The organism is Halomonas sp. KO116, assembly GCF_000734975.2.
Lineage (GTDB): Bacteria > Pseudomonadota > Gammaproteobacteria > Pseudomonadales > Halomonadaceae > Vreelandella > Vreelandella glaciei.
This window is the reverse complement of record NZ_CP011052.1, coordinates 343,054-458,396: the sequence shown is the minus strand read 5'-3', so window position 1 is coordinate 458,396 and position 115,343 is coordinate 343,054. Positions and strand designations below refer to the sequence as shown.

Genomic DNA, 115,343 nt, shown 5'->3' with positions numbered 1-115,343 from the left:
ACAAAGCAGACCGCGGTCAGTCGCAGTTTTTCTTAGACAAGCGTCTCGCAGCTGCAACCGAAGTGCGTAGAGACTTAACCGACGTCACGAACTCTCTCTTTAAGCTCTCTGAGGCTATGTGCAGTGTTTCCTCGTTTGACGAGGAAGAGCCCCAGCGGCTCAAAAACGCCAATACGAAGTTAATAAGCGCTTTCAACTCCGCGTCACTCCTATTTGACGAATCGTATTTAGCAGAAGCAAACCGAGTTGTCAACATCTTCGCTGGAGTATCGGTCAAGCTGGCGGCCCTTACCTGTGACGCCCGTGAATTCCTAGCTGAAACTGCCCGCTACTTGACTCACCAAACTAAGCGTCAAGTCGCTCCAAGCTTGCATAACGAATGGGATCGGTTTGTTCCACTAGATTTACCACCAGATGAGATCGATGAAATTGGAGTTGACGGCTACTTCGTCAAGAACCTTGAAGCATGGCGCAGAGCAGAAGGTAGCGCCTCTCCTTTATCCGCTTCACGATAGTCTGTATGTGAATCAGCATAACAGCCGAACGGAGGTGGTTTGGCAAAGTAGCTCATGCGTGGCGTTATGTGAGCATGATTTGAAAGACCGCTTGTGGCCGATAACAGCCAAACCAAAAAAAGAGGCCCACGATTTTGAACTGCACCCCGAAAGTTGGACACCCAATCCAACCTTCGGGGTGTTTTTATGAGGAAGCAATACGACGAGAGGTTCAAGCTGCTAATTGTGCAGCAGTGTTTACGTGAGGACACCAGCCTAAGAGAGGTGGCTCGCCAACATGGTCTGGATGAGTCCCGTGTGCGGCAATGGCGGGATAGCTATCGGCAGCAGGGCGCGCTGGGCCTGCGCAGGAAGTACATTCACCGCAGTGCGGCATTCAAACTGATGGTTCTTGAAAGGATGTGGCAAGATGGTTTGTCACGCCGTCAGGCTTCTGCCCTATTTGATATCCGTGAACAAGGTGCTATTGGCAGATGGGAGAAGCAGTATCATAGTGGAGGGCCGAGCGCACTAACGCCGAAGCGCAAAGGACGACGCCCGATGATTAACAAACCTCCTTCATCACCGCCAACACCTGATGCAGAGCGCCCTCATGAGGAGTTGCTCAGGAGTTGGCGCATTTGCGTGCTGAGAACGCTTACTTAAAAAAGCTCGATGCCTTGACCCAGGAGAAGCGAGCGGCTCGGGGCAGAAAGCCCAAGCCGTCCAAGGGTTAAGGCATGAGTATCCGCTAGCTCTGCTGCTGCGGGCGGCAGCGCTGCCGCGCAGCACGTTCTACTACCAGATCAAGGTGCTGGGCGCTGATGACCACTACGTGTCCTTGAAAGCGCACATCCAGGCAATCTACGATTGCCACAAAGGGCGCTATGGTTACCGTCGCATCACCGCTGCCTTGCGGCAGGCAGGTGAGAGGGTCAACCACAAGACCGTCCAGCGATTGATGCAACAGCTGGGCTTGAAGTCCCTGGTTCGCCCAAAGAGGTATTGTGCCTACCGAGGATCGGTGGGCCGCTTAGCCCCCAATGTGCTTAATCGTCAGTTCCAGGCACCAGGCCCCAATCAGAAATGGGTTACCGACATCACGGAGTTCAAGGTCGACGGTCAGAAGCTGTATCTTTCCCCTGTCATGGATCTCTACAACGGCGAGATCGTGGCCTATCAGACCAGCAAACGTCCCGAACTATCACTCGTGAGACGTATGCTGCATAAGGCATTTGCTCGTTTGAAGAGCTCAGATCGGCCATTGCTGCATTCTGATCAAGGATGGCATTACCAACATCCTGCGTACCGAGTCCTTTTGGTTGAACAAGCACTGACCCAAAGCATGTCACGCAAAGGCAACTGCCTGGGTAACGCAGCGATCGAGAGCTTCTTTGGCACGCTGAAGGCCGAGTACTTCCACCTGAACCAGTTCGATAGTGTTGAGCAGTTACAGCAAGGCCTAGACCGTTATATCCATTACTACAACCATGAGCGAATCAAGAGCAAACTAAAAGGCCTGAGTCCCGTGCAATACAGGACTCAGGCCTTGAGCTCCAACTGAATGAACCGTCCAACTATTAGGGGTCAGTTCAATTTCTCGCAGGCCCCTTTGTACAATTTGGCGCGCCCGGCAGGATTTGAACCTGCGACCCTCGGCTTCGGAAGCTAATTCCCAACCTTACCGATGATCTATCCTTCCAAAAAAATCCATCGATAAAAATCATTATAAATCAATAAAAACAGAAGCTTATATAAAAACATAGCACTAATACCACATATCAATTTATCCCGATTAACATCGACCACTACCCTTCGCCGCCATCAAAGAGGTCACAGAACGTGACTTTAAAATGTCCGATTTTCGGACGTTTTTGACCTTTGGCGGCAGGGCCTTACCTATCTCTTAAACACACCATGATGATCACCTCGGAAAAAGGACCTCCTCTCCCCCGCCTGTCAGCATGATGAACTGCCACAATGCCGAAAGGGTTTCATCATTGGAGTCGAGTATGTCATCTGCTTATTTTAAGCCTGACAGGCTTTTTCCTAACCGCATATTTTTGTGGTCGTGCCCGAACAGCACACGGGTACGTCCTTTCTCGTCTATCAGGTACCAAATCGTGACGATCCAGTGTCATTTTAAAGCCTTTTATTTCTATCGTACCGCCGCGCTACCATGGATACTGCGCTCCTATTCTGGAGCTGCTGAAAGCCCAAAGGGCTTTATGCGTTGGGCATTCTCATTCCTTCACCCAACAAAAATGGCAGTAACGCCACGCCACGACAGCGTTTTCGTCACTACTGGGCGCGGGTATGACATTGGAGAAGGTCAAAGAGCGCTAACCCAAGCCGCAAATAGCAAGGACAACATTATCGCTGGTGCATGGCGACTAGTTATAACCCGCGCCGCCGATACCTACTGCTTAAAAGTATGGTTTGAGGTAACACCTGACCTGAATTGAGGTTAAAATTGGCTGCAATTGACTTTATTATCAAAAAACGATATGTATTTACAATAACTTAGAAAATAAGCCTCTAGGTTGAGAAAGACCAAACAGCAATGATCTATGGTGACGTATCACCTCATGGTCGAGTCACCCTGCTGTACAATATGTTTTTGGCAACAACCCTAATGTGATACCGAATAGTTAGGATTAAAGACAGGCATAAGCATTATGGAAGACCTCCTTCGGCTGCCAATATACAAAGCTAGATAAATTTTTCTTGTAGCTTTTTACGACGTTAACTGTGTTAATTTCATTCTCGCTGACTTCTTTGGCTCAACACTCAATCGTATTAACAGCCAACCCTCCTTTCGAAGTTTCTTTATATTTATCGTGCATATCAGCGCCCGTATCCCGCATGGTACGGATAACTTTATCTAAAGAGATGAAATGTTCACCGTCACCTCGCAGCGCCATTTGTGCCGCATTAATAGCTTTTATTGAGGCAATGGCATTACGCTCAATACACGGCACTTGTACTAGCCCACCCACAGGATCACACGTCAGCCCGAGGTTGTGCTCTAAACCTATTTCAGCGGCGTTTTCCACTTGCTCGACACTACCGCCCATCAATTCCGCTAGGCCAGCGGCTGCCATCGCACAGGCAGAGCCCACCTCCCCTTGGCAACCTACTTCGGCCCCCGAAATGGAGGCGTTTTTCTTGCATAGAATGCCCACAGCACCAGCTGCCAAAAGGAAGTCCACGACGTCTCGTTCGCTGGCCCCCTCTCTAAATTGCATGTAGTAGTGTAAGACGGCCGGAATAATACCTGCCGCGCCGTTGGTCGGGGCAGTGACCATACGCCCACCCGCAGCGTTTTCTTCATTGACTGCCAGCGCATAAAGATTGACCCAATCCATGGCCGAGAACGTTGAGGTGATCAGTGACGGGCTATCCTCTACTGTAAGTAGCCGCTGATGTAGCGAGCGAGCTCGCCGCCGAACGTTGAGCCCTCCTGGTAACACGCCCTCTGCCTCTAGTCCTTTGTTCACACAAGCTTTCATCGCCTCCCAAATATCGCAAAGTCCCTTGCGAATATCTGCCTCGCTCCGCCAAGCGCATTCGTTTTTCAGCATTAACTCGCTAATACGCAAGTCATTTGCCTGGCACATCCTTAATAATTCGGCGGCGGTATGAAAGTCGTATGGAAGCTTGGTGGTATCGCTATCCAGTTCACCTCGCTCGGCCTGTGCCTGATCTACCACAAAGCCACCGCCGACCGAGTAATAGGTGTTGCGATATAGCTCAGTATTTTGACCATGTGCGATTAGACACATGGCGTTAGGGTGGTGAGGTAAGCTTTCCTCGAAAAGCTGCATGTCACGTTCCCACTGAAAGGTCACTCGATACTGTTCGTTAAGAGACAACATCTGAGATGTTTTTAAAGCCTTGATAGAGGATCCAATGATGTCTGGATCGATCTCATCAGGCCTTTTCCCCATCAGCCCCATAATAACGGCATGATCTGTGCCGTGGCCGATGCCCGTCGCCGAGAGAGAGCCGAACAGATGCACCTCAACACGAGTGACTTCGTTTAAAAGCTTATGTGCTTCCAGTTCGCCGACGAAGTCGAAAGCGGCCCGCATTGGGCCGACCGTATGGGAGCTTGATGGTCCAACGCCGATCTTAAAAAGATCAAAAACACTGATTGGCATGCTTATCTACCTTGCAGAAGAGTTGTCATTATCAGACTAACGGTCAAAAACTACCGTACGGCTGGCATGCAGAAAGACACGACGATCCACATGTAGAGTGACGGCCCGAGCGAGCGTTATACACTCTATGTCACGTCCCTTGGCCACTAGGTCTTCAGGGTAATCAGCATGGCTGACGGGCTCGACCCCTTGCGTGATGATGGGGCCCTCGTCAAGATCATCGTTGATGTAATGGGCAGTAGCCCCCACCAGTTTGACGCCTTTTTCATAGGCCTGGTGATAGGGGCGGGCCCCTTTAAAACCCGGCAGTAAAGAGTGATGGATATTGATCGCCTTACCCGCCAGCTTTCCGCACATCTCGCTTGAGAGCACTTGCATATAGCGCGCCAGAATGACCAGCTCGGCACCGGTTGTTGCCACGATTTTCCAGACCTGCGCTTCTTGTTCCGCCTTGGTTTGGGGAGTAATCGGTAAGTGGCGGAAAGGAATGTCATGCCATTCGGCCAGGGTCGCTAAATCAGGATGATTGGAAACAATAGCGCGAATGTCGATGGGCAATTGTCCAATGCGGTAGCGGTAGAGCAAATCGTTGAGACAATGATCGGCCTTGGAGACCATAATCACTACCGGCATTCGCGTTCCTGGTGCCGTCAGTTCAAAACTCATCCCAAAATCATCGGCTCGTTCGGCGAACCCCGATTGAAAGGCATGAGCATCGAACGCTTCATCTTCGGGATGAAACTCAGTACGGATAAAAAAGCGCCCACTGAGTCGATCATCAAACGATTGCTGCTCGGTGATATAACATCGTTGCTCTTTCAAAAAGCGAGTAACGACATCTACGGTGCCTAACCGGCTGGCACACTGGGCTGCCAATATCCAGCGGTTGTTTTTATCTTGCATAGTAGTTTCCTCTCGGGTGAAGCCGGTGAGTACCGGCTTCACCTCATCAGTCGTCGACGCCAATGGCGTACTCTTCACCCGCATCAAGCAGCCAGCGATACAGGTAATCGGCGAAGCTACGGCGCAACACCAGCTCCCAACGGTTTTCCGTAGGCCGACGTAGGATCAGATTACTTTTTGCAAAGACCGTGGTAACGCCCTTCCCAACGGGAAAGGCCGCAGGATGAACGTTATAGAGTGTCGACTTCATTAACAGCTCTGTGGCCCGTTCGCCTTCAAGCTCAAGCAGTGTCTGGCCACCGCTAACGTTGACGATGGCGTAGTGGGCATTGCCCAGCGCCTTGCGCAGCTGTCCCTCTAAGGAAAACTCTTCCCCTCCTGGGACGATCAGTAACCACTCGTCCGGTGATAGCCACTGAGCCGAACGTTCACCGCTTGCATCCTGGCTCAACGTGTTGGGACGCGCAGGCAGGCCAACGCCAAGGACTTGTCGAACCGCTTCGTCAAGCACAATGGCACCACCGCGCAAGATTAACTGGCCTGACATGGCACGTTCACGTATCACCACGCGGCTACTTTCGGAGACACTAGGGCGGCCGGTATGATGATAAGACCAGGCCAGCGGGGATTCTGCCAGCACCTCGGTTATGGGGCGAACATCGTAAACATTGGTGCCGGTTACCGTTTGTTCAGACATGCTGACGCTCTCCCTTAGGGTCGTAGAAGATAGGACTGACGATTTCGGCGGCATGGGTCTTACCATCGCCCATAGGCAAATAGACGACTTCACCCATGCGCAGATGCCCACCTTTTACCAACGCCAGTGCGAACCCGCTTTCGAGTATCGGGCTGTAATAACTTGACGTAACGTGCCCCACCATTGGCATGGGAATGGGATGATCGGGGTCGAAAACAATTTGAGCACCTTCTTCTAACACCACTGAAGCATCTTTAGGTTTTAGTCCCACCATCTGCTTGCGATCCACCCGGCGCGTATCCGAACGTGTCAGCGCTCGCTTGCCGACCCAAGAAAAAGGCTTGTCGTAACCCACCGCCCATTGCATTCCGAGGTCTTCTGGCGTGACCGAACCGTCGGTTTCTTGACCCGCAATGATTAGACCTTTCTCAGCCCGCAGCACGTGCATGGTCTCGGTTCCGTAGGGCGTCAGGTCGTACTTTTCTCCATGTGCGAAAAGTGCCTTCCAGACATGCAGCGCATAGTTAGCCTGAACATTAATCTCGAAAGAGAGTTCACCCGTAAAGGAGATGCGGAATACGCGTGCAGGAACGTCCGCGACTGTCCCTTCCCGCCAATCCATAAACTTGAAGGCATCACGATCAAGGTCGATATCGGTTATCTCGGCTAGCAGCTTACGGGCCTCAGGCCCGGTGACCGTGATAGTTGCCCAGTGGTCGGTTACCGAATTAAAAAACACCTGTAACTCAGGCCATTCGGTTTGATGCCACAGTTCCAGCCACTCCATTACGGCAGCCGCGCCACCGGTGGTGGCGGTCATCAAAAAGTGATTTTCAGCCAGGCAACTGGTGGTTCCGTCATCCATCAACATGCCGTCGTCTTTGCACATTAGCCCATAACGTACACGCCCAGGGGCTAATTTTGCCCACTTGTTGGTGTAAATTCGGCCCAGGAACTCTCTGGCATCTGGCCCTTGAATATCGATCTTGCCCAGCGTCGACGCATCTAAAATGCCCACCCCTTGGCGAACCGCTAGACACTCTCTTGCCACCGCGTCATGCATAGCTTCTTTCTTGCCATCTACGGTTCTCGGGAAATACCAAGGGCGTTTCCACTGGCCTACATCTTCAAACTCTGCCCCGTTTTCCACATGCCACTGATGCAGTGCGGTGTAACGCTCGGGCTCAAACAGATCGCGACAGTGGCGGCCAACAATGGCGCCGAACGTTACCGGCGTATAATTAGGCCGGAACACCGTGGTGCCTACCTCAGGTATCGACTTACCTAGGCAACGTGCCGCAATCGCCATTCCATTGATATTGCCAAGCTTGCCCTGATCGGTGCCAAAGCCCATCGCGGTGTAGCGTTTAACGTGTTCAATCGACTCAAACCCTTCACGGGTGGCCAACTCGATGGCGGCCGCCGTAACGTCGTTCTGCAAATCAACAAACTGTTTGGGGCCTCGCAGGGTAGGCTTCTCGTGGGGCACCTGATATAGCGTGCAGGCTAACCCGTGACGACACACCTCAACCTGTGGCAGCGCAATAGGCGACGCCGATAACCCCAGTGCCGATAGCGCCTCAACCGCTGCGTCACATCCATCCGCTAGGCCACTCGCAAGCTCATAAACGCCCCGTGCACTACCGGCGGCATGCACGCCTTTCACCAAACTGGGGACAAACCCGTGAACCTCGTCGTCCCAGGTCGGCCGAGTGCCGGTATGAGACGCCAGGTGAATGACCGGACTATAGCCGCCGGAGCTGGCAATAGTGTCACATGGCAATGTTTCCGCCTGACCGATCACTTTGAATGCGTCGGCATCAATCGTCGCGACGCGTGCCCCGTTTACCCGGTCACCGCCATTCGCTTCAATGACGGCTGCGCCTTCAATGATGCGCACGCCACGCGCACGAACCCGCTCTACCATATCGCCATCCGGCGCCTTGCGAGCATCCACAACGGCGACGACCTCCCGGCCCGCATCAAGCCAGTCGAGCGCCGCGCGATAGGCGTGGTCATTGGTAGTGGAAAGCACAAGCTTGGTGCCTGGCACCACACCATAGCGACGGATATAAGCCGACACAGCCCCTGCGATCAGATTGCCCGGCACATCATTATTGCCATACACCAACGGTCGCTCGTGGGCGCCTGTGGCTAACAATACTTGCCCCGCGCGTACCCGATGCATGCGTGAACGACTAGAGCGGTGTCCATCAACTAGCGGAGCCGTCTCGCCTAGATGCTCGGTGCGCCGCTCATGCAGCGTTACGAAGTGGTGGTCGTGATAGCCATTCGCCGTAGTGCGGGGCAGCAGGGTAACGTTACCGAGCTGGGCAAGCTCATTCACTACTTGTTCGGCCCACTGAACCGCCGGCTGGCCATTGAGTAGTTCGTGACTATCGAGCAGTGAGCCCCCCATTTCCTCCTGTTCATCGCAAAGGATGACACGCACGCCACTGCGCGCTGCGCTGCTTGCCGCTGCTAACCCTGCAGGACCTGCACCAATGACCAGCAGATCACAGTGCTGGTTGAGATGGTCGTAATGATCTGGATCACGCTCCATCGGACTACGGCCCAACCCCGCACCTTTGCGGATAAATTTCTCGTAGGTCATCCACATGGAGGCAGGTGCCATAAACGTCTTATAGTAGAAGCCTGGTGGCATAAAGCGGCCACCCAGCTTACCCACCCAGCTCATCATGTCGCGCTGGGCATTAGGCCAGCCGTTGGTGCTGCGGGCCACAAGGCCATCAAAGAGTGCCTGCTGCGTGGCTCGTACATTGGGCACTTGAGCGGCCTCGGTGCTGCCTAACTGCACCAGAGCGTTGGGTTCTTCAGCCCCGGCAGCAACAATCCCTCGCGGCCGCGAATACTTGAAACTGCGGTTGACGATATCCACACCGTTGGCGAGCAGCGCTGAAGCCAAGGTATCACCGGCATGGCCCTGATACTGCTTGCCGTTGAAGGTGAAGCTCAACGTGCGGGAGCGGTCTATACGTCCGCCCTGCTGCAGGCGATGGGTCTGATGTGTATTACGTGTCATACCTTGGCCCCCTCGGAGACGTTCACCGCGCTTGTACTTGCGCCCACCGTTTGCTGGCCAGCTTCGGCAACCTGCACGCCCTCTGACTTTTCCTTACTCGCCAGACTCTCAGCAGTGAGTGAAGGCTGCTCACCTATCAGGTAGGTTTCGAGAATTTCGTAGCTCACGGTGTTACGCGTGACATTAAAGAATTTGCGACAACCAATGGCATGTACCCAAAGCTCATGGTGGATACCGCGCGGGTTATCGCGGAAAAACAGATAGTCGCCCCACTCTTTGTCACTACAGGCTTCAGGGTCGGCTGGCCGAGTGATATGCGCCTGGCCCTTGGGATGAAACTCCTCTTCTTCGCGGAGCTCTTCGCAATAAGGACAGTAGATATGAAACATAGTACTGACTCCTTTTAGTGGGCCACGCCTGCAGCACCGTGCTCATCAACAAGAGCGCCGGTATGAAAACGGTTGATAGAAAACGGAGCTGCAATCGGATGTGTTTGATTCTTGGCCAATGTCCAGGCAAATACATGGCCTGAACCGGGTGTGGCCTTGAAGCCACCGGTACCCCAGCCACAGTTAAAGAAAAGCCCCTTAACCGGTGTGGCGGAAAGGATCGGGCAAGCATCGGGGCAAGTATCCACAATGCCCCCCCATTGGCGGTTCATACGCACCCGCGAAAAGATGGGGAACATTTCCACAACAGCCTGCAAGGTGTGCTCAACAGTGGGATAACTGCCACGCTGGCCGTAGCCGTTATAGCCATCGATGCCAGCGCCGATGACCAAGTCGCCCTTGTCAGTCTGGCTGATATAGCCGTGAACATGGTTGGACATCACCACAGTATCCAACACCGGCTTAAGGGGTTCAGACACCAGCGCCTGCAACGGGTGAGACTCCAACGGCAGATTGAAGCCCGCCATTTTGGCCAATACGCCTGAATTGCCCGCTGCCACACACCCCACCGTTTTCGCTTCAATATCACCACGGTTGGTATGCACGCCATAGACGCGGCCGTCGCGGATCTTGAAGCCGGTGACCTCGGTGTTCTGTAGGATATCCACGCCAAGTGCATCCGCCGCACGAGCAAACCCCCAGGCCACGGCGTCATGACGTGCCACGCCAGCCCTTGGTTGCCATGAGGCACCAAGAATGGGATAACGCGCATTTTTCGAACAGTCCATAATCGGCACGATTCCCTGGATCTGCTCTGGGGTGAGCACTTCGCTATCAATACCATTCAAACGGTTAGCGTTAACCCGGCGCTGTACATCACGCATGTCCTGCAGCGTGTGGGCCAGATTCATCACGCCACGCTGGGAGAACATCACGTTGTAGTTAAGGTCTTGAGAAAGTCCTTCCCACAACTTCATGGAGTGCTCGTAGAGCGCCGCCGCCTCGTCCCACAAATAGTTGGAGCGTACGATGGTGGTATTACGGGCAGTGTTGCCACCGCCTAGCCAACCTTTTTCGACCACAGCGACATTGGTAATCCCATGCTCTTTGGCCAGGTAATAGGCGGTGGCTAAGCCATGGCCACCACCACCAATAATGACGACTTCGTATTGTTTCTTGGGCGTGGGGTTACGCCATTGGCGCTCCCAGTTTTCATGATGGCTGAGCGCGTGCTTTGCCAGCCCGAATCCTGAATAGCGTTGCATGAAACTCTCCCAGTTTGTGAAGGCAGTTAAAGAGTGGACGAGGCCGTCTGTTCCACTCTTATGCTCGATTTATCGGTTTCAGTGGTGCAATAAACCGGGTGGCGTTCGCATAGCTCAGTAACTTTTTCACGCACTTCACTCTCCACCGCCTCCGTACTTCCACGCTCGGCTAGGACATCGAGTATGTCGCAGATCCAGTTGGCCAATTCAGCGCATTCGGCTTCAATGAAGCCACGCGTAGTTGCTGCGGGGGTGCCAATGCGCAGTCCAGAGGTGACAAAGGGGCTTTCTGGGTCATTGGGCACCGCATTTTTATTAACGGTGATATGTGCCCGTCCCAGTGCCGCATCCGCATCCTTTCCTGTTACTCCATGCTTGATCAGTGAAACCAGGAACAGGTGGTCATCGGTACCGCCGGACACCACATCAAAGCCGCGATCTATGAACACTTTTGCCATGACGCGGGCGTTGTCGATTACTCGCTGCTGGTATTTTACAAAGTCCTGGCTCATGGCCTCTTTGAACGCGACTGCTTTCGCGGCGATCACATGCATCAAAGGCCCACCTTGCTGGCCAGGAAAAACCGCACCATTTAGCTTTTTATACAGTGCGGCATCACCATGATCAGAAAGAATTAACCCACCCCGCGGGCCACGTAAGGTCTTATGGGTAGTTGTCGTGACGACATGAGCGTGAGGAATCGGGCTTGGGTAGTGTCCGGCGGCAACCAACCCAGCAACATGTGCCATGTCGACCATCAACCAAGCGCCCACTTCATCCGCGATATATCGAAAGCGGCGCCAATCGACAACGCAGGAATACGCCGAGAAGCCTGCAATGATCATTTTCGGCTTGTGCTCGCGCGCTAGACGCTCGACCTCCTCGTAGTCAATTTCGCCGGTTTCCGGATTTAAACCGTATTGCACAGCATGGTAATGCTTGCCGGAAAAATTAGGCGCGGCGCCGTGGGTCAAATGCCCCCCGTGTGCCAGACTCATTCCTAAAACAGTATCGCCGGGGTTAATAAGTGCCATGAAAACGGCTGCATTAGCCTGAGCCCCTGAATGTGGCTGAACATTGGCATACTCAGCCCCGAACAAATCGCAGGCACGGCTTATCGCCAATTGCTCGACCACATCGACATGTTCACAGCCACCGTAGTAGCGCTTACCCGGGTAGCCTTCGGCGTATTTATTCGTTAGCACCGTGCCTTGCGCCTCTATTACAGCCCGACTGGCATAATTTTCAGAGGCAATTAATTCAATATGCGCTTCCTGACGCGCAGCTTCGTCAGCAATGGCTGCAGCGATTTGGGTGTCGAAGGCTGAAAGGGTGGAATAATTCATAAAAATCTCCTGTTGTTATCGACAGCAGTGTTATGGACTGTTTTTGATGGAAAACTAATTGGGTTTGCCGCTGAATAACGATGCAATTTTTAACCAATCCATGGGTATACCAGTGTTTTCTTTACTCACTATTAATACTCAAAGCGAGCAGAGAAAGATTGAACAAATGCGACAAGATTTATGAACGCAGGGAACGTTAAAGAGAGTTTTACTTATCGAATCGTGTTTTTAATAGTTTTTTACAGAGGGATTTAGGGTTTACTTCTAGGGGGTTAAGTTGAAATTAGATAGTGGAAAGTCCATCAATATGGAGGAAGAATGGGTCAACCTGATCGCTATCCGGAACGCTAGCACGTTTGCGCATTTCCGATGGAGTCATACTGAAAGTACTACGAAAATGACGTGAAAAATGAGCGGTATCGGCGAAGCCACATCGCTCACCTATTTCGGTAATACTTTTCCCTGTGTAATGCAATAACCAAGCCCCATAGCGTAGACGAAGATCACGTGCGAATTTCTGCGGTCCCACGCCAAGAGTCTCACGAAACCGACGTTCCAAATTTCGTCGCGAGGTTCCAACACGCTCCGCCAATAAATCCATCGAAATCGCCTCTCCCAAATGCTGCTCAAGAAGAGTAATGGCTCGACGCACCAAACGATCCTCGATCTTACCGAAAACCACCGGCTGCGGTTGCGGATATGTGCCCGCACGCGCCTCATCAAGTAGCATAATATGCAAACTTTTCATGGCCCAGGCTTTACCCAAATGACGTTCAATTAGGTAGGCCGCCAAATCAGCAGAGGCTACCCCGCCAGCGCAGGTGAGACGGTCGCCATCGTCGATGAACAGTTGATCGGCCACTGGTTGAATAGCAGGAAAGCGCTGCACCATGTCTCGATGATGATACCAACTGACACAGCAACGCCGTCCACTCATCAATCCCGCCTGAATCATTGCAAAGACGCCGGTGCAGAGGCCCACCAACGGCACCCCGGCTTCCCCCGCTTGGCGCATATAGGCCAGGGCGGTGGTATCAACCCCATCCCTTTCATCCTGAACGCCGCCAATAATCACGATATAGTCAAACTCTTTGGGATTGTGAAAAGGCTCGCAAGGTGAGATGGTCGCGCCGCAGCTAGAGAGCGCCGCCTCGCCATCACTGCTCATGAAGTTCCAATGACAACGCAGTTGACGGCTGCGATCTCCCTCGTCAGCGGCCAGACGCAGGCAATCGATAAAAGCGGCGAAGGGCAGGAGGGTGAAACGATGAAGCAGGACAAAGCCCACCGATAGATTCTCGCCCTGGGTGGAGGGATTCAAGGACATTCCAGTCATCATGGCAAGATATCCTCAAGATCTAAGTACAGTGAAGATCATAGCCTAACTTGTCACCGTCCCTGTCCACTAAACTCAGAAGCGAGCCATTGCTGGCTCGCTTCCTAAGCTGTTAGCTGGCGATAGAGTCAAGATCAGGATTGACCGATGGTGTTCAAATAATCGATACAGCGATCCAAGGACTCGACATCCCCGAACTTGGCATCGATATCAAATAGGTTCCAGGCCACCGCCCCTGGTACCCGATCACCGATGCACTCCTTGACTGCGATGGGACGGAACCCGTCAGCGATACCATCACAAATCGTCTGGCGCACACAAGCACAGGCCGTCACACCAGTCACGAAGATCGTGTCAACATCATTGGCGCGCAGAATGCCAGCGAGTTCGGTACCGTGGAATGCAGAGGCTCGCTTCTTAAGTAGTGTGTACTCACCCTCAATTGGGGCTATGCGTGAATCGATGGCCCAGAGATCCTTGTTGGCAAGATCGACAACTTCAATGGGGATTTTGTTGTGCCATAGGCCCATATCGGTGAAAGGGGCATTGCGGTCATTGATCTCATAGGCCGTCGTAACGTGGATAACAGGCAGATTCGCAGCACGGAACGCTTTGAGTAGCTTCTGCATACCCGGAATAATTTCGTTATCCATCTTCTCCTGGTCGCAAGTGAAGGGATTGCCCGGACGCGTCCAGGCATTGGCGAGGTCAACGCTTATAAGCGCAGGTTTTTTTCCGAAGCCGACCCGCCGCTGAAAGCCACGCTCCTTGTAAAGCTTGGTAGATTCTTCGAAAGCCTGTTCCAGCATTGCCATTAGATCTTGAGACATATTATTTACTCCAAATTAAAGAGATTTATTATCCAATTGATTAAACAAAGTAATTATGTGCCCTTAGGCAATTTAAAGATTAACTCTCATTTTTAATGTCGTCCAATTACATTTCTGTAATTATTAATGCCATAATTAGCAATAATATTTTTTTCAGATAACAAAAAGATATTTTATTGATAATCTCGCGTAATATTATTGTCCAGCTCACTAAAATGCACACGTTTGAAGTTCTGATTTTCTCTACTATAAACCCAGTCATAACCAACACTAGTTCCCAGGTATTTGTCCGGTATAGGCTCGTCACATTCCTTCTGAGGAAACCGTTTCATCACAAACAGTCGCATGATGACGAAATAAATCAGTGCGCCCAGCAAGAAACCTAAAACAAAAGCCCACTGTTCAGAATAAAATGCCACCGTACCAGCTACTAACCAAGCAATAATACCTGCTGGATTAAAACCTTTAAAATAGTAAAATTGCCCACTTGTAAGATACAAGTCGGGAACATTTAGCCGCCTACCTCTAATAAAGTAATAATCAGCAATCATGATCCCACCAATTGCCGAAAGAAATGCACCATAAGAAAAGAGAAATGAGAACAAGTTGTCAAGGATAGCCCATGGCATAAATAACGTTCCTACGACTGCTGAAATAAGCACGGCGACAGGATAAGAAATTTTTGGAGCTCCCGCATTTACAAAAGCAAGTGCGGCAGGAATCAGATTTGCCGCATTGTTGGTTGACCACTGAGCAAGAATGACGAGAACAAGTAGAATAATTAAGCTTAATCCCTCGCCCTGTCCCTGTATGACCGTAACTGGATTCCATTCTCCTGCAGCAATAAAGGATACAGCACCAATCAGCGCTATCCAGGCTTGAGTAGCAGGGAGGGCTAAAAGCTGAGCCAACAGTACATTTTTGTTGCGATGGAAAAATCGCTTTTCACCTGAAGGCGCCTTAACAAATCGTGTAATATTTGGAATATCAATAGCAAGCGTCGACCAGAATGCTACGTTGGCAAGGAAAAGAGTAAGCACTGTCACATCCTGTTCACCAACAAATCTCCAGATATTGATTCCTTGGGTTTGTGCAAGAACGTCCAAGGTAAAATACATCCAGATTGAGATTGCCAGAATGGCAGGTGCAGCAATAGCAGCCAGCCTCTCAACAGCCTTAATTCCCATTGCTGTATTAGCCACTTGCACGATAGCAAAAACGGCATACCAGATAGTCCAATTTGAAAATCCTGTCAAATACTCAAAGATACCGTTTAGTGCTAGTGCACCAAGGTATGTTTGAATGCCGAACCATACAGCTGCAATGATGCCTCGAAATACAGATGGAAAATGGGTTCCATACACTCCAAAAGGCGCCCTGAGATAAACTGAGAATGAAAGTCCATGTTCAGTACCAATATCGGCTGTCAACAGCATCAACAAAGCCAACACAACATTGGCAAAGAATATTACTAGCACTACATGCAAAAGAGGAACACCCGTTATACCATTGGCACCAAGCTGAAAAGTCGCTATCATTACAGCTATACCAATCCATATCCAAACAAAGCCCAAAGCGGTAATAGGTCTTTGGGTATTAATAATGGGAAGTATGGATTTCTCTAACAAATGGTTTTTGTCGAAGTCTATAGGCGTGACTTTCCCGCCAACACCAGAGTCTGATGTAGTCATATTTTTACCTTTAGTTATTTAAAACTGTCAATAAGAATCAGAACCTAGGAAATTTAAGAATGGGGGCAGTAATTACCCCCTCCTGGAAACTGGGTTAAGCCCCCATCTCACTTCGTCTTGCGGCAGTTGCTAGGTGATCAACACTGATGTCTTCATTTAGCACTACGCCATAGGCATCGTATGCATGTGCAATAGTGCAGAAATCATCAAGCACATCTTCCCTGACTTGTTCTGGGGTGCGCTCCAAGGGGTTACCATAACCGCCACCACAGGGAGCATAAAATGCCATGACATCATTGGCTTTTGTTACATAACCAGAAAATTTTGAAGGCATATTGTTAATGGCATCTTTTAAGAGATAGTTGTAGATCTCACATTTACCAACAGCACCTTCCGAACCTCCAAATGCTCCCCATGGAACATGAGTATGCCTCTCACTTTCATGCGTAATAAAGCCTGGAGTTAAGACACGCTGAGCCTTAACAACGCCGATACCGCCTCTATATTTGCCAGCGCCAGGCATAGCGTCATCTCGCAACTCATATCGATCACAGATCATTGGTAAATGCATACCCAAATCTTCGATGGGATTATTCCTGGTATTCGCCATAAGGTTATCAATTGCATCTGGTCCGTCAGATTGCGGTCGCCCACCATATGCTCCCTCATTTACTTCCAAAAAGACCCAATAATCCCCGTCATCTTTTAAACCTGCATAGGAAGCAAAGGAAATTGCGGCTGAGCTACCAGCAATAGTTTGGTCAGGAAGAACAGGCGCCAAAGCCTTGATGATCAGATCAATCATCATATTACACTGCGTAAAACGTGCTTCAGCTGCAGCTGGGAAAATGGGGTTGAAAATACTACCTTCGGGTGCCACTACATCAATTGGCCGGAAAGACCCTTCGTTCGAAGGAATTGGGACTTCCAATTTACTGGAATCGAGCAGTAGTTTTCTAAATGCGGCAAATGCAGCCACCTTGCATGAACCTTCAAAAGGGACATTATATGCTGTTGGGGTCTGGTCGGCTGAACCAGTCAGATCAACAGTAACTGAATTACCTTTGACTTTTACAGTAACCACAACCGGTAGCTGTACATCACGGTTCCTACCATCATCATCAAGAAGCCCCTCAGCCCGATATTCCCCATCGGGTATCTCAGCAATCTTGTTTCTCAGCATTATCTCTGAGTAGTCCATGAGTTGATAAATGGATGAGAAAGTAAGATCTTTACCATATTTATCAAGGAGCTGCTGAAACCTTCTGACTCCCAGCTGAGCTGAGGCTATTTGGGCTTCAATGTCTCTCATAAGTTGCACAGATGCACGGCTGTTAGCAGTGATCATTTTTGCAAGGCCTTCATTCTTTTTGCCTTTTTCATATAATTTTAGGCCTGCGAATAGCATCCCTTCAGCATAGACATCTCCTACATCTATAATAAGGCCTGGTGTTGCAGCACCAATATCAATATGGTGAGCCGTGTTTGCCGAAAACCCGACCAGTTCACCCTTATAAAATATTGGGATAATTATTGCCAAGTCGGGGGTGTGACTTGATCCATAGTAAGGATGATTGTGAACAACAACATCTCCTTCATACCATTCGCCATCCTGAAGAGTTTTCTCAACACCTCTCAGATAAGCAGGGATTGATCCTATATGCATTGGCGTTGACTCAGACTCACAAATCGTCTGATAACTTTTATCAAACAAGCCCGCACCTAGATCCTGTGACTCTCGAATAATTGATGAAAAGGACATTCTATAGAGCACATGCCCCATTTCCTCCGCGATGGTATCCAAGGCACCACTGATAACTTGCATGGTAATTGGATCAACTTTTTCATTTCCCATCTTCTTACCCTCCTGTAACTTAACTGGATTTTGAAATCATAAGGTTTCCAAAGTTTGATACAGATGCGTTCCACCCCGGCGGAACTAGACAGGTAGAATCGTGCTGCATCACCAGCGCAGGACCATCAATAGTGTGACCACTCAAGAGATAGCTACGATCATAGCGGGGAGTCATGAGGGTTTGCCCAGCATCAAATGTAGTTTCTCTCTCATACATGAAGGCTTCTTCAAGGCTATTACTGCTAGCAGGTTCAAGCTTGTTCCATTGTAATATTTTTGAGGGAGACTCTCCGACCACTCTTAGTGTCACAAGCTCGACTTCGGCTTCATCGTATCTATAGCCATAATCGATATCATGCTGCAAATGGAAGTTCTCAATCACCTGTTGAATAGCGTCGATGGTTAGTTTACCTTCAGGTATTTCTGCTCGAAGCTCAAAGCCTTGGCCATGATAACGACACTCGGCAAATCTGGTCAGTTTTATTTGGGAATATTCGACACCATCTTTTATCAGCTTATTACTTGCTTCTTCATCTAGCTCTTCAAGAAGAGATTGAAGAACTTCAGAATGATTGCCGCTAATAGAGGTAAGTTCACATAGGTATGACCTTGTCACCTCGTACTTAAGATTTGTAGTCAGTAGACCAGCTGCTGAAGTAATCCCGGGTGCAGGTGGAGCTATAACACCTTTTGCATTGACCTCCTCTGCTAGAGCAGGACCATGAACAGGACCAGCACCACCAAATGGCATTAACATGTACTCTCGGGGATCCACTCCCTTAGCAACAGAGTTGGAGCGAATTGCCAGCGCCATGTTATTATTTACTATCCTAATAATTCCAAGTGCCGCATCCTTCACACTCAGCCCAAGAGGATCTGCAATCTTTTCCTTAATGGCTTTATATGAAAGGTCAGGATCGATTTTCAAATTCCCACCCAGCATTTGGTCAGGGTCGAGTCGACCAAGAAGTATATTAGCATCTGTTACAGTAGGCTCTTCCCCACCACGGTCATAACATGCTGGTCCAGGCATTGAACCCGCTGAACGTGGACCTACCTGGAACCCACCAGCCTCATCAATGTAAGCGATAGACCCCCCCCCAGCACCGATAGTGATCAAGTCAATCATGGGAACCATCACAGGATGCCCACCTACATATGAATCTCGAGGGTTCATGATCTTCATGTCACCCCCTACCAGGGTTGAAATATCTGCTGATGTTCCACCAATATCTACGGTAATAATATTTTTTTCATCATCTAGATTGGCAAAGTAACTGCCACCAATAACTCCACCAGCAGGTCCAGACATAAGAATATTCACTGGTTTTTCACAACAACTATCAACTGTTGCAAGACCTCCATTGGACTGAATGATTCTCAAGTCGGCGTCTATTCCATTCTCTTTGAGCTGGTGTTCAAGGTTATTAAGGTACAATGATGTCTTTGGACCAATATAAGCATTCATGGCAGTCGTAGAAAAACGCTCATATTCTCGCATAGCATCTACAACTTCGCATGAGCAACATACATATGCGTCTGGAATTTCTTCCAGAACAATCTCTTTAGCTCGAAGCTCATGATCTTTATTAAGAAAGGAAAATAGAAATCCTACAATAACTGATTTGATCCCTGACTCTTTTAGCTTATTAGCTGCCTGTCTGACTTCTTCCTCATTAAGAGAAACCTCCACTTCACCAAAGGGAGGAAGAATACGCTCAGAGATGGGTATGCGGTGTCTTCTTTTAACCAAAGGTTTGGATTGCCATGGGACATCAAAATGAAGAGAAAAATTATGAGGTCTTTTGTGTCTCCCTATATGAAGGATATCACGGAAGCCTTTTGTAGTAAGCATTCCAACTTCAGCACCATTATGTTCAATCGAAATATTTGTAGCGACAGTTGTTCCATGCACAATGGTGCTCACTTCATTTCTTTCAATTCCGGCCTTATCACATACCTCAAGCAGACCTTGCAGCACTCCAATAGATTGGTCTTGGGTTGTACTGGGTACTTTATGGCGATATATTCCGGCACCCACAGAATCACCAGCAAAAGTCTCTAAAATAATATCTGTGTTAGTGCCACCTACATCCACTCCTATCCGAGCCATAATAAACCTCACAACACATTGTTAAGTTATAATAAAAAGAAAGGCTAACTATTCCTGAAATCAACCTGGCTTTTTCATCGTTTTCGATATAGTTACATTAATAGCTTTTCTTACTCCCATCTAATTTATAAGCAAAGTATAACGTTCAAATACTAGACAATTTCAAGACTAGCCTTTATAGATAATGCCGTCTAATGCCAATTTTTTTATAATTGATAACAAGAAGAGCATGAATGCTAGTTTTTGCCATACTCTTCTCAAGCGTTCTTAGCCTACATTTTGCTTTAAAGTAGGCAGCTGAGGTACTGCGATAAATCAAACGGATCTAATTCCGTTAATTATTTCTCGATTAATAGAATTTTCTATAATTGTATATTTTAAAAGGAGAATCATGTAGGCAGGTGGTCTCAAGCCCAAGTACAGCAAGGATATTTAAACCATTTGAAAAATAAACCATTGCTGCTTAAGATATTTTATTATCTTATATTAGGAAAAAGGCTTATTTCATATAAAATATTCTGCCAATAAATCCAGTCAATTCCGCTGACTACCATTACGCAAAAAAAGGCACTTTCATAAATTTGATCTTTTAAGCTACTGAAACGTGCATGATAGGTTTGCTCTTTTAAGCTATCTAAGCGATGTTTATAACTTTTAGTTTCTATTCGACGTGCAAGGCCTTACAAGGAATTTGCATATTTTTAGCTAGATAGTCTTACGGCCTTCTTGACGCTGTTTTTTCGCAACTTTGCCTGGCCTGATATTCTTGCTGACCAGCGTCTTCAAGGTAAGCCGCTTTCCACTGCTGAATTTGCTCCGGATCAAGGCCTTTTTGCGACAGTAACTGCCAAGCTCTGCCTCTGGCATGGTGGCGGTTTCAATGACCACTGCGAGCTTAGCGTCAGGCGAGCATTCGTTGTCGCTTTAGGTGTAACACGGCACAAGCACTCCTTTTTCTCGACACTGTTTTAACCAGCTATACAGTGTCGCGTCAGAGATATTTTCTTCCGTCGCGACTGATACCACATTACGGCTGTGGGGTGGCAACAACTTTTCAGGGCGCCTGTTTTACGCTCTGCAGAATCACGTGGCACAAGGACTCCATGCCGCTCCCTCTGGATTAGATTTAGGCGATATCGCCAACCGGACAACTGGTGACAGAGGGGCGAGGCAGAGACAGAGACAGAGACAGAGACAGAGACAGAGACAGAGACAGAGACAGAGACAGTATCAAGCCATAGCAGTAGTCTTTGAAATTAGAGACACGGTCGGCATGCCCCAATTTGGGTGCCCGTTACTTAAGGTACGTCTTACTTTGCCGCTATGCATGTGAGCGTGACACAAAATCGGAAGTACCGTGAACCGAAATGGCTGTTGATTGAATGGCCCTAAGGTGCTGATGAGTCCAGCCATTACTGGCTGAGCAACCAGCCGGAGAAAAAAGTTACTTAACCCCCTGGTGAACACTGCCAAGGCACGTTGGCGAATCGAATGTGAGTATCAGAAACGCAAGCGGGAGTTGGTCTGGATCATTATTAGAGGCGTAACTGGCGAGGCTATCATCATCCTGCCAGCCTCAGCATTGTGGCATATGGCTTCCTTATCGCTGAACGGCTACGGTGCCGAAAACAAAAAAATCTCACTATTCCCGGCACCTGCCTTACTCGAAAGCTATCAGCCACTAGGTCACGCACCGCGCTCAGCGGCATGTGAGTGATTCCATGATGGCATCCTCCCCAAGGGATAATATCGCTTTTAAGTAAGCGACGACTTAATTATATGACACAGTAGAACCAGCCTATCCATTACTACCAAAAGTTAGGGAGCCAAAGAACAATACTTGGAAATAGTGTGTATAGCCCCACCGCACTCAGTAGTATCAGCCAATAAGGCAAGGATGCCCATGCCGCTGAAGCCAGACTCACCTCATTTTTGGTTATAGATGTTAACACAAAGAGGTTGAGCCCCACTGGGGGAGTGATCATTCCGATCTCCATTAGCAAAGTGACAATTATTCCAAACCAAATAGGATCAAAACCCAAAGACATCATCATGGGAAAAGTAATCGGCAAGGTCATCAATAAAAGCGAGATACCATCAAAGAAGCATCCGAGAATGATGTAGACCAGGATGATCATGAACAGGATTCCGTAGCGATTGAAACCCAGTTCAGCGATAAAGGCTACAGCTTCTCGGGGTAACGCTAGTAGACTCACAGCCTGGGAAAGAATAGCCGTTCCCAGCATGATAAAAGCAATTGCACTGAACATAATAGTAGCATTAATAAAGCCCATCCAGAGCTTTGATATTGTTAGTTCACCCCACGTAAAGCCAAGTATAATACTTGCTATTACGCCAAGGGATGCGGCTTCAGTTGGTGTTGCAATTCCCAAATAGATGGTACCCAGCACGAAGAAGATAAGTATCGGCAGCGGCCAGACCTGTGAAAGACCTTTGAAAATCTCCGACCAAGAGGAAACGTCCTCCTCATCTGGCACTACGGCACTGCCAAACTTCGCACGAATAATGATCCAAATGGAAAAAGCACAAGAAATCATCAGTCCAGGAACAATACCCGCCAGAAATAACTGCCCAATGGACACATTCTGGGTCGCTCCATAGATGATCAGCGCTAGACTAGGGGGTATAAGTAATCCCAGGGTGCCCCCTGCTGCCAGGGTGCCAACAACCATGCTGGGAGAATAACCTCGATTTTTCAACTCAGGATAACCGATCGATCCAATGGCTGCCGCCGTGGCTGAGCTGGAGCCGCTGACCGCACTGAAAAGGGTGCAAACAGCGATATTGGTATGCAGAAGTCTACCAGGGATGCGGCGAAATAACGGTGTAAGCCCATTATACACTTTAGTGGAGACCCCACTAGAAAGCAGGATATCACCTAAAAAGATGAAGAGTGGTACGGCCGTCAAAGAGAAACCCGTCATCAGATTCCAAGCTGAATTGATAGCTAACGCTGTGGATCCAGATGCCTGAAAGTGAAGAAGAATAAACCCTACAAGACCTAATGCTGCCCCCAGTAAAGCACCACTGCCTAGCAACGTCATAAGTCCTGCGCTTAAGATGACCCAGGTCATGAAATCACCTCCGCAGGCTCTGAATTGCTTTTGCTAAGTTCAGGTGATGTTAGCCAATGTTGAATCTCCACTAATATGCAAAGCGCGAAGGATAACGGCATCAGTAACATCCACGGCCAGAGAAGAATACCGCTGATATCTGAGCGCGCATCTATCACTTGTGAGAACTGCATGAAACCCCAAGATTCATAGATAAAAACTGCAGAAAATACAATCAATACGAGGCTTGAAAAGAAATGCGCTAATCGCTTCATCGGTGATGAAAAAGAGTCGACTACTAAGTCAATACGTATATGACGTCCTATATTCAATACATGAGGAATGGTCAAGAAAGTCAGCGACAGGAAGAGCAGTCCGGCCAACTCATTGGAAAAATAGATAGGCTTTCCAATCACGTAGCGAAGCAAGGTACTGACGAAAACCAATAATGTCATTAATATCCCGCATGCTACGCCCAGTAAGAACAAACCATAAGCTGCTTTATCTATTGATTTTCTGAAAATATGCATGAACCTACCTCCAAGGAAGATTAGGCTGACTGATCGCCAGCCCTTTCGTATCAGTCATGGATTTCTTGGAGATGTTGGGTGACAGTGGTATAGATTCTAATACCATCCTCGCCCGCTCTTTCGGCTATCCGCTGCCACGCGTCCATGGCAGCCTCCTGAAAGCGTTCCACATCCTTATCTGAAAAATCATCCAGCATTGTCACGCCCAACGATTCACGGCGCGCTCTAGCAACCTGTTCCCGCTCAGGGTCAACAGCAGTATCACGAGTTTTTTCCCATATGTACTCGCCAGCTTTGTTCAACACTTGACGATGTTCATCGCTTAGCTGTTCCCAAGTCTGCTGACTAACACCAAACATTGCTGGTACAGCCGCCCACGGATGCAAATAAGCTTCATACTCAGTCACCTCATGCAGTGATACTGTCTCGGCGACAGTTGATAAGTAGTAAGCGCAATCCACAACGCCAGTTTGCAGCGCCATGTACATATCGTTCTGGGGAATCACTTCAGCGGAGATGCCCAGTCTGCCGAAAGCATCTACCAGTTGTGAAGACCAAACGCGTACAGCACGGGTTTCCAACTGCTCAAGTGAGTTGATCGGCTCTTTACAATGAAGACCAACGCTGAAGACAGGCGAGACGATTCCACCAATAGTTTGGATGCCCCATTCACCGTAACCCTCCTCATAAATCTCGCGAATGGTTGGAAGAACCTCCAGATGCTGCTTGGGATCAGTAATAGCCCCCTGAGCGTAAACGGCAGCTAGTGCGGGTGCATCACGCGTATAATATTCGCCGTAGAGCAACGCCATATCGACGTTTCCGCGTTGTAATACACGCAAAATATCTGGTTCGCTCAAGCCCAATGAACCAGCATGAAAGATATCTATCTTCAGTTCACCCTCCGAAAGCTCATCAACATAATCAGCAAAATCATTTAAGTGCTGGGCCTCTGGACGTGACTCGGCATAGCCACTGTGAAAGCGCAATGTAGTGGAGGCATGGACAAGCTGTGGCAATACAACAGTTAACGCGACTATAGCGGGCACTATCAAGCCTGCTTGGTAAGATCGATTCAACATCCTATTCACCTACTGTCAATATTATCGTGGATATTATTTGTGAATGGCGTGCCACTAATTGTCGCTTCTTTTTTTTATACAAAAGTCTACTTCTTGTAAGTAGACGGACTTCAGCCTATGCTTCGAATGAATTGCCGTCCAATGCCATTTTTTCTTGGATTGATAACTTGAATAGCATAAATATCCGCTTTGACTTACGCCAAATTCGAGCCTTTTTTGCCGTAGCCCAGACCCTACATTTCAAGCAGGCAGCTGAGGTGCTATGCATCACTCAGCCAGCTCTAAGCCGATTAATTAAAGGGTTAGAAGAGAATATTGGTGCGGCGCTTTTCGCTCGTACCACCCGTCAAGTCGAACTGACCGCGGCCGGCATACTGTTTCTAGAGGAATGTCAGCAAGCATTCATTCACCTAGAACGAGGTGTTCAACTGGCACAACGTGCCAACACAGGTGACATAGGCCATATTTCTGTGGCTTACAATGATTTTTCTATCAACGGGGTGTTACCTCTAATTCTAGATTTATTCAAAGAGAAGTATCCTGACATATCCATAGAACTGATATATATGCCCTCTCACGAACAGCACAAGGCCATTCAGGATCACGATATAGACGTTGGATTTCTTATTGGTCCTCTTAAGCTCAAGGGTATCGAAACCCATCGCTCCGCGCTTGAACGCGTCGTTGCCATACTCCCTAAACGTCATCCGCTGGCTGGAAGAAAATCTCTAAAAATGGAAGAGTTAGCGGAGGAAAAGTTCATACTAGGTACCGAGAGCGGATGGCGGGAGTTTCGCGAATATATTTTCCGAGCCTGTATGAAGGCGGGTTTTACACCCAAGATCATTCAGGAAGCCAGTACTAGCAACGGCATTTTTGGTCTGGTAGCGGCTAATATGGGGATATCCTTGTACTCGGAGTGCATTGAGAAGTTCAGGAGGGAAGATATTGAGGTCATTCCTATTGAGGAAGAACTTTCGATCGAGACTATCGCAGCTTGGAACACTGCGTTTATCAGCCCCAGCTTTAGGCTACTCAGAGACCTCCTGCAGAGTGAATTACAGATCTGAAAAACATGATTGCCTGTAGCTAAATGAGTGCGGCGCACACATGGAAAGTAACAAATAACAATAGCACTACAATCGAAAATAATTGATGAGAGATAAGTGGTTATGCAAAAGTTATCGAGTTATTTGTTCCGTACTCATCACAAACGTTTTTGACCGCTTCACAGAGCTTATCGAACGAACGGTAGGCTGTCAGCGGTATCCACCGGTACTTGATTTCACGCCAAAGAATTTCGATCAGGTTCAGCTCCGGCGAATAAGGCGACAGGTATACCAGATGAATGCGATGTGCCATCCAATCGATGATTTTGCGCTGGATAGCTTTAGAACGGTGCATTTTGGCATTGTCTAGTACAATGACGGCGAAGGCGTCAGAACGTTTCTGTGCCGCGAACTGATCGAACGCTTCTATAACGGTCTCCGTCTTCACTGAATCGGTTGTCATACGATGAAAAAAGCTACCTTTCCTGGTCAAAGAAGTAAAGTTCACACTCGCCGTTGTCTTTCCATTCCTTCAACGCATCAATCAAGCCTTGTGTGTTACGGAAATCCGCTTCGTCACGCAGTGCCGTCAATGAGCGGCGTACCCGCTTACAACTGTTGCCGTTTTATTAATGCGCGACGCAACGTGTCCTGGTTGACGACTTTACCTGTCTTATCTTGAAACGTGGCATGGAGGATGGGTAATTGATGCAGGTGCTCTTCAACAAGCTGCTGTAACACCGCAAGCTCTCTTTCGTTGAGAAGGCTAGGCCGTCCTTCATGAGGTTTATCTAGAAGGCCTTCAATGCCGTCTTTTTCCCATTGGGATAATCAAGTAGACACCGTCTCGCGTTTAACCCCAAGGATGCCGTGAATCTGGTTAATCGTATGGCCTTTGTGACTAAGCAAGATGGCGTGAGCCCTGCGGCGTAGCGCTCTCTTTTCACCATGCTGGTAGGTGTCATTCACGATAGACTTCTGGTCCGGGGTCAAAGCATTGAAGCGCAAGCGACGAGACATGGTGCATCTTCCTTTTTATAAGCTTCGATTTTATACGCCATAACTTATGCAGAGTCACTTATATTGCGATCGTTTTTATAATTTATATTTATATAACTTCAGATATCGCTAGTCTAAAATTAACGCTTATATTTAATGTAATAAATAAAATATTGCCGTTCGTTTATTAATCGATTAATAGCTATTTTAAATCTAACGCATAAAGTTAATCAGCAATATACTTTAGTCTAAATTTTCCATCATATTTATCCATACCGAACCTGCATTTCATGGCAGGGATATTGGCAGGATAAAAGCCAACTCGCAGAGTAGAAGTTCCGAAGCCATCACCCTGCGAGTCTGCAATGTCCAGACTGATGCTCAATTATGAACATTGGTCGAAGCTGAAAACTACTCGGCTTCAACATGGCATTTCTCACAAGCCCGATCTACCAGTGACGGTGGAAGGCATTCTTTATCGAATGCGCTCCGGCTATCCATGGCGTGACTTACCCGAGTTTTTTGGCCGTTAGAACGCGGTCTATAAACGCTTCAATGCCTGGTCGGCCGCCGACAAGTTGACGACCACCTTCAAAGCGTTAGTGGAAGATCCCGATTGAATGACTCTTCATCGATGGCACCTGCACCAAGGCATACCAGCACAGCTCAGGTGTTGCCAGTAACGATGTTGAGGCCATCGGCACCTGATCGAGGATGCGTATGCACGAGTAAAACATTACCGAGCAAGCGCGACACGCTACGAAAAACTCAAACGAAATTACGAACGAATGGTCGCTTTAGCCTGTGGCTTCCTCTGGTTGCCGATGTGAAACGTCAACAGCCTCTAGTTTTGCAAATAAACTATAATGTTATTGAACGCTATTACTTTACCGCTATACCACATTTAAAAACCTTCTACCCTGAATTCAACTAATAAGTGCAGCACCTGCGGTTTCTAGTGCTCCTGAGTATTCACCTAAGAACACCTGGGCTGGGGTTCGGTATCCCAGCCGCTTTCTTGGTCTATCATTTAGCTTATTGACGACTCTTCGTAGCTCGGCATTGGTCACTTTGCGGAAGTCAGTTCCTTTAGGAAAATACTGCCTAATCAGACCATTGGTGTTTTCATTAGTACCACGCTGGCATGAGCGGTACGGGTCGCAAAAATAGGTCTTGGCCGAGACGGACTTGGCAACCTTCCGATGCTCGGCGAATTCCGACCCATTATCCAAAGTGATGGTGTGCACTGCCCCTCGGCGTGGTGCCAATAACCGCGTCATCGCCTGTGCCGTTCTAGTGGAGGTGATTGATGGCAGCCGCGCTGCCAAGAGGTAGCCACTGCGTCTTTCGACCAGGGGCACCAGTCCGGATTCTTTGTGGCCCTTAAGCACCGTGTCGCCTTCCCAATGTCCGATATGGCGCCGTTCTTCCACCTTGGCAGGGCGCTGCTCGATGCCTACTCGGTGCGGGATTTTGCCTAACCCCGCCCACTTAGCCAATTGACGCTGATAGCGCCGCTGGCGTGGCAGCCGGAGCCGTTTCCATAAGGTTCCACCGTGCTTCTTGTCGTCCCAGATTAACGCATAGATCCACTGATGGCTTACGCAGACTCCGTTGGCATTGGCCATAAAACCACTGATTTGCTGAGGGCTCCATTCGTCCATCAATTGGCCAGTGACCCAGCGAATCAGGCTGGGCAGCCGCTTCGTCACTTTCCAGGCGGTGCGTCGGCGCTGATCACTTGCCAATTGGGCCTGTTCAGGCGCATAACCACGGGTCAGACCGTTACGTTTTATCCCGCGGCTAATGGTGCTGCTGTGGACACCAATGGCCTTGGCGATCTGTCGCTGGCTGATCCCGGTCTCAAGATAGGCAAAAATTTGGTATCGTTGGACTTGGGTCAGTTGTCGGTATCCCATGCTCTGCTTCACTTTGGTAGGTAAGGCAGAGAGGGTACCGGCGCTGGCCCTCCTGCATCTACCTTGTGATCCAAAGTGCTGCGCTTATTCTATGAATCCAGGACCTTCCTCTTATGTTTTCAACATTCAATCGCATTCACGGCCAGCCCTCCCATCGAAGTTTCTTTATATTTTTCCTGCATATCTGCGCCTGTATCACGCATGGTGCGAATGACTTTATCCAGAGAAATGAAGTGCTCCCCATCACCCCTTAATGCCATCTGTGCAGCATTAATCGCTTTTACCGAGGCGATGGCATTTCGCTCGATGCAGGGTACCTGCACTAATCCACCCACGGGGTCGCAGGTCAGCCCCAAGTTGTGCTCCAGCCCAATCTCAGCGGCGTTTTCCACCTGAGCTACGCTACCTCCCATCAATTCGGCGAGGCCGGCGGCGGCCATGGCGCAGGCGGACCCCACCTCGCCCTGGCAGCCTACCTCGGCGCCGGAGATGGAGGCGTTCTTCTGGCATAGAATCCCCACCGCCCCGGCGGTGAGCAGGTAGTTCACCACGTCGCGCTCGCTGGCCCCCTGGCGGAACTGCATGTAGTAGTGCAGCACCGCGGGAATGATGCCTGCCGCACCGTTGGTGGGGGCGGTGACCATGCGCCCACCGGCGGCGTTCTCCTCGTTGACCGCCAGGGCATACAGGTTGACCCAGTCCATGGCTGACATGGTTGAGGCGATCAGCGAGTGGTCGTCCTCACTAGCCAGCATGCGGTGGTACAGGGACTTAGCACGACGGCGAACGTTGAGCCCGCCGGGCAGTACGCCCTCGGCTTCCATGCCCTTCTTGACGCACTCCTGCATGGCCCGCCAGATCCTGCAGAGTTCGGCTCGTACTTCCGCCTCGCTGCGCCACACCTTCTCATTCTCTAGCATCAGCTCGCTGATGCGCAGGCCGCTCTCCCGGCACATGCGCATCAAGTCGTCGCCGGTCTGGAAGTTGTAGGGCAGTTGGGCCGCATCAGCATCAAAGTCACCCTCGGCCACTTGGGCCTCGTCGATGACGAAGCCGCCGCCCACCGAGTAGTAGGTATTGCGGTAGAGCTCGATGCCGTGGTCGTGGGCAATCAAACGCATGGCATTGGGATGGTAGGGCAGGCTGTCGGTGTGAAACTGCATGTCGCGCCGCCACAGAAAAGGCACACTGTGGCGGCTATCCATGCGCAACGTCTCGGACACCTGCACCTCCTCGATGTAGGAGTCGATCAAGGCTGGATCGATGCGGTCCGGCCGCTCACCCATCAACCCCATGATCACCGCACGGTCGGTGCCATGGCCGATGCCAGTGGCAGAAAGCGAACCGAATAGCTGGATCTCGAGGCGCGTCACGCGCTCTAGCAAAGACCGGTCATTGAGTTCGCCGACGAAGTCGAAGGCGGCCCGCATGGGACCCACGGTATGCGAACTCGATGGCCCGATGCCGATCTTGAATAGATCGAAGACACTGATTGGCATGTTATGTCACCTTGTTGTTATTGATTGAAGACCACGGTGCGACTGGCGTGCAGAAAGACGCGCCGCTCCACATGCAGAGCCACCGCCCTGGCCAGGGTCAAGCATTCGACGTCGCGCCCCTTCGCGACAAGGTCTTCCGCATAATCGGCGTGAGTTACCGATTCCACCCCTTGGGTGATGATCGGCCCTTCGTCCAGGTCGTCGTTTATGTAGTGGGCCGTTGCGCCAACTAGCTTGACGCCCTTCTCATAGGCCTGATGGTAAGGCCGTGCGCCTTTAAAGCCTGGCAGCAGCGAATGATGGATATTGATGGCGCGGCCGCTGAGCCGCTCGCACATCTCGCTCGAGAGCACCTGCATGTAGCGGGCAAGGATCACCAGCTCGGCGTCGGTCGCCTCGACCACCTCCCATATCTTGGCCTCCTGCTTTGTCTTGGTCTGAGCCGTGATCGGGAAGTGGTGATAGGGGATGTCGTGCCACTCCGCCAGATTCGCCAGGTCCGGGTGGTTGGAGACGATGGCACGGATCTCGATGGGCAGCTGGCCGATGCGGTAGCGATAGAGCAGATCGTTGAGGCAGTGATCGGCCTTAGAGACCAGGATCACCACCGGCATCCGAGTGCCCGGGGCTGTCAGTTCGAAGGTCATCTCGAACTCGGCGGCGCGCTCGGCGAAGCCGGCCTCGAAGGCCCCAGCGTCGAAGTCCTCCTCCATGGGCCGAAACTCGGTGCGGATAAAGAAGCCGCCGCTCTGCCGGTCATCGAAGGAGTGCTGCTCAGTGATGTAGCAGCGGCTCTCTTTAAGGAAACGCGTTACCACGTCCACGGTACCGAGCCGGCTTGGGCATTGGGCCGCGAGGATCCAACTACTTTTTTTGGGGCCCATCACGCTATCTCCTTTGTTATAGTTAGCCTAAAATTCCACGTGGATTTTTCATCAGACAATCAGAATCTAGGTATCGGCTCTATTATTTATTAAAAAAGCATCGCCACACGGTCAGGCAAAAACAAAATACTTGCGAACGGTTTCCACGACCTCCCAAGTGCCTTTAAAACCAGGCTCAACGATGAAAATATCACCGGCTTTCAGGTGGATAGGCTCGCCATCTTCCGGTGTCAAAACGCAGTACCCTTCACGAAAATCGCAGTATTCCCATTTCTTGTAATCTACCGCCCACTTGCCTGGCGTGCAGATCCAAGTGCCCATTGTCTTGATCCCATCTGCTGATGCGTAAGCATTGAGATTGACGGTATGGGGGTCACCAGAAATCTTTACCCAGGAGCTGGCATCCAGCAGCACTTCCGGCTGTGCGTTACGCAGTAACCTAATCTTGTCAGTCATTATGCTTCCCTTGAAAAGTCTTGTTTATCGGATCGAATATTCCCAACACGATGGCGTTGCCGCTCTCCTACTCGTGTAGCAAGTAACGAGCAGAAGAGCGGCCTTGCTCAGTGCTCTACACCGATGCCGTATTCACTGCCGGCGTCCAGGATCCAGCGGTAGCAGTAGTCGGCGAAGCTGCGCCGCAGCACCAGTTCCCAACATTCTTCAGTGGGGCGGCGCAGGATCAGGTTCGCCTTGGCAAACACCGTAGTAACCCCCTTGCCTACCGGGAAAGCTTCCAGGTGGACGTCATAGGGCGTTGACTTCATCAGGAGCTCCCGGGCCATCTCACCCTCGAGCTCGATCAGGGTCTGGCCGCCGCTGACGTTGACGATGGCGTAGTGGGCATTACCCAGGGCCTCGCGCAGTTTGGCCTCCAGAGTGAACTCCTCGCCGCCGGGGACGATTAGCAGCCACTCGTCAGGCGACAGCCACTGGATCGAGCGCTCACCACTCTCATCCCGGGTCAGGCAGTTGGGACGGCCCGGCAGGCCGAAGCCGAGCACCCAGCGCACCGCCTCGTCGAGGACGATGGCGCCGCCGCGCAGGATCAAATGACCGAGCATCGCGCGCTCTCGCAGCACCACCCGGCTCTTCTGGTTGACGCTCGGCCGGCCGGTCTTGTGGTAGGCCCAGGCCAGCGGCGACTCGGCCGGCACCTCGGCCTCGGGACACGTCTCATAGAGGTTGAACCAGGTCGTAGTTTGCTCAGACATGCTGGCGCGCTCCCTTGGGGTCGTAGAAGATCGGGCCGACTATTTCAGCGGCGTGGGTCTTGCCGTCGGCCATGGGCAGGTAGACGGTCTCGCCCATGCGCGACTGGCCACCCTTGACCACGGCGAGGGCGAAGCCGCTCTTGAGCGTTGGGCTGTAGTAGCTCGAGGTCACGTGGCCCACCATGGGCATGGGGATAGCGTGGTCGGGATCAAAGACGATCTGGGCACCCTCCTCCAGCACAACCGACGGGTCCCTCGGTTTGAGGCCCACCAACTGCTTGCGGTTTGTGCGCCGCGTATCAGAGCGCGACAGGCCCCGCTTTCCCACCCAGGAATAGGGCTTGTCGTAGCCGATGGCCCACTGCATCCCCAGGTCCTCCGGGGTCACCGAACCGTCGGTCTCCTGGCCGGCGATGATGAAGCCCTTTTCGGCCCGTAGCACGTGCATAGTCTCGGTGCCATAGGGTGTGAGGCCGTACTTCTCGCCGTGCTCGAAAAGGGTCTTCCAGACGTGCATCGCGTAGTTGGCCTGGACGTTGATCTCGTAGGCGAGCTCGCCGGTGAAGGAGATACGGAAGACCCTCGCCGGCACCTCGGCCACCTTGCCCTCGCGCCAGTCCATGAACTTGAAGGTGTCACGATCAAGATCGATATCGGTGATCTCGGCGAGCAGATGGCGAGCCTCGGGACCGGTCACCGTCATGGTCGCCCAGTGGTCGGTCACCGAGGTGAAGGTGACGTCGAGCTCGGGCCACTCCGTCTGGTGCCAGAGTTCTAGCCACTCCATAACCCCAGCGGCACCGCCGGTAGTGGTGGTCATCAGGAAGTGGTTCTCGCCCAGGCAGCTGGTGGTGCCATCGTCCATCAGCATGCCATCGTCCCTGCACATCAGTCCGTAGCGGGCGCGGCCGACCTCGAGCTTGGCCCACTTGTTGGTGTAGATACGGTTCAGGAATTCCCGGGCGCCCGGCCCCTGAATGTCGATTTTGCCAAGCGTGGAGGCGTCGAGGATACCGACCTTCTCGCGTACCGCCAGGCACTCGCGGGCCACGGCCTCGTCCATGCTCTCCTGCTTATCATTGGCGCTCTTCGGGAAGTACCAGGGGCGCTTCCACTGGCCCACGTCCTCGAACTCGGCGCCATGCTCCACATGCCACTGATGCAGGGCGGTATAGCGTTCGGGGTCGAAGAGCTCGCGGCAGTGGCGGCCAGCAATGGCACCGAAGGTCACCGGCGTGTAGTTGGGCCGGAATACTGTGGTGCCGACCTCGGGGATCGACTTGGCCAGGCAGCGCGCGGCGATAGCCATACCGTTGATGTTGCCCAGCTTTCCCTGGTCGGTGCCGAAGCCCATGGCGGTGTAGCGCTTGACGTGCTCGATGGATTCGAAGCCCTCGCGGGTGGCCAGTTCGATGGCTGCCGCAGTGACGTCGTTCTGCAGGTCGACGAATTGCTTAGGCGCTCGCAGGGTCGGCTTCTCGTGGGGCACCTGGTAGAGCGCACAGGCCTTGCCTTCGCGGCGGGCGTCGACCTGGGGCAGCTCGACGCTGCCGGCCGACTGACCAAGCGCGTCCAGCGCCTTCGTCGCCGCAGAAACGCCATCGGCCAACCCCTCGGCCAAGTCGTGGACACCACGGGCGCTGCCGGCGGCATGCACGCCCTTCACCAGGGTGGGAACGAAACCGAGGAGCTCGTCGTTCCAGGTCGGCCGGGCACCGGTATGGGAGGCCAAGTGGATCACCGGGCTGTAGCCGCCGGAGGTGGCGATGGTGTCGCAGGCCAGCGTCTCGGCCTTGCCAGTGACTTTGAAGGCAGCGGCATCGATGGTGGCCACCCGGGCACCGTTCACGCGCGCACTTCCCTTGGCTTCGAGCACGGCCGAACCTTCAATGATGCGGATGCCGCGGGCGCGGGCCTGCTCCACCAGTTCGCCGTCCGGCGCCTGGCGGGCGTCGACAATGGCCACCACCTCGCGGCCGGCCTCATCCCAGTCCAGGGCGGCGCGATAGGCGTGGTCATTGCTGGTGGAGAGCACCAGCTTGTTGCCCGGCGCCACGCCGTAGCGGCGGATATAGGTGGAGACGGCCCCGGCAACCAGGTTGCCTGGCACGTCGTTGCCGGCGTAGACCAGCGGGCGCTCGTGGGCACCAGTGGCCAGCAGCACCTGGCCAGCGCGCAACCGATGCAGCCGCGATCGGGAAGAGCAGACTCCGTCGACCACCGGCGCGGTCTCGCCGAGATGCTCGGTGCGCCGCTCGTGCAGGGTCACGAAGTGGTGGTCGTGGTAGCCGTGGGCGGTGGTGCGCGGCAACAGGATGACATTGTCGAGACTGGCGAGTTCTTCCAGCACCTGTGCAACCCACTGGGTGGCCGGCTGGTGATCTAACAGCTCACGGCTGTCGAGCAGCGAGCCGCCCAACTCCTCCTGCTCGTCGCAGAGGATCACCCGGACGCCCCCGCGTGCCGCAACCAGCGCCGCGGCCAGGCCGGCGGGGCCAGCACCAATCACCAGCAGGTCGCAGTGCTGGTTGAAGTGGTCATAACTGTCCGGATCACGCTCCATGGGGCTGCGGCCCAGGCCGGCACCCTTGCGGATGAACTTCTCGTAGGTCATCCACATAGAGGCCGGGGCCATGAAGGTCTTGTAGTAGAACCCCGGCGGCATGAAGCGTCCGCCCAGCTTGCCAACCAAGCCCATTGCATCGCGCTGGACGTTGGGCCAGCCGTTAGTGCTGCGTGCAACCAGGCCGTCGAACAGGGCCTGCTGGGTGGCGCGCACGTTGGGCACCTGGGCCGCCTCGGTGCTGCCAAGCTGGATCAGCGCATTGGGCTCCTCGGCGCCAGCGGCAACGATGCCGCGGGGGCGGGAATACTTAAAGCTGCGGTTGACGATGTCCACCCCGTTGGCCATCAGCGCCGAGGCAAGGGTGTCGCCAGCATGACCCTGGTAGCGCTTGCCGTTGAAGGTGAAGCTCAGGGTACGAGCACGATCAATGCGCCCGCCCTCACGAAGACGATTCGGCTGTTGCAACGACTGGTTCATGCCTGGACTCCTTCCTGACGCGAGACCGCTTCCGATTCGGCGGCAACTTTATCGGCAGGCTTGCCCTCGGGATGCTCGGCGGTGAAGCGGGGCTGCTCACCGATCCGGTAGGTCTCGAGAATCTCGTAGGTTACGGTGTTGCGCGTGATGTTGAAGAACTTGCGACAGCCGACGGCATGCACCCACAGCTCGTGGTGGATCCCTCGGGGGTTGTCACGGAAGAAGAGGTAATCGCCCCACTGCTCGTCAGAGCAGGCCTCAGGGTCCGCCGGGCGGGCAATATGCGCCTGGCCCTTGGGATGAAACTCCTCTTCCTCGCGGTGCTCCTCGCAGTAGGGGCAGTAGATGAGAAACATGGGTATGCCTCCTTAGTGAGCAACGCCGGCCGCACCGTGCTCGTCGACGAGAGCACCGGTGTGGAAACGGTCGATGGAGAACGGGGCAGCGAGGGGATGGGTTTGGTTCTTGGCCAGGGTCCAGGCAAAGACGTGACCCGAGCCTGGGGTGGCCTTGAAGCCGCCAGTGCCCCAGCCGCAGTTGAAAAATAGCCCTTTCACGGGAGTTGCGGAGAGGATAGGACAGGCGTCCGGGCAGGTGTCGACGATGCCGCCCCACTGGCGGTTCATGCGCACACGGGAAAATATTGGGAACATTTCCACAATAGCCTGCAGTGTATGCTCAACGGTGGGATAGCTGCCACGCTGGCCATAGCCGTTATAGCTGTCGATACCGGCGCCGATCACCAGGTCGCCCTTGTCGGTCTGGCTGATGTAGCCGTGGACATGATTGGACATCACGACAGTATCGAGAATCGGCTTGAGCGGTTCGGAGACTAAGGCCTGCAGAGGGTGAGACTCTAAAGGCAGCCGGAAACCGGCCATCCCGGCCAGCACGCCGGAGTTGCCCGCGGCCACGCAGCCAACGGTCTTCGCCTCAATGTCGCCGCGGTTGGTATGCACCCCGTAGACGCGGCCGTCACGGATCTTGAAACCGGTGACCTCGGTGTTCTGCAGCAGGTCGACACCCAGCGCATCGGCGGCCCGGGCGAAGCCCCAGGCCACGGCATCGTGGCGCGCCACCCCGGCCCGCGGCTGCCAGGAGGCACCCAGCACCGGGTAGCGGGCGTTCTTCGAGCAATCCATGATCGGCACCAGATCCTGCACGCCTTTGGCGTCCAGCACTTCGCCGTCGATGCCATTCAGGCGGTTGGCGTTGACCCGGCGCTGAATATCGCGCATGTCCTGTAGGGTGTGGCCCAGGTTGAGCACGCCCCGCTGGGAGAACATGACGTTGTAGTTGAGGTCTTGGGAAAGCCCTTCCCACAGTTTCATCGCATGTTCATAGAGCGCCGCGGATTCATCCCACAGATAGTTGGAGCGCACGATAGTGGTGTTCCGCGCGGTATTACCCCCGCCGAGCCAGCCCTTTTCGACCACGGCCACGTTGGTGATGCCGTGCTCTTTGGCCAAGTAGTAGGCGGTGGCTAGGCCATGGCCGCCGCCGCCAACGATGATCACGTCGTACTGTTTCTTGGGGATGGGGTTACGCCATTGGCGTTCCCAATTTTCATGATGACTGAGCGCGTGCTTGGCCAGTCCGAAGCCTGAATATCGTTGCATGTAACTCTCCTGATGCGTGAAGGCGATTACAGCTCGGGAGAGGCCATCTCCTTGGCCTCGAGCTCATCGGCTGCATGTGCGGTATAAACCGGATGGCGCTCGCAAATTTCAGCGACCTTCTCACGGACCTCGCTTTCAATTGCCTCAGTGCTGCCACGCTCCGCAAGGATATCCAGGATGTCGCAGATCCAACTGGCCAATTCGGCGCATTCGCTTTCATCAAACCCACGTGTCGTAGCTGCAGGTGTGCCGATACGCAGGCCAGAAGTGATAAAGGGGCTCTCAGGGTCGTTGGGCACAGCATTTTTATTGACCGTAATATGAGCCCGCCCGAGTGCCAAATCAGCATCCTTGCCAGTGATGCCCTGTTTGATCAGAGACACTAGGAAGAGATGATCATCGGTGCCTTTGGAGACAACGTCATAGCCGCGATCCATGAATACCTTGGCCATAGCCCGAGCGTTGTCGATCACACGCCGCTGATATTGCACAAAATCCTGACTCATAGCCTCTTTAAACGCGACTGCTTTAGCGGCAATAACATGCATTAACGGGCCACCTTGCTGACCAGGAAAAACCGCGCCATTTAGCTTTTTATAGAGAGCGGCATCCCCATGGTCAGATAAGATCAGCCCACCCCGCGGGCCACGCAAGGTCTTATGGGTAGTGGTGGTCACCACGTGAGCATGGGGGATAGGGCTCGGGTAATGGCCAGCAGCAACTAACCCAGCAACGTGGGCCATATCAACCATCAACCATGCGCCGACTTCGTCAGCGATGTAGCGGAAGCGGCGCCAATCGACCACTCGAGCGTAGGCAGAGAAACCGGCAATGATCATCTTCGGTTTGTGGCTACGCGCTAACCGTTCGACCTCTTCGTAGTCGATTTCGCCAGTTTCCAGGTTCAGCCCGTACTGCACGGCATGGTAGTGTTTACCTGAAAAATTAGGCGCGGCGCCGTGGGTCAAATGCCCCCCATGTGCCAGGCTCATTCCTAAGACAGTATCGCCAGGATTTATGAGAGCCATGAAAACCGCTGCGTTAGCCTGCGCACCCGAATGGGGCTGTACATTGGCATACTCAGCACCAAACAAATCGCAAGCACGACTTATCGCTAACTGTTCGACCACATCAACATGCTCACAGCCACCGTAGTAGCGCTTACCGGGATAGCCCTCTGCGTATTTATTCGTAAGCACCGTCCCTTGGGCTTCAATAACAGCACTACTGGCATAATTTTCTGAGGCTATCAGTTCAATATGTGCCTCCTGACGAGCAACCTCATCAGCGATGGCCGCGGCGATTTGGGAATCAAAGGCTGAAAGGGAAGAATGGTTCATGGGAAACTCCTTTATTGTTGGATCCTGACAAATGCCCATACCCGCAATCTATTTTCGATAGTGCCCAAGAACCAATTAAAAAGACAAATGACGCGATAAGTAGTGACTAAACGACGTAGCGTTGTAGCCAAACGACTTTCTAACTACGAAAAGGTCACACTACTTGGTAAGTGAATTTCCTCCTTTAAAGCTGGATTTCTAATCCAATCTAAGGGGAGTTTCTATGTGGAATAAGTACGACGATCAGTTCAAGCTACAAGTGGTGCCGCAACATCTACGCGGATCTCAGCAATGAGAGTTAGTACGCCGTCTAGGCTTAACCTATTTCATTTTCCGGCGATGAATGGCGCATAATCGATAGCATGGCCCTTACGTAATAAGCCAGGCGCGCCTCCACTCAAGCGCCTAGTCCAAGGATGAGGTGCTGAACCGGCAGATAGATACTCTCTTTGCCATCCGCGTCGCTGATGCTATTGGTAGATGGGCGCAAATATCATATTAAGGGTCTAATGGCGTAAGCAACGAAGTGGTAGGAATGACGCCCACTGGCCCAGCCCTTTCATTCCTGTCAGTGAGCACCCTGACAATAAAAAGCCACCCATATCGATCTTGTTCAGGTATTTTGGAGAGAGGGAGTCATTTTTTCTGCTCCCTTTGGAAGGTAGGTGGTGCCTGAATTTAGCAGGTGAGTATCACAAAATTGGTAAACACGGCGGATGCAGACACTGAGTGCAACACCGTCAATGTATAGATGACAGGGCCTCATGGTACTTCGCCATCTGCTCGCTCATCACCTCAATAGGGCACTTGAAGTCGAAGCGCTTTCGGGGGCGCATGTTCAACTCAAGTGCGATCTCATCCAGTTCTTGCTGGGTATAGACCGATAGATCCGTTCCCTTGGGCAAGTACTGCCGTATGAGACCATTGATATTTTCGTTGGCGCCTCTCTGCCACGGACTATGTGGGTCGCAAAAATAAATGGCAATACCGGTATTCTGGGTAATCTTGGCGTGCTGCGTCATCTCGCGCCCCTGGTCATACGTCATGCTCTTCCGCGCAGCCAATGGCATCCGGTTCAGCGCAGCGCTAAAGCCTTCCACGGCCGAGGTGGCGGTCGCATCGTTCATCTTCGCCAGGATCAGGTAACCGCTTTTCAGTTCTACCAGGGTTCCGACAGCCGATGCGTTGCCCTTGCCTTTGATCAGGTCGCCTTCCCAGTGCCCGGGAAATTCACGTTTCTCTACCTCGGGAGGGCGGAGGTGGATGCTGACCATATCAGGAATCTGGTTGCGTCGATCAACTTGCCCACGTCGGGGCTTACGGGTGGATTTTCCTTGCCGCAAGCAGTGAATCAGTTCCTTTCGCAGCTCACCGACGGGCAACGCGTAGATAGCACTGTAGATCGTTTCACGGCAGACGTAGGCGTCTCGGAGGTCAGGGATATTCATATTCCTGAGCTTGCCGCTAACCTGCTCGGGTGACAAGCGCCGACGCAGCATGTACTGAATCAGTGCGAACCGAGGGCTGCCCGGAAACAGTTTTCGCCTTGGTCGACAATTGTCTCGGCGGTCATGACGGCGCTGTTGCGCGTGTGACGGGCGGTAATGGCCATCGGACGATCCATTGCGCCGTATCTCTCGACTGATCGTCGCCGGGGACCGCTCAAGCAGGGCTGCTATCTTCCTGATGCTCAAGCCTTGTGCGAGGCTGACTTGGATCGTCGCACGCTCTTCTATGCAAAGTTCAGAATATGACATGGGGTCAACACCTTACCGGTTTGGTCAGGTGTTGCACTCAGAATTTGCGGCCAAGCACTCAGGATTTATAACTTTCTACCCTTTTGTTATTGGGTTGACATTACAAGTGGCTGCGTTCGGCATCAAAAAGGTATTTTCGGTCAATATACCTGCCAATTTGTTTACTCAATGACCACCTCAGACATTTAAATGGCAGGATGATGACTAATATACCCACTGACCTATTAAGGACATTTGTTACGATCAAGGATTTAGGAGGCTTTACCAGTGCTGGGGAACTACTTGGTCGATCGCAACCAGCGATCAGCCTACAAGTAAAAAAACTTGAGGAAATATTGAATACCAAGATATTCTTGAGAGGCTCTAGTCTTGAATTAACCGAAGATGGGGAATATCTCTATGAATCCGCAAGAAATATGCTGGAAATAAACGACCAGATTATCGCTAAAGTTAAGGGGGATAATGTATCTGGGAAAGTTCGACTAGGAATACCCAACGATTTTGAGCTGGCTTTTCTTCCCAAGGCACTGAGAAAACTTTCTCGTGTCTATCCCAACATCATCGTGGAAGTCGACTGAACCGCCCCGGCTTTACCGGAGACTCCATATCTTGAGAGGATGGAGTTATGAACTCACCAAAACGATATTCCCCAGAAGTCCGGGAGCGAGCTGTTCGATTAGTCCTTGAACAGCAAGGCGAATACCCGTCCAAGTGGGCGGCGATCTGCTCCATTGCCAGCAAGTTCGGCTGTACACCAGAGACTTTGAGAGCCTGGTGCAAACGCACAGAACTCACGCAGGAAAACAGCTCGGTTAACCTGCCTGAAAATGAACGACTCAAGCAGCTAGAGCGTGAAAACGTCGAATTGAAGCGCGCTAATGAAATTCTCCGTAAGGCGGCTGCTTTTTTCGCCCAGGCGGAGCTCGACCGCAAACCCAATTGATGGTGTCATTTATCGACGAGCATCGTGCTCAGTTCGGGGTCGAGTCGATTTGTAGTCAACTGCCAATCGCCCCATCGACGTATTACCACCACAAGGCACTTGAAGCTGATCCTGAACGGCGGGCAGACCGGTATCGACAGGATGCGTTTCTTACCGCTGAGATTCAGCGCGTGTGGGAAGAAAACTTCTGCGTCTACGGTGCCCGTAAGGTCTGGCGGCAACTCCGCCGTGAAGGCGTTAATGTTGCTCGTTGCACTGTAGAACGGCTCATGCGCCGCCTAGGAATTCGCGGCGTGGTGCGAGGCCAACGCCCCTTCACGACCCTCAGTGATCCCGGCCAGAAACGGGCACCTGATTTAGTGAAACGTGACTTTACGGCTATGCGTCCTAATCAGCTTTGGGTGGCCGATTTTACCTATGGTGTGCCTCGACCCTGACGACTGCGGGAAGCAGTTGAACGGGCACAAGCATGACTGGAATACCTTCGTGTCGGACAGGATGTTCATAGCGAAGGGCTGCTCTCTGCTGTGAGAGAGCATGAGCCGAAGCGGCGGTGACCTGCTGTGTACTGGCAGGGTGACGTAACCCGTGGGAAACGGGGTGTGAGGCGAAGCCGTTACGCCAAGATGCATCTCTAGGCTGAGTACGGAAAGGTTGAGGAACACGAACCGACTCATCCGCGTCTGTGGGCTGAACATGTCGCCACCTCCTACACGGCTTAATAGGAGGTGCGCATTTTCGGCAGTGGGAACACATAGGGCCCATTGCTGCTGCCGGTGGTGTATTAGTAGCCCGCCACCGGTGGAGTCACGAGCAGTGCGCAGCTAACTCGTGGCAGGTGCGACAACTTGCAGCATGCAAGGGTAAAGACTGCGATCGGCAACCTCCTCCGTATGCTTGAGTCCAGCATGTGAACGAGGGAAGGCTTGCACGGGATGCCAAGGGAGTGCGACCCCGATGCCCGGCAAGCTGGCGGAGCCTCCGTAGTAGTCCGAGGTGGGGAAAGCCCACCACATGGCGAAGGGAGGCAGTTCAAGTGGCTTGCTCTACGGATTACCTGACCCAGAGAGGTGAAGACCTTTGATAATCGGGGAAATGCAAAGCAAGCTGGCAATGTGGTCAACAGCGGATTCGAACCGACGGTTCGATCGGCTGTTGAGACTGATTACAAGGCGTGACTGGCTCCAGGAAGCGGCGTTCAGAACACTGGCGTCGTCAGGGGCTAAAACCGCTGGTATCGACAGAGTAGATCGGCGAGCGTTTGAGCAGAATTTCAGCCAGCATCTGGAAGAAATTCGGATTGAACTGCTGGACGGCACCTATCAGCCGCAGCCAGCACGTCGCGTCTACATTCCAAAATCCAGCGGCAAACAGCGCCCGCTGGGGATACCGACCTTGCGCGACAGGATTGTACAACGTGCGATGCTAATGGCCATGGAGCCTATTTGGGAAAGCGATTTCCATCGTCTCTCCTATGGGTTCCGGCCAGAACGCAGCGTGCACCATGCTATCCGCACCGTGAAACTTCAGTTGACGGACAGTGGAGTGCCGAGGGGTCGCTGGGTCATCGAAGGTGACCTCGCTAGCTACTTCGACACGGTTCATCACAGAAAGCTTATGAGGTGTGTCCGCAAACGGATTCGGGACGGACGTTTCCTGGCGCTACTATGGCGATTCATCAAGGCAGGGCATGTCGACAAGGGGCTGTTTCATGCGGCTCATGACGGCGTGCCACAAGGGGGCGTGCTGTCACCGCTACTCTCGAACATCATGCTCAATGAGTTCGATCAGTGGCTTGACCAGCGCTACTTGAGCAAGAAAGCCCGCAAGGATCGTTGGTACTGGAACTCCAGTATTCAGCTGCAACGTCCTGTTGCCCTGCGTGAAGACCGCCAGTGGAAACCGGCGGTAGCCTATTGCCGCTATGCGGATGATTTCGTCTTAACCGTTAAAGGAAATAAGGCGCAAGCCGATGCCATCCGTGAAGAATGTCGCCGGTTCTTGGAAGATGACCTGTCACTGACCCTGAATATGGAAAAGACCCATATCACACACGTCAATGATGGCTTCATCTTCCTTGGCCACCGGATCATTCGGAAACGGGGGCCTAGTGGCACTATGCGCCCCGTCACATCCATCCCCCGCGATAAGGCCAGAAACTTCGCCGCCACCTTGGTGAAGGAACTGGCCGGCAATCACAGCGAGAATCGGATCGATATGGTAGATCGCCTAAACCGCCGCCTGGCGGGCTGGGCCACGTTCTACCAATTCACCGACTATACCGCGATGACGTACAAGAAGATTGATGGCATTGTTTTCTGGCGACTCGCCCACTGGTTGGCACGAAAGTACCGAGCATCGATCAAGCCCTTGATGCGAAAGCACTTCTGCCGACCTCAAGGGAAAGAGGCCAAGACATGGCAATTCTTCGGCCCCAACCACGCTGGCAAATTCTGTGTGGTAAGCCTGCGTCGATTGGTATCAAGCCGGAAAATACCGTTCCGGTGGCGGCTTCCCGAGGTAAATCCGTATCTGCCCAGGGAAGAAACACGCAATACCGTCACCTCTCGCTACCGCGATGTTGCCTTGGCTTTGAGCCACGCTTGAATGGAGAGCCGTATGCGCTGAAAGGTGCACGTACGGTTCGGAGAGGAGAAGCAGGGAAATAGTACGACTACGCCCTGTTTCTTACTCTACTCGCTACCTGGTCTGGCTTCGTTTACGTTGCGTTCGTTATCGATGTTTATGCACGCTGTATCGTGGGTTGGCGTGTAGCGACGTCGATGAGAACGGCACTGGTGCTGGACGCTCTGGAGCAAGCTCTGTGGGCACGAAAACACAGACAAGGGTTGATCCATCATAGTGATAGGGGAAGCCAATATCTCTCGATCCGCTACACCGAGCGTATGGCTGACGAGGGTATCAATGCCTCAGTCGGCACCACCGGCGACTCCTACGACAATGCGCTGGCTGAAACCATCATCGGCTTGTTCAAAACGGAGGTGATCCATCATCGTGGCCCATGGAGGGGACTGGATGCCGTTGAGTATGCCACGCTGGAGTGGGTTGACTGGTTCAACAACCGCCGACTGCTGGAACCCATCGGAAACGTTCCACCAGCAGAACGAGAAAGGACGTATTATCGTCAACTGGAAGAGTCGGGTGAAGCTGCTTGACTCAAACAAACCGGTCTCCGGAATAACCGGGGCGGTTCAGTTGTGCTCCGGGCCATAAGGGAAGCCGGTAATGTTCTCGGCCCCATGCTCGTTGACCACTAAGATATCGTGTTCACGGTATCCGCCAGCTCCCGGACGCCCTTCTGGTACCGTGATCATCGGCTCCATGGAAACCACCATGTTGGGTTCGAGCACCGTCTCGATATCTTCTCGTAGTTCGAGGCCTGCTTCTCGGCCATAGTAGTGGCTGAGGGTGCCGAAGGAGTGGCCGTAGCCGAAAGTACGGTATTGAAGTAGATCGTGCTTGGCGAAGATTTCATTGAGCTCATGAGCAATATCACAGCAACGTACACCGGGTTTGATCAGCTCTTGACCACGGCGGTGAACTTCGCAGTTAGCTTGCCAGAGACGCAGATGATCATCGGAGGCATACTCGGAGAACAGTGTTCGCTCTAGTGCGGTATAATAGCCTGATATCATTGGGAAGGTGTTCAGGCTAAGGATATCACCCGGTTGTACGCGGCGGCTGGTCACGGGGTTATGTGCACCGTCAGTGTTGATACCCGATTGGAACCAAACCCAGGTATCCATCAGCTCACTATGCGGGTAGGTCTTGGCGATTTCGCGTACCATGGCAGCCTGTCCGGCCAGCGCAACCTCATACTCCGGAACCCCGGCCGAAATGGCATCACGAACGGCCACACCGCCCACGTCGGCGATGCGGGCACCCTGACGAATCAGCGCGATCTCTTCAGCGGACTTGATCATGCGCATTTTCATGGTGGGGACGCCGATATCGACTAACTTCACGTCACCTAGAACGGCCAACAGCTTCTGCTGGTTCTGCAGCGTCATATGGTCGAACTCAACACCAACGCGACGGTTGCCTGCGCAGAGCTGCTTTACGGCCTTAAAGAAGTTATCTTTCTGCCAGTCCGTATAGACGATATTGTCGCCCAAGTGATTGCGGCGGAAGGGCTGGCCGCCGTCAATATTGGCGGTCACGGTAGTAAAGCGATCTTGAGTGACGACCAGGCCATAGTCACGACCAAACTTACAGTAAACAAAGTCGCTGAAGTAGTTAATGTTATGGTATGACGTCAATACCACCGCTTCGATATTTTCCTTCGCCATGTAGTCGCGCAGACGCGCCAACCGATCCTTCATTTCGCTATCCGAGAAGGTCGGTATCACCTTTTCACCATTGGGGATTTCGATTAGTGACGGCAGTTGCATATTGTTATCTCCACTCTTAATTCATGGGAATCGCTTTACCAGCTTGGACGGTATCTGAATTATCCGTGCCACAGCGCCTTTCTTATCAGGTTCATTAAAACGCGCTCTTTTCTGCTAGTAGGCATGAATATGACCAGCATCAACACCTAGTACCAATAACTAGTGCAAATGCGACTATTAGCGGATAAAATGCTGTCTTAATTCAAAATCTTACGTATTATTTAAGAGGAAAACCATAGATCTGACACTGCCAATATTTACCAAGGGAAAAGATCTCAGATAGGTCACGAACTTAGCCAACATAAAGTCGTTGGCAAGCTAAACCGCTACTCAGAAAAGGTTGAGGCTATAAAACCCTAATCGACGAGTTCCTGTGATATTAGTCAGGCGTGCTGAAAACCAAAGACGCTGTGCTCCTGAATTCAACCAATGCTTGAACTCAGGCCTTAATAGCAGTAATTACTTCACTCTGATCATATTTAATTTTATACAGCGTAAATTTAATGCTCTCTATTACTAAGTAGACTTCCTCCCTCTTCATCACTAAATACTCCAAACTCCTCAGATAAACAAATGTTAAAAAAATAATTAAAATCATGCTTAACTGGGACTACCAACAAAGCCACCTCACGCTTTTAAATATTAGCAAAAGTAAAAGCTATGGAAATACGTATTTAATTCTAATGCTATACTCAGAAATGGGTGAACTCGAAGAGTTGTGATCTGACTACAGTTTTCCGAGCAGAAGGTGGATGCATATAGCACGACTGCACAGATGTCGTGCTATAGGGGGGCTTCTAACCCAATGCAATACATAGAGTCTGAGCAGATTAGTCGCCAGCGACTAATCCGCATATTGATCAAAAACCATATATCCTGATGCAATAATGCCACGCCCTCATCGTCACCCGTATAGCAGAGCCAAGCCCTTGACCTCGAATACACGGCCTCCGACTGTAGCTGCTAGCGTTACTCTTCTCTTTCAAATATTTATAAAATTATCGGTGTCGAATTCACCCATTAGTATCTACATATTTAGCCGATTTTTAGTACCGGCTTGACGGTAGTGCCATTTTTGGAGTCTTCGAAGGCTTGGTTAATCTGATCCGCTGGGTAGAACGTGACCAGCTTATCGAAAGGAAAGCGACCTTCTTTGTAGTAGGCCACCAACTGAGGGATGAACACCCGTGGTACCGAATCGCCCTCAATCACACCAATCAGGGACTTTCCTTCCGCCATCAAGTCGTGGTGAACATCTAACGTAACCTCAGGGGTGACACCGACAATTGCCGAGACACCTAAGGGGCGCAGCGCCTGCAGTGACTGACGTACCACAAGTGGTACACCGGTTGTTTCCACAGCGTACTCACTGCCGTTGCCGGTAATCTCCCGCACGCGCTCAATAGTTTGCTCCTGCTTGCCATTAACGGTGTGAGTTGCGCCCAGTTCGCGAGCGATCGCTAAGCGACTTTCGTTTACGTCCACCGCAATGATGTGCTGACAGCCAGTGATCTTAGCTGCCATGACAGCGGAAAGGCCCACCGCACCACAGCCGTACACCACAATTGAGCTACCAAATTCAGGTTTAAGACGGTTGAGCACCGTCCCCGCCCCCGTCTGAATACCGCAACCCAATGGGCCGAGCATCGCTAACTCGACCTCCCGATCGACCTTCACTGCGTTACGCGCGCTTACCACGGCGTGGGTAGCAAACGAAGATTGGCCGAAGAAAGTTGCCAGTGCCTCGTTATCCCGCTGCAGCCGATGGCTGCCATCGTCCATGGCACCCCCGAAATTGAGTTCGTTGAATGTACCGCAAACGGTTGGATGCCCGGTCAAACAGTGATCACACTCTCCACAGTGTGCAAACGACAGCACCACATGGTCGCCAATTTCCAGACCCGTCACACCTGCACCGAGCGCCTCGACGACGCCAGCTCCTTCGTGCCCCAGCACAATAGGAAACGGCGCAATCCCCAAGTCACGGGCCACCGCATCAGTGTGACACACGCCAGTCGCAACGATACGTACGCGGATCTCGCCGTTAGCCGGGTCAGTCAAGTCCACGTTTTGCCACTGAAAATCGTCACCCTGCTTTACCGTAACCGCTGCTTTAATTTGCATGACTCTTCTCCATTCATGCTCCCGCCCGAAATGAACGGGAGCAGCTCAAATCAAAAAAACTTAGTCAACTGTAGGCGGAGAGTATTCCCATCGCTCTCCAAACCTTTTAGACCACCGGCCTGCGTGTCGTACTCATGATAATAGGCCCCTTTGAGTATCACACCGGCGGTGGCCCACAGATAGCCTGCTTCAGCCCCAATTGCATGGCGCTCCGCCTTGTCTGTGGTTGGCGCCTCCTCATCGGCTTCTAGTTGCCAGGCGTTATAGCCGACCAAGCCCAGCTCAAGACCGTTGTTCAAACGATGGCCGAGCCCCCACTCCACCAGCCAACTGTCTCCGGGAGTGACGCCGGTATCGTCTTGTTTGGTCTTGATCTCATATCGCGACAGGGCCGAGATGTTCCAACGTTTCTCCTCGTCAAAGTGCCACATGCCGCCCAAGGTAAGCATGGTAGTGCCGTATCCTTTGCCCACCGAAGCTGGGTTATCGGCATCAAAGTCAGCAGTGTCGAACCAGTGGCCGCCAGCGAAGGTAATATCCCATTGGGAACCGTGCCAACCGAGAATTATTGGGCCGACAAATAGATCACCGATGCCGTCATCGTCGAAGCGGCTCCCCCCGGCAACATCCAGATCAAACTCGATATCCAGCATGGGAATAATCGTCTCCATGCCGTAATCGGCACCTAGAACCGTCTTATCTGTCATCCATATAAATCGGTGGGCTAGTGCGCTGACCGTGCCGCTATTGTTCCCCGGCACGGATGAGCCGGAACCGTCATTGAAGCTGTCGACCTCATAATGAACCAGGTAGCCTCGATAATAGAGTCCTTGGGGCGGTGCCGCCGCTGCGCCCAAGCCCTCGATGCCGAGTGAGTAGTGGCCGTTAACGGCTAGTGCCGAAGACGCTGCGGCACTAGCACTGAGTGCCGCCAGGAAGATGGAGGTCGTTTTTTTCATGGCTTGTTGTCTCTTTTATCAGCCAACGAGTCACCCTCCCGAGTCGGGTGACAAGCGTTGTTATAAGGGTAAAAGGGGTGTCTTCTGGGGAGTTAAAAAGGATAACGGCGCGGCGTTTGCTGCACGCTGATCCAGTGGTCGGTAGTAAACTCCTCGATTGCCCAATCACCATTGAAACGACCAAGGCCCGAGTTCTTCTCACCACCGAAGGGCACATGAGCCTCATCGTTAACTGGCATATCGTTGATATGAGTCATGCCTGCCTTGATGCCCTGGGCAAAGCGCATTCCGCGCTCGATATCACCACTGAAAACGCTGCTGGAGAGGCCGTACTCAGTGCCATTAGCCAGTTCTAGTGCGTGAGCCTCGTCCCGGGCTTTCTGAATACCGACCAACGGACCGAAGATCTCCTCACGACTGATTTCCATATCCGGGGTGACATCACTGAATACATGCGGTGGGATCAACTGGCCATTAATCTCGCCCTCTACCAAAACGGTAGCGCCTTCACGCTTGGCAGTAGCAATCTTCTCTTCCAGCCCTTCACGCTGCTTGACGTTGATAACAGGCCCAACGACCGTAGCCATATCGTTGGGATCACCCACTTGCAGTCCTTTCACCTTGGTGACAAAGCGCTCGACAAAGTCGTCATAGACGCTTTCATCAACGATGATGCGGTTGACCGCCATGCAGATTTGTCCTTGGTGGAGAAATTTACCCATCGCCGCGGCGTTAACTGCCTGATCAAGGTCTGCGTCATCCAACACTACGAAGGGGCTATTGCCACCAAGCTCCAGCGCCACCTTCTTAATATGTTCACCGCCGCTGGCGATTCGCCCGATACCGCGGCCTACCTGGGTCGAGCCCGTGAAAGAGATCATACGGGGTACGCGGTGTTCGACGAAAGCATCCCCGATTTCGCTGCCAGCACCGACCACCACACTGAGTAGGCCGGCGGGCAGACCAGCCTCCTCGAAGATCTTCGCTAGCAGTAGTCCGCCAGTAACCGGCGTATCGCTAGCTGGCTTAACCACTACCGCATTGCCCAGCGCCAGCGCGGGGGCGATGGAACGCTGAGAAAGATGTAACGGAAAATTCCATGGGCTGATAACCCCCACCACGCCAAGAGGCTTGCGGTAGATACGGTTTTCCTTACCTGGCACGTTGGAGGACATCGTCATACCGTGGACACGCCCCGGCATACTGGCAGCTTCTCGGGAGATACCGCGAGCCGCCCCCCACTCAATGTTTGCTTTTAGACGTGTGCTGCCTGATTCACGAATCAACCAGTCAATAATTTCTTCTTTACGCGCATCGAAGATCGCTACCACACGCTGCAATAACTCAGCTCGCTCAGCAGGTGGCGTCGCCGCCCACTCGGTTTGGGCTTGTTCTGCCGTCGTGAATGCGGCATCCAAATCATCGCGATTGGCTAAGCGCGTCGTCAGCAGTACGCGGTTATCGTAAGGGTTGAGAACTTCGGTGGTACGCTCGCTACTGCCCTCGCGCCATTTACCACCGATTAGCTGAAGATAAAAATCGCTATAAGTGCCGCTCATTTTGTTGCTCCTTTGAATGCTCAGAGTCGTTACTACTGGTCGCAACCAACCTCATTTATAGATATCGAGATCTTCGGAAAGCACGAATTCCCCATCGTAATAATTGGCCATTTCATTGGTCAGCTGTTCGTCGCTCTGGCCAAAAAATAATGGGTGATTCATTACTAGTAACTCGGGGGCTATATGGCGACCTATCTCGGCTAGCTGTTGCGTACTGGTATGAGCGTGGTACAGATAGTTTTGCCAATTTTGCGGGAGCTGACTTACGCCTTGCTCACTCATCACTTCATGAATCAAAATATCGGCACCATCGAAGTACTGGTAAAGCTCCTCTTCATGCCGAGTATCTCCACTGATCACCACCGTTTTTTCGGGTGTTTCCACGCGATAGCCAAAGGCCATACCATCTGCCCAACTTCCGTGATGAACGTTAAAGGCGGTAATGGTCACCTTGTCATCTTGGTGCACGACCTGAGTGTCGCTGATCTCACTCACTTCAACTGTGAAACCATCTTCGCTAGCAGGTTGGGTACCGTTCAGCCGATGATCGATATCGTCCACATACGCTTCAAGAATATTTGTGGTCATCGCCTTCGTACCCTGGGGACCAACTACCTTCAGCGGTTCGCTACGGCCCATAATCCATGGACGAAGCATCAGCTCGGGCATACCCATCACATGGTCAGAGTCGAGGTGGGTGAGAAACACCTTGTTCATCGCTCCGTAAACCGAATTATTGTCAAAGTAGATATCCTCAGGCATGAAGTCCTCACCGGAAAGGGCATCAAAATTCCTCACGAAACCTGGACCGGCATCAAACAGATACATCTCCTTATCCACCACAATGAGTATCGACTGGCCTGCCCGCTCATGTTTTAAAACCGGGGTTCCTGTACCGAGCATCACCACTGTCGTATTGCTTTTATCACCAGGGGCATTTGCGTTTAGATGACTTTTATCCCCATTATTGGCTAGCGCGCCACTCGGTGCTTGGATAACCAGTAAGCCTGTCAAGGTTATGGTCATCATTGGCTTAAACTTGAAATTGGGTTTCATCTGTTACCACCTTCTTGTATCGTTATTTTCTATGGTTCGTACCTATAATTGAGAAAGACTCAATTCAAGCAGCGGAAGTTGATGGAACTTGAAACATAAATGGCTTCCGCGAACTCAAGTCTACTGACGAATACCCGACTTGCCTGGCGATAAAATGCCATTGGGATCCAGTGCATTCTTCAGAGCGGTATGCACATTGCGCAGCGGCTCGCCGAACGTTCCCGCTACTTGCTCCATGAACTCTGTGTTAGTGCGGTAGAGGCCATAGCCCCGCTTGGCGAACTCATCGATCAACTCTGCAAAACAGTCATGAGCGCGTTGAGTCTCTTCTGGATCTTCACGGTTGTAGAGCAAATCGATGACGTGGTGCATATCGCGCCAGCCGACAATGTATTCGGCTACGTAGTCAAAGCCATACTTGCCAAGAATTTGCTGTGCTAACTCGGTCTGATCTTTGGTCTCACTACCCTTTGCCTGCGACACTGGGGCAAACCACATAGAACCGCCGCCACCGCGCCAGTTATACAGCCCGAACTCTTGCAGATTCATGTCGCCCTTCATCAATGCCGAGCGGTATTCGAAACCACCGCCACGCTGTTCAGCTTCATCGCCGTACATGATTTTAGCTTTGCCGCTGGCCCCAAATGCCTGCTCAACGATATTCCAGTTGACCTCGATCTGCTCGGGTGTGCCGTAGAGCGCCGCGTAGACGTTCCACTCGCCAATGCCTTCATCTTGCTTGATCCGCTCTATGGCTTCTCTTGGTATGGATTCTTTACCATCGTAATAATGCTTGCGTACCACATGGGTACCTGCGTCCCACAGGGTGTGCACAATCACTACTGCGTTAGGAATGATTTGAGAGATGCGCAGTGGTCGCAGCACATCAACGATCTCGGCGATATCTTCGGGATCCTGATACTGGATCAAGAAAGGTCGATACGCCGGTGGTTCGGGCATCAGCCACAATCCCATCTTAGTCACGACACCATAGTTGGATTGGGTGAAGAGACCATCGATATAGGGACCATAGCCCCACTTGAATACCTGCCATGAACTGGAATTCTTAATTCCGCCCATGCCGGTGCGAATCATCTCACCATTGGCCAGCACCACTTCCATGCCGCACTGAAACATGAAGTGCTCGCCGTAAGGGGTGTAGCCCACACCACGATCAAGAGTATTACCAACTGGCCCAGCAATCGCCGACGGTGCGGGCGGATCTAACCAAAGCTTGTAGCCTTTCTCTTGGATATAGTCATAGAGTTGCTGGTACGTGACGCCGGGTTCGATCAGCGCTGTACAGACCTCTGGATCCACGCTGAGAATACGATTCATGCGGTGCAGATCGAGAATGACTTGTCCGGTTTCGCCGGGTGCAGCTGACCCGTATCCGAGGTTTTTACCTGTAGAAATGGTCCAGATCGGTACTTTATACTCGTTGCAGATGCGTACAAGTTCCTGCACCTGCTCAGCGTCATTGGGCAGCAACGCAGCCGAGGGGATATAATCGGAAGCATCTCCAGCCATCATTATTTTTGTATAGGGCGCTAGCTGTTCGCTCTCGGTCAGAACGCTCTCGCTTCCAATCGTTTCGCGAAATTGATTTAACGCGGCATCGAAATCGGCCTCTGCAATGTCTTTAGGCAGAATACGCTTTGTCGTGCTCATAAACGTGTCTCTCGATTATTGTGATATAGATTTAGAGTTGAACCAGGAAGCTCTGCTCGCTGACACTCGTCGAAGTTGCCGTACTCAAAAAATGTCGCGCATGACGATCGCGAGCTGAGGTCAACGCTAAGCGGGCATATTCACGTCCTAAAGAAGCTTGCCAACTTCCCGTTTCAATAGTCGTTGGCTCGACAACAGGTCCGCGGTGACTTAACAAATGGTGCTGGTTTGACTCATGGCGCCCCAGTGCAAGAATCCGACCACGCCCGGCAAGCAGGCTCGTAAGCAGTACGATGCCCGACTCATCGGTAAAGCCGGCTGCCAGCGTGCCGCTGGGTAAGGCACTCAGCGCTAGCGGGTTAAGGCGTCCTTCATAGCGTGGTTCCAAACCTTGCTGACGGAGCCCAAGCCCTAGCTCGGTAGTCGACTCATTACTGCCATAAAGATTGATCTGGCCTTGCTGCGACATATTTGCCTGGTTCGCGGCGAAGGCACTACCTATCGATAACGGTGCGGATGCGCCCAGTAATAAGCTATTTTTGAGCAATGCTCGGCGTGTTAGCTTCATGGCATTACTCCTCACCTGTGGCGGCATTTGCCAGTTCACCGCGTAATAAAGCGTCAATCAGTCCCTCAAGCTCGGCATCGCTGATTTTGGCTTCACGGAATGAAGGCATCGCAGCCCGGCCTTGTCTAACCGTGTTACGTATATGATTCCCCCTCACCTCCCAGGCCCCTTCAGGAAAAGGCATGGTAATCATGGGCCCAACTGCTTTATCTAGGTTGTGACAATGAGAGCAAACCTGCCGATACACCTCGGCAGGTTCTCGCTCCTCGGCAGCTGTTGCCAAGCTAGCGGTTGTTAGTGGCAACAGCAGGCCACTTACAAGTGCTAGGCGCTTAATAGCAGGACATGAAAGGGGCCTAAACGGCAGGCGGCGGGTTGGGCCGTTGCTATCCACGGTGTTCCTATCGGTTGTTATGTTGTACATATCAGCATCTTCCGTTATTTCGACAGGGGCATGTCATAACCAAGGTACCCAGCACGACCATTGAAAATCTAATACTTTAGTATAAATCAATGACTTATCGCTGATCCTTTAGCAACTACCTTTCAAAAAGCGTGCCGATATAAGAAATAGGACGGCTATCAAGGAATTAACTGATCTACATGACTTTTAAATCCGGTTGGCGAACATCCGTTCGCAAATAACGTTTAATCATTTGATTAACCCTTCATCAAATAATCAACCAGCTTTCATTTCTTTGTAGCTGTTGTGCTTTTCCAAGGCTGCAAACCAAGTGGTACTCTTTTGTTTCTACCCCCTTTGCTACCAACCTCAACGTGAGTCGGCATGTTAATTTCATCTTCTGACTACCCGAATGCTCGCGACTTAATGGACGCGCTACGCTTTCTGCCTGAAGAGGGCCAAATTTGGCTAGGCGAGCAGCGCATGCTGCTGATGCCACTTGCCGCGTCGACATTCTTTCGTAACGAGTTAATTACGACGTTGGGCATGGAGCGCGCCCGGGGGATCTTTATGCGCCTCGGCTACTACTCAGGACTGATGGATGCCGAGCTTGGCGAGTCGTTGAGGGGGGAGCGTTTAGGGTTGGAGGAGAGCTTTCTCGCAGGGCCACAGCTACATGCGTTGCAGGGGCATGTGCAGGCTGTGCCGATCAGCCTGGAGATGAATCTCGAGCAGGATCTTTTTTATAGCGAATTCATATGGAAAGGTTCGTTTGAAGTCGACGTATGGCGTTCCCGCGGCCAGCAGCGCGAACCGGCTTGCTGGACGCTGCTGGGTTACGCGTCAGGCTACGCCACCCAGCTTTTGGGGCGCGAGGTACAATACAGAGAAGTGAGTTGCCGCGCCTGTGGCGACGACAACTGCCGCATCATTGGCAAGCTGGCCGAAGAGTGGCCTGATCATGTCGCCTTTGCTGAATTACTGCGTGAAGCTCCTCTAATTGACGAGCTTTACGAACTTCAGGCTCGTATTGCCACACTGGAAAGCGATCTGGCTCGCACACGAGACCAGGAAACCTGGGGGCCAATTGGCTCAACACCAGCCTTTCGAGAGATGCTCACCATGCTCGACAGTGCTGCTCCCTCGGAGGTTCCCGTGTTGCTACTGGGCGAAACCGGTACGGGAAAAGAGATTCTTGCGAGACGTCTGCATGATCATAGCCTCCGTGCCAGCGGGCCATTTATTGCAATAAACTGCGCTGCTATACCGCCTGAACTCATTGAGTCAGAGCTCTTTGGTGTCGAAAAGGGCGCCTACACGGGTGCGGTGCAGTCACGTATGGGCCGTTTTGAACGCGCCGATGGAGGCACCCTATTTCTGGATGAGCTTGCGGAACTTTCACCGCGTGCCCAGGCAGCGCTTTTGCGCGCGCTTCAGGAAGGTCAGATCGAACGTGTCGGCGGCGAGAGTGTTACAGAGGTCAACGTGCGTATCGTTGCCGCTACCCATACTGACCTACTAACACGTGTTGAACAGGGTAATTTTCGCCAGGATCTATTTTACCGCCTTAACGCTTTTACGTTGAGCGTACCACCGTTGTACCAACGCCTTGACGACATCGTGCCATTGGCGGAGCACTTTCTCACCCACTTCGAGCATCACTACCAACGCCGCACACTTGGCTTTTCCGACCAGGCTCGCTCAGCCATGCACCAGTACCGCTGGCCAGGAAACGTTCGCGAACTCAAGAACTGCGTCGAACGAGGTGTGATTCTCACTGCTGACAATAAACACATTACTGAAAAAGCATTGTTTGGTGATTACCGCGTCCCGACACTGGAGCGCGAGAAAGCCCAAGGCCTGGATGATACGGGCATGCTCATGCCAACACTCGACGACAACTCCAGCAGCCTAACTCCACGACAGTGTATTCAGCCACTACTAGACGCTGGCATGACATTAGAAGAGATAGAAAGAGCACTAATTCAAGCCGCCAATAGTGATAGTGGCGGAAATATATCTGCAGCAGCGCAGCGTCTAGGAATGACGCGTGCAGCCTATGCCTACCGTCTTAAAAAGCATCGACTCTAACTATTGTGTGCCCGCACGAATAATATTCTCCATGTCTCCAAGGAATCACGCCGTAAAAAAAACGGCGATTATCGCGTATCATTTGACCACCTTTGGAGCCGTACTCAGATCAGGGGGTATGGAGATATATACTCAAACCAAGGGCTGCTAGAACAAGGAAAGAAGTATAGTGACGCTACCTTACGAGCGGACATGTGCAATTATCCAGACTGAAGCTATTCTCATTGAACTGAGCAAGGATAAATCCGTGCCTCCCCCTGCACAAGCGCATCGGCAAGGCGGCCTGCTCTGTCTTGATCTCGCACATCGCACGGTGACCGTGCAGCGGCTCACTGGGTGATGTGCGGTCTGTCCTGCCCCCACGGCTCTACTGTCGTTGCCCGCCATGTAGGCCGTCGATTCATTCGCTACACCTTTCCCGGCTTCTTCAGCCGATAGTCCAGGGCCGCCCGGCTTAGCCCCAGGCGCCGGGCGGCGGCTGAGATATTGCCCTTGGCCTCGCGATAGGCTTGCTCCAGTAGTGCTTCCTCCAACGTCTCGAGCGCGATGCCGCCTTCCAGAATGCTGGTACACAGCGTTTCCAGAGCATCGCCGGTATCGCTCGTTGCTGAGGTGTCTGAGGTGTCTGAGGTGAGGTGCCCGCTGTCGCCAAGTACCTGACCAACAGGATCAGGCCGTTGGCCGAACAGCGCCTGCTCACTAATAGACTGACGGTCGCCGGTGAGGATCACACCACGCTCGATGGTGTTCTGCATCTCGCGGATATTGCCCGGCCAGGCATGACGGTGCATGGCCGCCAGGGCCTGGTCGGTGAAGCCCAGGGTCTTGATGCGATAGTGCTGCTCGAAGCGGGCAAGAAAGTGCTCGGCGAGCGGGGGGATGTCGTCGCGACGCTCACGCAGCGGCGGGATCATCACCGGATAGGCATTGAGCCGGTAGAAGAGATCGGCGCGGAAGCGACCGTCCTGGACGCGCTCCGTCAGGTCGCCATGGGTGGCGGCGATGATGCGGACGTCGACGTGGTAGCTGGCCTGGCCGCCGACGCGCTCGATCTGCTTCTCCTGCAGTACCCGCAGCAGCGCCGCCTGGGCGCGCGGCGAGAGCTCGGCGAGTTCATCGAGGAACAGGGTGCCGCCGTGGGCACGCTCGAAGCGCCCGGCGCGGGACTGCACCGCGCCGGTATAGGCCCCCTTCTCGACGCCGAACAGCTCCGACTCGATCAGCTCGGGCGGGATGGCGGCGCAATTGACCGCCACGAAGGGACCGGTAGAGCGCTCACTCTGCTGGTGGGCGCGGTGGGCGAAGATCTCCTTGCCGGTACCGGTCTCGCCGAGCAGCAGGATCGATACCTCGGAGCGCGCGGCGCGGTCGATCAGGTCGAGCGCACCCAGGAAGGCCGGGGCCTGGCCAATGGGGCGATGACGCTCCTCGCCCTGGTGTCGGACGATGTCGTCTTCGAGATAGGCGATGCGTGACTGCAACTCATAGAGCTCGTCGATCAGTGGATCCTCGCGGAAGAGTTCGGCGAAGGCCTCGTGATCTTCCCATTCATGGGCCGGCTTGCCGACGATGTGACAGCGCTCGTCGCCACGGCCCCGGCACTCCACCTCGCGATACTGGATCTCGTGGCCCAGGAACTGGCTGGAGTAGGCGCAGGCATAGCCCAGCTGCAGCCAGCACACCGGCTCCTTGAGCAGGCCGAAAGCGCTTTGGCTGATGGCCACCTCGTAGGAGTCCTGCCACTCGAACTCGCTATAAAAGTGCCCGCTCTGGGTGTCGATCTCCAGGGCGATGGGCGCCACCTTCACCAGCCCGCGCAGGGCGTGGAGCTGAGGGCCGGTCAAAAAGCCATCCTCCACCGACATGTCCTGGCCGCGTACTGCCCGGGCCAGCTCGGCATCCTGGATGCCGGCATGGTAACCCAGTCGCATGAAGAAGCTGCGCGCGCGCTGCAGGCCCATGGTATTGACGATCTCCTTGCGGAAGGTGGCCATGGTTTGTACTTGCAGCAGCAGCATTCGCTGCTCGCCGAGCCAGATCTGGCCCTCGTCAGGCAGGAAACGCAACTTGTCGAGAATGTCCTGGCTGTCGGGGTAGTGCGGGGTCGTCAGGAGTGCGGGCATGGGGTTCCTCGTGGCGTCAGGCGGTCGCGTGTTGTTCTATTATTGGCTGGGTTGTTCTTTAGTCTAACTCAGCCGGCCGGCCGGTCTTGTCGCCGGCGAAGGCCACAGCATAAGTCCCCAATGCGTTTTCCACCAACATCCGCCTGGCCCAGCCCCGGCTTTTCCAGGATTTCATGTTTTTGTGAAGCTGCGCCGCAGCATTTCACCATTTCCTTGATCTCTCTCATGCCAGCTCTCCTGTGAGCTCTCACTTCCCATGACGCAGGTCATTGTTTCGCAATGATCTATGCCTTTTTTTCGGAACTTGGCACGGCTCTTGTAACACCTGGGTGACGACTCACTCGGAGGTGCTAGATGTCCCAGTCATCCATTCCCAGGAACCTCAAGCGCTTTGTGCGCGTAAAGGAGAGAAGCGAACGTTTCGAACAGCTTGCCGCCGAGCACGAGAGTTTCACCTACGTGCCGGCCCTTAATTCACCCCTAGATGATGACGCCTGGGATGGTTTCGTGGGCTTCGTTCAGGATACGGCCAATACCTACTTAAATGGCCGCTTCAGCGAGCACAAGGCCTACCTGTGCGGCCGTCGCCGATGATCGATACCACCTCGGGGCCTGATGAAGGGCCGGCTGTTCGAGCGCGACATTGATATGGAGCGCTTCCTCACCGCCGCCGATGGTGCCGAGACGACCCAACGCTCGGCCCTCTTCAAGCGCATCTGACCGACAGCGGGTCGTCGATCGGCGCCGACCCGCACGGAATAACACAATAGGAACAACACCATGACCGTGAAGATATTCGGCACCCCCGAAGTGCAGGATTTCCTGAAGACCGTCGCCGGCTTCGACCAGGAGGGCGGCAACGAGCGCGCCAAGCAGATCATGCACCGCCTGATCTCCGACCTCTACAAGCTGATCGACGACTTCGACGTCAGCGAGGAGGAGTACTGGTTCGCCGTCAGCCTGCTCAATGCCCTGGGCCATGATACCCAGTTCGGCCTGCTCTCCCCGGGCCTGGGCTTCGATCACTTCCTGGACATGCGCCAGGACGCGACCGACGCCGAGGCCAAGCGCACCGGCGGCACCCCGCGCACCATCGAGGGCCCGCTCTACGTGGCCGGCGCCCCGGAAGCCGAGGGCTTCGCGCGCATGGACGACGGCAGCGACCCGGATGCCGAGGTGATGTGGCTGACCGGCCAGGTGCGTGACGTGGACGGCACCCCGATCCCCGGCGCCAAGGTCGAGATCTGGCACTGCAACTCCAAGGGCTGCTACTCGTTCTTCGATCCGACCCAGGACGAGTACAACATGCGCCGCACCATCTACGCCGACAGCGAAGGGCGTTATACCGCGCGCAGCATCATCCCCTCCGGTTACGGCGTGCCGGAAGGCGCCCCCACCGACGTGGTGCTCAAGTCCCTGGGCCGTCACGGCGAGCGCCCGGCGCATATCCACTACTTCATCTCCGCGCCGGGTCACCAGCACCTGACCACCCAGATCAACCTGGCGGGCGACCCCTACACCTTCGACGACTTCGCCTTCGCGACCCGCGAGGAGCTGGTGGTGACGGCCAAGCGCATCGAGGACAAGGACGAGATCGCCAAGCGCGAGCTGGACGGTTCCTTCTCCGAGGTGGTGTTCGACATCGAGCTGGCCAAGACCGAGCAGCCCGAGCTGCAGCACCGCCACGCGCGTCCGCGCGCCAAGGCCAAGGAAGACGAGCAGAACCAGGCCAGCCAGCTGGCCGCCAGCGCTAAGGTCTGACGATCGAAACTGAAAGACCAGCTGGCGTTCGGAGAGCCTTGTTAGGGCTCTTAAATGCAGAAAACCATCAACACATATTTTCAATATATAATAAGTTGGAGTATTGATATGCAGTTTCACGTATCAGGCTATCAAACCGGTGACCCTATGACCTTGCCGGCTCAAGGGGTTGGAGTCGATCGACCCAAAGATCTGCCAGAGACTATGGATGTTCTCATCGTCGGCTGTGGGCCGGCCGGATCAATCGCAGCTGCGCAGCTCTCACAATTTCCGAACATAAATACACGCATGATTGAAAAGCGTGGCCACCGTCTGGAACTGGCCAATGCAGATGGTGTTCATTCGCGAACCATGGAGACATTTCAGGCATTTGGATTCGCGCACGAGATCTATGCGGAGGCCCACACTATTACAGACATGACGTTCTGGAAGCCGGATCCGAACGAACCAGAGCATGTCGCGCGGGAAAGCAGTGTCCGGGAGCTCCCCACAAAGTTCAGTGAATGGCCCATGATGCTCATTACTCAAACGCGAATCATTGATCATTTTAACCGTTACATGAAAAACGCGCCCACTCGCATGGAGCCGGACTACGGTTATGAATTCGTTGATTTTGATGTATTGGAAGACAGCGACTATCCGATCAAAGTCACATTACGCCGCTCCGCTGGTGACGATCAAGGTGAAGAGTTTCAGATCCGGACAAAGTATCTAATTGGAGCAGACGGCGCACGGAGTAATGTTCGAAAGTCGCTGGGGTACCGGCTTAGCGGTAACCAAGCGAACCAGGCTTGGGGTGTCATGGATGTTCTTGCAGATACTGACTTTCCGGATGTTCGAAAGAAGTGCACCATTAAAGCCAACAATGGTCGTTCCATCCTACTCATCCCGCGCGAGGGTGGGTTCCTGTTCCGCCTTTATGTAAACCTTGGAGAAGTTCCGGAAGGCAACGAACGTAGTGTCCGGGAAACCCCTCTCGAGAAGATAGTCGCTCAAGCTCAGGCAATCATGAATCCATATAAGCTTGATGTGAGAAATGTGGTGTGGCACTCAGTCTATGAGGTAAGCCACCGTATCACTGACGATTTCGATGACAGGAGCTCCGAAAAAACAAACAGTGAGTACCCGCGCGTTTTTATCACTGGCGACGCCTGCCATACACACTCAGCGCAAGCAGGCCAAGGAATGAACGTTTCCATGCAGGATGGCTTCAACCTTGCTTGGAAATTGGGCCATGTGCTCACCGGTAACAGCCCCAAGCAACTTCTATGTACCTATGCCGACGAACGCAGAGACATTGCTCACCGGCTTATCGAGTTCGACAAACAGTGGTCTTCTCTCATGGCTGAGTCGAACGACCGACTAAAGGATCCACAGGAACTGGAAACGTTCTATACCCAGACAGCGGAGTTCAATGCCGGTTACCTCACCGAGTACGAGCCATCCATAATCACCACATCCGTACGTCATCAGCAACTCGCGGCCGGCTACCCAATAGGCCGACGTTTCAAATCCGCACAGGTGGGTCGGGTATGTGATCTGGTGCCTCTGCACATTGGCCACCAGCACACTGCTGATGGTCGCTGGCGCGTGTATGTATTTGCAGACGCACCAGCCCCCAACGAGTCTGAGGTGCTGGGATCCTGGACCTACTGGGCGGAAGAGGCTTTGCCTCCCCTGCTGTTCGACATCAAATTGATCCACCAACAGGCCTACACTGACTTCGATATGTCAGATGTTGCCCAGGTTTTTAAGCCTAAAGCGGGGTGTTTCGAGCTGACCGATATGGAGCATGTGTTCGGTACACTCGAGGACCACGATATATTCGAAGAACGTGCTATCTCTCGGGGTGGCGCAGTAGTGGTCGTACGCCCGGATCAGTACGTGGCCGGCATTTTTCCGCTGGATAGCACGGAGGAACTGGCGTCTTTCCTCAATGGCGTATTCCCCCCAGTCCACTCGTAGAAGACGCGTCCTGGCATTGGAATCAATGCACCTGTCCAGTGAAGGCCGGAGTCATTACTGCTTCGGTCTTTACTAACTTTTACAAGTAATATTTCAGGAGTGCTCGCTTTGGCGTAAGTAAGCCCATCGTGCGCTTCAGGGAACGATCAATTTCGATGAGGCTGTGGGGTGGTGGATGGTGATCGGCCTCGGGGCATCGCCGGAAGCGGCGCTAAATGCGGCTCGGCTTGAACAGCTAAGCCTGCTGAGAGGGCGCGCCGTGACCCTGGGAGCTCCTAGCACTCCATGTGACGCCGAGGACTCGGATGGCACCTATGCGCGCTGGTTCAACGAGATCGATGTCACCTACGTGATGGTTCGCCCCGACTACTACTTAGCCGCCTCTAGTTCACCAGAAGCGCTGCGCCGGCAGTGCGATGAAGTCATGCTGCAGCTACACATGCAGGCACCGAACCATCAGACCAGTCGCTGCGCCTGAGCCACGATCGATAATAATTTTCCCCTGGAGATTATGATGTCACACGACTTCATCTATACCGCCAACCCGGCTCGCATCGTGTTCGGCCCTGGCAGCTTGGCCAAGGTAACTGACGAGATTCGCCAGCTTGGTGGCTCCCGAGCCTTGGTGCTCTCTACCCCTTTCCAGCGCGAGGATGCCGAGCGGCTCAACCATGAACTGGGTGAGCTGGGCGCTGGCGTCTTCAGTGAAGCCGCCATGCACACGCCGGTGGCGGTCACCGTGCAGGCCGTGGCGGCCTACGCCGAGGTGGGGGCCGACTGCGTGGTCGCCCTGGGTGGCGGCTCGACCATCGGCCTGGGCAAGGCGATTGCCTACCGCAATGGCGCTCCTCAGGTGGTGGTGGCCACCACCTATGCCGGCTCCGAGGCTACGCCGATCCTGGGCCAGACCGAGGAGGGCGTGAAGACTACCGTCAAGGACGCCTCGATCCTGCCCGAGGTGGTGATCTATGACGCTAACCTGACCCTGGGGTTGCCGGTGGGTATGAGCGTGACTAGCGGGCTAAATGCCATGGCCCATGCCGTCGAAGGCCTCTATGCCAAGGACCGCAATCCCATCACGGCACTGATTGCGCTGGAGGGGATCCGCGGCCTTAAGGAGGCCCTCCCGGTCATCGTCGAACGCCCCGGTGATGTAGAGGCCCGCAGCAACGCTCTCTACGGCTCATGGCTGTGTGGCACCGTGCTGGGCACGGTAGGCATGGCACTGCACCACAAGCTGTGTCACACCCTCGGCGGCAGCTTCGACCTGCCCCATGCCGAGACCCACGCCATCATGCTGCCGCATACCGTCGCCTACAACGCCCGCGCCGCGGCGGATGTGCTGGCACCGGCCCCCGAGCTGTTCGGCGGTGAGCTGGGCACTGGCCTGCATGACTTCGCCAGGTCACTCGGGGCGCCTCTGGCGCTCAAGGAGCTGGGGTTGGCCGAATCCGACCTGGATCGTGCCGCCGACCTAGCCGTGAAGACCCCCTACTGGAACCCCCAGCCTGTTGAGCGTGACGCCGTTCGTGAACTGCTGCAGCGAGCCTGGAGCGGTGCCAACCCTGAATAAAGTATAGGAGCCTGCCAAGGCGGGCCCAAGGAGAGGAACGCCAAATGTCACAGATTGATTACTTCACCGAAGAGCGCTCCGTCGAGGCGGTCAACGCCCGCATGGGCGATGAGGTGACTCCCCGCCTGCGTGAGGTGATGGCCTCACTGGTCAAGCACCTGCACGGTTTCATCAGGGAGGTCGAGCTCACCCAGGCGGAGTGGGAGGTTGCCATCGAGTTCCTGACCCGCACCGGGCAGATGTGCGATGACAAGCGCCAGGAGTTCATCCGTAAACAATGGGATGGATTCCTCCCCACCCTCTACCGGCGCCGGTGCGCCATACTGAGAGGGTGAGGTCACCGGCTGAGGAGCGCATCCCATGAGCATTTCACGCGTTGGTGTCGATATTGCCAAGTCCGTCTTTCATGTCCACGGCGTCGATCGCCATGATCAGGTTCAATGGCGCGGCAAGTACCAGCGTGACAAGTGGCTGGATGCCATCGTCAAGCGCGTCCCCGCGGGCGCCGAGATCGGCATGGAAGCGTGTGCCTCCGCCCATCATTGGGCACGCGTGCTGCAGGCGCGCGGTTACCACGTCAAGCTGATCGCCGCCCAGTTCGTGAAGCCCTACGTCAAGAGTAACAAGAACGATCGCGTGGATGCCGAAGCGATCTGCGAGGCCATGAACCGGCCTCACATGCGCTTCGTCGCCGTCAAGACGGTCGCCCAGCAGGATGTTCAGGCGGCACGCAGTGAACTGGTTCAGCAGCGTACCGCCAAGGCCAACCAGATTCGTGGCCTGATCGGCGAGTACGGGCTGGTGGCGCCCACCGGCATTGGCCAGCTGCGCGCGGCCTTGCCACGCTGGCTGGAGGATGCCGAGAACGGCTTGACCGACGACTTTCGTGTCTTGTTGCCGAGTCTCGCCGAGGATCTTCGCCACCTTGATGACCGCATCGTCACGGTGACAGAACGCATTGAGCGCCACGCCCAGACTGACCCCGTCGCCAGGCGCCTGATGACCCTACGCGGCGTCGGCATATTGACCGCCAGTGCATTGACCGGCGCCCTGGGCGATGCTCAAGCCTTCAAACGCGGCCGCGATTTTGCCGCCTCGCTGGGGCTGACACCGCGACAACACAGTACCGGCGGGCGCGACCGCCAGCTGGGCATCAGCAAGCGCGGCGACTGTTATCTGCGCACCTTGCTGGTTCATGGGGCTCGCACGGCACTGCGATGGAGCGAAGGCCGGGAGGACAACCTCAGCCACTGGGTCAGGCACTGGCCCAACGCAAGCACGCCAATGTCGTGGTCATCACGCTGGCCAACAAGACGGCTCGCCTCGCCTGGGCGATCACACGCCACGACAAGGCCTATGACCCCGACCTGGCATCGCAGGCGGCGTAGCACCGGAAACCTGAGGCACCCCACCATCAACGATTGCTGAGCATGCTGCTAGATGGCGAACAGGTCGAACCGACGTCAGAAAACCCCTGTGGATCGCTGAGCCATAGAGCTCGTGTAAGCGAATGGGAGCTGACGTGCGAATAGCCCATTAGGATCCGATGCCGTTGGCATCTTTCATAAGACCGGATATACGTGTGCAGTCGTACCTACCGCCTATCGTGCCTCATGCTGGCAAACGGGGAGTCCATATACGATCCGAGGATCACTCATACAGGGCGGTCTCCAACTTCAAGTGCAACACTCGGTTTAATGAATGCCTAGTGGCGCTTCCTGAGTACGTTTGATCAGATCCATAAATACTTCCAAGGGTGGCCTAAAGCCTAACCGCTTTCGAGGCCGCGTGTTGAGCTGGAAGGCGATAGAGTCCAACTCCTCCTGACTGAACACCGATAGGTCGGTTCCCTTGGGCATGTACTGTCGCAGCAGGCCATTGGTGTTCTCGTTAATGGTTCGCTGCCAAGGACTGTGGGGATCCGCAAATCGAATAGACTGCCTGCAGCTTAGGTGATGCAAAAGGCTAAACAGGACATTTTGCACTGGTGGCAGTATCTCGATGCCAGTACGGTCTGTCAGCAATTTCGTGATGAAGCTGCAGTTGCACTGCCGCTTGCAACGCCAACGATTGAAGGCGAATCAGTAACTTGCGGAATGGATGGGAGTGCGCTGACAAGCCTGTGCCACACCTTGTGTCAGGTAACAGCTAAAGGTCATTAGATTGATAACAGGTATTAGCTCAAATGTTGGCGAGCTTGGCACACTGATGACACAGATTTGACACACGCAAAAATAAGGGCCTACGCGTTAACGTAAGCCCTTGAAATTATGGCGCGGCCTGGCAGGAGCATAAAAACCCATATAAATAATTGATTTTAAAAAAATAAATATAAATAAGAAAAATACAATATACCACTAAGTATACCAGCACCCCCACCTTCAACCTGCGAATAGCGCATGCTGAAAACATCAATCACTGGTAATTCTGTTTGTGGCGCATATGAGCTGCTTGTCTTCAGAAGCTGTCTTTCAGACAGTACTGATTAAGCCCGAGTGTGATCAGCTTGAGGTACAACGGACAACCAGCCAACTACATTCACTTATTGACTGCTAAGCTAATTGTGAAGTTGAAAATATAATTTGCTCCGCCACAAAGCGAATCAGTGGAACTTCTTTAACTAGCTTTTGATCATCTCTAAACGGAGTATACTTAGTTTTTTCGGACTCTTTCCTATGCACGATGGCATTTCTAGTTTTATATATCCTGCCAGCTAAATGTTTGAAACATAGCTCTTTTTCATCAGACTCAAAATTCACTGTTATACCACCAGAAAATGAAACTGAGTTGGTTCTATAGTATTCTAACAGACTCTCATCGTAGTCTTTAATTTTATCTACAAGCTCATCCAAATCAACAAACTTAATAAGCGACAACCTAAGACCTTCTTGTTCACTAAATGTCATGCTCTCATCGCGCATCTTAATTGACTTACCAATATCTTTAATGAGAGAAGATATGTCTTTCTTTCTCTTATATGAAAACTCTGGATGTGTAATGGCCCCTCTAAGTACCTATACAAAAGAAATCCGATATTCTCTGCCATAGCCTGACAACACCTTCTGCACATGTTGTCTCAGGGACTGAAAGCTTTCATAAGCCGTTAGTGGCAACCACTCATACTTTACCTTGCGCCAGAGAATCTCGATTAGGTTCAATTCTGGCGAATAGGAGGAAAGGTAGATCACATAAACCCGCTGATTCAGCCACTCCTGTCGCTTGCGTTGAAACAGGGCCGAGCGATGAACACTGGCGTTGTCCATCACCACAATGGCAAAGGTATCCGGCGATTTGCAGGTAATAAAGTGATCAAAGGCTTCGATAACAACCTCGGTGGTGACGGTGTCTGTTGTCGAATGGTAAATCAGCTTGCCTTGGCGACTCAGGAAGCCCAGTACATTCAAACGCTGACTGCGTGAGTAAGCGGGCATCTTTCGAGGAGATCCGACGGGACTCCAAGCGTAAGGCAAGACCGACGACTGGGAAAAGCCAGACTCATCGAAGTAGTACAGGTCAGCTTCGCCTCGCGCTTCCCAGCGCTGAAGCTCGGCCAGTAGGCCTTGGGTATTACGAAAGTCCGTCTCGTCACGCCGATCCTTAAGAGATCGCCGAGCGCGTTTGAAGCTATACCCCAGTTTTTTTTAATGCTCGCTTGATCGTCATGGTGCTCGAACATTTTCCCGTTTCCTGCTGGAGTTGTGCCTGGATCGCTTTCAGCTGGTGAGGCTGTTCTTCTATAAGCGCCCGTAACCGTTCTCTCTCCTCGTCGCTGTAGATAGAAGGACGACCAGTACGAGGCTTATCACTGAGTCCTTCGAGTCCCTGTGCTTCCCAAGCATCGAACCAGAGCGAGACCGTCTCTCGTGTGACAGACAGGATGTTGCAAATCTGGTTGATAGTGTGTCCTTGATGGCTCAACACGATGGCATGGGCACGGCGACGCAAGGCAGGCTTTTTTCCATACGTATGGGTGGTCATGAGCGCCTGAAGGTCGGTGTCGGACAGAGGTAGTACAAAGCGGAATGTCATGCTCATCGTCCTGGTTCAATTGTCAGAATTATAAGCATAGCGGAAAATTTGTGTTCGGCTACTTACCATTGCGGGCAAACTTGTTTTTAGCGGACTGTTTTGCATTTGAGTCGTTTATCAACGACGCTAAATTAAAAGAAAACGAAAGGCTTAAGCTGTTAGATCTACTCTTGGCATCGCTCTATATTTCTGGCCACCAAGATATCCGCATTTCTGGAGGTAAAGACAATTTCAGTCTACATTATGGTGCTTGGGAGCTCTTATATTCTAATGAAGGGAAATGTATTCGGGATAGGACGTTAGCTTCTGAAGATTTTGAGTTCGAGTCGTTGAGAGAAATATATGGAAGGTTTTCAAATGAGGTTGTTTCTGAAGCCGAAAGTTTCTTGCGAAAGAGAAAAGACGTATATGCAGCAATTTCTTTGTCCTTCCCAGACAGGGCCAAATAACAAGACAATGCACGCGACAAGCGCGTGATTGCGGCATTATATCAGAGACGCCTAAAAGGCAGCTTTTGGCCGATAGCTGAAGTTTTCAGATCTACCCAACACCAAACGTGCAGGAAACTGGTAAGGTGTAAATATTGGCTGATTATTGCTTACCAAAGCTTTGGCATAACGGCTGCTCAATTTCCAACTGCGACGGCGTACTCCTGATACCTGTACATTGCATCTTGCCATGCAGTGACAGGAAAGTCATCGTGATAAACAGCTGGTTCGCCAACTGGTGAGTCAGCGCCAGACATACCTGCCACTGAAAAAGCCAATCAATCCAAATCGGATCAACTGCCTGCCGCTCAGGTAATACAAAAGGCTAAACAGGACATTTTGCACTGGTGGCAATATCTCGATGCCAGTACGATCTGTCAGCAATTTCGTGATGAAGCTGCCGTAGCACTGCCGCTTGCCACGCCAACGTCTTCTCTGGATGGAATTTTTAACAGCGCATTACTTCAACGCCAACGATTAAAGGCGAATCAGCAACTTGCGGAATGGATGGGAGTGCGCTGACAAGCCTGTGCCACACTTTGTGTCAGGTAACAGCTAAAGGTCATTAGATGGGTAACAGGTATTAGCTCAAATGTTGACGAGCTTGGCACACTGATGACACAGATTTGACACACGCAAAAAAAAGGGCCTACGCGTTAACGTAAGCCCTTGAAATTATGGCGCGCCCGGCAGGATTTGAACCTGCGACCCTCGGCTTCGGAGGCCGATACTCTATCCAACTGAGCTACGGGCGCTTGTGGGTGCGTATCGTAACTGTGCAGGGGGGCTGTGTCCAGCCGTATGGTGCTTGAATACCTTTGGTCAATTGACCGTTTTCCCTGGTGTGGTGCATGCTTTGGGAGCACTTTTGAACCTTTGTCCCTTGGGAACACAATAATATGAAAACATTTGTACGTAGCACGCTGGCACTAGGCATCTCACTGGCGCTGGTAAGCGCCGCGAACGCTGCTGATTTTGCTGATATGGATCCGGTCACTCTGCGCCTGGCCCACGTGGTCAATGAACAGGATGGTTTCCACATTGCCGCCACCAAATTTGAAGAGCTGGTAGAAGAGCGCACCGACGGCAAGGTAGATATCGAGATCTACCCCAACGCCACCTTGGGTGACGAACGCACGCTGCTGGAAGGCATGCAGATCGGCACCGTGGATATGGGGGTGATCACCAACGGGCCGGTGGCCAATTTTGTCGAGGAGATGGCGGTATTTGAGCTGCCGTTCCTGTTCCCCTCCCCGGAAGCCGCTTATGAAGTGCTAGATGGCCCGATTGGCCAGGAGCTGCTCGACAAGCTTTCTGAGGTGAACCTGAAAGGCATGGCCTACGCCGAGCGCGGTTTCCGCAACCTAACCAACAGCGAGCGGGTGGTTAATTCGCCGGAAGACCTGGACGGCCTGCGCATCCGCGTGATGGAAAACCCGGTCTACACCGACACCTTCCGCGAGCTGGGCGCCAACGCGATTCCCATGGCGTGGACTGAAGCGCTTACCGCCATGCAGCAGGGCACTATCGATGGTCAGGAGAATCCGGTGAACGTGATTCACTCGTTCAATCTGGATGAAACCCAGAACTACATGACCCTCTCCCGCCACACCTACGCCCCGGCAATTTTTGTCATGGGTATGCCCGCCTGGAACCAACTGCCTGAAAATGCCCAGGAAGTGTTGCTAGCGGCGGCACAGGAAGCAGCGGAGCATGAGCGCCAAGTGAACGCAGAGATGGAAGCCGAACAGCTGCAGGCCCTGCGCGATGCGGGCATGGAGGTCAACGACTCGCCCGACATGGAGGCCTTCCAAACCGCCGTCGCGCCGGTGTATGAGAAGTACGGCGAGCAGTTCGGTGATTACCTGCCGCGCATCCAGGAAGCGCTCAAGTAATTCGCTTCCCATCGAGGCAAGCCCGACATTAGATAAAGTGCTTTTACAGCAATGGCTGAGGGCTGTTCCCACTCCGGAACGGCCCTTCCAACCAAGAGACACGCCTGATGGCTGACACCACCCATACAAAGCTGGCGAACAGGCTCAATAAGATCAATCTCAATTTACTATTGGTTTTTCACACGCTGTATTGGAAAAGGAGTTTGACGCTCACCGCACAAGCGCTTTGTCTGACGCAGCCGGCCGTCAGCCACTCGCTGAAAAAGCTGCGCCTGTTAATGGACGACCCGCTGTTCATCAAGACGTTGGACGGCATGCAGCCGACCCCGCTTGCCCGGCAGATGGATGCCGCCGTAGCCAAGGGGCTGTTCTACCTTGATCAGGCTGTTCACAGTAATAACGAGTTTTCGCCTGCCACATCAAAGCGGGAGTTTCGGGTCAGTTTGGTGGACTATGTCAGCCAACAGCTGCAACCCAAGCTTATCCAGCACTGCTTGGAACACGCACCAGACTTGTGTTTCAACATGCTCTCCACGCGCATCGCAAGCGTAGAGGGCGCCCAACAAGTCCTTCAAGAGCACGATATTGACCTGGCGGTGGTGCAGTTCGAAACCTTGCCGCCCACCTCTCATCATGAGTACCTGTTTGACGATGTGATTGGCTGTGTGGGTGATGCGACCTTTCATGGTGAGAGTAGCGCCATTACCCTTGAGGCTTTTTTAAACTCCCCCCAGGTCGCTTTGTCGCATCGTGAAGACAGCCCGCTGTTAATTAATGAAAAACTGCGGGAGTTGGGGTTAGAGCGGAAAATCGTCGCCAAGACGCCCTACATCAATCCGCTGCAGGAAATATTGGTGTCCACAGCACTGCTTTGCGTGGTGACAGAGAGCGCGGCCAGGGTCATTTGCCGCAACAATAGCTTGAAGTTCTACGCTCTGCCCCTGGTCGTACCGGCGTTCAAAGTCTGCCTGTGCTGGGATGAAAGAAAGGATCACGATCCTGGCATACACTGGTTGCGGCAACTAACCCGGGAGCTGATGACACCAGCCCCCTCCGCACTGGGCGACCCTTAATCAAACCGCCAAACTCACTCCACCGCCACGACTTTGCCACGATTCAACAACAGCTTGGGATCCAGAGCGACTTTCATGCGCTTCATTAACGCGATCTCCTCGCTGGAGCGGGAAATACTTAGGTAGTCGCGCTTTTCGAGACCAATGCCGTGTTCGGCAGAGATCGAGCCGCCGTACTCTTTCAGGGGCGAGTAAACCAACTGCTCAACTTGGCGGCGGCTTTGCGAGCTATCGTCGCGCACCGTGATCATGATGTGCAGGTTGCCATCGCCAAGATGGCCGAACACGATCATTTTACCTGTTTGCGGAAACTGCGCCTTGAGGTCTTGTTCCAGGGTATCAACGTACGCATCCATATGGGGAATCGGCAGGCTGATATCATAGGAGAACATCGGCTTCAGTTGGTGCACCAGCACTTCGATATCCTCTCGGATCGCCCAGATGCCCTGGCGCTGGGCACCGGAACTGGCTAGCACGGCATCGGTGATCAAGCCGTCTTCCATCGCCTTTTGCAGAATCTCAGAGAAATGCTCCGCATCCTGGGCGTCATCTAGCCCCAGGGTTTCGATGATCGCGTAGAAAGGCGAGTCGTCGGCCAACGGGGGCGCGTGCTTGCCGCTCTCGGTAGTGACCAGCTTGTAGTGGCTATTCCACAACGCCTCGAAGGCGCTAAGGCTATTGGCGAGCTCTTGGGAGAGCCTGCGTAATAGCTGAGTCAGGGCATCGAAGGAGGGCACCGCGACCAGCGCGGTTTGTTCGCTGGGCATATGTGGCTGCAGCCGGAGTACTGCGCGGGTGACGATACCCAGCGTGCCTTCGCTACCGATAAATAGCTGTTTGAGGTCGTAGCCAGCGTTGTTTTTGAGCATTTTGTTCAGCGAGCTGACCACGGTGCCGTCGCTGAGTACGGCTTCCAGCCCCAGCACTTGCTGGCGCATCATGCCGTAGCGAATGACCCGTATGCCACCCGCATTGGTGGCGATATTGCCGCCTATGGTGCACGAGCCCCGGGCGCCAAGATCGAGCGGAAACTGCATATCGATCTCCGCCGCGGCTTCCTGCACACGCTGGAGCGTCACCCCGGCCTGAACCTGAATCGTAGAGCCTACCAGGTCAACCTCTTCGATCTGGTTCATCAGTTCAAGAGAAACCACCAGCTCCTCGGGGCTGGCTTCCCCACCGTGCACAATGCCGGTCATGCCGCCATGGGTCACCACGAGCTGGTCGGCCTGGTAGCATAAGGCCATCACCCGGCTGAGCTGTTCGGTATTGCGGGGCCTTACAATAGCCTTGGCACGACAGGGCGCCCCGGTAAACCAGTCGACGCTACGCTGCGAGACATCTTCACCGAGCAGCACGCCTTCTGGGCCGACTACCGCTACTAGGTCGTTAAGCAACTTATCCATTGGTTATTCCTGTTTTAGCTGGCGTTGCCATGGGTAGCAAGACTTAGCCACCGACTAGGCCTTACAATTACCTTCCAAGGCATTTAATCAATCGTAATGTTTGCAGGCTAGCGCTAACCATCACCACTCTCAAGCCCTAGATCTATAAAGATTTTTTGGATTATTATCGCGAATAGTGGAATGAAAATAAGTAATTTGCCCTGTTAGTTCGATGTGATATAGATGAAGCCCAATAAGATAATAAGAACAGCCACCACTAGGAGATAATGTGAATCACAACGCCCGCTTCACCGCTCACGCCGCATCCTGTAATACAAGTAAATTCAAACAGTTAAACTTGACATTACTATGCGCTGGCCTGCTTGGTTTACCGCTCATGGTTCACGCAGAGGAAATAACCCCTACCAACCTGCGCTTAGCGACCGTGGTAAATACAGAAGATACTTACCATATCGCCGCCGAGCGCTTTCAGCAGTTAGTCAGCGAACAGACCGACGGCGCGGTCTCCGTTGAGATCTTCCCCAACGCCTCTCTAGGGGACGAGCGCACCATTCTGGAAGGTATGCAGATCGGCACTGTCGATATGGGCGTGATCACCAACGGGCCGGTGGCCAACTTCGTTGATGAGTTCTCGGTGTTTGAACTGCCGTTCCTCTTTCCAAGCGCCGAATCCGCTTACGCCGTGCTGGATGGTGAGATCGGCCAGGAAATACTGGGCAAGTTAGAGGATGTGAACCTTAAAGGGCTGGCATTTGCTGAGCGCGGCTTTCGCAATATCACCAATAGTCAGAACGCGATCAATGCGCCAGAAGATCTCGAAGGCTTGACACTGCGCGTCATCGAGAACGAGGTCTATGTAGATACGTTCCGGGAACTCGGCGCCAATGCCGTGCCCATGGCGTGGACAGAAGCGCTGACCGCCCTACAGCAAGGCACGATTGATGGTCAGGAAAACCCGGTTAACGCCATCCATGCCTTTAACCTGGCGGAAACCCAGGACTACCTCACCATGACTCGGCACATCTACGCGCCAGCGATTTTCATTATGAGCTTACCCGCCTGGAACGGCCTTCAAGAGGAGGTTCAGGAGATCGTACTCGATGCCGCCAGCGAAGCTTCTAGCTATGCCAGAGAACAAAATGCCATCATGGAAGCCGAGCAGTTAGCCGAACTGGCTGAGGCCGGCATGGAAATTAATGAGTCGCCCGATATCGCCGCCTTTCAGGAAGCCGTTACCCCGGTGTATGAGAAGTACGGTGATCAGTTCGGCGACTATCTGCAACGCATCCAGGAGGAAGTGAAGTAAGTGCCCACTCACACGCATCCATTGGTAATGTTGCTACAGCGTACTGAACGCTTTCTGGACGCCATTCTACAGCCCGTGGTCTTTGCGGCCATGGCGGCGCTGATTGGGGTGATTACCCTGCAGATTGTTTCGCGGGTGCTGTTTACCGCCGTGGGCTGGACTGAAGAGGTCGCCCGCTTTCTACTGGTGTGGATCACCTTCTTAGCCGGCACCTTGGCGTTTCAGCGCGGGCGACACATTGCCGTGACCTTTGTGGTGGATGCCCTGCCCGGCCGCCTGCGCCAAATCGCCCGGCTTGCCGCCCTGCTGATTGTTTTGGCGTTTATGATCACGCTGATCGTGATCGGCTACCGCTATATGCAGGTACAGAGCTTTCAGAAATCCGCCTCGCTGCGGCTTTCGATGACTTACGTCTACGCGGTGATGCCGATCTGTGCAGCGATTATGGCCTGGTACGCGCTGGTCGATATCATCGAGCTGCTGATTAACGGTGAAACCTCCCAACCCCAGGAGGAGTCGCTATGACGCTGCTGCTGTTTGGGCTGTTCTTCCTGTTTATGCTGTTGGGCGTGCCGATCGCCTTTGCGATTGGCGCCAGCACGCTCTATGCGCTCTATCAATCCGGTGTGCCGCTGATGGTGGTCACTCAGCAGATGTTCCAGGGCATCAACTCCTTTGCTCTGGTCGCTATCCCGATGTTTATCCTCGCCGGGGACTTGATGGCCCAAGGCAAGGTGAGCGAAAAGCTGGTTAGCTTTGCCGATTCGTTGGTCGGCTTTATGCGCGGCGGGCTATCGGTGGTCTCGGTGATGGCGGGCATGTTCTTTGCGGCAATCTCTGGCTCAGGCGCGGCGACTACCGCGGCAGTGGGTTCGAGCCTGGTGCCGGAGCTTAAGCGCAAAGGTTATGACCCGGCCTCAGCAGCCAGCTTGATTGCCGCCAGTGGCACCATCGGGGTGGTGATTCCGCCCTCGGTGCCGATGATCATCTACGCGGTGATCGCCCAGCAGTCCGTTTCCAAGCTGTTTTTAAACGGCTTTTTACCGGGTTTGGCGATGGGGCTGGGGTTAATGGCCATTGCCATTGCGCAGGCGTATAAGCGCCAGTACCCCAAAGGCACGCCGCTGTCGTTGGTAACCATCTGGACGACCTTTAAAGACGCCAGCTGGGGATTAATGACGCCGGTGATTATTTTGGGGGGGATCTTCTCTGGCATCTTCACCCCTTCAGAGGCGGCGGTAGTGGCGGTGAACTACGCCATGCTGGTGTCGCTGTTTGTGTATCGCGACCTTAATCTGCCCCAGATTTATAAGCTGCTGATCCGTTCGGCGATGACCACCGCGGTGATTATGCTGGTGATTGCCATGTCGGCGGTGCTGAGCTGGACGCTCTCCAGCTGGCAGGTGCCGGGGGCGATTGCCCAGGCCGTGCTGTCGCTCTCTACCAACCCTTACGTGATTATGCTGCTGATCGTGGGGATTATTCTGCTCACTGGGGTGTTTATCGAAACCGCCAGTGCGCTGATTATCCTCACCCCGGTATTGCTCCCGCTGGTGTTGCAACTAGGGATTGATCCGATCCACTTTGGTTTGATTATCGTCGTGGGGCTCTCTATTGGCATGATTACCCCGCCGGTGGCGATCAACCTCTATGTGGCCTCCTCAATCACCCAGCTACCGCTGGAGCGTATTACCCGCGCGATCATTCCTTACCTGCTGGGGCTGATCGGGGTGCTGCTGTTAGTGGTTTACGTGCCGATTATGTTGGGCTGGTCTGGCAATTAACCACACTGTCTAAGCATCGCTCATTAGAACGAAACGGGGCTTGCCATTGGCAAACCCCGTTTCATTTCACACCTGTTAAAGGTGCTGCTACCAAAAGAATTGGCAGTGAGATCACCGGCGCTGCGCACCAGCTTCGCGCCCGATTCAGTGTGCTGAACGGACGTATCGATAAGCGCACGAATCTCTTTGGAAGCTTCGCTCGAACGACTGGCCAGAATCCTAACTTCTTGTGCCACCACGGCAAAGCCACGGCCATGCAGAAGGGTTTAGCGTATAGACTAAGTATATGTCGACTTAAAGTGTGTCAACTTTAACCACTTTTGGGTTGTTTTTGCTTTATAGGCAGCTATTTAGCTAAATAACTAACGATACATAACCTAGGTTAAGGTAAAAACACACTAATCCATTCATGGTGGGGGAGTGGTGGCCAGGGATGGCCCGTTTTAGCAAGACGCTAACACATGTTCTTCGGTTGCCTTGATCTTTCTACCGCCTGATCAGGGCGACCTTTTTATTGCTAATGTCTTTTTTCCCTTCTCTTAATAACCTCGTTATCGACTCTCGATCTGACATTTCCTGACGTCCTTGTGATTTGCGCTTGTTACTTGCTATCGCCAGCAGCGTATCATGGCGCTAGTACACAAGGAGTATGGCAAGCCATGATTCGTAATTCCTCTCTGTTTAACGCGGCCTTGCTCCTGCTTCCTCAGTTGGCTCATTTTTCCTGGCGCGTACTTCGTAATTTTCTGAAAAACCACGGCATTCTGCTGGCAGGCGGGGTGGGCTACAATATTTTGCTCTCCATCGTGCCGTTATTTGCTGTACTGGTGGTGCTGTTAACTCAAGTCGTTGATCAGCAGCATCTTCTCAATGTGCTCGCTATCCAGGCCCGGCATATGGCGCCTGCCCATGCCGAGGTATTGCTTGAGGCTGTGCGTAGCCTGCTCGATTCGCGCGATGTCATCGGCATTCTGAGTTTTCCCGTTCTATTACTGTTCAGCTCCTTTGCCTTTCGCATGCTGGAAGACGCCTTGGCGATCATTTTTGATGCGCCGGAGAGCCCGCACATCAAGCGCCGTGTCTGGGTGTCAGTGATGTTGCCTTATGCCTTTATGGTGGTGCTGGGGGCGGGCTTGATGGTGCTGACACTAGTGGTCACCCTGGCCAGTTCACTCAATACGTTGGTCTTTTTATTATTCGAGCGCGAGCTGCCGTTGGCGAGCTTTTCAGAACCCGTGCTGAACCTAGCCAGTTTCATTGGGGTTTTCCTGCTCTTTAGCGCTATTTATAAAGTGCTGCCGGTGGTACGTATCGCCTTACGCCGTGCGGTAGTGGGTGGTTTTGTGGCAGCGCTACTCTGGGAAGGCGTACGGCTGTTACTGGTCTACTATTTTGCCAATCTATCGTTCGTAAACGCTGTTTACGGCTCGCTGGCAACACTGGTGATCGTGCTGATTAGTTTGGAAGTAGGCGCCATTATTTTACTGCTGGGCGCCCAGGTGATCGCCGAATTGGAACGCAACTCGCGCCTTGGTCTGGCTTGGCATCTCGACCCTAGCCGACAGCCTATTACACGGGTTGAATGAGCAACCTGGGCGTGGCTGAGGCTCTCTGCGCTTGCTTGGCGCTATGGTAAAAATACAAGCCAAACGACGTGGCAAAAAGCCCTAAAATCAAAAGGGCTTGATATTAACATCAAGATAAGAAGGGGCAAGATCCCGCTCAAGCGGCACGAACATCTCTTCCATAAAATCCATCAGCAAATGCGTCGCCTTTAATGCCTTAGGAGTGTCACGCTCAATGATCGCATCGAGCATATCCACATGCATCTGGATATTTTCCTGCACGGTGCGCTCACTACCCAGGTGGCTCTGATAAAGATACCCCAGCCGCCGAAACGTCGTGTGAAGTGGCCGCAATGTCCGTTCTACAAAGGGTTCGTCGGCAGCCTCCAACAGTAATTGATCCATTCGCTTGTCGAGCTCATTGAAGGGGCGAATATCACTGCCTGACTTTAATTCTCGAAGCATGCGGGCTAGTTGGTTCAGCTGACTTCTTACCAAACCACTGGCGTTATCAATGGCCAGTTCAACGACAAAACTCTCAATATCGCGCCGAATTCTTAACAACCGGCGTTCGCGATGCAAGTCAATGGGCGTAATCTTGACCCCGCGCCCAGCGCGTACTTCCAAAAGGGTGTCGTCCGAAAGCTTGCGAATCGCTTCAAGCACCGGGGTGCGGCCCAGCGATACCCGCTCCTGCAAGTCGGCCATTGTCATGGTCTCACCGGGTTTGAGCTCCATGTGAGCGATTAATGACTCAATTCTCTCGTAAGCCTGTTCTCCTTGGGACATCCCGTAAGACGATGTTTTAGTGACCATTATTTTGTAATCCCGATAAATTAGTGCCTTATTAGACATAAGTATCATGGTATATCAAGGTATATACCAATATATTTCTAATCAGAACACATGTGATGGATACGTCAATAACGCTTAAGTAGCGCATCACTTGATTCTTTATTTAATGTTTTCTTAAAAAATAAGTTTTCAATAACGGTGGAAGCAGACTCTTGTGACTAACATATCTTTAACGCGGCTTACTTTTAGCTTTCACCGCAACGTTAATAACCTTCAAAAAACGCTTAATTCACTCTAGAAAGTAGCTAAACCCTAAAATTCTTTTCACACAACAATGATACAAGAGGTGAGAAAGATGACCTTGTTCGATCTAACAGGCCGCACGGCACTTATTACCGGATCATCGGGTGGGCTGGGGCTCGCAATGGCCCGCGGATTGGCTCAGTCGGGCGCTCAAATCATTATTCATGGTCGTAATCGCGACAAACTCGAAGCAGCGCGTGATGCCCTTTCCGAGGAAGGGCATAGCGTATTGACCACATCGTTCGATATTACCGACGAAGCTGCCATTGAGCAGGCGCTGGCAGCGCTTGATGCCGATGGCGTTACTATCGACATCCTGGTCAATAACGCTGGCATGCAGCTTCGCCGCCCGTTGGTCGAGCTCGAACGCGACCAGTGGGACACCGTGATCAACACGAATCTGACCAGCACCTTCCTGCTGGGTCGCAACGTTGCCCGTCAAATGATTGCGCGCGGCAAGGGCGGCAAAATCATCAATATCGGCTCTCTGATGAGCTCAGTCGCACGACCAACCGTGGGTGCTTATACGGCCTCCAAGGGCGGCGTGCGTCTGTTGACCCAATCCATGGCAGCGGAGTGGGCTGAACATAACATCCAGACCAACGCCATCGGCCCTGGCTACATGATCACGGAAATGACCCAGCCATTGGTCGATGATCCGAAATTCAATGACTGGATCGTTGGCCGCACCCCTTCCAAACGCTGGGGAGTTCCCGAAGATCTTGTTGGGACGGTGGTCTACCTGGCATCCCCGGCGTCGAGCTACGTAAATGGTCAGATCATTTACGTCGATGGCGGCATGCTGGCCGTTCTTTAACGGCAATTTAAAACCCGAGAAAGATAACCACACCGGTATGACCGGATGAACGACCTATATAACAACATACAAGGACTAGGCTCATGCAAATCAAACACGCTTTAACCACAACACCCGCTGTGCTGACGGCATTGGCGCTCGCCATCAGCAGCACGTCCGTTCTAGCAGCAGATTACAATGCCAAGCTCTCGCTAGATGTGCCGGAAGGCAATACCAAGTATGTAGCGGCGCAGCAGTTTGCCGATCTGGTGCGTGAACGCACAGACAACAATGTTGATATCCAGCTGTTCGCTAACAGCGTGCTGGGCGGAGAAAGCGAATCTGCCGAAGGTATCCGGTTGGGCTCGGTTCAGATGGGCATCATCACCAGCTCTGTACTGACCTCTTGGATTCCCGAGGTTCAAGTGCTCGATTTACCTTATTTGATCGATGGCGAGGAGCAGGCGACAGCGCTCAGCGAACCATTGACCGAAGAACTCTCAGCCAACTTTGAAGAGCAGGGGTTCCATCTGCTCGGCTTCTCCGTCAATGGTATCCGTCAGTTGATGAGCAGTTTCCCGATTGATTCGATTGACGACATCCAGGGCAAGAAGATGCGCGTCATTCAGAGCCCGTTGCACGTCGACGCCTGGCAAGCAGCTGGCGCCAACCCAACGCCAGTTCCCGCACCTGAAATCTATAACTCCATGCAGACAGGGGTTATCGACTTCTTTGATAACACTGCGACTAACTATCTGACCAACCGCTTCTATGAAGTGGCTCCATACTATGTGAAAACCGATCACATCTTCGCCATGGGTACCTGGGTAGTGTCACAGAACTGGTGGGAGCGTCTGCCTGACGACTACCAGGAGGTGATCACTGAAGCAGCACTGGAGGTTCAGGCAGAGCTACCCGCAATGCGTAAGAGTGACGACCAGGCGGCATTGGATGAAACCGTTGCCGACGGTGCGACGATCATCGAAATCGAAGACAAAGGGCCATGGCAAGAAGCTATGAAGCCGATCCGCGACGAATATGTTGAAAAAATCCCGAATGGCGAAGCACTTGTTTCGCTGATCGAAAACGCGGAATAACAACCCTGTCGGCCCCACCGCTATGGTGGGGCCGAGTGTTTGTTGCGTCTTCACTGGCGCCGCCCTTCTGGAGCGTATCGGATGTCTGCCTACCGTTTTTCCCTTGCAACCTCATCATTGGGCATCGGCCGCGCCGCCACCGGGCTGGAAAGCCTGGTGCGTTTCCTCGTCTTTGGTATTTTGCTGGCCATGACCCTGGCGGTGCTCGCCGGTGTCGTTTCTCGCTATGTTTTCAACGACTCTTTTTCGTGGACCGAAGAGTTCGCGATATGGTGCTTTACCTGGTTAATCTTTCTCGGCGCGGCATTAGGGGTACGCCAACAGCGCCATGTTGCTGGTGACTTCCTGCCTAAGGATCTGCCAGCCTGGCTCACCGGTGTACTGGGCTTCACCCAGAATCTTATCCTTTCGCTGACACTGATCATGATGCTGTTCGGCGGCTACCAACTAGCCGACATGGTGGGTGGCACCAGCGCCAGCTTACAATGGCCTACGGCTATCAAGTACGCCGTCATTCCCATTTCCGGTGTCATCGCGCTGGTTTTCCTGCTCGCCCGCGACGCTGACAATACAGGTATTCTGATCCGCAACTTGGCGGCGATTGTCATCGCTGGCTTGATCTATGCAGGGCTGGATCAAGGCCTATTGGGGCCCTTACAGGGCGTCTCACCAAGCCTGATCATGCTGGTGGTTTTCTTTCTGGCACTCGGGGTTGGGGTACCGGTATCTTTTTCGTTGATGTTCGGGGTATTTCTGGCCAGTTCGGCCTCGTTTATTCTACCGGCGCCAGCGGTGGTTCAGAACATGGTCACCGGCTCGACTAAGTTCATCCTGCTAGCGATTCCCTTCTTTCTATCTACCGGTTACCTACTTAACCTGGGTGGGCTTTCGACTCGCTTAATTGATTTCGCCACAAGCCTGGTCGGCCACCTGCGCGGCGGCTTGGCCCACGTCAACATCCTCAACAGCCTGATGGTTGGTGGTATCTCAGGCTCTTCGAGTGCCGATGCGGCCAGCAGCACCAAAATCCTGGTGCCTGAGATGGTCAAACGCGGCTACTCGCCAGCGTTCTCCTGCGCAGTCACCGCCTCATCAGCTATTCTGCCCAACGTGGTACCTCCAGCCATCGCTATGCTGGTCTACGCCTCGGTCGCCAACGTTTCTATCGCCCGTTTGTTTATGGCCGGTATCGTGCCTGCACTGATGGCCGCCGGTGCGTTGATGCTGGTGGCTTATTGGATCTCCGTGCGACGTCAGTACCAGACAGCTACCGCGCGTGCGCCAATGGCCACAATCTGGCATACCTTCGTGCGGGCACTACCGGTGTTGGTGATCACCGTTGGAGTACTGGGCGGGATCCGCTTCGGGGTTATTACCGCCACCGAAGCGGGCGTTGTGGCGTTGCTCTGGACGTTCGTGCTTGGCAAACTGGTATTCAAAGCGTACGACTGGAAGCAGTTTTACCGCTCCTTCGTTGAGTGCGGCACCGACGCCGCGCTGGTCGGTTTTTTGATCGCGGCCTCGGTACCGTTCGCATGGATATTGATTGCTGAGCAGGTACCCCAGGAAATAGTCGGCTGGGCAGGCACGGCGGCCGACAGTCAGTTCGGCTTGTTCATCATCCTTTTAGTAGTGCTTGCCGTTGCCGGCATGTTTCTCGACCTGACGCCTGCGATGCTGATCATCGCTCCCCTGTTTTTACCGATGATGACCAATGCCGGCGTCGACCCGGTGCAATTGGGGATCGTGATGATTATTACCTTACAGCTAGGGGGGATATCCCCACCCGTGGGGTTGTTGGTATTTATCACATCGCAGATCGCCAAGGTATCGCCTTCCGCCGTGTTCCGTGCGGCGGTACCTTTCATCGCTGCGACCATGGTGATCGTCCTGCTCCTGTGCATGTTCCCCGCACTCACCATTGGCCTGTGGAACCTATTGGAATAATAAGCCGCTAAACCACAAAGGCCGCCATACATTTGGCGGCCTTTGTGCATCGCGGACTTACTAAATTGCCCCTGTACTCACGGCAGCCGCTTTATCAGCCTGCGGGCGCCGCTCATCCAGCATCCCTTTGTCGAGAATAAAGCGGATGATCTCCTCAAGCCCTACCCCGTCATAAAGATTGGTAAACACGAAGGGGCGTTCGCCGCGCATTTTCTTCGAGTCGCGTTCCATCACTTCTAGCGAAGCGTGAACATACTCGGCGATATCGATTTTATTAATGATCAGCAGGTCTGACTTGGTAATGCCCGGCCCGCCCTTGCGGGGAATCTTGTCGCCTGCGGATACGTCGATCACATAGAGCGTCAGGTCGGAAAGCTCGGGGCTGAAGGTGGCCGAGAGGTTGTCACCGCCCGACTCGACCATCACCAGCTCCAGCTTCGGGTGACGCGCCTGCAGCTCATCGATGGCGGCCAGGTTCATCGAGGCATCTTCACGAATCGCGGTATGCGGGCACCCCCCGGTCTCAACCCCTAGAATACGATCCGCCGGTAGGGCATCGTGCTTGAGCAAAAAGTCGGCGTCTTCGCGGGTGTAGATATCGTTAGTGACTACGGCGATATCGTAGTAATCACGCAGCGCTAAACAGAGTTGCTTGAGCAGTGCAGTTTTGCCGGAACCAACCGGGCCACCCACACCAACGCGTAAACAGTGAGTCATTGTTCTCTCCTCGTTAACTTCTAGGTCATCTAACTTCGAAACAGGCGCGAATATTGGGTTTCGTGCAAGGCGCTAGCCAGTGCCAGGCCGGGCAGCACCGGGCCCAGCTCTTCATCATCCAGCGTAAGCGCCTGATTAACGGCATTAACTAGCGCGGGGCGCAGTTGTTCAATTACTCGCTGGGCAGCGGTGTGGCCAAGTGGCAAGGCTTTACAGGCCACCGCCAGTTGGTTCTCCATCCACGCCCAGGCAAACCCCAGCAGCGTTTGGCGAACAGACACGCCACGGACGTGGGCCGTGTAGGCAAACAGCGTTACATAACCTGCTTGGGGCGGAAGCAAGGGTGGGAGCAATCCCTCACTTTGCAACTGCTGCTCTCTCGGCAACAAGTTCAAGCTGCCCAGTAGGCGTTTTAGCGAGGCGCCCAGCCTGCTATCTTCGGCGGCGAGCTCGGCGGTTTCCCGGGTAGCAGCCAGCCACTCATCCCACGCGGCAATTGATTTACGACCTTCTGCCATGTCCGCCTGGCCAAACGCCTGACCAAACGCATCATGCAACCGCGCCAGCACTGGCAGTTCGCAGCGGGTTAAGCCATCTTCCAGCACACCGTTTAGCCACTCGGCGAGGCTGGCTTCATCGCGCACCCAGTCCAGCTCAAAGGCGCTTTCCAGACCTTGGGAAAAGGCAAAGGCGCCGATGGGCAACGCTGGGCTCACCAACTGCATCAGCCCTAGCAGCGCTAGCTCATCACTTTGGCTTTCTAGCGTAGTGAGTTCAGTGGGCATGGTGGTGCTCATGCGAGTGGTCATGATCGTGGTCGTGTGAATGACCATGTGAATGTCCGCCACCTACTTGGTTATAAGCACCCGGCTCCGGGTCGAACGTTGCGTTGTGGTGCTCTAGTTCGGCACCTAACAGCTCGGCGAGCTCTTCCAACACGTGATCCGGCGGAAAGCGCACCCAGCCGCCCTTTTCATCTTCACCCAGCGCCAGCTGTACGTGGCGATTGCCAAGATGGTAGGCCAGCCGTGCCAGCGGTAAGCCAGCACTCACTCGCGCGGTAACCACCGGTTCTACCGCTGCGCAGACACGCACCACTTCGCCGCTTTCGGCTTTTAGACCTTCGCCGCTGCGCAGCACCGGGCCGCGATCCAGAAACAGACCCAGTTCGCGGCCGCTATCGCTTTGGGCTTTTAAGCGCCCGCGAATACGTAGCTCAAAGGGTAGCGTGAGCGTATCGCTCGCTGCGCTTTCCTCTATCGGCCCTAAGCGTTCTATGAGTTTAAGCATTGGTATCATCCTGTTCAGAACCTGCAGTTAAGCACCCAGTAGCCGAGCCGGGGGTAGGTCGTAGTGAGGGTCTTTTGCCATGGATGGCAAAAGTAGCGTACAGGGATGTATTTACAGCGCCCTCACGTAGACCTACCCCCGGCACTGCACTTGCTGGCGGTCATAGTGCGCTATTCAAAATAAATGATAACGCTGAGCCAGCGGCAGTTCGGTGGCGGGCTCGCAGGTTAAAATTTCGCCATCGCAGCGCACTTCGTAGGTTTGCGGGTCGACGGTTAATTCTGGGCAGGCATCGTTTAGCTTCATATCCTTTTTGCGCACTTGGCGCACGTTTTTGCACGCCGCCAGTTCGCTATTTAGCCCCAGTTTCTCTTTGATGCCCGCATCCAGCGCGGCCTGGCTGACAAAGCTGAGCCGGGTTTGGCTCGCCGCACGGCCGAAAGCACCAAACATATAGCGGTAGTGCACCGGCTGGGGCGTGGGAATCGAAGCATTGGGGTCGCCCATAGGCGCGGCCGCAATCATGCCACCTTTGATCATCATCGCCGGTTTTACGCCGAAGAAGGCCGGTTTCCACAGCACTAGATCCGCCAGCTTACCAACTTCTATCGAACCCACTTCATGAGCGATCCCGTGGGTGATTGCCGGGTTAATGGTGTACTTGGCGATATAGCGCTTAGCGCGAAAGTTATCGGCACCCATCGCTTCGTCTTCCGGCAACAGGCCGCGCTGCACCTTCATTTTATGCGCGGTTTGCCAAGTACGGCAGACCACTTCACCTACCCGCCCCATGGCTTGGGAGTCTGAAGCGATCATCGAGATCACGCCCAGGTCATGCAGAATATCTTCTGCGGCGATGGTTTCGCGGCGAATGCGCGAGTCGGCGAAGGCCACGTCTTCGGGAATATTGGGGTCGAGGTGGTGACACACCATCAGCATATCGAGGTGTTCGTCGATAGTATTGACCGTGTAAGGCCGTGTCGGATTGGTGGACGACGGCAATACGTAGGCTTTCGAGCAGGCAGTGAGGATATCCGGCGCGTGGCCGCCGCCCGCACCTTCGGTGTGGTAGGTGTGAATGCAGCGCTCTTTGAACGCGGCCAGGGTGTCTTCCACAAAGCCTGATTCATTTAGCGTGTCGGTATGGATCGCCACCTGCACATCGTAGGCATCGGCTACGTTGAGGCAATTATTGTTCGAGGCGGGCGTGGTGCCCCAGTCTTCGTGCAACTTGAGACCCATGGCGCCCGCTTTGAGCTGGAGCTCCAGGGATTCGGGCAGGCTGGCGTTGCCCTTGCCCAGAAAGCCGATATTCATCGGCATATCGTCCACCGCCTGGAGCATTTTGCCGATATGCCAGGGGCCTGGCGTGCAGGTGGTGGCGTTGGTGCCGGTGGCTGGGCCGGTGCCGCCGCCGAGCATGGTGGTCACGCCGCTCATCAGCGCTTCTTCGACCTGCTGGGGGCAAATAAAGTGGATATGAGAGTCGATGCCGCCGGCAGTGAGGATCTTACCTTCGCCGGAGATGATTTCGGTGCCGGGGCCAATCACGATCTCCACATCGGGCTGTACGTCTGGGTTGCCCGCCTTGCCAATCACGGCGATGCGACCGTTCTGAATGCCCACGTCGGCTTTAACGATACCCCACCAATCGAGAATCAGTGCGTTGGTAATCACCGTATCCATCACCGTGTCGTCGGCGCGCTGGCTTTGGCCCATGCCGTCGCGAATGACCTTGCCACCGCCGAACTTCACTTCATCGCCGTAATGGGTGGCGTCTTGTTCGACTTCGATCCACAGCTCGGTATCGCCCAGGCGAACGCGGTCGCCCACCGTGGGGCCGTACATATCGGCATAGGCTTGTCGGCTGATCTTGTTGGTCGGCTTCATTGTTTATCCCCCTCTAGCGCGCCCATCACATCACCGCGGAAGCCGTAAATTTCGCGCTTGCCAACAAATGGAATCAACGTGACTTCGCGGGTCTGGCCGGGCTCAAAGCGAATCGCCGTGCCTGCGGCCACATCCAGGCGAAAGCCTCGGGTTTTGTCGCGATCAAACACCAGCGCAGGATTGGCTTCGGCAAAGTGGTAGTGGGAGCCAATCTGGATCGGCCGATCGCCGGTATTGGCCACCTCGACACTAATCCGCTCACGCCCCGCGCACAGCTCGATTTCACCTTCTTTTAACTTGTACTCACCGGGAATCATTTGGTTGCTCCTTTCAATCGCCCCTCAAACAATAGGCGTATGGACAGTGACCAGCTTGGTGCCGTCGGGGAAAGTGGCTTCCACCTGCACTTCGTCGACCATCTCGGCGACGCCGTCCATCACATCCTCACGGCTAAGGATCTCGCGACCATAGCTCATCAAGTCCGCCACGCTGCGGCCATCCCGGGCGCCTTCCATAATCTCGAAGCTGATCAGCGCCACCGCTTCCGGGTAGTTGAGCTTTAAGCCACGTGCCTTACGGCGCTCCGCCAGTTGGGCGGCGGAGAACAGCAGCAGCTTGTCTTTGTCTCTCGGGGTTAATTCCATGGGGCATTTCTCCAGCAGTGCATCGCAGTGATGCCTATTAGGTTAGCCAAATTCGTGGGGTATGCGCGGCGCGGTCTATCCACCGGGGGCGCAGCAGTTGCCAGGCCTTTTCGCATAATGCCCAGGCTTCGTTGCGCGAGTTGCCCAAATAGCGCAGTAGCAGAACACCGTGGCGGACGGTAACCGCCCAGCGCGGGTTATCCGGCAGCGCTTCACGCAAGGCTTCGATGGTCGCAGGCGCGTCGCTAATCCCAACCGCCCAGAGCGTGGCCTGCACCGTGGCACCGCCCTGCCCCCAGCGCCCAACAAAGCGTGGGTGAAGTGGGTCTAACGGTTGGCGCTCTAACCACAGCGGCTTGCCGTCCAGGGTTAAGCGGAAGTGCTGCTCAATGCGGCCTGAAATGTAGGGTAAGTCGCTGGCCGGGCGGCCCAGCGCCATCACTTCCCAGCCCAGGCAGCGGGCACTGCCGTGCAGCTCGATATGGGTGCGCTGCTCGCCTTTCGAGCCATCGAAGGCGATGGTTTCCTGTGGCAGCCATTCCAGAGTGGCGCCATCTTCAACGCTTAACCGGGTGTGCTGAGCCCACGCCACGCCCTGGCTGTCGGCTTTATAGAGTTTATTGGCGGCAGGCGTTGTGAGGAGCGCATGGGCACCGCGCTCGACATGCGCGTTAATAGTGAGCGCATCGCCGCTGACCAAACCGCCCGGTGGGTGCAGCACGTACACATGGCACGCCTCACCGCGCCCTTCCGGGTAGAACGACCGCTGCACCCGCAGCGGCCCCTGGTGGCGCGCCTGCACCATGCGGGTAACGCCATCGCGCTGGGCAAACCGCAGATCTAGCGATGCCGCCCAGTGGCGGCCGTGGTCAAAGCGGTGGCCGGAGGCAAGGGGAGATTTTGCGATATCGCATAGCATCATAATTAGCTATCGCTTCCTGTCAGTAAGCCATTAGCTAACTAGTGCAATTAATGCGCCAAAATGGTGAAAAGCAGAGGACAGGGCCATTCATCGGACTAATACTGCGTTTTGTTAGCTACATAAATCAAAAACGCACCAAAAAAGTGCTAAATAGAACTAAAAAGCACCATACAAGGGCGCTACTACTCTTGCCCTTGACGAATGCACCATCACCCTGTATATCATTTGATAGATCATAAAACTATCAAATGGAAAACACCATGGATATCCATTTCACTCAATATCAGCCTCCCAAAGCTTTGGCGCCCGGATTCTGGCAGCAAGTTGGTCTGCCTGCTCGCGGCCGTAAGCTGCATGAGCTGCTACATGCAGGCGTGGAATATCGTGTCTATCCCCAACTTGCCAAGGTATCAGGTATCGAGCAGAAGGCCCTGGCGCGCTATGTGGATATTCCCTCTGCCACGCTCAGCCGTCGCGCCAAATCGGGCCGCTTCAAAATGGAGGAGAGTGACCGGCTGTATCGCTTTGCTGAGCTTTTCAAGGCGACACTGGATCTATTCGAGGGGGACGCGGAGGGCGCCCGCGCCTGGCTGCTCAAACCCAATGCCGGGCTAGGCGGTCGTCGCCCTGTCGAAATGAGCGCCACATCGGCGGAGTATCAAACGGTGTTGAACCTCATCGGGCGGCTGGAGCACGGGGTCTCGGTATGAACGAGGTCACCGCCTATCGGCTGGTTAAGCGTAAGTTTCAGGAAACAGCGTTTGATGGCGAGGGCGCACGGCTTTACGGTGGGCGCTGGAACAGCCCGGGGAATGCCTGTGTGTATGTGGCAAGCTCCGAGTCGCTGGCGCTACTGGAAACTATGGTGAATCTGGAAAGCTATCGGCTGCTCAATGCGTATGCGCTGCTGCGCCTAACGCTGCCAGCAGACACCATTCTAAGCGTTGGCGAAGAAGATCTACCGGAAAACTGGCAGGAAGCCCCAGCGCCCGCAGAGACTGCTGAACTTGGCGATGGCTGGCTGGCATCCAACCAAAGTCTGGCACTGGCAGTGCCGAGCGTGGTCGTGCCGAGAGAGCTCAACTACATGCTCAATACGGCGCACCCCTTATTCGATCAAATCATCGCGACGGCCGAGGCACTGCCCTTCCAGCCCGATCCAAGACTTTGAACCGGGTGTGGATAACTTAAACCGTTCTTAGCAGACTTCAAAGGCGCGTTAGTAGCCCGTCTTACGTTTATTCCCGCAATACTCAAATGCCTTTTTCAGCCCACCTCAGCGTCTTTTATCCGCTTGACATTTCATCAATAGCGTCACAAACTTAGCCAAGGCTATACTTCTTTCCCTAGGACAACCAGTTTACACAAAGCAACTTCAACCCATCTACCTCATGACGAGTCTGGAGCTAAATAATGGCAACAAAATATGCCGTGATTCTATTGGGAGCGCTGCCTTTTAGTGCGTTGGCAACTGCCGATGAAACGCCCTTAAACGTGGTGGCAACGATTGGGATGATTGCCGATGTAGCGCAAGAAGTAGGCGGCGAATGCGTTAATGTGGAAGCCATGATGGGCCCCGGCGTAGACCCCCATCTGTATCAGGCAAGCGCTAGCGACGTGGCCTTGCTGCGGGGCGCCGAACACATTCTCTATTCAGGCTACTCATTGGAAGGACAGCTGGGGAGTGTGCTGGAGAATTTCTCGGCACGAACACCCACGCTTGCCGTGGCACCCGCTTCCATTGACCCGGCGTCGTTGATCACCGCTCAGGATGTCTACGGGGTCGACCCTCACCTGTGGATGGTTGTCTCTTTATGGGCCCAAACACTGCCCACCCTGAGCGATGCATTGAGCGAAGCACGCCCTGAGTGCGCCACGACGATTGAAACCAATACCGAGCGTTATCAGGCTCAGTTGCTAGCCTTGCATGAGTGGGTTAAAGAGAGCATTGCCAGCATCCCCGAAGAGCAGCGTATTCTCGTCACCGCCCACGACGCGTTCAGCTACTTTGGCCGTGCCTATGACATTGAGGTGGAAGGGATTCAGGGCATTAGTACCGAAACCGAAACTGGGATCGCCGATATTCGCAGCATGGCGGATAGCGTTGTTGCCCGTAACGTGCCCGCCATATTTGTCGAGAGCACCATCAATCCACGCACCATTCAGGCAGTGATCGATGCTGCAAGGCAGCGCGGCCATGATGTGACCATCGGCGGCCAGCTTTATTCCGACGCCATGGGCGATGAAGGCACGGTAGATGGTACCTATATGGGCATGATCTACCGTAACACCCAGCACATTGTCGAGGCGCTAGGCGGTTCCTTGGCCCCGCTGCCAAAGGCACTGGATGACTGGGCCAGCGAGTGGCAACTCGCTCAATAAGCATTCGATAAGGCAGTGATCCATGGCGACATCCGACCTTACAGACACCGCACTGAGTATTAAAAACCTGACGGTGAGCTACCATAACCAGCCCGTGCTTTGGGATATCGATCTGGATATCCCCGCCGGTGTCATGGCGGGCATTGTCGGCCCTAACGGGGCGGGCAAGAGCACGTTGATCAAAAGCCTACTGGGGCTGGTGCCGTCGCTGTCAGGCGAGGTGATGGTGCATGGGCGACCTTACGCCACGCAGCGTAAACGGGTGGGCTACGTGCCCCAGCGCTCAAGCGTTGACTGGGATTTTCCCACCACTGCACTGGATGTGGTCACCATGGGGCTTTACGGGCGTTTAGGTTGGCTCAAAAGACCGGGGCGAAAAGAGCGCCACGAGGCGCAGGAAGCACTTGAAATGGTCGGTATGAGTGCCTTGGCTGAGCGCCAGATTAGCCAGCTCTCAGGTGGCCAGCAGCAGCGCGTATTTTTGGCCCGTGCGCTGGTGCAGCAAGCCGATGTGTATTTTCTTGATGAACCCATGGCTGGCGTCGATGCCACCACCGAGCGGGCCATTATCGATATCCTGCGCCGCCTGCGCGACGCGGGTAAGACGCTGATTGTGGTACACCACGATCTGCAAACGGTTCGCACCTACTTTGACTGGCTACTGCTACTCAACGTGCGAGTCATCGCCAGCGGCAAGGCCGAGGAGGTGTTCAAGATCGATCACCTGCGCCAGGCTTACGGCGGTCAAATCGCGCTACTTAACGACAATGAATCGTTAATGTTTGCCGCCTCAAAGGTGAAGTAACCCATGGTGTGGCTTGAGCTTTTATCTGACTACACCTTTCAGAATGTCGTCATTGGCGCCTCGCTGCTGGGGCTGATCAGCGGCCCGCTGGGCTGTTTTGCGGTGCTGCGTCGCCAAAGCCTGCTGGGAGACGCGATTTCCCACGCCGCCCTTCCCGGCATCTGTTTAAGCTTTATCATCACCGGCAGCCGGGATATTGGCGGGATTATTATTGGTTCACTGATCACCGGCTCCGCCGCCGCGCTGATTATGCTGATGCTAACGCGCTTAAGCCGCCTGAAAACGGACGCAGCCCTGGGCGCCTGCCTGAGTATCTTTTTTGCCGTGGGTATCGTTCTGCTCACCTATATCCAGAGTACCAATAACGCCTCCCAGGGCGGTCTTGAGGCCTTTCTTTTCGGCCAGGCCGCCGCGACGCTGCGCTCCGATTTATGGGTGATGGGCAGCATTACGCTGGTCACGCTGCTGCTGCTTGCCGTCTTCTGGAAACAGGCCAAGCTGGTCACCTTTGATGCGGAGTACGCCCGCACGCTCGGCATGCCTATCACTGTGATTGAAGCATCGCTCACCGCTATGGTTGCGCTAGCGGTCGTCGTCGGCCTGCAGATGGTCGGTGTGATTTTGATGGCCGCCATGATCGTGGCACCCGCGGCCGCCGCGCGACAGTGGAGCCGCCACCTAGGCGGCATGCTCACCATCGCCGCAGGCGTCGGTATTGTCAGTGGCGTGTCAGGAGCGACCATCAGCACCCTATCGCGCGGCCTGGCAACCGGCCCGCTGATTGTCCTTACCGCAACCGTCATTGTGCTTATATCGTTGGCATTGGCGCCCGGCCGTGGGCTGCTGTGGGGTGTGATAAAGCACTATCGCCAGAAGTCAGCGCTGCAGAAACAGCAGCTACTTTATACGCTATATAAACACTCGGGTGACCCCTCATGCGCCCCTTCAACACTCGGTTCACGCAGGATGCTCAACAAGCTTAAGCAGCAAGGCTACCTAACCCGCTCTCCACGCGGTGCCACCCCAAGCGACGGCGGCTGGGGGCTAACGGCACAGGGCCAGGCGGAGGCTAGAAGAGTGGTCGCGGCCTTTGAGGAGTTAGCATCATGATGGCAGAGCTACTGACCACCACTGCCCTGCCCATTATGCTAGTGGGCGCGATGGTAGGCATCGCCTCCTCGGCGGTGGGCACCTTTTTAGTGCTGCGCGGCAACAGCATGTTATCCGACGCAATCAGCCATTCGATTGTGTTTGGCATTGTCATCGTCTGGCTGCTGACCAAGCAACAGAGCGGGCCGGTACAACTGATCGGGGCCGCCCTCACCGGGCTGTTAACCGTCCTGCTCACCGAAGCCTTAGCAAGCACCAAACGGGTCAAGCAGGATACCGCTATCGGCCTGGTCTTCCCGGCGCTGTTCTCTATCGGCGTGCTGCTGTTGAATATTTATGCCAATGATGTGCATATCGACACGCATACCGTGCTGCTCGGTGAGATCGGTTTTGTCTGGCTGGATACACTCGACATCTTCGGCCTGCCCATCCCCCAGGCGCTGGTATCGATGAGCGTAATGACGGTGCTCAACTACTTATTTATCGGACTCTTTTATAAGGAGCTGAAGCTGGCCACCTTCGATCCGGCGCTGGCCAAAACGTTCGGCTTTATGCCCTCGATTCTTTTCTATGTGCTGCTGATGCTAACAAGCTCCACCGCGGTGGCGGCCTTTGATGCGGTAGGCGCGGTGCTGTTTATCGCCTTTGCCATTGTTCCCGCCTCCGCCGCCTATTTGCTGACCGACCGGCTGTGGATGATGTTTATCATCGGTGCGCTAATTTCTATCGCCTCGAGTATTTCTGGCTACTACCTCGCCGTGTATCTCAACGTCTCCATTGGCGGCATGATGGCCGTCATGACCGGCGTATTCCTGATGCTCGCCTTTCTGGCAGGGCCACGCTACGGCGTGATTACCCAACGGGTCAAACGCCAACGGGCACGCCAGGCGCCGGTGGAGCCGCCGCCCAGCGTTTGAAGCCCAGCTTTTGGAAACACCGCTCATCCGAGCGCAAAAAAGCGACCGCCTTTCGACAACCGCTTGGCCGGGCAGGCGGTAACCGGGTGTGGATAACTTAAACCGTCAGATGCTGCTTGATCAGCTCATTAGAGAGCTCGCTGATCTCCCCTTTGGCCACCGGCCGGCCGCGATCCATGATCACAAAGCGGTCGGCGTACTTACGGGCAAAGGGCAGCTTCTGCTCCACCAGTAGCACCGTAAGGCCATCCTCGTTGATCAACTGACGAATCACTTGGCCGATTTGAGCGACGATATTGGGCTGAATGCCCTCACCTGGCTCGTCCAGAATCAGCAGTTTGGGTTCGATGACCAGCGCACGGCCAATCGCCAGCTGCTGCTGTTGACCACCGGATAAATCACCGCCACGGCGGTTTTTCATCTCCTTGAGCACGGGGAACAGCTCGTAGACCCGCTCGGGAATCTTTTTCAGCCCGTCGCTGCGGGCGGCAAGGCCGGTGCGCAAATTCTCCTCTACAGTCAGCAGCGGAAATATCTGCCGCCCTTGAGGCACGTAGCCAATTCCCAACCGCGAACGCGCTTCCACCGCTTTTTTGGTCAACTCGATCTCACCGCCACCGCTTGAAGCAGCGCTTGTGTAGCGCAGCGCACCGCTTTTCACCGCGACTTCACCCATTACGGCTTTTAGCAGCGTGGTTTTGCCCACGCCGTTGCGGCCCATCACGCAGGTGCATTGCCCGGCGGGCACCTCAAGATCCAGATCCCAGAGGGTGTGGCTTTCGCCGTAGAACTGGTTGAGCTTTTCAATGGCTAGCATCAGGCGGCCTCCTCGTCATCGGCACCCAGATAGACCTCAATGACTTTGGGGTCGCTGGAGACTTGATCCATGGTGCCTTCCGCCAGCACGCTGCCCTGGTGCAGTACGGTGACTTGGCGGGCAATCGAACGCACGAAACCCATATCGTGCTCCACCACCACCACGGACTGCTTACCGGCCAGCCCGGTGAGCAGTTCGGCGGTGCGCTCCATCTCCTGCTCGGTCATGCCCGCCACCGGTTCATCCACCAGCAGCAGGCGCGGGCGCTGCATTAACAGCATGCCGATCTCCAGCCACTGTTTCTGGCCGTGGGAAAGAATGCCCGCAGGCTGATGGCGCAATACCGTCAGGCCAATGGTTTCCAGCACTTCATCGATGCGGTCTTTGATCTCGCCGGTCATGCGTGCGGTCAGGGTGGGAAAGATCCGCTTGTCGGCAGCCATGGCCAATTCCAGGTTTTCAAACACCGATAGCGCTTCGAACACGGTGGGCTTTTGAAACTTGCGGCCAATGCCCAGGCTGGCGATATCGGGCTCGTTCATGTGCAGCAAATTATGGCGACTGCCGAACCACACGCTGCCGCTGGTGGGTCGGGTCTTGCCGGTGATGATATCCATCATGGTGGTCTTGCCCGCCCCGTTGGGGCCGATAATGCAGCGCAGCTCACCGTCGTTGATGGTCAGGTTGAGGTTATTGATGGCTTTAAAACCATCGAAGCTCACGGTGACATCTTCCATATAGAGTATCGGCCCGTGGCGAACGTCCACCGGAGAGGCTTGGGGCGCCATAAAATCGAACACCCGGTCACGCTGGGTCAGCGATTGCAGCAAACTCATGCGGAGGCCTCCTCGGGCGTGGGTTTATGATCCGGATCAGTCGTTTGATCCTCGCGTTTACGGCGCTTAAGGTAGCGAAACAGTCCCGCCACGCCCTTGGGCAGAAACACCGTGACCAGTACAAACATCGCCCCTAACGCAAACAGCCAGGCATCGGGCATGACGCCGGTAAAGATAGTTTTGGCGTAGTTGACCAGAATGGCACCAATCACCGCGCCATACAGCGTGGCGCGACCGCCTAGCGCTACCCACAGCACAATCTCAATGGAGAAAATCGGCGAGAATTCGCTGGGGTTGATAATCCCCACTTGCGGCACGTAAAGCGCCCCCGCCAGGCCTGCGAGCATCGCCGAGACCACAAACACAAACAGCTGAAAGCGTTCGACGCGGTAGCCGAGAAAGCGCGTACGCGCTTCGGCGTCGCGAGTGGCCACGCTCACACGGCCCAGCTTGCTGGTGACAATTGCGCGGCAGAGAATAAAGCCCAGCGCCAACGCCACCCCGGTGGCCAGAAACAGCCCTAAGCGTGTGGCGTCGCTGCGTAAATCGAAGCCGACGATTTCGCGGAAATCGGTGAGGCCGTTATTGCCACCAAAGCCCATCTCATTACGGAAGAAGGCCAGCATCAAGGCAAAGGTCAGCGCCTGGGTAATGATCGACAGATACACTCCGGTAACCCGCGAGCGGAAGGCCAAGAAGCCGAATACCAGTGCCAGTAGGCCGGGGGCCAGCAGCACCATGGCAAAGGCGAACCAGGCCATATCGAAGCCGTGCCAGAACCACGGCAGGCTGTCCCAGTTCAGGAACACCATAAAGTCGGGCAACACGGGATTGCCGTAAGTGCCTCGATCGCCAATTTGGCGCATCAGGTACATGCCCATGGCGTAGCCGCCAATGGCGAAAAAGGCGCCGTGTCCCAGGCTCAAAATGCCCAGATAGCCCCACACCAGATCCACCGCCACGGCGAGCAACGCGTAGCTTAAGTACTTACCGAACAGATTGACCGTATAGGCGCCCACATGCAGCGGATTCTCCGGCGGCACCGCCACATGCAGGATAGTGACCAGCGCCAGGGCGGCCAGTAGCACGCCAAGAAATATCTGCGTAGAGCGTTCGCTGAAGGGTCGTGTTAGCCAAAAATTCGTCGATGATTCGGTCGTTAGTGACATCGCTTAGCCCTCCGCAGCCCGGCCCTTCTGCGGGAAGAGTCCACGCGGGCGTTTTTGAATGAATAGGATGATAAAGACCAACACGATGATCTTGGCCAATACCGCGCCAGCCCAAGGTTCCAGCACTTGGTTAATGACACCCAGCGATAGCCCGGCCACCAGCGTGCCCCACAGGTTACCCACGCCGCCGAACACCACCACCATGAAGGAGTCGATGATGTAGTTCTGCCCCAGGTTGGGGCCTACATTGGTGAGCTGGGAGAGCGCCACACCGGCAAGCCCGGCCACACCCGAACCTAGTGCAAAGGTCATGATATCCACACGAGTGGCACGAATGCCCATGGAGCGGGCCATGGCGCGATTCTGAGTGACGGCTCGGACCTCAAGCCCCAGCCGCGTGCGGCGCATGATCAGCATCAGGCCGGCAAACACCACCAACGCAAAGCCGAGCACGTACATGCGGTTGAGCGTTAGCGACAGCGCATCGTTAACCACCAGCGAACCGCTCATCCACTCCGGAGTAATCACGGTACGGTTAAGCGGTGAAATCACCGTGCGCACCAGCTGCTGGAGAATCAAACTGATACCGAAGGTCGCCAGCAGAGTTTCCAGCGGGCGACCCTTGAGGAACTGAATCACGCCGCGCTCGATCGCCACACCGGCTAGGGCCGCGACCATAAAGCCTGCGGGAATCGATAGAATCAGCGCCAGCCCTGGTTGGCCAGGTAGCAGTTGCTGCATCGCCCAGGTGGTATAGGCGCCCAGCATCATCAGCTCGCCGTGGGCCATGTTGATCACGCCCATGACCCCAAAGGTGATCGCAAGGCCAATGGCCGCCAGCACCAGCACCGAACCCAGGCTCAAACCAAAATAGAGCGTTTCCAAACCGCGGTTGATTTTGAGCTGCTGCTCGATGCTTGCCAGCGAGGCGGCAGCGGCGTTGGCGACCACAGGGTCGTCACCATTCACCGCTCGGCTTAACGCTACGCGAGAGCGCGGGTGAAGGCTGCCATCCAGCGCTTCGACCCCCGCCATTTCGCCTGCTTCAGCTTGATAAATCGCCACGGCCTGGGCCAGACGATAGCGCACTTGATCGTCTTCTTCCTGTTCGATCAAATCATTGAGGGTGGGCACCAGCTCACCATCCACTTCACCTAACAGCCGCTCAGCCGAGATACGGCGGCGCTCCACGTTGGGCGAGTAGAGGTCAACCACCGCAATGGCGCTGCGCAGCTGATTGCGCAGATTGTTGTTAATGCCCACACGCTCCAGGTCGCGGCGGGACATCTCGCCCAGCGCCTCACCGGTCAGCACATCAGCCACCGGCCAGTCACGGCCGCGGTTCTCAAGCACTAGTACAAAGCGGCCATCGTCGGTGCGCTGTAAGCGGCCATCCAGCAGCGCCTGCAGCCAATCACGGGCGCGCTCGTCGTCGCTTTGCAGAATAGCCGTAATGGCTTCGCCTTTGGCGGTATAGGATTCAACGTCCAGCGCCTCTAACAGTTCGAGCGCGGCCGCATCATTTGTGGGATTGCTGGCGGCGTCTGTTGATTGCGCCTGCGCGGTGAGGGTCGCCCCCACCAGCAGGAAACAGAGCAGCGCCAAGGAAAGGAAACGCCTCATGGGGTTCTTCCTTTGGTTATCTAAGAGGGAAAGATAGCGTGCTCCTTGCCGCGCCAACCATCGAACCACGACGCGGCAAGGGGTTTTAGGCTTTACTCAGCGAGTGCCGCTTCGGCTTCTTCTGCTGCGGTGCTGCCACCACAGGAGCCGTTCACGACGTTAAAGTTGCCGCATTCCATCGGCTTGCGCCAATCGGCAATCAGGTCACGCGAGCCAGGCAGGTAGTCAGACCAGGCGTCGCCCGCCACAGTAGAGGGCGTCTGCCACACGATGTCGAACTGGCCGTTATCCTGAATTTCACCAATCAGCACCGGCTTGGTGATGTGGTGGTTGGGCATCATCGCCGCATAGCCGCCGGAGAGGTTAGGTACGGTCACACCGATAATGGCGTCTTTCACCGTATCGACATCTGTCGTGCCCGCTTTGCGAACCGCTTCGGCCCACATGTTGAAGCCGATGTAGTGCGCTTCCATCGGGTCGTTGGTCACTGCCATATCGTCGCCGGTGTACTCAATCCAGGCATCGATAAAGTCGTAGTTGTCATCGTTATCGACGCTCATGAAGTAGTTCCAGGCGGCCAGGTGACCGACCAATGGGCCGGTATCAATACCGGTAAGCTCCTGCTCGCCCACAGAGAAGGCGATGACCGGAATATCGGCCGCGTCGATACCCTGGTTGGAAAGCTCAGTATAGAACGGCACGTTGGCGTCGCCGTTAACCGTTGAGATCACGGCGGTTGGTTTACCCTCTTCACCGAAGCGACGAATTTCTGCCACGATGTTCTGCCAATCGGAGTGACCGAACGGCGTGTAGTTAACCATGATGTCCTCTTCCGCGATGCCGTGTTCATCCTTGAGGAACGCTTCGAGGATACGGTTGGTGGTGCGCGGATAGACATAGTCAGTACCGACTAGCGCAAAGCGCTCGATACCCACTTCGTTGATCAAATATTCAACCGCAGGAATGGCCTGTTGGTTAGGCGCGGCGCCGGTGTAGAAGACGTTTTCAGAGGACTCTTCGCCCTCATACTGCACCGGGTAGAACAGTAGACCGTTAAGCTCTTCGACGACTGGCAGCACTGCTTTACGAGAAACCGAGGTCCAGTTGCCGAATATGACGTCGACTTCTTCTTGCGCCAATAGCTCACGAGCACGTTCAGCAAACAGCGGCCAGTTAGAGGCGGGGTCAACGACAACGGCTTCCAGCTGGCGACCCAGCAAACCACCGGCTTCGTTCTGCTGTTCGATCAACATTTCGACGGTGTCTTTGAGGACGGTCTCACTAATCGCCATAGTGCCGGAAAGCGAGTGCAGGATACCGACTTTGATCGGGTCATCGTCTTGCGCGAAGGCCGGGGCGCTGGCCCCCATGACCGCGGCGGTGAGTAGCGCGGTGGCGAAACGGCCACTTGAAAGGAATCGTTGCGGGTGTGTCGAGCGTTTGAGAGTGTTCATTGTTAATCTCCTTGCACCCCTTATGATTGGGGCTTGATGGTTGGCTTCGCACTTGGGGTTGTTGTGTTAGCTCCCCCAATACGTCCACTAGCCATTAACACCTGCAAGGGATGCGCCAGATTGGCACAACGATCACTTATAGTTAATGAATCAGCTACTTAGTTATCTTAAAATATTCCTCATTATCGTCAAATGCACCAATATAAAGCGCAAAGCTGTTATTAAAGCACCTTAACAATGCACCAATAAGAAAACACTGCACCAACTCGGCACTTACATTAGTCATATACAATTTAGAAACTTTATACTTACTCTTCAGTTACAAAAACTGTAGAAAAGAGCCTGACCATCTTTCAGAGGTACTACTTATAAAAACGGGGCGTCGACTTTCGTCGACACCCCGTTGCTCAAGATGACTTTTTAAGTATTAATCGCTTTCAGGCGAGCCTGACGTAGGCGTTGCTCCCTTCATCCCACGACGCAGGAGAGGACCCACAATATAAGGCAAGATCAAGCCCAATCCAGCAAAGACCCAAAGGCCGATAGCCAGACCGCTATCCCAAAGAATCATCCAGTCGCCATCGGAGATATCCATGGCATGGCGCAGGTTCTTCTCCATCTCAGGCCCCAGCAACAAGCCAAGAATCACTGGCACCAGCGGAATCTCAAGCTTGCGCAGGACGTAACCGCCCACCCCAAAGGCCACCATGAAGTAGAGGTCAAAGATGGTGTTACTGATCGAGTAGATACCCACGAAGGCAATCATCGTGACGATCGGCAGCAAGTACATCGGCGGCACGGACAGCAGCTTGACGAAGATGCCCACCAACGGAATGTTAAGGATCAGCAGCAAAAAGTTACCGATCAATAGCGCTGCGATCACGCCCCAGACGATGTCAGCATTCTGGGTGAACATCAACGGCCCCGGGGTGATATTGAGCGAAATCAACAACGCTAAGAGTACTGCGGTAGTACCACTGCCCGGCACACCCAGGGTTAGCATGGGGACCAGAGCACCGCTCGAAGCGGCGTTATTGCCAGCTTCGGGAGCAGCCACACCACGCGGGTCGCCTTGTCCAAAATAGCCTTTCTTACCCAACACACGTTTTTCAAGGGTATAGCTGATGAAGCTACCCAACGAAGCACCGGCGCCGGGTAGCACACCGGCAACAAACCCCAGCACCCCGCCACGGAAACTGGTGGGTAGAATATCGCGGATATCTTTCCAGGAGAGCGAAAGCTTGTTGACCTTCATCTTCTCCTTACCACCGCCTGCGCGCTCCTCAATAAAGAACAGCAGTTCGGAAATGGCAAACAGACCGACGATAGCAATGATGAAGTCCACGCCTTCAAAAAGTTCGAGCACCCCGAAGGTGTAGCGCTGCACGCCAGTATTGTCGATACCCACCGTGGCGATCATTAGGCCAATACTGGCGGCGACTACCGTTTTCATAGGGTTTTTGCCAGTGATGCCGCCTAAGGTAGCGAAAGCCAGCAGGAAGAGCGCAAAATATTCTGCAGGGCCGAACGTTAAGGCAAAATTAGCCAACAGTGGCGCCAGCAAGATCAAACCAATAGTGGCGATAAGGCTACCGATAAAAGAGGCCACGGCTGAGATCGCCAGCGCCTCAGAAGCCTTGCCTTTCTGGGCCATAGGATACCCGTCAAGACAGGTCATCATGGCCGGTTCATCGCCGGGAATATTCAACAGAATCGATGAAATACGCCCACCGTACATGGCGCCCGCATACACGGAGGTCAGCATGATCAGGGCGGTTTCTGGTGCGAGTCCCAAACTGAACGCCAGCGGAATCAGGATGGCCACACCATTAGCTGGGCCTAATCCCGGCAAGGCGCCGATCAAGGTGCCAAGAAAAGCACCCAGCAAGGCGAACATTAGGTTATGGGGCTGCAGAGCAACGCCAAAACCATCCATCAGATAACCTAGAGTTTCCATTAGTTCATCTCCAGGAATGACAACAGACCCAGCGGCAAGGCGAGATCGAGTGCAAAACTAAACAGGAAGTACACGACCACTGCCGAGACTGCCCCGGTCATGTAAGCATTGAGCGGCCGAGCCCCCATGCGCCAGCAAAGCGTTCCCACAGCAAGCGTAGTGCTAATAATAAAGCCCAGCGGCTGAAGCAGCATGGCGTAAAAGATCAGCACCACTACGGCGATGATTAGCTCGATACCGGTACGGCTCCAAGGCCATGCATTATCGGGATCAGGGCGTACAATCAGATAAAGGCTGGAAATTGCCAACACTATGGCGAGCAACTTCGGAAAAGTGTCCGGGCCAACGGCTTCGGCCCCACCAAACGGTTCCGGGAACTGAGTCGCGGCCCAGCCGTACGCGACGGCCAGGACGATCATCAGGACCCCAAAGATGCGGTCGTTGAAAGTCATTACTGAATTAGCCCAATATCTTTAGAAAGCTGTTCAATCTCATTGATCTGGTTGAGTACGAACGCTTCGAACTCGCCAGCGGTCATGTGAAATGGCATCAAGCCGTTCTGAGCCATGACATCCTGCCACTCTTCACTCTCATAAATAGTGTCCATGGCATCGGTCCAATACGCTTCAGCTTCTTCGGAGACATCCGCCGGCATATAAAAGCCGCGCCAGTTGGGGCCAATGGCATCAATGCCTTGCTCACGGGCGGTGGGGATGTCAGCCAAGTCACCAGGCAGACGCTCTTCAGAAAGAACCGCCAGGACGCGTAAGTCGCCAGATTCCATAAACCCTTGGGCTTCGGTGATATCCCCGGTAAAGGCGTCCACGTGGCCACCGATTACCTGGGTTAGCGCTTCGCCACCGTTGTTGTAGGAGAGGTAGGCAATGCGCGGAAGATTTTCGACATCCGCTGCCTGAGCGGCGATCAGCACTTTGAGATGATCCCATCCGCCTTTAGCGCTACCGCCAGCGAACTTAACGCTGCGCGGATCTTCCTTGAGCGATTCCATGAGTTCATTGAGGTCATCAATCTCGGAATCAGCGGCCACGGCGATAATTCCGTAATCCGCCCCTAGCGCTCCGATCCAATTGACCTGATCGGCAGTCAACCCTGGGAATTGCCCTTGGGCCAGACGAGTGGTCGTGGCAGTAGAGGCTGCAACCAGTAGGTGGTCATCGCCAGCGCGCTTACTGACGGTATGGGCAAACGCCACACCGCCACCAGCACCAGCCATATTGATGGTTTGTACATTCGCAGGAACTATATCAAGTTCCTGCATGACATTCCCTACGCTACGGCAAGTAAAGTCCCAACCGCCGCCTGGGTCAGAGGGCGCTATACACTCCACCTTACCTTTTGGCTCGAAGGCTGAAGCGGTGCTAGCAAAAGTGGTAAGCGTCGCTAGCGGAAGGACCAGCAACGTTAAATACTTAAAGGAAGGCTTAATGATCATGGCGTTCTCCACGTGTCAGTGTTGTTGTATGGGGCGTCTTATTGTGAGACTGCACGCCGCGAACGTTAGAAGACCGCCACCCTGACCGACAAGCTTGTGCGCATAAAAGACAAAAAGTTCTTTACGCGCATTTTGTTCATTTTGTTCACGCCTGCTAGCTCACAGCACTTTCTTATAGAGAATCTAGCCAGTCATGTGCCGTCTTCAACAGTCGATAACGACGTTCGGGCCGCCCTACGTCACCATAGCCCAGCTCAGCACTTACCGCCTGCTCGGCAACTAGAAATTCTAAATAGCGGCGCGCGGTGGAGCGGCTAGCTCCCATGATGCGCGCCATTTGCATGGCGGTAAGGGAGTCGGGGGCATCGGCCAGGGCATCGATCACCCGGCGTAGTGTCAGCCGGTCAATGCCTTTAGGTAGGGCTTGAGATAGTGACTGACTTTTTGCCCGCAACGGCTCGCCGGGCTTAAGGCGCGCCAGCACGGAGTCCAGTTCATCCTGATTCATCTCAGCGCGGTTGGCCAACGCTTCACGCTCGCGACGGAAGCGAGTCAGCATTTGCGTCATTCGCGCAGCTTCAATGGGCTTGATCAGGTAGTCAAATACCCCACCGCGCAGCGCTTCACTAATGGTTTCCACTTCGCGTGCAGCGGTAACCATGACGATATCCACATGCACGTAGTCGCGGCGAATCGCCCACAGCAGCTCCAAGCCCTCGACATCGGGGAGGTAGGCATCTAACAAAATCAATTGGATGTTAGCGGCGTGTTCCGCCATCAGCGCCTTGGCTTCGCTGCCGTTGCGCGCCATACCCACTACATAAAAGCCTTCGCTCTTTTCAATGAAGGCTCTGTGGATATCGGCGATGCGAAAATCGTCTTCAACGACCAAAATGCCGTACTGCCTATCAGACATCGCGTTTCCCCTCGCCGCTATGGCCACTGTTTTTGGACTTGTTGTTGAGATCGTCGATGAGATCGCCTTTGAAATGATGGTTTAGATCACTGTCAGGCCTATTTTGGCATAGCGAGCGGTCAAGCACGGCGATAAAGCATGCCCCGCCCAGCTCACTCTCTTCCAAAGTAACAGCGCCGCCATACTGACGGCAGAGCCTAGCCACCAACGCTAAGCCAATGCCCTGGTGTTTGCCCGCTTTGGTCGAAAAGCCTTCTTGGAAAATCGACTCGGCGAGTTCAGCGGGCACCCCCGGCCCGTTATCCTCCACCTCGATCAGTAGCTGCTCACCCAGGTCGGTGAAAAACAGGCGTACTTTGGGCGTTTTATTTGGTCCATGAAGGGCGGCATGGCAGCCATTATCCAGCAAGTTACCCACCACGCTCATCATCACCTCTTGACCGGTAGGCGTTAGCGGGCAGGAGAGCGAGCTTTGTTCGTCAATTTCCAGCGCTACGCCAAGCTCCCGCGCGCGGGTGAGTTTACCCAGTAGCGTACCGCTAAGCACGGCGTCAGCCACGTTGCGCATTAAAAAGCTCATTTGCGCCTGGGCACGCTCGGTTTCCTGATGGATCAGCGACAAGGCTTCCTCGATGCGCTGTAACTGCAGTAACCCGGAGATGGTGTAGAGCTTGTTGGAAAACTCGTGAGCCTGGGCACGCAGCATATCCACGTCACGGCTAGCCTGGGTTAGCGCCTGGGAGAGGTCGACTATCTCCCGACGGCTACGGAAGGTGGCCACCGCCCCTTCGATCTCACCCTCGTGCAGAATCGGCACCCGGTTGACCACCACGGGATGATCGCCCAGCCACATCTCCTGATCGAACTCCTGCTCGCCGCGCCGGAGCACTTCCAATAACCGTGAGTTGGGCACAATTTCACGGATAGGCTGTCCCAACAGCACATGCTCGTCATCCAAGTTAAGAAAACGCCGCGCCTGCTGGTTGACCAGCGTGATATGCCCTTCTCGGTTAACCGCTAGGATGCCTTCGTGGATCGACTGCAAAATGGCCTCTTTCTCCATCGCCAGTCGCGCAATCTCATAAGGCTCCAAGCCTAGAATGACCTTTTTAAGGTGCTGCGATAGCCAATAAGCACCGGCGAACCCCAGGCAGATCATCAGCGCCACCAGTACCCAGCCAAAGCTGTTGTAGCGCGCCACGTCCATTTCGACGCGATCCATCATAAAGCCGACGGAAACCAGGCCAATAATATTGCCCTCTTCATCCCAGATAGGTGCTTTGCCACGCATGGCGGTGCCCAGTGAACCGGTTGCCTCGGAGACATAGAACTGGCCATGGATCAGCGCCTGATCGTTATCCCCACCCACCATCGGTTGCCCGATTCGTTCCGGCACGGGGTGTGAGTAGCGAATGCTTTGGGCATTGCCGACCACGACATAGCGCGCCCCTGTTTCTTGGCGTACCCGTTCTGCCAGCGGCTGGATAATAAAAGCGGGATTAGGGATATCAAATGCGTTGATAATTTGCGGCATTGACGCCACTGTTTTGGCCACCGCCAGCGCCCGTTCGCCCATCTGCTGGCTAATAATTTCCGCCTTGCGGAGATTGAGATACGTGCCCTGTGCCAGTAGCATGCCCGCCAGCAATAGCCCCACCAACAGCATTACCTGCAGGCGAAAGCTGCGTTTATACCAACTGCGCCTAACGCGGGTACGGCGCCAGCGCTGCAGCTCGGCGAGTGTTCGGGGGCGAGAAGCGCTCATAGATAGACTCAAAATACATGACCGCACCATTATGGCACGCGCCAGCAAACGACGTTAAACGCCAACACGTCATGTCATCATTCGCTGATATAATGCTCGATTGCCGAAACCAAGGAGGGAGATAGTGGCTATTGTTGCGAGAATCGTTCGATGGATGCTTTTGCTGGCCTGCTGGCCACTGTGGCTAAGTGTGGCTTATGCCAATCCGTTTTATGCCCCTCCGCCGCCCCAGGAAGATGCACCCGTATTCAGTGGCGATGCTGAGCTTGGTTTTACCCACCTGTCAGGCAACACCAACAGCCAAACCTTGATCGGCAAAACACGGCTAACGTGGTTAACCGGTAAATTCACCTACTCTCTGCGCGGTGAAGTACGCACCGTTAGTAAGGATGATGAAACCAGCGCTGAGCAGTACTTAATCGCAGGGCGCGAGCGTTACGAGCTCGATGGCCCCCACTATCTGTTTGGCTTTGCCCGCTGGGAGAAAGATCGCTTTGCCGGTTACGACCAGCAGTTGTCAGCGATTGGCGGCTACGGACGGCAGATTTTGGAGAACGAAACCCATACGCTCTCCCTGGAAGCGGGACCTGGTTACCGCCATGATCGGCTGCGCGACTACGACGATGAGCGCTTGATGGTGACCTACACCGCACTGGATTACCGCTGGGAATTTTCTGACTACGCGGATATCGAACAGGAAATGTCGCTTGAGTATACCAGCCAGAACATCACTTCCCGTTCGCTAACGGCCCTTACTGCCCGGCTCAACTCAAAGCTGTCGCTGCGCCTATCCCACGAAATCAAGCACAACTCCCAGCCGCCTGACGACACCAACGAACGCACCGACAGCACTACCAGTGCGTCGCTGCTTTATCGTTGGTGAGCCTTTACATAGAGACTAGCGGTTCTGACCACGATGCGCCCAGCCGGTCATGCGTTTTTCCAACTGTGCAAATAGCTCATACATCACCATCGCCATGGCGCTGATGACCAGTAACCCGGCGAAGACCAATCCCATGCGCATTTGCGAGCCCGCGCTCATCATCAGGTAGCCAATGCCTTGATTGGAAGCGACCGTTTCCGATACCACCGTGCCTACGAAGGCCAACGTAATCGCCACTTTTAGCGAGGCAAAAAAATACGGCAGCGAGCGCGGCAGGCCTACTTTTAGCAATACGTCCATACGCCGCGCGCCCAGCACTCGCAGTACATCTTCCATTTCGGGTTCCAGCGTCGCCAAGCCGGTGGCCACGTTGACCACAATGGGGAAGAAGCAGATCAAAAACGCGGTAAGAATGGCAGGTACCGAGCCAATCCCAAACCAGACCACCAAGATGGGCACGAACGCCACTTTGGGAATGGCATTAAAGCCCACCAATAGCGGATAGCAGGCGTTATACAAAAAGCGCGACGAACCGATAATAAAGCCTAGTACCAGCCCCACCGCAACGCCTAGACCAAAGCCGATGAGCGTGGTCCAGAAGGTTTGCCAGGAGTGCATGGCGATAGGGCCAGCATAGGTCACCAGCGCCCGGGCGGTTTCCATGGCGCTCGGAAAGATAAAGCTGGGCACGTCAAACACGCGCACTGTCACCTCCCAGATGATCACCAATGCCACCACCGCGATCCATGGTGCTAGTCGTTCAATGAGCGGGTTATTTTTCGTCATAAGCGCGCCTTTCATCACGTACTGCGTGCGTTTATCAAGTGCTACGTACTTCGCCAATTTGCGCCCGCAGTTCCTGAACTAGATCAATAAAGGGTTTTTGGTAGGTGGTTTCCAGTGCACGGGGTCGCGGCAACTCTATTTTACGGCGCTCGATTACCCGGCCGGGACGGCGGCTCATGATGTAGACGGTATCGGCCAGAAACGCCGCTTCGCGGAGGTCGTGTGTCACCAGCACTACCGTAAAGCGTTGCGCCTCCCACAGGTCGCGCAACACGCACCACAGCTCTTCGCGGGTAAACGCATCCAGTGCGCCAAAGGGCTCATCCAGCATGAGTAGACGCGGCTGGTGAATCAGCGCCCGGCAGATCGACGCCCGCTGCTGCATACCGCCAGAAAGCTGCCAGGGGTATTGATCTTCGTAGCCTTCCAGCCCCACTGTCTTTAGCAGCTTGCGCGCCCAGCCGACAAACTCTTCGCGCCGCTTGCGGAATTGATGGCGGTAAGGTTTGACGATCTCCAGCGGCAGCAAGACGTTATCCAAGGTGGTGCGCCAGGGCAGCAGATTGGCGTTTTGAAACGCCATACCGGAGATCTTCAACGGCCCGGCAACCGTTGCTCCATCCACTCGCACGGCACCGGTGGTAGGCGCATGCAGACCGGTGCAAAGCTTCATAAAGGTCGATTTACCGCAGCCGGAGGGGCCCACGAAGGCGACGAACTCGCCTTCGTGGATGCTCAGGTTGATATCTTCAATAGCGTTACCCGACGTATCGTAGGCCAGGCTAACGTCATCAAAGGTGACGAACGCTGCCGACATGCTTATTCGCCCTCTGCCGAAAACAGCATACGTTCTTCTTGGGCAGGTAAGTAGTTTGAATTAAATACCTGATCGGGAGAGGGGATTGACGTGAGGTCGTAGGCATCGGCGACCAGTTGAATCGCCTGAGCCAGACGCTCGTCATCCACCCCGCCCACACCATGTTCACGAGCATCGGGGGTATCCACCACGCTCTCTAGGGCCAGTTTTAAGCGCCGTGTTTCCATTTCTACATCAATCAAACCATCGCGGTTTTTGACGTACTCAATAGCGGCTTCAGGATCGGCAATGGTTTCGCCGAGTGCGCGGTTGAAGGCGCGTAGAAAGCCTTGCACAGCTTCCGGATTCGCTTCGGCGAAGGATTCGCTGGCGATGATCGCATTTCCATAAAGCGGCACGCCGTATTCGGGGAACGGCATGATGGTCAGTTCGTCTTCACTCATACCGCGCTCTTCAAGATTGAGCAGGCTAGTAAAGTAAAAGCCGGTGATCGCGTCCACATCGCCACGAGTGAGCAGCGTTTCACGCAGCGTGGGGTCGACGTTCTGCCACTCAACTGCGTCAGCTTCCAGGCCATTAGCGGCGGCAAACACGCCCCAGGCACGGTAACCGGTGTCAAAGGCCGGGGCGGCGATGGTTTTACCGGCTAAGTCAGCCGGACTTTCAATACCGCTCTCTTTACGAGCAAATACCGCAGCGGGCGTGCCATCGTAGACAATATAGACGCCCTGAATGCCGGGACCATCAGGGTTCTCAGCGAGGAATTCGACCAGCGCATTAAGGTCGCCAAAGCCCATCTCGTAAGCACCGGACGCCACGCGGTTAATCGCCCCTGCTGAGCCACTGCCGGAGTCGATTTGAACGTCCAGCCCCTCTTCAGCGAAGTAGCCTTTCTCGGCAGCCATCAAAAAGGGGGCGGAGGGTCCTTCAAAGCGCCAATCCAACTGAAAGCGTATCTGGGTGTCGTCGGCATGGCTGAGAGACGGCATTAACACCAGTGCAGCAGCACCGCCCACACACAAACGTGTAGGCGAATGGCGTAAGGCAGCAGTGTTGAAAGTAGAACGGAGAAGCGTCAATACGGGCGACATGGCGGCATACCTTGTATACAAAACATGCTTAAGTATTAGCAGCAATACTGCCAAATTTAGTATTTCTTATAATTATCAGACAATTACGAAAAGATCCTAACGAAGAACGCTTTGCCCGCACGCCAATAGCGTGCATGCGTGCTCCTAAAACGCACCAAAATAAAACATATTAGACGTTGGTCTATATCGGCGGTATACTACGCGCAGTTTCCTGTCCTTGCGCCATTCATTGAATGGCGCTTTTTTTTACCTAAAACTTCACTTGGTAGACCGCTACTTCCATTAATGCCTGCTGATATTAATGACTATTTACATTCATTGAGACACGGCGTTAAACCACCTAACGACGTGCTTTGATAAGCTTTTTTTCCACCTTCCCCTTGCTCCCCCATAAGGTATTAAACATGAACCAACCCAGCCCCAACGCTGAGGGTTCCCAGCGTTTCTCACTTGGCGATCCCATTGTGCTGATCTTGAGTATCGGCTTTATTGTCGCTTTTCTGGCGCTGTCGTTTTACGACGTAGCCCTAGTGGCGGATAGTATCAGCGCAGGTTTCGCGTGGACGGCGTTAGTGTTAGGTAGCTATTTCCAGTTACTACTGCTGATGACGTTCTTTATTGCCATTGGCTTAGCGATGACGCCGGCTGCAAAAGCTAAAATCGGCAACTTAGCTGCACCAGAAATGAGCACGTTTAAATGGCTATCGATCATTTTGTGCACCCTGTTGGCGGGGGGTGGCGTATTTTTTGCCGCCGGCGAGCCGGTTTACCACTTTGTAGTGACGCCCCCTGCCTTTAATAGCGAAGCGGGCACCGCTGCAGCCGTTTCTGGCGCTTTAGGTCAGTCCTTTATGCATTGGGGCTTTATGGCCTGGGCGGTACTGGGGTCATTAACAGCGGTGGTTCTCGCCCATGCACATTACGTAAAAGGCCAGCCGCTGCAACCACGTACGCTACTCTACCCGATACTCGGTGAACGCTTAATGCGTGGCCCACTGGGCGGTTTAGTCGACGCCTGCTGTGTGATTGCGTTAGTTGCGGGCACGGTTGGACCCATTGGCTTTCTGGCCACTCAGGTTAGTTTTGGTCTTCATGAGCTGTTTGGGCTGCCGGAAGGCTACACCGGCCAACTGATTATTCTGGGCATACTTGCCAGCATCTACGTGCTCTCCTCCATGAGCGGTGTACACAAAGGCATTCAAATACTTAGCCGTTTTAACGTGCTGCTGGCGCTAGGTATTGGGGCGGTGATTATTGTCTTTGGCCCAACGCTGTTTTTGGTCAATAGCTATGTTTCCGGCATGGGCGCTTATGTCAGCGAATTCTTTACCATGGCGACCATGACCGCAGAAACCGCCCCAGCGTGGTGGATGCAGTGGTGGACGGTGTTTTTCTTTGCCTGGTTTATCGGCTATGCCCCCGTGATGGCGATTTTTGTGGCGCGGATTTCCCGCGGGCGCAGCATTCGCGAAATGATTGTGGCAGTGGCGATTCTCGCGCCTATCGCCACTACCGTTTGGTTTACCCTGCTTGGGGGCTCGGGCATCTACTACCAGCTTAATGGCGTGATCGATTTAACCGAAGCACTTAATAACTTTCAGTTTGATGTCGCCACGTTAACCGTTGCCCAGGCATTGCCCGGCGGCACCTGGATGGCGCTAGCCATTTTACTGCTGACGACGATTTTCGTAGCGACCACCGGTGACTCAATGAGTTACGCCATTGCGGTGGTCGGCGCGGGGCACGATAACCCGAGCCCGGTCATGCGGGCGTTTTGGGGGATTGCCATGGCGCTAATGGCGGCGGTACTGCTGTATATGGGTGCTGGTCAGATTGGCGCGTTGCAGCAGTTCATTGTTATCACCGCGATTCCGGTGTCGTTGATACTGTTGCCATCGCTCTGGAATGGTCCACAGGCAGCCTACGCCATGGCCCGCGAACAGGGCATCATTGAATAGGTAAGCCGCTCTGGCCCTGGCTACCTTATATCCCTTCCAGCAGGCGCAGAATCATCTGCGGCTGCTGGTTGGCCTGGGTCATACCATTGATTTTCGCCGCCATACGTTTAGCAATCGCCTGCCCTGCCGGGTCATCTTTAGCGCTATTGATACGTAACCAGATGAGAGGCGCACGCCTCCGGAGGAAGCTAACCGACCCAGACGCTGGGCGGCTATAACGTTACTATCGGCCTAGCCATAAAAATCATGAGCGTTTTACTGGTTCAAGGGTGCGGCCACTGCTGGCGAGCACTTCGTCGACCGGTACTTTTACATAGTCATGCTGGTAGTAACCCTCATCCACAACTTCCCCATTCCACGCCACCATATCGAGATCCATCGTGCGTGGCCCTGACTTAATCGCGCCGCGTACTCGACCTAACCGGTCTTCCACTTCTTTGAGGTAGGCGCGAAACGCTTCTTGCTCAAGTGACGTGCTGACTAATAGTGCTGCATTTAAGAAATCAGGCTGCTGCTGATAACCTACCGGTGTTGTGCGTATCGCTTTTGAGCACGCCAAGAGCTTGCATTCCTGGCTAAGAATCGTCAGCGCCTGATCAAAATAATGTTCAGGATCGATATTGGACCCCAGGGAGATCAAACACTCATGGAGGGCGGCAGCCTGCTCGCTAGGCAACGTCGTGGGTAGCATGGCGACATCCTGTGTTAGTGGCGTTTTCTAAGAAACATGGAACTACCCTATTGTGAGCCAGCATTATAAATACCTCCAGGCCCCTGCCATGTTTTAAGCTCTGTATAAGTTATTGACAAACGCTGCACTCACGCAGAGAGTTTTGCATATCCATAAAACGATAGGGAACGCTTTATGCACCAACAAGCTGCTTTGGTCACCGGCGGTGCCACTCGCTTGGGCCGATACTTTTCTGAAGCATTGGCCGATGCGGGATATGATATTGCACTGCACGTCAATCGCTCCCGCGAGGAGGCTGAAGAGGTCGCCAGCGGCATTCGCGCCAAAGGACGAGAGTGTGAAATATTTCACTGCGATTTTTTAAACGACGATCTACACGTCTTACTGCAGTCGGCAAAGCAGCGCTTCCCAGGGCTTAGTTTGCTGCTGAATAGCGCTTCCGCCTATGAGCCAGCACCGATAGCCGGGACGGATCTGGCGATGCTGGAAGCTCAGTTCCGAGTCAATATGTTTACCCCGCTACTGCTGACGCGCCACTTTGCCGAGGTGGTTCAAGAGGGCCAGGTGATCAATATCATTGATAACAAAGTGGCCTATCACCAATACCCCTATGCGGCGTATTTACTGTCGAAAAAGAGTTTAGCGGAGATGACTCACATGGCGGCGCTGGAGTTCGCCCCGCGTATTCGCATTAATGGCCTTGCCCCTGGCGTGGTACTACCTGCCTCCCAGCGCACCAGTGACTATGTCCAGTGGCGTATTGAAGGTATTCCGCTTAAGCGACAGGGTGATCCTGCCCATCTTGTACAGGCTTTGCACTATTTATTGAATAACGCTTTTGTGGCCGGTCAAATCCTGTTTGTCGATGGCGGTGAGTCCATCAATATTGAGGGGCGCCACTCGGAAAACTATACTTTATAAACATGCATTATAAGCCGATGCTTCTTTAAGAAGCGGCAGCAGCTAACAACGAGCATCGTTAAAACGCAGTGAGGCCGCCCAAAGGCGGCCTCACTTATGCTTACGGTGTCGTCAATCACACACTACCTTTCATCGACGTCATCGTGGTCAGGCTTGAGGTGATCAGGTTCGCGGGTTTGCTGAACACTCGCCTGGCTCTCTTCCTGCACGATGGGCTTCTCTTCCACTTCCTTCTCTTTAGCGGTTGACTCCAAGACCCGCACATTGGCAGGTGGTGTCTTCCCATTTTTGGTCTCACCAAAGTAGAGCGTGGTATGCGGGAAGGGAATTTCAATACCCGCCTCATCGAAGCGCAACTTCACCAAGCGATTATAAGCGCGGCCAACACCCCACTGGTCGCCCGGCGTGGTTTTGATCACCACACGAATGTTCACGGAGCTATCCGCCAGGGCCACCACACCCGCCACGGTGAGGTCAGCGAGCAGCTTATTCCCGTGCTCTTCGCTGGCTTTAAGATCTTCAAAGGCCAATTGGAGCTGCTCAATAGCTTCGTCGATGCTCTCGTTATAGCCAATACCGTATTCGCCCACATGGTTGCCGTACTCACGCATGTAGTTGGAAACGGTGTCCACGCTTGAGAACGGCACGATGTGATAAGTACCAGACAAGTCGCGGATGCCGACCGAGCGGATGCTTAGCCGTTCGGCGGTACCTGTCACGCCACCTACCGTTACGACATCGCCAGTGTTCATGGCATTTTCAACCTGGATAAACACCCCGGTAATAACGTCTTGCACCAGCTTCTGCGCGCCAAAACCAATGGCCAGACCGAGTACACCAGCACCGGCAATCAGCGGACCGATATTGATACCGATTTCCGACAGCACGATCATGCCGGTAATCGTTACCATGGCGATTGCCAGCGCATTGCGGAACAGACTAAGCAGCGTTTTAGCCCGTGCTGAAGGTTCGCCGTAGCCGGTTTCCGGGTTGAGCTTATGCTCAATCAGGCTCGCCAGCCCCAGCCAAACCGCTAGCGCGACAATCAAAATCACCGCGACACCGACCAGATTGCCGACCAGATTGGCACCGCGTTCAGAGGCATACCAAGCGGCTAAATCAAACGCGCCCCAGGCGTTCAACACCATCATGATGACCACGATCAGAATGACGGTACGCAGCACACGCAACGCATTGGGAACGTAGCTATTCAGGCGCTTTTCAAGCAACGGCAGTTTGCGCCGCAGGTCGTCTGACAGCGTGATACGGCGGCCAATGGTCTGAGTAAGAAAGGACGACACCAACAGCCCAACGACAATCGCGGCCAATGACTTCAGGGTGGCGTACATCACAAACGGAAGCGCATCACCGGGGCGCGTCAGCGTCAATACAAACACAATCAAGAAATACAGCAGCGCGAACAGGTGCCAAGTGCGCGCAAATAGCTGCAGCGAGACGCGGCTGGCGGTTAAGGTTGATTTTGCCGCCATCTCATTGAGATTATCGCGCAGGCGGGTGCGGTTACGTACTACCACGACCACTGCATAGATAAACGCCAGCACCATTATCAGCGTGCCGACGGCCTGACCCAGCGAGGCTGCCACGTAAAAGTTAACCAGCGGCACTACCACCATCAGGCCGTAACCGACCATGCCGATCAAACGGGCTAACCAGCGGTTCCAATAGGACGCCTCCTGGGCTGAAATTGGCAGTAGCCGCAGCCCTTCGTAGCGCGACGAAAACAGCATCCGCACACCGGCTTTGAGCAGCTCGATGACCAGGAAGGCATTTAAGAATAGGGAGGCGCGGGTCGAAAGCTCTCCGGCTTCACCAATCGCAAAGGTAGCCAGCAGATTACCACCCACATAGGCCAAGCCCACAAGCAGCACATCGATGACCGCCGCAATCGCCACGCAGAAAACCAAGCGTAAAACGGGGGTTAAATTTTTGCCATTTAGCGACCAGCCGCTGATTTTGGTAAACAGCGGCTTCGCCAAGCGCCTGAAAATCATAAACATCGCAAATGTCGCGACAATCACAAGGCCCAGATTAATCGCCGCACTGGTGAACGCGGCCATGTCAAAGACACTATCAGCCTCTTGACCGGCTAATAGCCCACCTACAATGCTAACCACTTGCTCAAACTGCCCACCCACGTCACTAACCACACGACTGGTGAGTTCGGCTAGTTGGCGCGGCAACGAGACATCCTCCGGCGCTATCTCACTGCCTTGTGCAGCAGCTTCTGGCGAGAGTTCGGTGGCAATCCCCTCGGGCAGCGCTGAGGCTTGATGGCGCAACATCTCAATCAACTCTTGTCGCGACTGCTCATCTTCCAATAAATCGGCCAGCGCCTCATAAGACGTCGGTGCCGGGGCTTCTGATGATGCAGTGCCTTCGGCGCTGGCCGCTTCACTCGGCGTGCTTTGTGCCATTGCTGGTGTGGCCATGAAGGCAATCATTGCCAACAGCCAGACACCTAGCCAGGGTAATAAACGAAGTGGCTTCACACCTTAATCTCCTTTCGGGTGAGTATTCTTTTCAATCTAACGGCTGCTTACACTCTACACTGCCTGTGCAGCTTGTTAAAAAGTTGTACAGGGTAACATGCCTTAATTAACAACACGTTTCACAGGCATAGCGGTGCTAGCCAGTAGTGCGCAAGCAGTAATACCACAGCGTAGCGGGCGCCCTTAGCGATCACAATCCACGCCAGTGCCCGCCACCAGGGCAGCCGGAACACGCCGGCCAACACGGTAAGGGGGTCGCCAATAATCGGCGCCCATGAAATCAGTAGGCTTAGCTCCCCAAAGCGGTGATACCAACCCTCTGCACGCGCCAGGCTTCGTGGCGAGGCGGGAAACCAGCGGCGATCTTGAAACTGGCGGGCATAGCGGCCTAATGCAACGTTGATCATGCTGCCCAGGGTATTGCCGGTAGTGGCGAGTAGCCACAGCGCCAGCGGTGGTTCGCCCATACACCACAGCCGCGCCAGCCACACTTCCGACCCGCCGGGTAGCAGTGTGGCGCTGACCAAAGCGACAAAAAACAGGCTTAACATAACTCAGCGGCCCGCGTTAGCGTGGCACCTGCCCACCCAACTGTTGGGTGATTTCATCGGCCGTTTGGCGTACCAGTGCGCCCAGCGTTAACAGCCGCGCTTCAGGGATACGCGCCATGGGGCCTGAAACGGAAATCGCCGCCAGCGGGGTACTGTGTTCGTCAAAGATGCAGGCAGCGACGCAGTGCAGGCCGATCGCGTGCTCCTCACGGTCACAGGCAAAACCCTGAGCGCGAATTTGCTGGGTTTCCTCTTGCAGGGTCTCGGGCTGATAAAGCGTATTAGCGGTCACTCTGGCTAGCTCACGGCCATCCAGCAATTGAGCGCGCTCATCATCAGGCATCCGCGCCAGCAACGCTTTACCGACACCGGAGGCGTGCAACGGCGCGCGGGAACCTAGGCGGGTGATCATGCGCATCATCTGGGGAGATTCGTGCTGAGCTAGAAATACCGCCGTGGCCCCATCGCGAATCCCCAAATTAGCGGTCTCGCCGGTTTCAGCGGTTAAGCGGCGCAGAAAGGGGCGACTTGTGGCCACTACATCGCGGGCTTCAAGAAAGCTATTGCCGATACGGAAGGTTTTAACATCTATTCGCCATAGGCCCTGCTCGTTCTCCTGGGTCACAAACCCCTGGCTCTGCA

94 protein-coding genes, 1 tRNA gene, 9 pseudogenes and 1 other annotated feature (2 of these 105 only partly in view) are annotated in these 115,343 nt (G+C 54.0%); of the genes and pseudogenes, 36 read left to right on the top strand and 68 right to left on the bottom strand.

Going from position 1 to position 115,343, the window contains the following annotated elements; genetic code table 11:
- The 3 genes and pseudogenes from KO116_RS02190 to KO116_RS24985 form a co-directional block, all read left to right on the top strand.
- A protein-coding gene (locus KO116_RS02190; protein ID WP_035556558.1) for a hypothetical protein crosses the window boundary here: on the top strand, positions 1–515 show its 3' portion. 154 nt of this gene lie to the left of the window's left edge; only the last 515 of its 669 coding nucleotides appear in the window; its start codon lies off the left edge, out of view; it ends in the stop codon at positions 513–515.
- Positions 516–701: 186 nt separating this feature from the next.
- Positions 702–2,058: pseudogene (locus tag KO116_RS24455) on the top strand (IS3 family transposase).
- Positions 2,059–2,506: 448 nt separating this feature from the next.
- Positions 2,507–2,959 carry a hypothetical protein gene (locus tag KO116_RS24985; protein WP_144408549.1) on the top strand — a complete coding sequence of 151 codons (453 nt, stop codon included), beginning with the start codon at positions 2,507–2,509 and terminating at the stop codon, positions 2,957–2,959.
- A gap of 318 nt (positions 2,960–3,277) precedes the next feature.
- Here KO116_RS24985 and KO116_RS02175 read toward each other — a convergent pair whose 3' ends face one another.
- The 15 genes from KO116_RS02175 to dctP form a co-directional block, all read right to left on the bottom strand.
- Entirely contained in the window at positions 3,278–4,657 is a 1,380-nt protein-coding gene (locus KO116_RS02175; RefSeq protein ID WP_035556555.1) for an L-serine ammonia-lyase, read from the bottom strand.
- A gap of 36 nt (positions 4,658–4,693) precedes the next feature.
- On the bottom strand, positions 4,694–5,560 hold the full coding sequence (gene purU / locus KO116_RS02170; protein ID WP_035556553.1) for a formyltetrahydrofolate deformylase: 867 nt from the start codon (positions 5,558–5,560) through the stop codon (positions 4,694–4,696).
- A 46-nt stretch (positions 5,561–5,606) separates the two neighbouring features.
- Complete coding sequence (locus KO116_RS02165) at positions 5,607–6,257, bottom strand: sarcosine oxidase subunit gamma (RefSeq protein WP_035556551.1); 651 nt, start codon at positions 6,255–6,257, stop codon at positions 5,607–5,609.
- Positions 6,250–9,300, bottom strand: a complete 3,051-nt coding sequence (locus KO116_RS02160) for a sarcosine oxidase subunit alpha family protein (RefSeq protein WP_035556549.1) — start codon at positions 9,298–9,300, stop codon at positions 6,250–6,252. Before KO116_RS02160 ends, KO116_RS02165 begins: the two co-directional genes overlap by 8 nt.
- A complete protein-coding gene (locus KO116_RS02155; RefSeq protein ID WP_035556546.1) occupies positions 9,297–9,689 on the bottom strand; it encodes a sarcosine oxidase subunit delta in 393 nt (130 codons plus the stop codon). Before KO116_RS02155 ends, KO116_RS02160 begins: the two co-directional genes overlap by 4 nt.
- Before the next feature lie 14 nt (positions 9,690–9,703).
- A complete protein-coding gene (locus KO116_RS02150) occupies positions 9,704–10,954 on the bottom strand; it encodes a sarcosine oxidase subunit beta family protein (protein WP_035556543.1) in 1,251 nt (416 codons plus the stop codon).
- Between the two features lie 26 nt (positions 10,955–10,980).
- The gene (gene glyA, locus KO116_RS02145) at positions 10,981–12,300 is read right to left on the bottom strand and encodes a serine hydroxymethyltransferase (RefSeq protein WP_035556541.1); all 1,320 of its coding nucleotides are present in this window, start codon (positions 12,298–12,300) and stop codon (positions 10,981–10,983) included.
- Between the two features lie 283 nt (positions 12,301–12,583).
- Positions 12,584–13,639, bottom strand: coding sequence for a GlxA family transcriptional regulator (locus tag KO116_RS02140; protein ID WP_235272477.1), 1,056 nt, complete (start codon positions 13,637–13,639; stop codon positions 12,584–12,586).
- A 131-nt stretch (positions 13,640–13,770) separates the two neighbouring features.
- On the bottom strand, positions 13,771–14,466 hold the full coding sequence (locus KO116_RS02135; protein WP_035556539.1) for an isochorismatase family protein: 696 nt from the start codon (positions 14,464–14,466) through the stop codon (positions 13,771–13,773).
- A gap of 173 nt (positions 14,467–14,639) precedes the next feature.
- Positions 14,640–16,157: an NCS1 family transporter gene (locus tag KO116_RS02130; protein WP_045812048.1), complete on the bottom strand. Its 1,518-nt coding sequence runs from the start codon at positions 16,155–16,157 to the stop codon at positions 14,640–14,642.
- Between the two features lie 94 nt (positions 16,158–16,251).
- On the bottom strand, positions 16,252–18,012 hold the full coding sequence (locus tag KO116_RS02125) for a hydantoinase B/oxoprolinase family protein (RefSeq protein WP_035556536.1): 1,761 nt from the start codon (positions 18,010–18,012) through the stop codon (positions 16,252–16,254).
- Between the two features lie 19 nt (positions 18,013–18,031).
- A complete protein-coding gene (locus tag KO116_RS02120; protein ID WP_035556534.1) occupies positions 18,032–20,125 on the bottom strand; it encodes a hydantoinase/oxoprolinase family protein in 2,094 nt (697 codons plus the stop codon).
- Between the two features lie 1,808 nt (positions 20,126–21,933).
- A complete protein-coding gene (locus KO116_RS02110) occupies positions 21,934–23,220 on the bottom strand; it encodes a TRAP transporter large permease (protein WP_035556527.1) in 1,287 nt (428 codons plus the stop codon).
- A complete protein-coding gene (locus tag KO116_RS02105; protein WP_045812047.1) occupies positions 23,217–23,729 on the bottom strand; it encodes a TRAP transporter small permease in 513 nt (170 codons plus the stop codon). Before KO116_RS02105 ends, KO116_RS02110 begins: the two co-directional genes overlap by 4 nt.
- 50 nt (positions 23,730–23,779) lie before the next feature.
- Positions 23,780–24,811, bottom strand: coding sequence for a TRAP transporter substrate-binding protein DctP (gene dctP / locus KO116_RS02100; protein WP_035556524.1), 1,032 nt, complete (start codon positions 24,809–24,811; stop codon positions 23,780–23,782).
- Positions 24,812–24,978: 167 nt separating this feature from the next.
- On the opposite strand from dctP, the gene KO116_RS02095 reads away from it, so the two are divergent.
- A complete protein-coding gene (locus KO116_RS02095) occupies positions 24,979–25,881 on the top strand; it encodes a LysR family transcriptional regulator (protein ID WP_052703701.1) in 903 nt (300 codons plus the stop codon).
- Between the two features lie 100 nt (positions 25,882–25,981).
- Here KO116_RS02095 and KO116_RS24450 read toward each other — a convergent pair.
- Positions 25,982–26,880, bottom strand: a pseudogene (locus KO116_RS24450) (transposase).
- A gap of 344 nt (positions 26,881–27,224) precedes the next feature.
- On the opposite strand from KO116_RS24450, the pseudogene KO116_RS24445 reads away from it, so the two are divergent.
- Positions 27,225–27,689, top strand: a pseudogene (locus KO116_RS24445) (transposase).
- 96 nt (positions 27,690–27,785) lie between these two features.
- Here KO116_RS24445 and KO116_RS02080 read toward each other — a convergent pair.
- The 10 genes from KO116_RS02080 to KO116_RS02035 all read right to left on the bottom strand — a co-directional run bounded on the left by KO116_RS02080 (position 27,786) and on the right by KO116_RS02035 (position 40,134).
- Positions 27,786–28,778 carry an IS30 family transposase gene (locus tag KO116_RS02080; protein ID WP_045812045.1) on the bottom strand — a complete coding sequence of 331 codons (993 nt, stop codon included), beginning with the start codon at positions 28,776–28,778 and terminating at the stop codon, positions 27,786–27,788.
- 119 nt (positions 28,779–28,897) lie between these two features.
- Positions 28,898–30,277 (bottom strand): L-serine ammonia-lyase, encoded by a 1,380-nt coding sequence (locus KO116_RS02075; RefSeq protein WP_035556519.1) that lies wholly within the window; start codon positions 30,275–30,277, stop codon positions 28,898–28,900.
- A gap of 17 nt (positions 30,278–30,294) precedes the next feature.
- Positions 30,295–31,161 carry a formyltetrahydrofolate deformylase gene (gene purU / locus KO116_RS02070; protein ID WP_035556517.1) on the bottom strand — a complete coding sequence of 289 codons (867 nt, stop codon included), beginning with the start codon at positions 31,159–31,161 and terminating at the stop codon, positions 30,295–30,297.
- Between the two features lie 111 nt (positions 31,162–31,272).
- The gene (locus KO116_RS02065; protein ID WP_035556514.1) at positions 31,273–31,617 is read right to left on the bottom strand and encodes a cupin domain-containing protein; all 345 of its coding nucleotides are present in this window, start codon (positions 31,615–31,617) and stop codon (positions 31,273–31,275) included.
- Positions 31,618–31,724: 107 nt separating this feature from the next.
- Positions 31,725–32,375 (bottom strand): sarcosine oxidase subunit gamma, encoded by a 651-nt coding sequence (locus KO116_RS02060; RefSeq protein WP_035556511.1) that lies wholly within the window; start codon positions 32,373–32,375, stop codon positions 31,725–31,727.
- A complete protein-coding gene (locus KO116_RS02055) occupies positions 32,368–35,418 on the bottom strand; it encodes a sarcosine oxidase subunit alpha family protein (protein ID WP_082072533.1) in 3,051 nt (1,016 codons plus the stop codon). The genes KO116_RS02060 and KO116_RS02055 overlap by 8 nt, the downstream gene beginning before the upstream one ends.
- Entirely contained in the window at positions 35,415–35,774 is a 360-nt protein-coding gene (locus KO116_RS02050; RefSeq protein WP_035556509.1) for a sarcosine oxidase subunit delta, read from the bottom strand. Before KO116_RS02050 ends, KO116_RS02055 begins: the two co-directional genes overlap by 4 nt.
- 12 nt (positions 35,775–35,786) lie before the next feature.
- Positions 35,787–37,037, bottom strand: a complete 1,251-nt coding sequence (locus tag KO116_RS02045; RefSeq protein ID WP_035556506.1) for a sarcosine oxidase subunit beta family protein — start codon at positions 37,035–37,037, stop codon at positions 35,787–35,789.
- A 26-nt stretch (positions 37,038–37,063) separates the two neighbouring features.
- Positions 37,064–38,377, bottom strand: coding sequence for a serine hydroxymethyltransferase (gene glyA / locus KO116_RS02040; RefSeq protein WP_035556504.1), 1,314 nt, complete (start codon positions 38,375–38,377; stop codon positions 37,064–37,066).
- 740 nt (positions 38,378–39,117) lie between these two features.
- The gene (locus tag KO116_RS02035) at positions 39,118–40,134 is read right to left on the bottom strand and encodes an IS30 family transposase (protein ID WP_035565389.1); all 1,017 of its coding nucleotides are present in this window, start codon (positions 40,132–40,134) and stop codon (positions 39,118–39,120) included.
- A gap of 200 nt (positions 40,135–40,334) precedes the next feature.
- Between KO116_RS02035 and KO116_RS02030 the strand changes: the two genes are divergently transcribed.
- The 4 genes and pseudogenes from KO116_RS02030 to KO116_RS24435 form a co-directional block, all read left to right on the top strand.
- Complete coding sequence (locus KO116_RS02030) at positions 40,335–40,712, top strand: LysR family transcriptional regulator (protein ID WP_045812209.1); 378 nt, start codon at positions 40,335–40,337, stop codon at positions 40,710–40,712.
- 47 nt (positions 40,713–40,759) lie between these two features.
- Positions 40,760–41,496 (top strand): annotated as a pseudogene (locus tag KO116_RS25600) (IS3 family transposase); the annotation flags it as partial.
- Positions 41,035–41,151, top strand: a sequence feature (AL1L pseudoknot). (Overlaps the previous pseudogene by 117 nt.)
- Positions 41,497–42,232: 736 nt before the next feature.
- Positions 42,233–43,684 carry a group II intron reverse transcriptase/maturase gene (gene ltrA, locus KO116_RS02015; protein WP_442905807.1) on the top strand — a complete coding sequence of 484 codons (1,452 nt, stop codon included), beginning with the start codon at positions 42,233–42,235 and terminating at the stop codon, positions 43,682–43,684.
- An 83-nt stretch (positions 43,685–43,767) separates the two neighbouring features.
- A pseudogene (locus tag KO116_RS24435) lies at positions 43,768–44,253 on the top strand (IS3 family transposase); the annotation flags it as partial.
- Positions 44,254–44,289: 36 nt separating this feature from the next.
- On the opposite strand, the gene KO116_RS02005 reads toward KO116_RS24435, so the two are convergent.
- The 8 genes from KO116_RS02005 to KO116_RS01970 all read right to left on the bottom strand — a co-directional run bounded on the left by KO116_RS02005 (position 44,290) and on the right by KO116_RS01970 (position 53,850).
- The gene (locus tag KO116_RS02005; protein ID WP_035562974.1) at positions 44,290–45,489 is read right to left on the bottom strand and encodes a M24 family metallopeptidase; all 1,200 of its coding nucleotides are present in this window, start codon (positions 45,487–45,489) and stop codon (positions 44,290–44,292) included.
- A 1,035-nt stretch (positions 45,490–46,524) separates the two neighbouring features.
- Positions 46,525–47,613, bottom strand: coding sequence for an NAD(P)-dependent alcohol dehydrogenase (locus KO116_RS02000; RefSeq protein ID WP_035562971.1), 1,089 nt, complete (start codon positions 47,611–47,613; stop codon positions 46,525–46,527).
- Positions 47,614–47,663: 50 nt separating this feature from the next.
- Entirely contained in the window at positions 47,664–48,572 is a 909-nt protein-coding gene (locus KO116_RS01995; protein WP_035562968.1) for a SphA family protein, read from the bottom strand.
- Positions 48,573–48,664: 92 nt separating this feature from the next.
- The gene (locus KO116_RS01990; RefSeq protein WP_035562965.1) at positions 48,665–50,131 is read right to left on the bottom strand and encodes an aldehyde dehydrogenase family protein; all 1,467 of its coding nucleotides are present in this window, start codon (positions 50,129–50,131) and stop codon (positions 48,665–48,667) included.
- 51 nt (positions 50,132–50,182) lie between these two features.
- Entirely contained in the window at positions 50,183–51,187 is a 1,005-nt protein-coding gene (locus tag KO116_RS01985; RefSeq protein WP_052703700.1) for an MBL fold metallo-hydrolase, read from the bottom strand.
- 120 nt (positions 51,188–51,307) lie between these two features.
- Positions 51,308–52,858 (bottom strand): FAD-binding oxidoreductase, encoded by a 1,551-nt coding sequence (locus KO116_RS01980; RefSeq protein WP_035562962.1) that lies wholly within the window; start codon positions 52,856–52,858, stop codon positions 51,308–51,310.
- Between the two features lie 31 nt (positions 52,859–52,889).
- The gene (locus KO116_RS01975) at positions 52,890–53,426 is read right to left on the bottom strand and encodes a hypothetical protein (protein ID WP_035562958.1); all 537 of its coding nucleotides are present in this window, start codon (positions 53,424–53,426) and stop codon (positions 52,890–52,892) included.
- Positions 53,427–53,430: 4 nt separating this feature from the next.
- On the bottom strand, positions 53,431–53,850 hold the full coding sequence (locus tag KO116_RS01970; protein WP_082072531.1) for a c-type cytochrome: 420 nt from the start codon (positions 53,848–53,850) through the stop codon (positions 53,431–53,433).
- Positions 53,851–54,213: 363 nt separating this feature from the next.
- Here KO116_RS01970 and KO116_RS01965 point away from each other — a divergent pair, with 363 nt between their 5' ends.
- Positions 54,214–55,920, top strand: a complete 1,707-nt coding sequence (locus KO116_RS01965; protein ID WP_035562953.1) for a sigma-54-dependent Fis family transcriptional regulator — start codon at positions 54,214–54,216, stop codon at positions 55,918–55,920.
- A gap of 407 nt (positions 55,921–56,327) precedes the next feature.
- Here the strand turns inward: KO116_RS01965 and KO116_RS01960 are convergent, their stop codons facing one another.
- A complete protein-coding gene (locus KO116_RS01960) occupies positions 56,328–58,043 on the bottom strand; it encodes a sigma-54-dependent Fis family transcriptional regulator (RefSeq protein WP_035562949.1) in 1,716 nt (571 codons plus the stop codon).
- Positions 58,044–58,111: 68 nt separating this feature from the next.
- Complete coding sequence (locus tag KO116_RS25285) at positions 58,112–58,270, bottom strand: hypothetical protein (RefSeq protein ID WP_158414199.1); 159 nt, start codon at positions 58,268–58,270, stop codon at positions 58,112–58,114.
- Between the two features lie 127 nt (positions 58,271–58,397).
- Between KO116_RS25285 and KO116_RS01955 the strand changes: the two genes are divergently transcribed.
- The 7 genes and pseudogenes from KO116_RS01955 to KO116_RS01925 all read left to right on the top strand — a co-directional run bounded on the left by KO116_RS01955 (position 58,398) and on the right by KO116_RS01925 (position 64,730).
- Positions 58,398–58,637, top strand: a complete 240-nt coding sequence (locus KO116_RS01955) for a hypothetical protein (RefSeq protein WP_035562946.1) — start codon at positions 58,398–58,400, stop codon at positions 58,635–58,637.
- Positions 58,638–58,823: 186 nt separating this feature from the next.
- Positions 58,824–59,804: a catechol 1,2-dioxygenase gene (catA, locus tag KO116_RS01950; protein ID WP_035562943.1), complete on the top strand. Its 981-nt coding sequence runs from the start codon at positions 58,824–58,826 to the stop codon at positions 59,802–59,804.
- A 108-nt stretch (positions 59,805–59,912) separates the two neighbouring features.
- Entirely contained in the window at positions 59,913–61,769 is a 1,857-nt protein-coding gene (locus tag KO116_RS01945; RefSeq protein WP_035562941.1) for an FAD-dependent monooxygenase, read from the top strand.
- Positions 61,770–61,944: 175 nt separating this feature from the next.
- Entirely contained in the window at positions 61,945–62,247 is a 303-nt protein-coding gene (locus KO116_RS01940; protein ID WP_035562938.1) for a hypothetical protein, read from the top strand.
- 36 nt (positions 62,248–62,283) lie between these two features.
- Positions 62,284–63,342, top strand: a complete 1,059-nt coding sequence (locus tag KO116_RS01935; protein WP_035562935.1) for a maleylacetate reductase — start codon at positions 62,284–62,286, stop codon at positions 63,340–63,342.
- Positions 63,343–63,386: 44 nt separating this feature from the next.
- Entirely contained in the window at positions 63,387–63,677 is a 291-nt protein-coding gene (locus KO116_RS01930) for a dioxygenase (protein ID WP_035562932.1), read from the top strand.
- A 25-nt stretch (positions 63,678–63,702) separates the two neighbouring features.
- Positions 63,703–64,730, top strand: a pseudogene (locus tag KO116_RS01925) (IS110 family transposase).
- A 306-nt stretch (positions 64,731–65,036) separates the two neighbouring features.
- On the opposite strand, the pseudogene KO116_RS01920 reads toward KO116_RS01925, so the two are convergent.
- From KO116_RS01920 to KO116_RS24430, 3 genes and pseudogenes are all read right to left on the bottom strand, one after another.
- Positions 65,037–65,279, bottom strand: a pseudogene (locus KO116_RS01920) (IS30 family transposase); the annotation flags it as partial.
- Positions 65,280–65,894: 615 nt separating this feature from the next.
- The gene (locus KO116_RS01915) at positions 65,895–66,248 is read right to left on the bottom strand and encodes a hypothetical protein (RefSeq protein WP_200897123.1); all 354 of its coding nucleotides are present in this window, start codon (positions 66,246–66,248) and stop codon (positions 65,895–65,897) included.
- A gap of 108 nt (positions 66,249–66,356) precedes the next feature.
- A protein-coding gene (locus KO116_RS24430; RefSeq protein ID WP_144408548.1) for an IS630 family transposase occupies positions 66,357–67,371 on the bottom strand; the annotation gives its coding sequence in 2 pieces (ribosomal slippage) (positions 66,357–66,974 and positions 66,976–67,371; 1,014 coding nt in all).
- A 50-nt stretch (positions 67,372–67,421) separates the two neighbouring features.
- On the opposite strand from KO116_RS24430, the gene KO116_RS01900 reads away from it, so the two are divergent.
- The gene (locus tag KO116_RS01900; RefSeq protein ID WP_035555281.1) at positions 67,422–67,820 is read left to right on the top strand and encodes a hypothetical protein; all 399 of its coding nucleotides are present in this window, start codon (positions 67,422–67,424) and stop codon (positions 67,818–67,820) included.
- A 717-nt stretch (positions 67,821–68,537) separates the two neighbouring features.
- On the opposite strand, the gene KO116_RS01895 is transcribed toward KO116_RS01900, so the two are convergent.
- Positions 68,538–68,614 (bottom strand) — tRNA-Arg (locus KO116_RS01895).
- A gap of 144 nt (positions 68,615–68,758) precedes the next feature.
- Between KO116_RS01895 and KO116_RS01890 the strand changes: the two genes are divergently transcribed.
- Positions 68,759–69,754, top strand: coding sequence for a TRAP transporter substrate-binding protein (locus KO116_RS01890; RefSeq protein WP_035555278.1), 996 nt, complete (start codon positions 68,759–68,761; stop codon positions 69,752–69,754).
- A 203-nt stretch (positions 69,755–69,957) separates the two neighbouring features.
- Complete coding sequence (locus KO116_RS01885) at positions 69,958–70,827, top strand: LysR family transcriptional regulator (protein ID WP_235272475.1); 870 nt, start codon at positions 69,958–69,960, stop codon at positions 70,825–70,827.
- Between the two features lie 14 nt (positions 70,828–70,841).
- On the opposite strand, the gene KO116_RS01880 is transcribed toward KO116_RS01885, so the two are convergent.
- Positions 70,842–72,233, bottom strand: a complete 1,392-nt coding sequence (locus KO116_RS01880) for an FAD-binding oxidoreductase (RefSeq protein WP_035555271.1) — start codon at positions 72,231–72,233, stop codon at positions 70,842–70,844.
- A 268-nt stretch (positions 72,234–72,501) separates the two neighbouring features.
- Here KO116_RS01880 and KO116_RS01875 point away from each other — a divergent pair, with 268 nt between their 5' ends.
- Genes KO116_RS01875 through KO116_RS01865 form a run of 3 tightly spaced genes read left to right on the top strand, consistent with a single transcriptional unit; the run spans position 72,502 to position 75,323 of the window.
- Positions 72,502–73,539, top strand: a complete 1,038-nt coding sequence (locus KO116_RS01875; protein WP_035555268.1) for a TRAP transporter substrate-binding protein — start codon at positions 72,502–72,504, stop codon at positions 73,537–73,539.
- A 27-nt stretch (positions 73,540–73,566) separates the two neighbouring features.
- Entirely contained in the window at positions 73,567–74,064 is a 498-nt protein-coding gene (locus KO116_RS01870) for a TRAP transporter small permease (protein WP_035555317.1), read from the top strand.
- A complete protein-coding gene (locus KO116_RS01865) occupies positions 74,061–75,323 on the top strand; it encodes a TRAP transporter large permease (protein ID WP_035555264.1) in 1,263 nt (420 codons plus the stop codon). The genes KO116_RS01870 and KO116_RS01865 overlap by 4 nt, the downstream gene beginning before the upstream one ends.
- Before the next feature lie 110 nt (positions 75,324–75,433).
- Here KO116_RS01865 and KO116_RS24425 read toward each other — a convergent pair.
- Positions 75,434–75,580, bottom strand: a pseudogene (locus KO116_RS24425) (methyl-accepting chemotaxis protein); the annotation flags it as partial.
- Between the two features lie 402 nt (positions 75,581–75,982).
- Here KO116_RS24425 and KO116_RS01860 point away from each other — a divergent pair.
- The gene (locus tag KO116_RS01860; protein ID WP_035555261.1) at positions 75,983–76,909 is read left to right on the top strand and encodes a YihY/virulence factor BrkB family protein; all 927 of its coding nucleotides are present in this window, start codon (positions 75,983–75,985) and stop codon (positions 76,907–76,909) included.
- A gap of 87 nt (positions 76,910–76,996) precedes the next feature.
- On the opposite strand, the gene KO116_RS01855 is transcribed toward KO116_RS01860, so the two are convergent.
- Positions 76,997–77,704 carry a GntR family transcriptional regulator gene (locus KO116_RS01855; RefSeq protein WP_045812041.1) on the bottom strand — a complete coding sequence of 236 codons (708 nt, stop codon included), beginning with the start codon at positions 77,702–77,704 and terminating at the stop codon, positions 76,997–76,999.
- Between the two features lie 334 nt (positions 77,705–78,038).
- Between KO116_RS01855 and KO116_RS01850 the strand changes: the two genes are divergently transcribed.
- The 3 genes from KO116_RS01850 (at position 78,039) to KO116_RS01840 (ending at position 81,826) form a co-directional block, all read left to right on the top strand.
- The gene (locus KO116_RS01850) at positions 78,039–78,803 is read left to right on the top strand and encodes an SDR family oxidoreductase (protein ID WP_035555256.1); all 765 of its coding nucleotides are present in this window, start codon (positions 78,039–78,041) and stop codon (positions 78,801–78,803) included.
- An 83-nt stretch (positions 78,804–78,886) separates the two neighbouring features.
- Positions 78,887–79,879, top strand: coding sequence for a TRAP transporter substrate-binding protein (locus KO116_RS01845; protein ID WP_035555252.1), 993 nt, complete (start codon positions 78,887–78,889; stop codon positions 79,877–79,879).
- Between the two features lie 81 nt (positions 79,880–79,960).
- The gene (locus KO116_RS01840; RefSeq protein WP_035555247.1) at positions 79,961–81,826 is read left to right on the top strand and encodes a TRAP transporter large permease; all 1,866 of its coding nucleotides are present in this window, start codon (positions 79,961–79,963) and stop codon (positions 81,824–81,826) included.
- A 60-nt stretch (positions 81,827–81,886) separates the two neighbouring features.
- Here the strand turns inward: KO116_RS01840 and ureG are convergent, their stop codons facing one another.
- The 7 genes from ureG to KO116_RS01805 all read right to left on the bottom strand — a co-directional run bounded on the left by ureG (position 81,887) and on the right by KO116_RS01805 (position 87,289).
- Positions 81,887–82,543, bottom strand: coding sequence for an urease accessory protein UreG (gene ureG / locus KO116_RS01835; RefSeq protein ID WP_035555244.1), 657 nt, complete (start codon positions 82,541–82,543; stop codon positions 81,887–81,889).
- A gap of 29 nt (positions 82,544–82,572) precedes the next feature.
- Entirely contained in the window at positions 82,573–83,328 is a 756-nt protein-coding gene (locus KO116_RS01830; RefSeq protein WP_423841385.1) for an urease accessory protein UreF, read from the bottom strand.
- Complete coding sequence (gene ureE / locus KO116_RS01825; RefSeq protein ID WP_035555238.1) at positions 83,318–83,833, bottom strand: urease accessory protein UreE; 516 nt, start codon at positions 83,831–83,833, stop codon at positions 83,318–83,320. The genes KO116_RS01830 and ureE overlap by 11 nt, the downstream gene beginning before the upstream one ends.
- A 174-nt stretch (positions 83,834–84,007) precedes the next feature.
- Positions 84,008–85,723: an urease subunit alpha gene (ureC, locus tag KO116_RS01820; RefSeq protein WP_035555235.1), complete on the bottom strand. Its 1,716-nt coding sequence runs from the start codon at positions 85,721–85,723 to the stop codon at positions 84,008–84,010.
- Positions 85,720–86,040, bottom strand: coding sequence for an urease subunit beta (locus KO116_RS01815; protein ID WP_035555232.1), 321 nt, complete (start codon positions 86,038–86,040; stop codon positions 85,720–85,722). Before KO116_RS01815 ends, ureC begins: the two co-directional genes overlap by 4 nt.
- 24 nt (positions 86,041–86,064) lie before the next feature.
- Positions 86,065–86,367, bottom strand: coding sequence for an urease subunit gamma (locus KO116_RS01810; protein WP_022521353.1), 303 nt, complete (start codon positions 86,365–86,367; stop codon positions 86,065–86,067).
- Positions 86,368–86,404: 37 nt separating this feature from the next.
- A complete protein-coding gene (locus KO116_RS01805) occupies positions 86,405–87,289 on the bottom strand; it encodes an urease accessory protein UreD (RefSeq protein WP_035555229.1) in 885 nt (294 codons plus the stop codon).
- Positions 87,290–87,549: 260 nt separating this feature from the next.
- Between KO116_RS01805 and parS the strand changes: the two genes are divergently transcribed.
- The 6 genes from parS to KO116_RS01775 all read left to right on the top strand — a co-directional run bounded on the left by parS (position 87,550) and on the right by KO116_RS01775 (position 92,503).
- Positions 87,550–87,999, top strand: coding sequence for a type II RES/Xre toxin-antitoxin system antitoxin (parS, locus tag KO116_RS01800; RefSeq protein WP_035555227.1), 450 nt, complete (start codon positions 87,550–87,552; stop codon positions 87,997–87,999).
- On the top strand, positions 87,996–88,460 hold the full coding sequence (locus tag KO116_RS01795; RefSeq protein WP_035555225.1) for an RES family NAD+ phosphorylase: 465 nt from the start codon (positions 87,996–87,998) through the stop codon (positions 88,458–88,460). Before parS ends, KO116_RS01795 begins: the two co-directional genes overlap by 4 nt.
- 242 nt (positions 88,461–88,702) lie before the next feature.
- Complete coding sequence (locus tag KO116_RS01790) at positions 88,703–89,671, top strand: metal ABC transporter solute-binding protein, Zn/Mn family (RefSeq protein ID WP_035555222.1); 969 nt, start codon at positions 88,703–88,705, stop codon at positions 89,669–89,671.
- A 22-nt stretch (positions 89,672–89,693) separates the two neighbouring features.
- Positions 89,694–90,476: a metal ABC transporter ATP-binding protein gene (locus tag KO116_RS01785; RefSeq protein WP_035555219.1), complete on the top strand. Its 783-nt coding sequence runs from the start codon at positions 89,694–89,696 to the stop codon at positions 90,474–90,476.
- A 3-nt stretch (positions 90,477–90,479) separates the two neighbouring features.
- The gene (locus tag KO116_RS01780; RefSeq protein ID WP_035555216.1) at positions 90,480–91,586 is read left to right on the top strand and encodes a metal ABC transporter permease; all 1,107 of its coding nucleotides are present in this window, start codon (positions 90,480–90,482) and stop codon (positions 91,584–91,586) included.
- The gene (locus KO116_RS01775; protein ID WP_035555213.1) at positions 91,583–92,503 is read left to right on the top strand and encodes a metal ABC transporter permease; all 921 of its coding nucleotides are present in this window, start codon (positions 91,583–91,585) and stop codon (positions 92,501–92,503) included. Before KO116_RS01780 ends, KO116_RS01775 begins: the two co-directional genes overlap by 4 nt.
- 97 nt (positions 92,504–92,600) lie before the next feature.
- Here the strand turns inward: KO116_RS01775 and urtE are convergent, their stop codons facing one another.
- From urtE to KO116_RS01725, 10 genes are all read right to left on the bottom strand, one after another.
- Positions 92,601–93,320 carry an urea ABC transporter ATP-binding subunit UrtE gene (gene urtE, locus KO116_RS01770; protein ID WP_035555210.1) on the bottom strand — a complete coding sequence of 240 codons (720 nt, stop codon included), beginning with the start codon at positions 93,318–93,320 and terminating at the stop codon, positions 92,601–92,603.
- On the bottom strand, positions 93,320–94,156 hold the full coding sequence (urtD, locus tag KO116_RS01765; RefSeq protein WP_035555207.1) for an urea ABC transporter ATP-binding protein UrtD: 837 nt from the start codon (positions 94,154–94,156) through the stop codon (positions 93,320–93,322). The genes urtE and urtD overlap by 1 nt, the downstream gene beginning before the upstream one ends.
- Entirely contained in the window at positions 94,153–95,325 is a 1,173-nt protein-coding gene (gene urtC / locus KO116_RS01760) for an urea ABC transporter permease subunit UrtC (protein ID WP_035555204.1), read from the bottom strand. Before urtC ends, urtD begins: the two co-directional genes overlap by 4 nt.
- A 3-nt stretch (positions 95,326–95,328) precedes the next feature.
- The gene (urtB, locus tag KO116_RS01755) at positions 95,329–96,948 is read right to left on the bottom strand and encodes an urea ABC transporter permease subunit UrtB (protein WP_035555201.1); all 1,620 of its coding nucleotides are present in this window, start codon (positions 96,946–96,948) and stop codon (positions 95,329–95,331) included.
- A gap of 92 nt (positions 96,949–97,040) precedes the next feature.
- Positions 97,041–98,402: an urea ABC transporter substrate-binding protein gene (urtA, locus tag KO116_RS01750; protein WP_035555198.1), complete on the bottom strand. Its 1,362-nt coding sequence runs from the start codon at positions 98,400–98,402 to the stop codon at positions 97,041–97,043.
- A 427-nt stretch (positions 98,403–98,829) separates the two neighbouring features.
- On the bottom strand, positions 98,830–100,359 hold the full coding sequence (locus KO116_RS01745) for a tripartite tricarboxylate transporter permease (protein WP_035555196.1): 1,530 nt from the start codon (positions 100,357–100,359) through the stop codon (positions 98,830–98,832).
- Positions 100,359–100,811 carry a tripartite tricarboxylate transporter TctB family protein gene (locus tag KO116_RS01740; RefSeq protein ID WP_035555193.1) on the bottom strand — a complete coding sequence of 151 codons (453 nt, stop codon included), beginning with the start codon at positions 100,809–100,811 and terminating at the stop codon, positions 100,359–100,361. Before KO116_RS01740 ends, KO116_RS01745 begins: the two co-directional genes overlap by 1 nt.
- Positions 100,811–101,812 carry a Bug family tripartite tricarboxylate transporter substrate binding protein gene (locus KO116_RS01735; RefSeq protein WP_082072529.1) on the bottom strand — a complete coding sequence of 334 codons (1,002 nt, stop codon included), beginning with the start codon at positions 101,810–101,812 and terminating at the stop codon, positions 100,811–100,813. The genes KO116_RS01740 and KO116_RS01735 overlap by 1 nt, the downstream gene beginning before the upstream one ends.
- Before the next feature lie 172 nt (positions 101,813–101,984).
- Positions 101,985–102,728, bottom strand: coding sequence for a response regulator (locus KO116_RS01730; protein ID WP_035555190.1), 744 nt, complete (start codon positions 102,726–102,728; stop codon positions 101,985–101,987).
- Positions 102,721–104,493 carry an ATP-binding protein gene (locus KO116_RS01725; protein WP_235272473.1) on the bottom strand — a complete coding sequence of 591 codons (1,773 nt, stop codon included), beginning with the start codon at positions 104,491–104,493 and terminating at the stop codon, positions 102,721–102,723. The genes KO116_RS01730 and KO116_RS01725 overlap by 8 nt, the downstream gene beginning before the upstream one ends.
- A gap of 154 nt (positions 104,494–104,647) precedes the next feature.
- Between KO116_RS01725 and KO116_RS01720 the strand changes: the two genes are divergently transcribed.
- Positions 104,648–105,376, top strand: a complete 729-nt coding sequence (locus KO116_RS01720; protein ID WP_035555187.1) for a DUF481 domain-containing protein — start codon at positions 104,648–104,650, stop codon at positions 105,374–105,376.
- 15 nt (positions 105,377–105,391) lie between these two features.
- Here the strand turns inward: KO116_RS01720 and KO116_RS01715 are convergent, their stop codons facing one another.
- From KO116_RS01715 to KO116_RS01705, 3 genes are read right to left on the bottom strand one after another with little or no spacing between them, the layout of a single operon-like run.
- Positions 105,392–106,162: an ABC transporter permease gene (locus KO116_RS01715; protein WP_035555184.1), complete on the bottom strand. Its 771-nt coding sequence runs from the start codon at positions 106,160–106,162 to the stop codon at positions 105,392–105,394.
- 34 nt (positions 106,163–106,196) lie between these two features.
- A complete protein-coding gene (locus KO116_RS01710; protein WP_035555181.1) occupies positions 106,197–106,979 on the bottom strand; it encodes an ABC transporter ATP-binding protein in 783 nt (260 codons plus the stop codon).
- A gap of 2 nt (positions 106,980–106,981) precedes the next feature.
- Positions 106,982–108,070, bottom strand: coding sequence for an ABC transporter substrate-binding protein (locus tag KO116_RS01705; RefSeq protein ID WP_082072528.1), 1,089 nt, complete (start codon positions 108,068–108,070; stop codon positions 106,982–106,984).
- 404 nt (positions 108,071–108,474) lie between these two features.
- Here KO116_RS01705 and KO116_RS01700 point away from each other — a divergent pair, with 404 nt between their 5' ends.
- Positions 108,475–110,028, top strand: a complete 1,554-nt coding sequence (locus KO116_RS01700) for a BCCT family transporter (RefSeq protein ID WP_035555178.1) — start codon at positions 108,475–108,477, stop codon at positions 110,026–110,028.
- Between the two features lie 70 nt (positions 110,029–110,098).
- Here KO116_RS01700 and KO116_RS26240 read toward each other — a convergent pair.
- Together KO116_RS26240 and folK are read right to left on the bottom strand one after the other, a co-directional pair.
- Positions 110,099–110,185: pseudogene (locus tag KO116_RS26240) on the bottom strand (flagellin N-terminal helical domain-containing protein); the annotation flags it as partial.
- Positions 110,186–110,272: 87 nt separating this feature from the next.
- Positions 110,273–110,719 (bottom strand): 2-amino-4-hydroxy-6-hydroxymethyldihydropteridine diphosphokinase, encoded by a 447-nt coding sequence (gene folK / locus KO116_RS01695; protein WP_045812040.1) that lies wholly within the window; start codon positions 110,717–110,719, stop codon positions 110,273–110,275.
- A gap of 174 nt (positions 110,720–110,893) precedes the next feature.
- On the opposite strand from folK, the gene KO116_RS01690 reads away from it, so the two are divergent.
- Positions 110,894–111,640, top strand: a complete 747-nt coding sequence (locus KO116_RS01690; RefSeq protein ID WP_035555174.1) for an SDR family NAD(P)-dependent oxidoreductase — start codon at positions 110,894–110,896, stop codon at positions 111,638–111,640.
- 122 nt (positions 111,641–111,762) lie between these two features.
- On the opposite strand, the gene ybiO is transcribed toward KO116_RS01690, so the two are convergent.
- From ybiO to KO116_RS01675, 3 genes are all read right to left on the bottom strand, one after another.
- Positions 111,763–114,150: a mechanosensitive channel protein gene (gene ybiO / locus KO116_RS01685; protein WP_035555170.1), complete on the bottom strand. Its 2,388-nt coding sequence runs from the start codon at positions 114,148–114,150 to the stop codon at positions 111,763–111,765.
- Positions 114,151–114,269: 119 nt separating this feature from the next.
- Positions 114,270–114,701 carry a YqaA family protein gene (locus KO116_RS01680; protein WP_035555167.1) on the bottom strand — a complete coding sequence of 144 codons (432 nt, stop codon included), beginning with the start codon at positions 114,699–114,701 and terminating at the stop codon, positions 114,270–114,272.
- Positions 114,702–114,717: 16 nt separating this feature from the next.
- On the bottom strand, positions 114,718–115,343 hold the 3' portion of the coding sequence (locus KO116_RS01675) for an IclR family transcriptional regulator domain-containing protein (RefSeq protein ID WP_035555152.1). 196 nt of this gene lie beyond the right edge of the window; only the last 626 of its 822 coding nucleotides appear in the window; its start codon lies off the right edge, out of view — the gene reads right to left on this strand; it ends in the stop codon at positions 114,718–114,720.

Bases quoted from the DNA above. Each gene is read 5' to 3' on its own strand.
- KO116_RS24985 (WP_144408549.1), top strand. From the start codon at position 2,507: ATGTCATCTGCTTATTTTAAGCCTGACAGGCTTTTTCCTAACCGCATA.
- KO116_RS02175 (WP_035556555.1), bottom strand. From the start codon at position 4,657: ATGCCAATCAGTGTTTTTGATCTTTTTAAGATCGGCGTTGGACCATCA.
- purU (WP_035556553.1), bottom strand. From the start codon at position 5,560: ATGCAAGATAAAAACAACCGCTGGATATTGGCAGCCCAGTGTGCCAGC.
- KO116_RS02165 (WP_035556551.1), bottom strand. From the start codon at position 6,257: ATGTCTGAACAAACGGTAACCGGCACCAATGTTTACGATGTTCGCCCC.
- KO116_RS02160 (WP_035556549.1), bottom strand. From the start codon at position 9,300: ATGACACGTAATACACATCAGACCCATCGCCTGCAGCAGGGCGGACGT.
- KO116_RS02155 (WP_035556546.1), bottom strand. From the start codon at position 9,689: ATGTTTCATATCTACTGTCCTTATTGCGAAGAGCTCCGCGAAGAAGAG.
- KO116_RS02150 (WP_035556543.1), bottom strand. From the start codon at position 10,954: ATGCAACGCTATTCAGGATTCGGGCTGGCAAAGCACGCGCTCAGCCAT.
- glyA (WP_035556541.1), bottom strand. From the start codon at position 12,300: ATGAATTATTCCACCCTTTCAGCCTTCGACACCCAAATCGCTGCAGCC.
- KO116_RS02140 (WP_235272477.1), bottom strand. From the start codon at position 13,639: ATGATGACTGGAATGTCCTTGAATCCCTCCACCCAGGGCGAGAATCTA.
- KO116_RS02135 (WP_035556539.1), bottom strand. From the start codon at position 14,466: ATGTCTCAAGATCTAATGGCAATGCTGGAACAGGCTTTCGAAGAATCT.
- KO116_RS02130 (WP_045812048.1), bottom strand. From the start codon at position 16,157: ATGACTACATCAGACTCTGGTGTTGGCGGGAAAGTCACGCCTATAGAC.
- KO116_RS02125 (WP_035556536.1), bottom strand. From the start codon at position 18,012: ATGGGAAATGAAAAAGTTGATCCAATTACCATGCAAGTTATCAGTGGT.
- KO116_RS02120 (WP_035556534.1), bottom strand. From the start codon at position 20,125: ATGGCTCGGATAGGAGTGGATGTAGGTGGCACTAACACAGATATTATT.
- KO116_RS02110 (WP_035556527.1), bottom strand. From the start codon at position 23,220: ATGACCTGGGTCATCTTAAGCGCAGGACTTATGACGTTGCTAGGCAGT.
- KO116_RS02105 (WP_045812047.1), bottom strand. From the start codon at position 23,729: ATGCATATTTTCAGAAAATCAATAGATAAAGCAGCTTATGGTTTGTTC.
- dctP (WP_035556524.1), bottom strand. From the start codon at position 24,811: ATGTTGAATCGATCTTACCAAGCAGGCTTGATAGTGCCCGCTATAGTC.
- KO116_RS02080 (WP_045812045.1), bottom strand. From the start codon at position 28,778: ATGGGATACCGACAACTGACCCAAGTCCAACGATACCAAATTTTTGCC.
- KO116_RS02075 (WP_035556519.1), bottom strand. From the start codon at position 30,277: ATGCCAATCAGTGTCTTCGATCTATTCAAGATCGGCATCGGGCCATCG.
- purU (WP_035556517.1), bottom strand. From the start codon at position 31,161: ATGGGCCCCAAAAAAAGTAGTTGGATCCTCGCGGCCCAATGCCCAAGC.
- KO116_RS02065 (WP_035556514.1), bottom strand. From the start codon at position 31,617: ATGACTGACAAGATTAGGTTACTGCGTAACGCACAGCCGGAAGTGCTG.
- KO116_RS02060 (WP_035556511.1), bottom strand. From the start codon at position 32,375: ATGTCTGAGCAAACTACGACCTGGTTCAACCTCTATGAGACGTGTCCC.
- KO116_RS02055 (WP_082072533.1), bottom strand. From the start codon at position 35,418: ATGAACCAGTCGTTGCAACAGCCGAATCGTCTTCGTGAGGGCGGGCGC.
- KO116_RS02050 (WP_035556509.1), bottom strand. From the start codon at position 35,774: ATGTTTCTCATCTACTGCCCCTACTGCGAGGAGCACCGCGAGGAAGAG.
- KO116_RS02045 (WP_035556506.1), bottom strand. From the start codon at position 37,037: ATGCAACGATATTCAGGCTTCGGACTGGCCAAGCACGCGCTCAGTCAT.
- glyA (WP_035556504.1), bottom strand. From the start codon at position 38,377: ATGAACCATTCTTCCCTTTCAGCCTTTGATTCCCAAATCGCCGCGGCC.
- KO116_RS02035 (WP_035565389.1), bottom strand. From the start codon at position 40,134: ATGTCATATTCTGAACTTTGCATAGAAGAGCGTGCGACGATCCAAGTC.
- KO116_RS02030 (WP_045812209.1), top strand. From the start codon at position 40,335: ATGACTAATATACCCACTGACCTATTAAGGACATTTGTTACGATCAAG.
- KO116_RS02005 (WP_035562974.1), bottom strand. From the start codon at position 45,489: ATGCAACTGCCGTCACTAATCGAAATCCCCAATGGTGAAAAGGTGATA.
- KO116_RS02000 (WP_035562971.1), bottom strand. From the start codon at position 47,613: ATGCAAATTAAAGCAGCGGTTACGGTAAAGCAGGGTGACGATTTTCAG.
- KO116_RS01995 (WP_035562968.1), bottom strand. From the start codon at position 48,572: ATGAAAAAAACGACCTCCATCTTCCTGGCGGCACTCAGTGCTAGTGCC.
- KO116_RS01990 (WP_035562965.1), bottom strand. From the start codon at position 50,131: ATGAGCGGCACTTATAGCGATTTTTATCTTCAGCTAATCGGTGGTAAA.
- KO116_RS01985 (WP_052703700.1), bottom strand. From the start codon at position 51,187: ATGAAACCCAATTTCAAGTTTAAGCCAATGATGACCATAACCTTGACA.
- KO116_RS01980 (WP_035562962.1), bottom strand. From the start codon at position 52,858: ATGAGCACGACAAAGCGTATTCTGCCTAAAGACATTGCAGAGGCCGAT.
- KO116_RS01975 (WP_035562958.1), bottom strand. From the start codon at position 53,426: ATGAAGCTAACACGCCGAGCATTGCTCAAAAATAGCTTATTACTGGGC.
- KO116_RS01970 (WP_082072531.1), bottom strand. From the start codon at position 53,850: ATGTACAACATAACAACCGATAGGAACACCGTGGATAGCAACGGCCCA.
- KO116_RS01965 (WP_035562953.1), top strand. From the start codon at position 54,214: ATGTTAATTTCATCTTCTGACTACCCGAATGCTCGCGACTTAATGGAC.
- KO116_RS01960 (WP_035562949.1), bottom strand. From the start codon at position 58,043: ATGCCCGCACTCCTGACGACCCCGCACTACCCCGACAGCCAGGACATT.
- KO116_RS25285 (WP_158414199.1), bottom strand. From the start codon at position 58,270: ATGAGAGAGATCAAGGAAATGGTGAAATGCTGCGGCGCAGCTTCACAA.
- KO116_RS01955 (WP_035562946.1), top strand. From the start codon at position 58,398: ATGTCCCAGTCATCCATTCCCAGGAACCTCAAGCGCTTTGTGCGCGTA.
- catA (WP_035562943.1), top strand. From the start codon at position 58,824: ATGACCGTGAAGATATTCGGCACCCCCGAAGTGCAGGATTTCCTGAAG.
- KO116_RS01945 (WP_035562941.1), top strand. From the start codon at position 59,913: ATGCAGTTTCACGTATCAGGCTATCAAACCGGTGACCCTATGACCTTG.
- KO116_RS01940 (WP_035562938.1), top strand. From the start codon at position 61,945: ATGGTGATCGGCCTCGGGGCATCGCCGGAAGCGGCGCTAAATGCGGCT.
- KO116_RS01935 (WP_035562935.1), top strand. From the start codon at position 62,284: ATGTCACACGACTTCATCTATACCGCCAACCCGGCTCGCATCGTGTTC.
- KO116_RS01930 (WP_035562932.1), top strand. From the start codon at position 63,387: ATGTCACAGATTGATTACTTCACCGAAGAGCGCTCCGTCGAGGCGGTC.
- KO116_RS01915 (WP_200897123.1), bottom strand. From the start codon at position 66,248: ATGACATTTAGTGAACAAGAAGGTCTTAGGTTGTCGCTTATTAAGTTT.
- KO116_RS01890 (WP_035555278.1), top strand. From the start codon at position 68,759: ATGAAAACATTTGTACGTAGCACGCTGGCACTAGGCATCTCACTGGCG.
- KO116_RS01880 (WP_035555271.1), bottom strand. From the start codon at position 72,233: ATGGATAAGTTGCTTAACGACCTAGTAGCGGTAGTCGGCCCAGAAGGC.
- KO116_RS01870 (WP_035555317.1), top strand. From the start codon at position 73,567: ATGTTGCTACAGCGTACTGAACGCTTTCTGGACGCCATTCTACAGCCC.
- KO116_RS01865 (WP_035555264.1), top strand. From the start codon at position 74,061: ATGACGCTGCTGCTGTTTGGGCTGTTCTTCCTGTTTATGCTGTTGGGC.
- KO116_RS01860 (WP_035555261.1), top strand. From the start codon at position 75,983: ATGATTCGTAATTCCTCTCTGTTTAACGCGGCCTTGCTCCTGCTTCCT.
- KO116_RS01855 (WP_045812041.1), bottom strand. From the start codon at position 77,704: ATGGTCACTAAAACATCGTCTTACGGGATGTCCCAAGGAGAACAGGCT.
- KO116_RS01850 (WP_035555256.1), top strand. From the start codon at position 78,039: ATGACCTTGTTCGATCTAACAGGCCGCACGGCACTTATTACCGGATCA.
- KO116_RS01845 (WP_035555252.1), top strand. From the start codon at position 78,887: ATGCAAATCAAACACGCTTTAACCACAACACCCGCTGTGCTGACGGCA.
- KO116_RS01840 (WP_035555247.1), top strand. From the start codon at position 79,961: ATGTCTGCCTACCGTTTTTCCCTTGCAACCTCATCATTGGGCATCGGC.
- ureG (WP_035555244.1), bottom strand. From the start codon at position 82,543: ATGACTCACTGTTTACGCGTTGGTGTGGGTGGCCCGGTTGGTTCCGGC.
- KO116_RS01830 (WP_423841385.1), bottom strand. From the start codon at position 83,328: ATGCCCACTGAACTCACTACGCTAGAAAGCCAAAGTGATGAGCTAGCG.
- ureE (WP_035555238.1), bottom strand. From the start codon at position 83,833: ATGCTTAAACTCATAGAACGCTTAGGGCCGATAGAGGAAAGCGCAGCG.
- ureC (WP_035555235.1), bottom strand. From the start codon at position 85,723: ATGAAGCCGACCAACAAGATCAGCCGACAAGCCTATGCCGATATGTAC.
- KO116_RS01815 (WP_035555232.1), bottom strand. From the start codon at position 86,040: ATGATTCCCGGTGAGTACAAGTTAAAAGAAGGTGAAATCGAGCTGTGC.
- KO116_RS01810 (WP_022521353.1), bottom strand. From the start codon at position 86,367: ATGGAATTAACCCCGAGAGACAAAGACAAGCTGCTGCTGTTCTCCGCC.
- KO116_RS01805 (WP_035555229.1), bottom strand. From the start codon at position 87,289: ATGATGCTATGCGATATCGCAAAATCTCCCCTTGCCTCCGGCCACCGC.
- parS (WP_035555227.1), top strand. From the start codon at position 87,550: ATGGATATCCATTTCACTCAATATCAGCCTCCCAAAGCTTTGGCGCCC.
- KO116_RS01795 (WP_035555225.1), top strand. From the start codon at position 87,996: ATGAACGAGGTCACCGCCTATCGGCTGGTTAAGCGTAAGTTTCAGGAA.
- KO116_RS01790 (WP_035555222.1), top strand. From the start codon at position 88,703: ATGGCAACAAAATATGCCGTGATTCTATTGGGAGCGCTGCCTTTTAGT.
- KO116_RS01785 (WP_035555219.1), top strand. From the start codon at position 89,694: ATGGCGACATCCGACCTTACAGACACCGCACTGAGTATTAAAAACCTG.
- KO116_RS01780 (WP_035555216.1), top strand. From the start codon at position 90,480: ATGGTGTGGCTTGAGCTTTTATCTGACTACACCTTTCAGAATGTCGTC.
- KO116_RS01775 (WP_035555213.1), top strand. From the start codon at position 91,583: ATGATGGCAGAGCTACTGACCACCACTGCCCTGCCCATTATGCTAGTG.
- urtE (WP_035555210.1), bottom strand. From the start codon at position 93,320: ATGCTAGCCATTGAAAAGCTCAACCAGTTCTACGGCGAAAGCCACACC.
- urtD (WP_035555207.1), bottom strand. From the start codon at position 94,156: ATGAGTTTGCTGCAATCGCTGACCCAGCGTGACCGGGTGTTCGATTTT.
- urtC (WP_035555204.1), bottom strand. From the start codon at position 95,325: ATGTCACTAACGACCGAATCATCGACGAATTTTTGGCTAACACGACCC.
- urtB (WP_035555201.1), bottom strand. From the start codon at position 96,948: ATGAGGCGTTTCCTTTCCTTGGCGCTGCTCTGTTTCCTGCTGGTGGGG.
- urtA (WP_035555198.1), bottom strand. From the start codon at position 98,402: ATGAACACTCTCAAACGCTCGACACACCCGCAACGATTCCTTTCAAGT.
- KO116_RS01745 (WP_035555196.1), bottom strand. From the start codon at position 100,359: ATGGAAACTCTAGGTTATCTGATGGATGGTTTTGGCGTTGCTCTGCAG.
- KO116_RS01740 (WP_035555193.1), bottom strand. From the start codon at position 100,811: ATGACTTTCAACGACCGCATCTTTGGGGTCCTGATGATCGTCCTGGCC.
- KO116_RS01735 (WP_082072529.1), bottom strand. From the start codon at position 101,812: ATGATCATTAAGCCTTCCTTTAAGTATTTAACGTTGCTGGTCCTTCCG.
- KO116_RS01730 (WP_035555190.1), bottom strand. From the start codon at position 102,728: ATGTCTGATAGGCAGTACGGCATTTTGGTCGTTGAAGACGATTTTCGC.
- KO116_RS01725 (WP_235272473.1), bottom strand. From the start codon at position 104,493: ATGAGCGCTTCTCGCCCCCGAACACTCGCCGAGCTGCAGCGCTGGCGC.
- KO116_RS01720 (WP_035555187.1), top strand. From the start codon at position 104,648: ATGCTTTTGCTGGCCTGCTGGCCACTGTGGCTAAGTGTGGCTTATGCC.
- KO116_RS01715 (WP_035555184.1), bottom strand. From the start codon at position 106,162: ATGACGAAAAATAACCCGCTCATTGAACGACTAGCACCATGGATCGCG.
- KO116_RS01710 (WP_035555181.1), bottom strand. From the start codon at position 106,979: ATGTCGGCAGCGTTCGTCACCTTTGATGACGTTAGCCTGGCCTACGAT.
- KO116_RS01705 (WP_082072528.1), bottom strand. From the start codon at position 108,070: ATGTCGCCCGTATTGACGCTTCTCCGTTCTACTTTCAACACTGCTGCC.
- KO116_RS01700 (WP_035555178.1), top strand. From the start codon at position 108,475: ATGAACCAACCCAGCCCCAACGCTGAGGGTTCCCAGCGTTTCTCACTT.
- folK (WP_045812040.1), bottom strand. From the start codon at position 110,719: ATGCTACCCACGACGTTGCCTAGCGAGCAGGCTGCCGCCCTCCATGAG.
- KO116_RS01690 (WP_035555174.1), top strand. From the start codon at position 110,894: ATGCACCAACAAGCTGCTTTGGTCACCGGCGGTGCCACTCGCTTGGGC.
- KO116_RS01680 (WP_035555167.1), bottom strand. From the start codon at position 114,701: ATGTTAAGCCTGTTTTTTGTCGCTTTGGTCAGCGCCACACTGCTACCC.